The sequence below is a fragment of the Parapedobacter indicus genome (genome assembly GCF_900113765.1).
Lineage (GTDB): Bacteria > Bacteroidota > Bacteroidia > Sphingobacteriales > Sphingobacteriaceae > Parapedobacter > Parapedobacter indicus.
In genome coordinates, this window is sequence record NZ_FOQO01000008.1 from 173,015 (window position 1) to 288,357 (window position 115,343).

106 protein-coding genes and 1 riboswitch (2 of these 107 running past the window's edge) are annotated in these 115,343 nt (G+C 48.3%); of the genes, 10 read left to right on the top strand and 96 right to left on the bottom strand.

The annotated features are described in order from the left end of the window. The 19 genes from BMZ56_RS16795 to BMZ56_RS16885 all read right to left on the bottom strand — a co-directional run. Window positions 1-166 carry the 5' end (the start) of a sulfatase family protein gene (locus tag BMZ56_RS16795; protein WP_218146601.1) on the bottom strand. Its footprint begins 1,319 nt before the window's first position, so 166 of the gene's 1,485 nt are visible here — the first part of the coding sequence; it begins with the start codon at window positions 164-166; its stop codon lies off the left edge, out of view. Window positions 167-168: 2 nt separating this feature from the next. Next, window positions 169-1,581, bottom strand: a complete 1,413-nt coding sequence (locus BMZ56_RS16800) for a sulfatase family protein (RefSeq protein ID WP_177195183.1) — start codon at window positions 1,579-1,581, stop codon at window positions 169-171. Window positions 1,582-1,583: 2 nt separating this feature from the next. Next, a complete protein-coding gene (locus BMZ56_RS16805) occupies window positions 1,584-3,038 on the bottom strand; it encodes a RagB/SusD family nutrient uptake outer membrane protein (RefSeq protein ID WP_090628663.1) in 1,455 nt (484 codons plus the stop codon). 31 nt (window positions 3,039-3,069) lie between these two features. Then, window positions 3,070-6,384 carry a SusC/RagA family TonB-linked outer membrane protein gene (locus BMZ56_RS16810; protein ID WP_177195184.1) on the bottom strand — a complete coding sequence of 1,105 codons (3,315 nt, stop codon included), beginning with the start codon at window positions 6,382-6,384 and terminating at the stop codon, window positions 3,070-3,072. 316 nt (window positions 6,385-6,700) lie between these two features. Further along, a complete protein-coding gene (locus BMZ56_RS16815) occupies window positions 6,701-7,921 on the bottom strand; it encodes a FecR family protein (RefSeq protein WP_104443723.1) in 1,221 nt (406 codons plus the stop codon). Between the two features lie 69 nt (window positions 7,922-7,990). Further along, window positions 7,991-8,584 carry an RNA polymerase sigma factor gene (locus tag BMZ56_RS16820; protein WP_090628669.1) on the bottom strand — a complete coding sequence of 198 codons (594 nt, stop codon included), beginning with the start codon at window positions 8,582-8,584 and terminating at the stop codon, window positions 7,991-7,993. Window positions 8,585-8,784: 200 nt separating this feature from the next. Next, entirely contained in the window at window positions 8,785-9,606 is an 822-nt protein-coding gene (locus BMZ56_RS16825; protein ID WP_245893271.1) for a sugar phosphate isomerase/epimerase family protein, read from the bottom strand. A gap of 73 nt (window positions 9,607-9,679) precedes the next feature. Then, the gene (locus BMZ56_RS16830) at window positions 9,680-11,023 is read right to left on the bottom strand and encodes a Gfo/Idh/MocA family oxidoreductase (RefSeq protein WP_090628881.1); all 1,344 of its coding nucleotides are present in this window, start codon (window positions 11,021-11,023) and stop codon (window positions 9,680-9,682) included. A gap of 40 nt (window positions 11,024-11,063) precedes the next feature. Beyond that, window positions 11,064-12,797 (bottom strand): RagB/SusD family nutrient uptake outer membrane protein, encoded by a 1,734-nt coding sequence (locus BMZ56_RS16835; protein WP_090628672.1) that lies wholly within the window; start codon window positions 12,795-12,797, stop codon window positions 11,064-11,066. A 42-nt stretch (window positions 12,798-12,839) separates the two neighbouring features. Further along, complete coding sequence (locus BMZ56_RS16840) at window positions 12,840-16,217, bottom strand: TonB-dependent receptor (RefSeq protein WP_090628673.1); 3,378 nt, start codon at window positions 16,215-16,217, stop codon at window positions 12,840-12,842. Between the two features lie 240 nt (window positions 16,218-16,457). Next, a complete protein-coding gene (locus BMZ56_RS16845; RefSeq protein WP_090628675.1) occupies window positions 16,458-17,576 on the bottom strand; it encodes a FecR family protein in 1,119 nt (372 codons plus the stop codon). Window positions 17,577-17,662: 86 nt separating this feature from the next. Next, window positions 17,663-18,244, bottom strand: coding sequence for an RNA polymerase sigma factor (locus tag BMZ56_RS16850; protein ID WP_090628676.1), 582 nt, complete (start codon window positions 18,242-18,244; stop codon window positions 17,663-17,665). Window positions 18,245-18,471: 227 nt separating this feature from the next. Continuing rightward, window positions 18,472-20,139, bottom strand: coding sequence for an FAD-dependent oxidoreductase (locus BMZ56_RS16855; RefSeq protein WP_090628677.1), 1,668 nt, complete (start codon window positions 20,137-20,139; stop codon window positions 18,472-18,474). 103 nt (window positions 20,140-20,242) lie between these two features. Beyond that, window positions 20,243-21,970, bottom strand: coding sequence for an FAD-dependent oxidoreductase (locus BMZ56_RS16860; protein WP_090628678.1), 1,728 nt, complete (start codon window positions 21,968-21,970; stop codon window positions 20,243-20,245). 13 nt (window positions 21,971-21,983) lie between these two features. Further along, window positions 21,984-23,696 carry a RagB/SusD family nutrient uptake outer membrane protein gene (locus BMZ56_RS16865; RefSeq protein ID WP_090628680.1) on the bottom strand — a complete coding sequence of 571 codons (1,713 nt, stop codon included), beginning with the start codon at window positions 23,694-23,696 and terminating at the stop codon, window positions 21,984-21,986. Between the two features lie 19 nt (window positions 23,697-23,715). Further along, window positions 23,716-27,042, bottom strand: a complete 3,327-nt coding sequence (locus tag BMZ56_RS16870) for a TonB-dependent receptor (protein WP_177195185.1) — start codon at window positions 27,040-27,042, stop codon at window positions 23,716-23,718. 253 nt (window positions 27,043-27,295) lie between these two features. Next, a complete protein-coding gene (locus tag BMZ56_RS16875; RefSeq protein ID WP_090628683.1) occupies window positions 27,296-28,492 on the bottom strand; it encodes a FecR family protein in 1,197 nt (398 codons plus the stop codon). A gap of 68 nt (window positions 28,493-28,560) precedes the next feature. After that, window positions 28,561-29,163 carry an RNA polymerase sigma factor gene (locus tag BMZ56_RS16880; RefSeq protein ID WP_177195186.1) on the bottom strand — a complete coding sequence of 201 codons (603 nt, stop codon included), beginning with the start codon at window positions 29,161-29,163 and terminating at the stop codon, window positions 28,561-28,563. A 167-nt stretch (window positions 29,164-29,330) separates the two neighbouring features. Further along, a complete protein-coding gene (locus BMZ56_RS16885; RefSeq protein ID WP_090628686.1) occupies window positions 29,331-31,595 on the bottom strand; it encodes a glycoside hydrolase family 20 protein in 2,265 nt (754 codons plus the stop codon). 111 nt (window positions 31,596-31,706) lie between these two features. On the opposite strand from BMZ56_RS16885, the gene BMZ56_RS16890 reads away from it, so the two are divergent. Together BMZ56_RS16890 and BMZ56_RS16895 are read left to right on the top strand one after the other, a co-directional pair. Next, window positions 31,707-32,510 carry a glycoside hydrolase family 16 protein gene (locus BMZ56_RS16890; RefSeq protein WP_090628688.1) on the top strand — a complete coding sequence of 268 codons (804 nt, stop codon included), beginning with the start codon at window positions 31,707-31,709 and terminating at the stop codon, window positions 32,508-32,510. Window positions 32,511-32,606: 96 nt separating this feature from the next. Beyond that, entirely contained in the window at window positions 32,607-33,461 is an 855-nt protein-coding gene (locus BMZ56_RS16895) for an alpha/beta hydrolase (protein ID WP_090628689.1), read from the top strand. On the opposite strand, the gene BMZ56_RS16900 is transcribed toward BMZ56_RS16895, so the two are convergent. The 53 genes from BMZ56_RS16900 to BMZ56_RS17160 all read right to left on the bottom strand — a co-directional run bounded on the left by BMZ56_RS16900 (window position 33,451) and on the right by BMZ56_RS17160 (window position 83,352). Beyond that, window positions 33,451-33,771: a heavy metal-binding domain-containing protein gene (locus BMZ56_RS16900; protein ID WP_090628882.1), complete on the bottom strand. Its 321-nt coding sequence runs from the start codon at window positions 33,769-33,771 to the stop codon at window positions 33,451-33,453. The genes BMZ56_RS16895 and BMZ56_RS16900 overlap by 11 nt on opposite strands. Window positions 33,772-33,860: 89 nt before the next feature. Further along, window positions 33,861-34,295, bottom strand: coding sequence for a PepSY-like domain-containing protein (locus tag BMZ56_RS16905; protein WP_090628692.1), 435 nt, complete (start codon window positions 34,293-34,295; stop codon window positions 33,861-33,863). An 83-nt stretch (window positions 34,296-34,378) separates the two neighbouring features. Further along, complete coding sequence (locus BMZ56_RS16910) at window positions 34,379-35,440, bottom strand: M20 family metallo-hydrolase (RefSeq protein WP_090628694.1); 1,062 nt, start codon at window positions 35,438-35,440, stop codon at window positions 34,379-34,381. Beyond that, window positions 35,433-36,236 (bottom strand): pyrroline-5-carboxylate reductase, encoded by an 804-nt coding sequence (proC, locus tag BMZ56_RS16915; RefSeq protein ID WP_090628695.1) that lies wholly within the window; start codon window positions 36,234-36,236, stop codon window positions 35,433-35,435. The genes BMZ56_RS16910 and proC overlap by 8 nt, the downstream gene beginning before the upstream one ends. A 30-nt stretch (window positions 36,237-36,266) precedes the next feature. Beyond that, window positions 36,267-37,058, bottom strand: a complete 792-nt coding sequence (gene argB / locus BMZ56_RS16920) for an acetylglutamate kinase (protein ID WP_090628697.1) — start codon at window positions 37,056-37,058, stop codon at window positions 36,267-36,269. A 7-nt stretch (window positions 37,059-37,065) separates the two neighbouring features. After that, complete coding sequence (locus BMZ56_RS16925) at window positions 37,066-38,043, bottom strand: Rossmann-fold NAD(P)-binding domain-containing protein (RefSeq protein WP_090628699.1); 978 nt, start codon at window positions 38,041-38,043, stop codon at window positions 37,066-37,068. Window positions 38,044-38,083: 40 nt separating this feature from the next. Next, on the bottom strand, window positions 38,084-39,220 hold the full coding sequence (locus BMZ56_RS16930) for an aspartate aminotransferase family protein (RefSeq protein ID WP_090628700.1): 1,137 nt from the start codon (window positions 39,218-39,220) through the stop codon (window positions 38,084-38,086). A 93-nt stretch (window positions 39,221-39,313) separates the two neighbouring features. Further along, complete coding sequence (rplQ, locus tag BMZ56_RS16935) at window positions 39,314-39,913, bottom strand: 50S ribosomal protein L17 (RefSeq protein ID WP_090628702.1); 600 nt, start codon at window positions 39,911-39,913, stop codon at window positions 39,314-39,316. Window positions 39,914-39,992: 79 nt separating this feature from the next. Beyond that, window positions 39,993-40,985 carry a DNA-directed RNA polymerase subunit alpha gene (locus BMZ56_RS16940; protein WP_090628703.1) on the bottom strand — a complete coding sequence of 331 codons (993 nt, stop codon included), beginning with the start codon at window positions 40,983-40,985 and terminating at the stop codon, window positions 39,993-39,995. Between the two features lie 84 nt (window positions 40,986-41,069). Then, a complete protein-coding gene (gene rpsD / locus BMZ56_RS16945) occupies window positions 41,070-41,678 on the bottom strand; it encodes a 30S ribosomal protein S4 (protein ID WP_090628705.1) in 609 nt (202 codons plus the stop codon). A gap of 66 nt (window positions 41,679-41,744) precedes the next feature. Continuing rightward, on the bottom strand, window positions 41,745-42,134 hold the full coding sequence (rpsK, locus tag BMZ56_RS16950; protein WP_090628707.1) for a 30S ribosomal protein S11: 390 nt from the start codon (window positions 42,132-42,134) through the stop codon (window positions 41,745-41,747). A gap of 16 nt (window positions 42,135-42,150) precedes the next feature. Then, window positions 42,151-42,528, bottom strand: a complete 378-nt coding sequence (gene rpsM / locus BMZ56_RS16955; RefSeq protein ID WP_090628708.1) for a 30S ribosomal protein S13 — start codon at window positions 42,526-42,528, stop codon at window positions 42,151-42,153. 16 nt (window positions 42,529-42,544) lie between these two features. Continuing rightward, window positions 42,545-42,661, bottom strand: a complete 117-nt coding sequence (gene ykgO, locus BMZ56_RS16960) for a type B 50S ribosomal protein L36 (RefSeq protein ID WP_013665024.1) — start codon at window positions 42,659-42,661, stop codon at window positions 42,545-42,547. A gap of 96 nt (window positions 42,662-42,757) precedes the next feature. Next, window positions 42,758-42,976 (bottom strand): translation initiation factor IF-1, encoded by a 219-nt coding sequence (gene infA, locus BMZ56_RS16965; protein WP_013633164.1) that lies wholly within the window; start codon window positions 42,974-42,976, stop codon window positions 42,758-42,760. A 72-nt stretch (window positions 42,977-43,048) separates the two neighbouring features. After that, entirely contained in the window at window positions 43,049-43,834 is a 786-nt protein-coding gene (gene map, locus BMZ56_RS16970) for a type I methionyl aminopeptidase (protein WP_090628710.1), read from the bottom strand. 8 nt (window positions 43,835-43,842) lie between these two features. Continuing rightward, complete coding sequence (secY, locus tag BMZ56_RS16975; RefSeq protein ID WP_090628711.1) at window positions 43,843-45,177, bottom strand: preprotein translocase subunit SecY; 1,335 nt, start codon at window positions 45,175-45,177, stop codon at window positions 43,843-43,845. 3 nt (window positions 45,178-45,180) lie between these two features. Then, complete coding sequence (gene rplO, locus BMZ56_RS16980; RefSeq protein ID WP_090628713.1) at window positions 45,181-45,627, bottom strand: 50S ribosomal protein L15; 447 nt, start codon at window positions 45,625-45,627, stop codon at window positions 45,181-45,183. A 65-nt stretch (window positions 45,628-45,692) separates the two neighbouring features. Beyond that, a complete protein-coding gene (gene rpmD, locus BMZ56_RS16985; RefSeq protein ID WP_090628714.1) occupies window positions 45,693-45,872 on the bottom strand; it encodes a 50S ribosomal protein L30 in 180 nt (59 codons plus the stop codon). A gap of 5 nt (window positions 45,873-45,877) precedes the next feature. After that, a complete protein-coding gene (gene rpsE / locus BMZ56_RS16990; protein WP_090628716.1) occupies window positions 45,878-46,396 on the bottom strand; it encodes a 30S ribosomal protein S5 in 519 nt (172 codons plus the stop codon). An 11-nt stretch (window positions 46,397-46,407) separates the two neighbouring features. Continuing rightward, window positions 46,408-46,761, bottom strand: a complete 354-nt coding sequence (gene rplR, locus BMZ56_RS16995; RefSeq protein ID WP_090628717.1) for a 50S ribosomal protein L18 — start codon at window positions 46,759-46,761, stop codon at window positions 46,408-46,410. A 6-nt stretch (window positions 46,762-46,767) separates the two neighbouring features. Continuing rightward, window positions 46,768-47,325 (bottom strand): 50S ribosomal protein L6, encoded by a 558-nt coding sequence (gene rplF, locus BMZ56_RS17000; RefSeq protein ID WP_090628719.1) that lies wholly within the window; start codon window positions 47,323-47,325, stop codon window positions 46,768-46,770. Between the two features lie 18 nt (window positions 47,326-47,343). Further along, entirely contained in the window at window positions 47,344-47,742 is a 399-nt protein-coding gene (gene rpsH / locus BMZ56_RS17005; RefSeq protein WP_090628720.1) for a 30S ribosomal protein S8, read from the bottom strand. A gap of 83 nt (window positions 47,743-47,825) precedes the next feature. Beyond that, a complete protein-coding gene (rpsN, locus tag BMZ56_RS17010; protein ID WP_090628722.1) occupies window positions 47,826-48,095 on the bottom strand; it encodes a 30S ribosomal protein S14 in 270 nt (89 codons plus the stop codon). Continuing rightward, window positions 48,088-48,657 (bottom strand): 50S ribosomal protein L5, encoded by a 570-nt coding sequence (gene rplE / locus BMZ56_RS17015; protein WP_090628723.1) that lies wholly within the window; start codon window positions 48,655-48,657, stop codon window positions 48,088-48,090. Before rplE ends, rpsN begins: the two co-directional genes overlap by 8 nt. Further along, window positions 48,657-49,007 carry a 50S ribosomal protein L24 gene (rplX, locus tag BMZ56_RS17020; RefSeq protein ID WP_090628725.1) on the bottom strand — a complete coding sequence of 117 codons (351 nt, stop codon included), beginning with the start codon at window positions 49,005-49,007 and terminating at the stop codon, window positions 48,657-48,659. Before rplX ends, rplE begins: the two co-directional genes overlap by 1 nt. 2 nt (window positions 49,008-49,009) lie before the next feature. Continuing rightward, entirely contained in the window at window positions 49,010-49,378 is a 369-nt protein-coding gene (gene rplN, locus BMZ56_RS17025) for a 50S ribosomal protein L14 (protein WP_090628726.1), read from the bottom strand. 1 nt (window position 49,379) lies between these two features. Next, window positions 49,380-49,634: a 30S ribosomal protein S17 gene (rpsQ, locus tag BMZ56_RS17030; RefSeq protein WP_090628728.1), complete on the bottom strand. Its 255-nt coding sequence runs from the start codon at window positions 49,632-49,634 to the stop codon at window positions 49,380-49,382. A gap of 14 nt (window positions 49,635-49,648) precedes the next feature. Further along, a complete protein-coding gene (rpmC, locus tag BMZ56_RS17035; RefSeq protein ID WP_090628729.1) occupies window positions 49,649-49,882 on the bottom strand; it encodes a 50S ribosomal protein L29 in 234 nt (77 codons plus the stop codon). A 111-nt stretch (window positions 49,883-49,993) separates the two neighbouring features. Beyond that, window positions 49,994-50,416: a 50S ribosomal protein L16 gene (rplP, locus tag BMZ56_RS17040; RefSeq protein WP_090628731.1), complete on the bottom strand. Its 423-nt coding sequence runs from the start codon at window positions 50,414-50,416 to the stop codon at window positions 49,994-49,996. 43 nt (window positions 50,417-50,459) lie between these two features. Further along, entirely contained in the window at window positions 50,460-51,323 is an 864-nt protein-coding gene (rpsC, locus tag BMZ56_RS17045; RefSeq protein ID WP_090628732.1) for a 30S ribosomal protein S3, read from the bottom strand. 10 nt (window positions 51,324-51,333) lie between these two features. Next, window positions 51,334-51,771, bottom strand: a complete 438-nt coding sequence (gene rplV / locus BMZ56_RS17050; RefSeq protein WP_090628734.1) for a 50S ribosomal protein L22 — start codon at window positions 51,769-51,771, stop codon at window positions 51,334-51,336. A 7-nt stretch (window positions 51,772-51,778) separates the two neighbouring features. Continuing rightward, on the bottom strand, window positions 51,779-52,045 hold the full coding sequence (gene rpsS / locus BMZ56_RS17055) for a 30S ribosomal protein S19 (protein ID WP_002997495.1): 267 nt from the start codon (window positions 52,043-52,045) through the stop codon (window positions 51,779-51,781). Continuing rightward, window positions 52,045-52,869 (bottom strand): 50S ribosomal protein L2, encoded by an 825-nt coding sequence (gene rplB / locus BMZ56_RS17060; protein ID WP_090628735.1) that lies wholly within the window; start codon window positions 52,867-52,869, stop codon window positions 52,045-52,047. Before rplB ends, rpsS begins: the two co-directional genes overlap by 1 nt. Window positions 52,870-52,875: 6 nt before the next feature. Next, window positions 52,876-53,166 (bottom strand): 50S ribosomal protein L23, encoded by a 291-nt coding sequence (rplW, locus tag BMZ56_RS17065; protein WP_090628736.1) that lies wholly within the window; start codon window positions 53,164-53,166, stop codon window positions 52,876-52,878. Window position 53,167: 1 nt separating this feature from the next. Continuing rightward, window positions 53,168-53,797: a 50S ribosomal protein L4 gene (gene rplD, locus BMZ56_RS17070; RefSeq protein WP_090628738.1), complete on the bottom strand. Its 630-nt coding sequence runs from the start codon at window positions 53,795-53,797 to the stop codon at window positions 53,168-53,170. Between the two features lie 4 nt (window positions 53,798-53,801). Continuing rightward, window positions 53,802-54,419 (bottom strand): 50S ribosomal protein L3, encoded by a 618-nt coding sequence (rplC, locus tag BMZ56_RS17075; protein WP_090628740.1) that lies wholly within the window; start codon window positions 54,417-54,419, stop codon window positions 53,802-53,804. 301 nt (window positions 54,420-54,720) lie between these two features. Further along, a complete protein-coding gene (locus tag BMZ56_RS17080; protein ID WP_245893273.1) occupies window positions 54,721-55,959 on the bottom strand; it encodes a glycoside hydrolase family 88 protein in 1,239 nt (412 codons plus the stop codon). A gap of 63 nt (window positions 55,960-56,022) precedes the next feature. Further along, window positions 56,023-57,015: an inositol 2-dehydrogenase gene (iolG, locus tag BMZ56_RS17085; RefSeq protein ID WP_090628743.1), complete on the bottom strand. Its 993-nt coding sequence runs from the start codon at window positions 57,013-57,015 to the stop codon at window positions 56,023-56,025. A gap of 4 nt (window positions 57,016-57,019) precedes the next feature. Further along, window positions 57,020-57,925, bottom strand: a complete 906-nt coding sequence (locus BMZ56_RS17090; protein ID WP_090628884.1) for a TIM barrel protein — start codon at window positions 57,923-57,925, stop codon at window positions 57,020-57,022. Window positions 57,926-57,948: 23 nt separating this feature from the next. Next, the gene (locus BMZ56_RS17095) at window positions 57,949-59,424 is read right to left on the bottom strand and encodes a CoA-acylating methylmalonate-semialdehyde dehydrogenase (RefSeq protein WP_090628745.1); all 1,476 of its coding nucleotides are present in this window, start codon (window positions 59,422-59,424) and stop codon (window positions 57,949-57,951) included. A gap of 11 nt (window positions 59,425-59,435) precedes the next feature. Then, complete coding sequence (locus tag BMZ56_RS17100) at window positions 59,436-61,016, bottom strand: solute:sodium symporter family transporter (RefSeq protein ID WP_090628746.1); 1,581 nt, start codon at window positions 61,014-61,016, stop codon at window positions 59,436-59,438. A 21-nt stretch (window positions 61,017-61,037) separates the two neighbouring features. Then, window positions 61,038-62,903 carry a 3D-(3,5/4)-trihydroxycyclohexane-1,2-dione acylhydrolase (decyclizing) gene (gene iolD / locus BMZ56_RS17105; RefSeq protein ID WP_090628748.1) on the bottom strand — a complete coding sequence of 622 codons (1,866 nt, stop codon included), beginning with the start codon at window positions 62,901-62,903 and terminating at the stop codon, window positions 61,038-61,040. Between the two features lie 26 nt (window positions 62,904-62,929). Further along, a complete protein-coding gene (gene iolC, locus BMZ56_RS17110; RefSeq protein ID WP_090628885.1) occupies window positions 62,930-63,937 on the bottom strand; it encodes a 5-dehydro-2-deoxygluconokinase in 1,008 nt (335 codons plus the stop codon). A gap of 8 nt (window positions 63,938-63,945) precedes the next feature. Then, window positions 63,946-64,827, bottom strand: coding sequence for a 5-deoxy-glucuronate isomerase (gene iolB, locus BMZ56_RS17115; protein ID WP_090628750.1), 882 nt, complete (start codon window positions 64,825-64,827; stop codon window positions 63,946-63,948). A gap of 21 nt (window positions 64,828-64,848) precedes the next feature. Next, entirely contained in the window at window positions 64,849-65,802 is a 954-nt protein-coding gene (locus tag BMZ56_RS17120; protein WP_090628887.1) for a class II fructose-bisphosphate aldolase, read from the bottom strand. 109 nt (window positions 65,803-65,911) lie between these two features. After that, on the bottom strand, window positions 65,912-67,675 hold the full coding sequence (locus tag BMZ56_RS17125) for a RagB/SusD family nutrient uptake outer membrane protein (protein ID WP_090628751.1): 1,764 nt from the start codon (window positions 67,673-67,675) through the stop codon (window positions 65,912-65,914). Between the two features lie 11 nt (window positions 67,676-67,686). Next, window positions 67,687-70,671, bottom strand: a complete 2,985-nt coding sequence (locus BMZ56_RS17130; protein ID WP_090628888.1) for a SusC/RagA family TonB-linked outer membrane protein — start codon at window positions 70,669-70,671, stop codon at window positions 67,687-67,689. 31 nt (window positions 70,672-70,702) lie between these two features. Next, a complete protein-coding gene (locus BMZ56_RS17135; RefSeq protein WP_090628753.1) occupies window positions 70,703-71,551 on the bottom strand; it encodes an endonuclease/exonuclease/phosphatase family protein in 849 nt (282 codons plus the stop codon). A gap of 14 nt (window positions 71,552-71,565) precedes the next feature. Then, window positions 71,566-73,338, bottom strand: a complete 1,773-nt coding sequence (locus tag BMZ56_RS17140) for a RagB/SusD family nutrient uptake outer membrane protein (protein WP_090628754.1) — start codon at window positions 73,336-73,338, stop codon at window positions 71,566-71,568. Between the two features lie 18 nt (window positions 73,339-73,356). Continuing rightward, window positions 73,357-76,632, bottom strand: a complete 3,276-nt coding sequence (locus BMZ56_RS17145) for a SusC/RagA family TonB-linked outer membrane protein (protein ID WP_090628756.1) — start codon at window positions 76,630-76,632, stop codon at window positions 73,357-73,359. Window positions 76,633-77,099: 467 nt separating this feature from the next. Beyond that, window positions 77,100-78,647, bottom strand: a complete 1,548-nt coding sequence (locus BMZ56_RS17150) for a glycerophosphodiester phosphodiesterase family protein (protein WP_090628758.1) — start codon at window positions 78,645-78,647, stop codon at window positions 77,100-77,102. Between the two features lie 3 nt (window positions 78,648-78,650). Next, window positions 78,651-80,228: a RagB/SusD family nutrient uptake outer membrane protein gene (locus BMZ56_RS17155; protein ID WP_090628760.1), complete on the bottom strand. Its 1,578-nt coding sequence runs from the start codon at window positions 80,226-80,228 to the stop codon at window positions 78,651-78,653. Window positions 80,229-80,250: 22 nt separating this feature from the next. Continuing rightward, window positions 80,251-83,352 carry a SusC/RagA family TonB-linked outer membrane protein gene (locus BMZ56_RS17160; protein ID WP_177195187.1) on the bottom strand — a complete coding sequence of 1,034 codons (3,102 nt, stop codon included), beginning with the start codon at window positions 83,350-83,352 and terminating at the stop codon, window positions 80,251-80,253. Window positions 83,353-83,636: 284 nt separating this feature from the next. Between BMZ56_RS17160 and BMZ56_RS17165 the strand changes: the two genes are divergently transcribed. After that, a complete protein-coding gene (locus tag BMZ56_RS17165; protein WP_090628763.1) occupies window positions 83,637-84,668 on the top strand; it encodes a LacI family DNA-binding transcriptional regulator in 1,032 nt (343 codons plus the stop codon). A 2-nt stretch (window positions 84,669-84,670) separates the two neighbouring features. Here BMZ56_RS17165 and BMZ56_RS17170 read toward each other — a convergent pair whose 3' ends face one another. The 11 genes from BMZ56_RS17170 to BMZ56_RS17220 all read right to left on the bottom strand — a co-directional run bounded on the left by BMZ56_RS17170 (window position 84,671) and on the right by BMZ56_RS17220 (window position 94,750). Then, window positions 84,671-85,708: a LacI family DNA-binding transcriptional regulator gene (locus tag BMZ56_RS17170; protein WP_090628890.1), complete on the bottom strand. Its 1,038-nt coding sequence runs from the start codon at window positions 85,706-85,708 to the stop codon at window positions 84,671-84,673. 60 nt (window positions 85,709-85,768) lie between these two features. Then, window positions 85,769-86,134, bottom strand: a complete 366-nt coding sequence (locus BMZ56_RS17175; protein ID WP_090628764.1) for a CoA-binding protein — start codon at window positions 86,132-86,134, stop codon at window positions 85,769-85,771. 29 nt (window positions 86,135-86,163) lie between these two features. Continuing rightward, window positions 86,164-87,378 (bottom strand): serine hydrolase domain-containing protein, encoded by a 1,215-nt coding sequence (locus BMZ56_RS17180; RefSeq protein WP_090628765.1) that lies wholly within the window; start codon window positions 87,376-87,378, stop codon window positions 86,164-86,166. A 93-nt stretch (window positions 87,379-87,471) separates the two neighbouring features. Then, entirely contained in the window at window positions 87,472-88,053 is a 582-nt protein-coding gene (locus tag BMZ56_RS17185; RefSeq protein WP_090628766.1) for a MiaE family protein, read from the bottom strand. Between the two features lie 93 nt (window positions 88,054-88,146). Continuing rightward, window positions 88,147-88,734, bottom strand: a complete 588-nt coding sequence (locus tag BMZ56_RS17190) for a hypothetical protein (RefSeq protein WP_143072953.1) — start codon at window positions 88,732-88,734, stop codon at window positions 88,147-88,149. Window positions 88,735-88,913: 179 nt separating this feature from the next. Beyond that, a complete protein-coding gene (locus BMZ56_RS17195; protein ID WP_090628768.1) occupies window positions 88,914-89,177 on the bottom strand; it encodes a hypothetical protein in 264 nt (87 codons plus the stop codon). Window positions 89,178-89,187: 10 nt separating this feature from the next. Beyond that, window positions 89,188-89,706, bottom strand: coding sequence for a QcrA and Rieske domain-containing protein (locus BMZ56_RS17200; RefSeq protein WP_090628770.1), 519 nt, complete (start codon window positions 89,704-89,706; stop codon window positions 89,188-89,190). Between the two features lie 11 nt (window positions 89,707-89,717). Further along, the gene (locus BMZ56_RS17205; protein WP_090628771.1) at window positions 89,718-90,287 is read right to left on the bottom strand and encodes a 4Fe-4S dicluster domain-containing protein; all 570 of its coding nucleotides are present in this window, start codon (window positions 90,285-90,287) and stop codon (window positions 89,718-89,720) included. 38 nt (window positions 90,288-90,325) lie between these two features. Beyond that, the gene (locus BMZ56_RS17210; protein ID WP_090628773.1) at window positions 90,326-92,545 is read right to left on the bottom strand and encodes a molybdopterin oxidoreductase family protein; all 2,220 of its coding nucleotides are present in this window, start codon (window positions 92,543-92,545) and stop codon (window positions 90,326-90,328) included. 12 nt (window positions 92,546-92,557) lie between these two features. Beyond that, window positions 92,558-93,613, bottom strand: a complete 1,056-nt coding sequence (locus tag BMZ56_RS17215; protein ID WP_090628774.1) for an MFS transporter — start codon at window positions 93,611-93,613, stop codon at window positions 92,558-92,560. A gap of 66 nt (window positions 93,614-93,679) precedes the next feature. After that, window positions 93,680-94,750 carry a tellurite resistance/C4-dicarboxylate transporter family protein gene (locus tag BMZ56_RS17220; protein WP_090628776.1) on the bottom strand — a complete coding sequence of 357 codons (1,071 nt, stop codon included), beginning with the start codon at window positions 94,748-94,750 and terminating at the stop codon, window positions 93,680-93,682. A gap of 157 nt (window positions 94,751-94,907) precedes the next feature. Between BMZ56_RS17220 and BMZ56_RS17225 the strand changes: the two genes are divergently transcribed. Then, on the top strand, window positions 94,908-95,321 hold the full coding sequence (locus BMZ56_RS17225) for a hypothetical protein (protein WP_143072954.1): 414 nt from the start codon (window positions 94,908-94,910) through the stop codon (window positions 95,319-95,321). 8 nt (window positions 95,322-95,329) lie between these two features. Here BMZ56_RS17225 and recG read toward each other — a convergent pair whose 3' ends face one another. From recG to BMZ56_RS17275, 11 genes are all read right to left on the bottom strand, one after another. Next, the gene (recG, locus tag BMZ56_RS17230; protein ID WP_090628779.1) at window positions 95,330-97,435 is read right to left on the bottom strand and encodes an ATP-dependent DNA helicase RecG; all 2,106 of its coding nucleotides are present in this window, start codon (window positions 97,433-97,435) and stop codon (window positions 95,330-95,332) included. Between the two features lie 33 nt (window positions 97,436-97,468). After that, window positions 97,469-97,858: a RidA family protein gene (locus BMZ56_RS17235; RefSeq protein WP_090628781.1), complete on the bottom strand. Its 390-nt coding sequence runs from the start codon at window positions 97,856-97,858 to the stop codon at window positions 97,469-97,471. 31 nt (window positions 97,859-97,889) lie between these two features. Next, window positions 97,890-98,024, bottom strand: coding sequence for a DUF6728 family protein (locus BMZ56_RS26190; RefSeq protein ID WP_317048198.1), 135 nt, complete (start codon window positions 98,022-98,024; stop codon window positions 97,890-97,892). A 76-nt stretch (window positions 98,025-98,100) separates the two neighbouring features. After that, a complete protein-coding gene (locus tag BMZ56_RS17240) occupies window positions 98,101-98,967 on the bottom strand; it encodes a cupin-like domain-containing protein (RefSeq protein WP_090628782.1) in 867 nt (288 codons plus the stop codon). A 175-nt stretch (window positions 98,968-99,142) separates the two neighbouring features. Further along, the gene (locus tag BMZ56_RS17245) at window positions 99,143-100,123 is read right to left on the bottom strand and encodes a gliding motility protein GldN (protein ID WP_090628784.1); all 981 of its coding nucleotides are present in this window, start codon (window positions 100,121-100,123) and stop codon (window positions 99,143-99,145) included. Window positions 100,124-100,130: 7 nt separating this feature from the next. After that, a complete protein-coding gene (gene porM / locus BMZ56_RS17250; RefSeq protein ID WP_090628785.1) occupies window positions 100,131-101,651 on the bottom strand; it encodes a type IX secretion system motor protein PorM/GldM in 1,521 nt (506 codons plus the stop codon). Window positions 101,652-101,705: 54 nt separating this feature from the next. Continuing rightward, window positions 101,706-102,503: a type IX secretion system motor protein PorL/GldL gene (porL, locus tag BMZ56_RS17255; protein ID WP_090628786.1), complete on the bottom strand. Its 798-nt coding sequence runs from the start codon at window positions 102,501-102,503 to the stop codon at window positions 101,706-101,708. A gap of 43 nt (window positions 102,504-102,546) precedes the next feature. Continuing rightward, complete coding sequence (porK, locus tag BMZ56_RS17260) at window positions 102,547-103,854, bottom strand: T9SS ring complex lipoprotein PorK/GldK (protein ID WP_090628788.1); 1,308 nt, start codon at window positions 103,852-103,854, stop codon at window positions 102,547-102,549. A 269-nt stretch (window positions 103,855-104,123) separates the two neighbouring features. After that, the gene (locus BMZ56_RS17265; protein ID WP_090628789.1) at window positions 104,124-104,897 is read right to left on the bottom strand and encodes a uroporphyrinogen-III synthase; all 774 of its coding nucleotides are present in this window, start codon (window positions 104,895-104,897) and stop codon (window positions 104,124-104,126) included. 10 nt (window positions 104,898-104,907) lie between these two features. After that, window positions 104,908-105,879: a DUF4271 domain-containing protein gene (locus tag BMZ56_RS17270; protein ID WP_090628791.1), complete on the bottom strand. Its 972-nt coding sequence runs from the start codon at window positions 105,877-105,879 to the stop codon at window positions 104,908-104,910. Window positions 105,880-105,930: 51 nt separating this feature from the next. Then, window positions 105,931-107,271, bottom strand: coding sequence for a 3-keto-disaccharide hydrolase (locus tag BMZ56_RS17275; protein ID WP_090628891.1), 1,341 nt, complete (start codon window positions 107,269-107,271; stop codon window positions 105,931-105,933). Between the two features lie 254 nt (window positions 107,272-107,525). On the opposite strand from BMZ56_RS17275, the gene BMZ56_RS17280 reads away from it, so the two are divergent. Then, a complete protein-coding gene (locus BMZ56_RS17280; protein ID WP_090628792.1) occupies window positions 107,526-107,861 on the top strand; it encodes an MGMT family protein in 336 nt (111 codons plus the stop codon). On the opposite strand, the gene hpt is transcribed toward BMZ56_RS17280, so the two are convergent. Continuing rightward, a complete protein-coding gene (hpt, locus tag BMZ56_RS17285) occupies window positions 107,851-108,402 on the bottom strand; it encodes a hypoxanthine phosphoribosyltransferase (protein ID WP_177195188.1) in 552 nt (183 codons plus the stop codon). The genes BMZ56_RS17280 and hpt overlap by 11 nt on opposite strands. A 168-nt stretch (window positions 108,403-108,570) precedes the next feature. Continuing rightward, window positions 108,571-110,649, bottom strand: coding sequence for a biosynthetic peptidoglycan transglycosylase (locus BMZ56_RS17290; RefSeq protein WP_245893275.1), 2,079 nt, complete (start codon window positions 110,647-110,649; stop codon window positions 108,571-108,573). Between the two features lie 114 nt (window positions 110,650-110,763). Between BMZ56_RS17290 and BMZ56_RS17295 the strand changes: the two genes are divergently transcribed. The 5 genes from BMZ56_RS17295 to thiE form a co-directional block, all read left to right on the top strand. Beyond that, window positions 110,764-111,825 (top strand): Mrp/NBP35 family ATP-binding protein, encoded by a 1,062-nt coding sequence (locus tag BMZ56_RS17295; RefSeq protein WP_090628794.1) that lies wholly within the window; start codon window positions 110,764-110,766, stop codon window positions 111,823-111,825. Between the two features lie 29 nt (window positions 111,826-111,854). Further along, a riboswitch (TPP riboswitch) is annotated at window positions 111,855-111,962 on the top strand. A gap of 46 nt (window positions 111,963-112,008) precedes the next feature. After that, complete coding sequence (thiS, locus tag BMZ56_RS17300) at window positions 112,009-112,212, top strand: sulfur carrier protein ThiS (RefSeq protein ID WP_090628796.1); 204 nt, start codon at window positions 112,009-112,011, stop codon at window positions 112,210-112,212. Window positions 112,213-112,237: 25 nt separating this feature from the next. Beyond that, the gene (gene thiC / locus BMZ56_RS17305; RefSeq protein WP_090628798.1) at window positions 112,238-114,106 is read left to right on the top strand and encodes a phosphomethylpyrimidine synthase ThiC; all 1,869 of its coding nucleotides are present in this window, start codon (window positions 112,238-112,240) and stop codon (window positions 114,104-114,106) included. 8 nt (window positions 114,107-114,114) lie between these two features. Beyond that, complete coding sequence (locus tag BMZ56_RS17310) at window positions 114,115-114,714, top strand: thiamine phosphate synthase (RefSeq protein ID WP_090628799.1); 600 nt, start codon at window positions 114,115-114,117, stop codon at window positions 114,712-114,714. Further along, window positions 114,711-115,343, top strand: partial view of a thiamine phosphate synthase gene (thiE, locus tag BMZ56_RS17315; RefSeq protein WP_090628801.1) — the 5' portion only. The gene runs 87 nt beyond the window's last position; only the first 633 of its 720 coding nucleotides appear in the window; it begins with the start codon at window positions 114,711-114,713; its stop codon lies beyond the right edge, outside the window. The genes BMZ56_RS17310 and thiE overlap by 4 nt, the downstream gene beginning before the upstream one ends.

Below are 115,343 nucleotides of genomic sequence, written 5' to 3' on the forward strand. Positions count from 1 at the left end.
TGTTTCCAGCACAACCCAGCGCATCTGCGCGCTGGTCGTCTGCAAACAAAAATAGCACATTGGGTTTGTCTGGGAACGAACGTTTCGGTGAGTTATTACCCGCTCTTTGGCAGCCTGCACCGATCGCTAGGGCTATCAGGCATAGAAAAATCGATTTATCCATCATTTTTAGTTATAATCTGCACCGCGCTCACTCGCCGTGCAAGAATTTACAAAATCACTTATTAATTTTTCCATTTTCTTTAATTGATCCGGATGCTCCCCTGAAATATCCTTCGTTTCGAATGGATCGTTTAATAAATCATACAGTTCAGGTGGTTGGCCATTGCGAACAAAGAGCTTGTACTGGTTGTCTATCCATGCCTTCTGTTCTTCCGATTGAAAGCCAATGGGCACCGGCCGCACCTGCGTATCCCCATTCAAGGCTTCCATGAGGGAAATCCCGTCGATCGGACGGACCGGAAACTGATTCCGTTCACCCAAAATATCGAGTACGGTCGGAAAATAATCGGACGTAACTGCAGGATAATCGGTTTGTCGTCCCCCTTTTATTTTTGCAGGCCAGACAGCAATACCCGGAACGCGTATTCCTCCTTCATAGAGACTGCGTTTCCGTCCACGGAATCCCCCTGTACTGCCTTGCGTTCGATTTGCCCGTGTTTTTCCCTCCGGTCCATTATCGCTGGTAAAAAACACCAATGTATTCTTATCGATGTTAAGTTCCTTCAACCGGGCATTCAACCGACAGATTTGTTCATCCATTGCAGAAATCGCACCGTAATAGTGCTGCAAATCGGTACTTTGTCCTTTATAGAGATTCCGGTACTTTTCGCCCGTTAAAACGGGTAAATGTGGCGTATGGAACCAAACCACTGCAAAAAAGGGAGCCTCATTACTAACCTGATCTTCAATAAATGGGATAACCCGGTCCATGATCACACGCGAATCATCTCCTTCGAGGTTATCGTTGATTTTCTTTCCTTTTTCGTTCCAATAGAACGTGCCGAATGGCGTTCCCGGTTTATTTTTTCCGACGTCACCTGCATCGGCGTCGGGCGTGATCATCGGATTCCAAGTAGGGACTTTCGACTCCGTTGAAAAACAGATATCAAATCCATTCTCCCAAGGAGGAGCATAATGCGCGGAATCCCTTCCTCCCCGGTTGGCATCATTCTCGTCATTTGTAAGTGTTCCCAGGTGCCATTTTCCAAAATGACCGGTACGATAACCTTTGCCTTGAAGGTACTCGGCCATTGTCAGTTCTTCTGGCTCCATTTTACCACGATTAGCAAAAAAAACACCGTACCTGAAAGGATGCCTTCCCGTCAGGCAACTTCCCCGCGTTGGCGAGCATACAGGTGCCGCCGCATAAAACCGGGAAAAAACGATACCCTCCCTGGCCATTTGATCAAGTGCGGGTGTCTTTACCCATGCATTACCGTTAAAACCGACGTCTCCCCACCCGAGGTCGTCTGCCATCATGAAGATAATATTGGGCCGATCATTATCTGCGTTTGAAGCTGAAGATGAGTCGTTCGTGGAATGACACGCCAGGCAAAACAGAAGTAAGGTCCATTTCATGTTCACCATCCGGGGTTTTGTTCCAGATTTGGATTTAATTCTATTTGTACGTCGGGAATTGGAAAAAGCAACATGAAATCTTCGACCTCCTTGCCCTGCGCACTAAGTTTCGCTAAAAAGGTTCCCCTTCTTTTCAGGTCCCAAGCCCTTTGCCCTTCAAAAGCCAACTCAAATCGCCGTTCTTCGAGAACAGCGTTGCGGAATTCGTCTTGCGATAACCCCACAAGGTCGGGTAAATCTGTTTCAACACCATTTCTGGCCCTTTCCCGTATTTGATTGATCCAGTTATATTTTTGAGCATCGCCCGGATCGACCTCATTCAAAGCTTCTGCGGCGATCAACAAAATATCTGCATAGCGGATGATCGTAAAATTTTCACCGGATTGCAATTCAGCTTCCCGGTCATCAAACTTACAGACATAATAAGGAAAATCGCCTCCATATATTTCCTCCATCGTTACCGTGCCTGTTACCCCATCGATATGTTCATACCGATCAGCTACTGTTACGGATTTGCGGTACGAATCGGGATTTTCGGCAACGAAATCAGCCGAAGGGGCCCAGGAACCGCCTACAGTTGTATTGGCCCAAAATGACTTTAGGAATTGTCCGGGTCGCTGCCTCGGACCGAATGCTCCTGGAACTCCACTGTTGATTTCACCGCTTAAATACTGCACTTGAAAGATATGTTCTACCCCATTATTGCCCTTGGGCTTGAAAATGTCAGCATAGTCTGGAAAAAGCTTATACCTTTCCGAATCAATTACTCTTTTTGCATGCATCAACGCATTGGGATAATCGCCGCGGTATAAAAATATCCGGGCTAGCAATGCATCCGCTACATAAGCATTGATTCTACCTGCTGGACTGATCGGCTCAAGTTCTGCCGCGGCTGCTGTCAAATCCCCGATGATCAAATCATATACCTCGTCTGCCGTGGCCCGAGGTGCATCAATGTTGTCAAACCCCGCTGTAGGTGATTCATATAAAGGGACCCCTCCCATCGTGCGCACCAACTGAAAATAATAGAATGCCCGCAATGCTTTCGCTTCGGCGATGATATCCGCCTTCTTTTCAGCATTAAAATCGATTCGATCGGTATATTGAACCACTTCATTTGCACGATTGATCCCGTTATAACAAGCCGACCACAGGCCTCCGGTCACATCACTGTTGTATGTGAAGAAGTCCCACGAATAGGCGTCGGACACAATCGGCGAGATTCCCAGATCATCCGCATTTACCTCTCCGTAGTTTAAATAAGTTTGTGCCGATACATTATAGATAATGCTGTATGCACCATAGAGCCCTGCCAGCGCATCGTCCTCAGACTGGTAAAAACTTGATAAGCTGATCGAGCTCGGTGGATTTTCATCCAGAATGCCCTCACAGGAAAAAAGTGATAGGACCATCAATGCTACCAAGCTTGCTATAATTATAGTTTTAGTTTTCATCATCACTGATATATTTATCTCTAGCTAATTAGGCTTAAAATCCAACTTTAAACCCGAATCGAACGCTTTTAGATGCCGGATAAGATCCGTTATCTACTCCCATTTGGGTATTGCTGGATGCGTATAAATCCACTTCTGGATCAAATCCACTATAATTGGTAAACGTCAGTAGATTTTCGCCGGACAGATACACTTGCGTGTTTCGAAGCCAACCCACTCCTTTCAATAATTTTTCGGGAAGATGATAGGATAGCGTGACCGTCTTTACGCGCAGAAAGGACCCATCCAATACATCTCTATCGCTCCCATTCTTCCATTCCCCGGCGTTATGCAGTGGTGCTTCGATCGTATTGCTTGTACCCGGACCCCGCCAACGTTGATCGTAGTAAACTTGTAGCACATTGTGTTTTTGGGGTTGCGACAATAGTGCAATCCGGTTCAAATTAAAAATCTCATTTCCGTAACTTCCGTTGACGAATACAAACAGACTAAAGTCTCGAAAGGAGAAATTGTTCGAAAATCCGAAAATAAAATCCGGATTCGGATCTCCGATGATGGCTCTGTCATCGTCGTTTTGCCGGAATCCGTCTCCATTGAGGTCTTCATACTTTGGCAGTCCCGGTCGGTTAACACCACCGACGCTATTGCCGGCTTCTGTAATTTCCTCCGCACTCTGCCAAATTCCCAGAAACCGGTATCCGTAAAATGAACCCAGCGGCCTGCCTGGAATGGCGATCGAACTGCCAAATGAAGCTTCTCCTCTTCCAAGTGTAAAAATCAACCGCTCGGTTCCTTCCGCCAACGATACCACCTTGTTCCGGTTGAAAGAAATATTGACCGAAGACGACCATTTCAATTTGCCGATAGTATTAAATCCGGCACTTAATTCAACTCCCCTGTTTTCAACTTCTCCAATATTCTGTATCGAATTGCTATATCCCGACTGGTTGGGAATCGTAACATTTAACAACAGATCCTTTGTATTCTTTATATAGTATTCGGCAGAAAACTGAAATTTACCTTTCAGAAACTCGGCATCCACCCCAACATTGAACTGGTTTGTTTTCTCCCATTTTAAATCCGGATTCGCAATCCGATTTGGCGCGAATCCGATCACGGGTTCGCCACCTAGGATGGTCCGTGTCGTGTTATAGAGTGCTAAAGAAGCGTATGACCCGATATCCTGATTTCCCGTCAATCCATAACTGCTCCTTAGCTTCAAGTTACTGAGCAAATTGGAATTGCGTAAGAACGGTTCCTCACTTAGCACCCAGGCGATTCCAACCGATGGAAAATACCCCCATTTATTGTCTTCACCGAATTTCGACGATCCATCTCTTCGTATCGTCCCGGTAAAGAGGTATTTATCCCGATACGCATAATTGATCCGTCCGATATAGGACAGCAAGCCAGACTCCTCTTTGGAGGTCTGGGAAGGCCTTGGGTTAGAACCAGCCGCTAGGTTATTAAACGAAAAACTATTCGTTGAAAATCCTTGCGCCTCGCTGAATACCGACTCATTATCAGAGTTTTGAACCGTATACCCTGCCAAAACCGAAAGCCGATGATCCGATCCGAACGCTTTATTGTAAGTGAGGGTATATTCGGCAAGCCAATTCAAAAACTGTATCGTACCTACCGACGCAATTCCTATATTCGGCAATGCCTGCGTTTGGGCTGTATTGGGCACATAAATGTTTCGTTTGGAATTCACGATATCCGCCCCGAAATTTGCTCTAAAGGTAAGATCATCAATAATTTCAACATCGGCAAAGGCACTGCTTAAAACCCTGTTGGCATAGGTAATGTCCGTTCTTGTCCGGGCAATCGATACCGGATTCTCGATAATTTTCTCGATACCTTCGTTATGGTTGTGGATATAATTCCCTTCTTCATCCCGTACAGCGATAGCCGGTGTCGTTGTCAAAGCACTCCATAAGGGAGAATCGTGTTGATAGCCTGTACCGTCGGAAGGAACAGCGTCATTTACGGTCCGGCTTGCATTCATATTGACACCTAGTTTTATACGCTTACTTATATGTTGATCCAGGTTAAATTTCAGGCCCGCACGCTTGAAATTGGATTCGATAATAATACCATCCTGATTTAAATAGCTTCCGGCTACCAAATACTTGGTATTTTCCGTTCCCCCGGAAACGGATAAATTGTAATCTGCCGTGGGTGCTGTTCTAAAGATTACATCCTGCCAATCCGTGCCCTCACCAAGCTCTTCGGGAAGCGGCTTTTTCACTCCGTCATAAAAAGCTGGCTGCCCGTTATTGGCTGCCCATTCATTCGTGAGAACAGCAAGTTGCTCTGCATTGGCAAGATCCAATTTCTTTCTGATCGAAGCAACATTGAGGGAATATCCGAAATCGATTTTCGCCTTTCCTTCCTTCCCGCGTTTGGTTGTAATCAGGACAACCCCGTTTGCACCTCTTGATCCATATATTGCCGTGGCAGAGGCGTCCTTCAATATTTCAACCGATTCAATTTCATTCGGGCTTATAGAAGCTAGCGGGTCGGCCGGATTTGCCTGATTGCCCGCGCCCTGCGGATTAAATCCGCCGTTCATCACCGGGAAACCGTCAATCACGTATAACGGTTCGCTCGAGGCATTGATAGAGTTTGTGCCCCTGATCCGGATGCGCATCCCTCCACCAGGCGCATTGGAAGCCGCCTTAATATCGACCCCCGGAATTTTGCCCTGTAAGGATTGGACAAACGTTGTCGCCGGTGTTTTTTCCAGATCTTCTCCCTTGACCGAAGAAACGGAACCTGTTACGTCCTTTTTCCGCTGTGTTCCATACCCCACAACCACGACCTCATCGAGGTCACTCATGGATGCTTTCATCGACACATCCATCCGGCTTCGATTACCTACCGCATACTCGGCCGGTTCAAACCCGACATTTGTAAACACCAACATTGTACCCGCTAGAGGAAATCCGATGCGGTACTCGCCCGCGCCGCCTGTCTTCACTGCTACCGGGGTACCTTTGGCAGACACGGTTACTCCTTCCAGAGGTGTCCCGGATTCATCGGTAACTGTACCCGAAATCATTCGTTGCTGGCTTTGCATCTCGGAGTCAATATTTCCGGCAACATCCGTCGCCAATCGGCTAATCAGTATGGTATTTTCGAAGATTTGATAGGTCAATGACTCGGGAGTGAGCACCGCCTGCATGAATGTTCCCAAAGGCATCCGATCGGCCGAAATTGTAACCGGTTTGGTCGACTGAATAAAACGATCGCTGTATAGAACCTGATAGCCTGTCTGTTTTTCAACGAGTTCAAACACTTTGGGAAGCGATTGCCGGTTTGCTTTAAGCGTAATCGTTTGTGACATTGAGGTTGCACTCAAATGCATGCATCCGACGACAAGCAATAGCATAGTTATCCTCATAATTCGGAATAATTTGGCAAGTTCATTGGGCAGTTTTCTCCTGCCCAAAGGAGGAATTACATAATTTATCATTACGTTTGTGTGGTTTGGATATTGAAAATCCGGTTTTAATACTTGGTTATACGATGTCAATATCTGGACTTTACAGGGAGGTGCTCGTAACACCTTCCTGTTTCAGCGTCCCGCGATTCTAAAATACTTATGTTTCCATAGCAATCTGTTTATAAATGGTTAAATTGGTTACCTAATAACGGTTATTCTAGTCAATAATCAGTTGCCTGCCCTCAATGCGAAATTTAATTTCCGATGCTTTCAATAACTTCAATACCCCAAGCAAGCTAACATTCCGTTTCATCCGGCCACTAAATGTTTCCTGCGGAATCTGGCTGTTATACACCACATCCACATCATACCAACGCTCAATCTGATGCATCATTTCTGCAAACGGCGTATGCTTAAAATGAAACATATTCAATTTCCAGGCAACATAGGGTTCGATATCTACATCATTTACGACGATGCTTTCACCTGCTAACCGACTTTGTTGACCAGGGGATAGCGTAACGGCGGGCTGGCTTGCGGTCTCGGGTACAATCCGCACAGCGCCTTTAACTAATGTTGTCTTAATTTCTGAGTCTCCACCGTATGCCTCAATATTAAATTGGGTACCCAGCACCTCCACCGTCTGGCCGTTGCTTACTACTTTAAACGGAATCCGTTGGGAATTTGCTGATTTGCGAATCTGCGAATTTGCGGCTTTACGCACCGGCGTAACATCAAAATACGCTTCGCCGTTCAGTTCAACCACCCGTTCATTTCCTGCAAACCTTGAGGGATATTTCAACGTAGAAGCTGCGTTGAGCCATACTTTCGTACCGTCAGGAAGCGTTACCTGATAGGTGCCACCTTTGGGAGTAGTGAGCATAAGAGAATGTTCCCTTGTTCCCTCATTCACTTGATCACCAAGCACGGAATTTCCGTCAAGGTACGTAATCCCGTCTCCTACGATAATTCCGGTTTGAGCCTCGCTCAAGTCGATCGTCTGCCCGTCTGCCAAGGTCAATGTAGCCCGACTACCACCGGGAGGGATGTCTGCATGGGAAAGTAAAGACGCCCTGTCAGATTCCATCGTTTGTTGGTCGCCCACCAACGAATAAACCCATGTTCCGATCAATGCGATGAGTATAACAGCAGCAGCATAAGGAAGCAAGAAGCGAAGTTTGCGGATCGACGGGTCCTTTACCATTCCCCGATCAGCCATTTTAGCTTGTGTGATTTCCCAGAGACGCTTCCGGTCTACCTCATGAAACACCTGCAATTTCTGCCGGAGGTTTTCTGTATCTTCAAGTGTGTCGAAAAATGCCCGGTTCTCCGGTCGCTCGTCCAACCAGGCATTCAGCGCTGCTTGCTCTTCAGACGAAAGAGCTTGCCGAAGGGACTGTGCGATCAGGTAAGCGATGTAATGACGTTGTTTGGGCATATTCAATCCTGTTGTCGATAATGGAAACGACAGACATCGCAAAACGCCCAAAAAAATTATCGTCTTTTTTTACCGCTCTATTAGTAAACAGCAAAGCCATGAAAAAGCGGGCAATCCTTTCCGAAGCAGTGCAGTCTGCAATAATTGGATGGCGCGAGACTTTTGATTACGCACCGTTTTTACGGAAATACCCAATTGGATAGCAACCTCGTCCGTTTTTGAACCATGAAAGAAAATCAGTTTGAAAATTTCACGTGCTTTCGCGGGAAGACGTTCGATCTCTTCGTATACCTGCGCCAATACTTCAGATTCCAGCATGCCAAAGTCTTCAATACCTTCACCCGTGTCGACCGCATACAGGTAGTTATCCAGTGAAGCTTGCTGCCGCTTTTGCTGCTTCAATCTATCAAGGCAAAGGTTCTTTGTACTGATGTACAGAAACCCTTTGATGCTGTTCAGGTTGTCAAAATGAGTTGCTTTTTCCCAAAGACGTACCAATACCTCAGATACGGCATCCTCTGCCTCGGCTTGGTTTGCCAACATCGTTCTCGCATAGTAGCATAACGGCCGATAATGCAATTCGAATACATGCGCAAAAGCTGCAGAATTTCTCTTTTGGAACTCCGATGCCCAATACGCCGCTGATTTCTTAGGATTATCCATGTTGGTCAAAACAAAGATACATCCGAGGGATAAGATTTCAAAATGATTGCTTAACCTCTAGTCGCGACTATGCATCCATTTTCTGGTGTGTTCAAGTCTAATTAAGTGGTTCCATTGCTACGTTTTACATCCTGAATATGGGATTTGTGTCCAAGCCCTCTGCGAATTTGCTTGATTCGTATAAGGTGGTGTGGTAAAACTTATGTGCGTAAGCTTTTCAGATAGGCAATGCTTTGTGGTACCTGTTCGTCTACGCGATCGCTTTCGTCCTCTATATAGTAATGAGCTACCCCGGCCGACTTGGCTGCTTTCAAAATAGCAGGGATGTCAATTTGACCGGTACCCAATGCCACGTCATTTTCCTTGTTAGTGCCTCCGGAAAGGTTTCCCTCTATCCCTTTCTTCAAGTCTTTCAAGTGCAGTGCCTTGTATCGGGGACCATACTTTTCCAATAGTTCCACCGGATCAAAACCCGGGAAAAATGCCCATAGGATATCCAATTCAAAACTCACATAATCGGGATCGGTATTATTTACGATGTAGTCGTACAACGTACCGTCTCCGTACGGATGAAACTCGAATCCGTGGTTGTGGTAAATAAACATCAACCCGTACTTATCCTTGAGTGCCTTACCCACCCTATTGAAATCGGCTACGGCTTTCTGTGCCTCTTCCAATGTGAACGAGCCACGCTCATGCGGAATGCTCGCCACGCGCACATATTTTGCACCCAATGCGTTGGCATTCTCGGCCACTTCAGAAGTTTTATTGACTAGATCGTCGTAACTCACACCAAATGATGAACACGACATTTCCCTATCGTCAAGGAGTTTCCGTAGACTTTGGGCACTCTGCCCAAAGAGGTTTGAAAATTCCATATCGACGACACCCAGTTGCCGGATCTTATCCAATGTTGATGGTACATCGTTTGCGAATTCATTCCTATATGTGTAGGAAACCATTCCAATCTCATTGGGAGAAAGTATTGTCTGGCTGTCACACGCGAGGATAACGAATACCATAGCAACTTTTAAAAAAAAAAGATATTTTGATGACATAGTCTTAACTGATTAAGGGTTTTTCATTGTCGATTAATTAAACTTTTGGCTCCCAGCCTTTTTCATATTCGCGGCTCCACAGTTGTTGTGCTTCCTTATCACCAATGATATGGCCGTTAGCCGGATCCAACTGGATATCGCGTTTCAGTCGCCACGCAATGTTCCCGATTTGCATCGCCATCGTGCTCTTATGACCAAGCTCCACATCGCAATTAGGCCTACGCCTGTTTCGCATGGCGTCCAGAAAATCTGCCACATGAAGGCTGTCCAGACCAAGGCTGGGGCTAGCAGTATTTCGGCCCTGCATTTCTTCCTCTTTCTGCTGGGGTTTTACTTCCTTGACCAACTTGCCGTCACTGTCATAAACGGTATACATGTCGCCACCGGTATCCAGGCTTCCTTTTTCGCCATAGAATATAATGCCACGGTCCCTGCTTTCGATCTGCCGTCCGTTTGAACTCCTGTTTTCCCACATTAGGGATATGCCGCCCGGATAGTCCATGGTGATGACTTGCGTATCGGGTGTTTCCCAGTCGTCTTTGTACTGATAACGGCCGCCTACCGAGCTTACGCGTAAGGGAAAGTCGACGTCCAGCCCCCAGCGGGCTACATCCACTTCGTGGGTGCCGTTGTTTAGTGCCTCTCCAGTACCCCAATGCCAGAACCAGTGCCAGTCATAGTGGATCAACCCCTCTTTATAAACCATGCGCGGGGCGGGGCCCTGCCATAGTTCATAGTCAAGCCAGGAGGGTACGGCACCTGGTTTCAGAAAGGTTTGCTTGCGGTTATTGGTATACCATGTTTTTGCAAAATAAACGCGGCCGATGATGCCATTATGTAGGGCTTCAATGCCTTCGGTAAGGGTAGGTGCTGAACGGCGCTGTGCCCCCATCTGGACCACCCGATCGTATTTCCTTGCTGCGGCGACGGCCAGTTCGCCTTCCCGCGGGTTATGGCTTATGGGTTTTTCCACGTAGACATCTTTCCCGGCCTGACAGCCCATGATAGTAAGCGGTGCGTGCCAGTGGTCGGGCGTGGCAATATATATAGCGTCAATAGATTTGTCTTCCAGTAGTTTACGGCAGTCTTTTTCTGGGCGGGGAACATTGACCTGCCCGGCGTCCAAGACGCGTTTGATCGCCTTGGGGATGGCCCGCTCGTCCACATCACAGATGCAAGCCACCTCGGTATTCTTTTGTTTTGCAAAAGTGGAGGACATGCTGTTACCGCGGCCATTTACGCCAATGGTGGCGACGCGGATCCTGTCATTCGCCCCCATGATATTGCTGTAGCTCTTTGCACTGAAAATCATCGGCCCACCAAAGGTGAGGCCTGCGGACGCAATGGCTGCTTTCTTGATAAAGTCCCTTCTTTTTTCCATATTCATTGTTCGTTTTGCAGTTAATAATTTTTGATAAGAATTAATACCCGGGGTTTTGCTCCATTTTATGGTCAATATTTAAATCAATCTGGCTTTGCGGGATGGGGAACAATACATTATAGTCTTGGATATTGCAGGCCGGATAGATGGGATTATTGTTGTATTTTCTGACCCTTTCGAGCAGTTTGCCCACCCGGCGCAGGGTAATATGCCGAAACTCCTCGCCATAAAGTTCCCTGGCCCGTTCATCCAACAGGTAATCGATGTCTACCTCCGCAGCAGCAACAGGTTTGGCGTGTGCCCGCTCCCTAATGGCATTGATATCTGCTGCCGCAAGTTCTAAATTGCCCAGCCCGATGTAGGCTTCGGCCCGCAATAGGATCGTTTCGGCAAGTCGAATCACATATACATCTTTATGCGTCCAGCCGGCACCGGATTGTGCAGGATCGGTGAAATGCTGCAATGGCGAAGCATGTTTCAAGAAGTAGGGATAGATGTATTGGCATGTGTCGCGCATCGCGTTACGTGAGCCCGGAGGGTAAAGGCCGAAATCGATTTTTTGTTTGTGATATTTTGACGCCGGATTATCAAAATAAAAATCGCGCTTGATATTGTGTTTCGCATTTCGGATATCATTGTTCCAATCGCTTCTCCAGATATCGTAAGCCGCATAGTTGGTCGGCTTAATCCATGATACGGGCCTCCCGAGCGTATCCGAATAACCTGTGTATTGGCCGTTTACCATTTCCCCTCTGAATGCAGGGAATCCGTCGGGGGTGTTTCCCATCCGGAAGTAGGCCGGCCCCCATCCCCGGTCGCCCGGGAATTTTCTCCCTCCGACGACAAGAGGCTCTAGCTGGATTACCCAAATAGCTTCCCTGTTTTCCGCCAGATTTTGATTTCCGTAAGTGAATAGGTCCAAAAAGGGATCACCGGATCCGAAAACGTCCGGTGTAGATCCGAAGCGCCTAGTCATGAGGGCGTACCCTGCGCCATCAATCACTTTTGAGGCGGCATCGATAGCGTCTTCAAACTTGGATTGGTTCAGGTATATTTCGGCCAAGGTATGCCACGCAGCACCTTTAGTGATTCGGCCTGGGGCTTCCTCGCTTCCTCTGGCAGGTAGATGCTCGCCGGCGAAAGTGAGGTCGCGCTCCAACAACTGGTATATTTCGGCCTTCGGGGTACGGATAAAATCTGTCCTGACCGTGTTGATGGCTTCTGTCACCAAAGGCACATCGCCATACAAAGGCACTAAAAGGCGATACATCCAGCATCGGAAGAAAAGGGCTTCGGCCAAGAATTGATTTTTTTGATCTTCACTGTTCCATATGGATAAATCCGATTTTTCGATGCCAGCGATCAGCACATTTGCCTGCTGTATTATCTGATACGACGTTACCCAAAAATATGTGAATTGCGGATCCTGCGAAGTCATTTCCGATCGGTAATTGACCAGCTTCCTATTCCCTCCCGGATTTTCGCCGTGAAACGCCACGTCCGTGCCCAAGCTACCAATCAAAATGGCAAATGGGTCTTGTCGCGATGAACCCAGATAGATATCGTCGGCGTAGTACCACGTTTCTCTGACGTTGTAATGTAGCCCGGTGATGCCCTGCCTGATCCCTTCCACGTTTTGATAGGCATTTTCCGGGGCCAGGAAATCAAGCGGAACTTCCGTAAGTATGTCCTTACTGCATGAAGGGGATAATAATAACCCTAGCAGGGTAAGTGCGGGCCATTTCTTAGATAGATTATATATGGATTTTTTCATGACTTTTAGCTATTAACATGTATATCGTCTTTGCTTTAAACATTAGAAGGTAAGCCTGAAACCTGCGGTCACGTTCCTGCTTAATGGGGTGTCGTCGTCGGCGGAGTTGCCCAGCCCGACTTCGGGATCCCAACCCGACCAGTTGGTCCAGGTATACAGGTTTTTGGCAGAGACGTATAACTGACACAATTTCAGTTTCAATGATTTTAAGAAAGACGGGGTAAATCGGTAGGCGAACGTGATATCCTGTAGCCGGACAAAGCTCCTGCTTTCATAAATTCCGCTTTGCCGCACCGGTGTGTTATATATGCCTGTTGCATTGTCTACCCCATTTTCCGGTGTCCAATATGGGCGTACGGCCGTAGCATTGATGCGGAATACGTCGTCAGCATTCCATGCTACATTGACGGCCCTGGAATTGTCCATGAGGTAAAAGCCATTGCCCCCCTGTATGGAATTGAGTAGGAAAGAAAGATTGAAGTTGTTATAAGACAGGTTGTTGCCAATACTGAAACGATAATTTGGTGCTTCATAGCCAATAATGGTCCGATCTGAATTAGGGTCAATAACGCCATCCCCGTTTTGGTCGACATACCTGAATTGACCGGGATACCAATTCATTAACGTCCGGCCATTGTAGAGATCATCTTCTGACCATACACCACCCGCCATTTCATAGTCGTAAATAGCGCTGATAGGTTCTCCCACAAACCACGAGTTTCCGAGATCCTGATCTGCTTCGCCCCCGTATAATTGTGTGATTTCGCTTCTGTTCAATGAAAAGACGAAACTGCTTTCCCAACGCAGCTTACCCTGTAGGTTAATGGTCCTCATCTCCAATTCGCCGCCCCGGTTGCCGATGGCTCCGATATTGGCCCATATATTCGGGTAGCCGCTGGCTGGGGGAAGCGCACGCCTAACGAGCACATCCGTTGTCTTAGCATTGTAGATATCGACCGATCCGGTGATCCGCCGGTTCAGGAAGCCAAAATCAACACCTAAATTATAGGACCCAGTGGTCTCCCAGCCGAGGTCGGCGTTCCCCAATGAGGTTGGCAACACACCATTTGCCGTGGTGGCACCGTATACATAGGGCCTAGCATCCATTCGCGAAAAACTAGAGTACCGACCGATGCCCTGGTTGCCATTTTTTCCGTAAGAAAGCCTGACCTTTAAAAATACGTCCTTGACATTGTCGAAGAATGGCTCTTCCGAAAGTACCCAGCCCAGCGATAGGGAAGGGAAGGTCGCAAATTTTTTGTTAGCGGCAAAACCGGAAAAGCCGTCTTTACGAACCGTACCGGTGACTAAATACCGGTCCTTGTAGCTGTACGAAACACGGCCCATGTACGACAAACTGTTTTCTTCCCATGCCGAGGATTCTACAACGGGCAAGGTACCCATGCCAATGTTGTTGTATCCGAGAATCGGATTTTCAAATCCGGTATTGCTAATCGTCGAATTGTCTGCATACCGATTCTCACGACTAAACAACAAGGTGCCGTTAATCTGATGATTACCGAAGTCTCCGAGATAACTCACAATGTTATTCAAGATCCAGTTCCTCTCCTGAGATGGGTGTTTCCGGGCCTCCCCTTTGTTGGCCGACCCTTCGGGCGTATTGATCGGATAGAAGCTGTTATTGTTATTGGCGGAGTAGGTGTTGGAGTAATTGAGCTCATTCGTGAGGCCCTTTATCCAAGGAACAGTGACCTTTGCTCTCCCCACCACAAAGAGATTGTTGCGGATATCGCTGTTGTCGACATTCAGGTTGTTGAACGGATAGGGCATATACGTTTCCCCTGTTAGGAACATATCATAATCAGGGGCTCCAATCTTATTATTCGCCAAAGGGCTTGCACGCCTGGCATTGTTAAAACTGGCTTCCACCCCTGAATAGTCTCGATAGGAGTAAGATGAATTTAACCCGAAGGTCAGCCAGTCTGTCACCTTACTTTCAAAATTGGTACGTAGGGTGAACCGCTTGAACGAGTCATTGGAAAGTATTCCTTGCTCGTCGGTATACGAAGCTGACACGAAGTAATTATTGCGCTCGGTTTGCTGCGACAGGCTGAGGTCATAGTTTTGGATGGGTGCTCTGCGCGTAACCTCATCTACCCAATCGATGGATTTGCCCGCCAGGTAGTTATCGCGTTCTTCCTGCGTTCTTAACCGAGCGGCAACCAGTTCCCGGTCGGTCACATCGGGCCTCATCGGTTTGCCCTCGGCGCTTGTTGGCTTTGTGTAGTACCACTTATACAAGTCCTGTTGGTAGAAATAGTCTACCAGCCTGATGGCATATTGTTCAGCATTCATGACCTTCATGGGATTATTGGTCATATCCTGATATCCGTAATACATATTAAACGACAGGTTCGGTTTGTCCGTCTTCCCTTTTTTAGTGGTGATGAGCATTACGCCATTAGCGGATCTGGATCCATAAACGGCTGCTGCACTGGCGTCTTTGAGGATATCTATTGCCTCCACATCGTTCGTGTTTATGTCTGATATGGCCCCGTTGTAGATAATGCCGTCCACCACCACCAGCGGATTGTCATTGGCAGACAGCGAGGTCTGGCCCCTGACGGATACATTGGGTTCGCCGCCCGCGAGGCCAGTGGCTTGGATATTTACCCCCGCTGCCGTACCGGATAACGCTTGTAGAAGGTTGACGTTGGCCTGATTTTCTTTGTCTCCCATGGATACCCTGACCACCGAGCCGGTCAAGTCGCTCTTACGTTGGGTACCATAACCGATTACAACTACTTCGTCCAGGTCACTGACAGCTCCACGTAGTACTACATCGTATACGGAGCTGCTGCCTATCGTAATTTCTTGAGGCTCAAATCCCACAATTGTGAGCACCAGTCTCGTCCCGTTCCGCGGCAAACTGACTTGATAATTCCCCTCCGCATCAGTGACCACCGCTTCCGGGGTGCCTTTCACCGATACGGTTACGCCTTCCAACGGAATATCGGCCTCATCCGTGACTTTACCACTAACGATTCGCTCCTGACGCGCCGCTAGATCCACCCAAGGCAAGGGTTTCGGCTTAAGACGAGCACGACCGATTAGAATCGTTCGTTCCCGGATATCGTATGTCAGCGATTGATCGGTCAACACACGCGCCAAGAATTTTTCCAAAGGCATTTGTTCAGCGGAAATGTTCACTGGTTTTGTCCGCTCCAGAAAACGGACGTTGTATATGACTTTGTAATCTGTCTGTTTCTGAATTGCTTTGAAGACTTCCCTCAGCGAATAGTCTTTGGCTTCCAAGGTGATGGTTTGTGAATAGGATGCAGCGCTCAAATGAAGGCTTCCCATCAACAATAACACGGCCGTTAATTTCATGATGATTAACAGTTGGTTTATACCCCGAATATGACAGCGGTGTATCAGGGCATCTTTGGTTATGCTCATAATCTTTAGTTATACCGCTTGCTTGGCTATGGGAAACATAACTTGCAGGCCATGTTTCTAATGCCTAAGTTTGCGGTGATTGGATAATGTTGATTGTTCGTTAACTAGCGCTAAATTGCGTTATCCAACATTGCAGGGAGGATGGTGATGCGTCTTCCCTGTATGTTTTGCATGCCATGGGTTATGTTGTATTTTTTCTATTCATATCATAATTTTTAAGGTAAACAATAGATCAATTGGTTATTCGATTATTAGCTTGTTGCTTTCAATTCTGTATTTTATCTCCGATATACGTAATAGCTCCAAAACTGTTCGCAGTGTTACATCTCTTGACATTCCCCCACTAAATCGTTCCTGTGGCACTTTATTGCGGTAGATGACTTCAACGTCATACCATCGCGAAATCTGCTTCATCAAATCAGCGAGCGAGATGTTGTCAAAATGAAAGTTGCCGTCTTTCCACGCAATATATTGGGCTACATCTACGGTTTGTACATCCATAGCGGCACCGTGGGTGATGGCTTGTTCACCCGGAATTAAGACCTCCTCCGTGCCGGCTTGCAATAACGAGGAAACCTTTACTTTGCCACCTACTAATGTCGTTTTCGCCGCGTCGTCATCCGGATACGCTGAGATGTTGAATTCAGTACCAAGCACTTCTATTTTCTGCTCCTTACTGATGATCTTGAATGGCCTTCCTTTATCACTAACCACTGAAAAATATCCTTCGCCTTCAATTTCCACAATGCGTTCATTGCCTTCAAATCGCACCGGATACCTCAATATTGAGGCGGCATTTAGCCAAACCTTCGTGCCATCAGGTAAAGTGATTTGATAGGTGCCGCCCTTTGGTGTTTTTAGAGACATAATACGTGAGATATTAGATGAGAAATCACCGTTTCCACTGCCTTGGATATCTGTTGTCTTATTTCTGACATCTACAACTTCACTTCCATCGGCGTATGTAATCTCATCTCCAACGATTATTTTTTCCTGTGCTTCGCTTAGATTAACTGTCCTGCCATCCGCTAGGGTAAGCATAGCCCGATTCCCGCCAGGAGCTACATCTTTTACGATAACCTCAGCGCCACTTGTTTGCTTTTTGCTGTCTAACAACAACCACGCTCCCACTAATGCAACCATGGCAATCACTGCCGCTGCATAAGGCAACCACATAAACCCTCTCCGACGCAAAACTGCTTGGTCAGTCTCGTAGGCCTTTTGTAATTCATCCAGCCCGTGGGCTTCTTGACTGGCATATCGATTGAACCAAGCATTCAATTGCGCTTGTTCATCAGGCGTACATTTCCCCTGTCGATACCGTTCAAATAATTGTCTGATTTCTTCGCGATCCTGCATAATTTACAATTGGGCACTAAAGGTTCTCATCCCTTTATATACAATACTGATGGAAAAGGCAAAGGTTATAGTCGAAAAATTTTTTTTTAGAAAAACAATAAAGAAACCAACCGTTGGAGTTTTCCGCGCAAAATACGAACCGCCTGATGCTTATGCTGTTTTACCGTCCCTTCGCTGATAGACATGCGTTCAGCAATTTCCTTATTGCTCAGGTGATCGTGCCAGGAAAGTTCGTAAACCTCCCGCATTTTAGGTGGCAATTGGTTGATTTTTTCCTCCAGAAGTTGCTCCAATTCGCGTGCAAGTACGGTTTCCTCTGTAGCTTCCGTGCTTTGCTGCTCAAACGCTGCAAAGGAATTAATGTATTCGTCGAAGTACTTGCTCCGGCTCATCGCAGTCAAGATCCGGTTACGCAGTACCGTATAAAGATACCCTTTTATATTACCCGAAACATTAATACAGTCTGGGCGTTGCCAAACATCGGAAAAGAGTTCCTGAACCGCATCCTGCGCGTCTTCTTCATCACGCAGCAAATGATACGCAGAAAGGTACATGCGGTTGTAGTGTCGCTCATAAAATTGGGTAAAAGCCTCCCCGTTGCCTTGCTGGATGTGCAAAACAAGCGCTTTATCGGAGGTAGCCTGACTATTTAGATAGCTTTGATCCATAATTTCTCCCGTTAGCAAGAGATGAGAACCTTAGGAGTATTGGATATCGGCTATGCCTATCTTTGATTAGTTATCCTTACTTGCAAACTTAGGTAAATTAATTGATAAAAAGCAACCCGTTAACCTGTGATAAAACACAAACAGTGGCAGGATTATGTCGCAAGCGATCAATCCTACCACTGTTTTCTGATTGGCGATATGCGCGGTTACTATTTTTCCAATTCAGTTTAATTCTTTTCGACAGCGGGGGTAGACAATACCTGTTTCTCTTCTTCTAACACCTTCAACAAATCTTCGTACGTCACGTCCTGAACACCCGTCTCGTTGTCAATTGCCAGTGACGCCGCCAATGCCGCACTCTGACCCAAAATCATAAACACAGGCTCCATACGGATGCTACCGAAAGCAATGTGCGAACTTGACAGGCATACCGGCACCAGCAAATTGGCACACTCTTCCCGCTTAGGTATAATCGAGCCGTATGAAATTTTATAAGGACCGTTCTTGGTAGAAACACCAATATCGCCTTCATTCTGTACAAATCCATCCGGTTTCACATAGCGTTGTACATTGTGTGAATCAAGCGTGTAAGATCCCATCCCCACCGGATCAGTGATTTCCCGTTCACTGAATGTATCGTGCTCGGTCATCACATACTGTCCAACCATGCGACGCGCTTCCCGTATGTACAGCTGATGCGGCCAGTTGCCGTTGTCTGTGAACTCGTCTGCCGCCAGTCCCCATTGCGCCATTTCACTCCGCACCTCTTCGGGCACCTGCGGATCATTCGCCAGGAAGTACATCAATCCCTGTTGGTAGTCGGTATGCTCCCTGATGATCTCCTGGCGCCTTTCGTAGCTCGCCTCCGGGTAGTCATAATTCATCCCGATAAAGTCCGTACTGAACGGGCCGTGGTTGTTGGTGTCTGTTTTCCGGTTAGGAATCGGGTCAAACTTACGAAACGTCTCCCGCCATCCCGATGCGAACACACGGGCAAGCAGCTCATAGTTTTCGGCGTTGTAATTATCCGGTTTCGGAAAAGCCACCCGGTTGTCCGGATGATTGCTCAGGCACATCCGGAAGCAGTAGGCCTGCAGGCGGTGATCGCCCTCGCCGTATGTACCCGGGTCTTCCCCCGAAACGCCGTACAACAAACCGCTGGTGCTGTCGCCAGGCACTTTGTACGGACTGATATCGCTATTGAACCAATGGCCGTGGTGCAGCACACCGGTCTGCACCCCGTTCCACTTTTCATCATACACACGGTTGGCCTCACGGCCTACATGGTAACTCACCCCGGCTGCGGCCATCAGGTCACCTTCGTAGGTAGCATCGATAAACATCTTCCCTTTGTAGGTCTTCCCGCTTAATGTGGTGATCGAAACGATCCGGTCTCCTTCTTTGGCCACACCCTTTTCACGGTCCAGCCACTCATCCCGCCGGACGTCCAGTTCAAATTCCTTCACATAATCCTCGAACACCTGTTCGGCGACATGCGGTTCAAAAATCCACATGGTACGCGCATTGCCATCCATGGCGGGTGTTCCCTGGCCTTTATTGCCGTATTCGGAATGTTTTTGCCACTGCCAGGCGGCACTGTCCTCGTAATGCAGGTAAACACGGTGGTAAAAGTCGCGTGCCAAGCCGCCGATGACCGATTTATTGCCCGTGTCGGTAAAACCCAGACCACCCGATGAGAGGCCGCCAAGGTGTTTATCCGGTGACACCACAATAACGGATTTACCCGATTTCTTCGCCTGTACCGCCGCCGTGACCGCAGCTGAGGTGCCACCGTAAATAATTACGTCTGCTTCAACTGCGCCATCCCTGCTGCAGGAAAAAAAAGAAAAAGCAATAACCAGCAGAAGCAAAAGTGATTTTGGTGTTCGTTTCATATTATCGTTTTATCTTAAATTTATGAACTGATCAAACCTGCATTTTCATCATCCTATGCGTTAGGCGAAAAAAATGCAGGTTTCGTTGCGTCAAATGAGCCTTTTAGTTATCAATCTGAATCTCCAGTACCTGTTTGTCTTTTAACAATGTGTTTTTTAACGTTGCGTAATCGACATCCTGTACGGCCACTCCTTCATCGATAGCCTGACAGGCAACGGTAGCTGCCGACTGTCCCAATACCATAAACACCGGTTCCATACGGATGGAGCCGAAAGCGATATGCGTAGCACTTACACAAACCGGAACAAGTAGATTTCCACATTCCTTTTTCTTGGGAACGATTGACTTGTAGCTGATCGGGTAGGGACGATGGCCATGTGCTTCCACATTTCCCTCGTTCTGCACAAACCCGTTCACGTCTACGTAACGTTGTATGTGGTGTGAGTCCATCCCGTATGCGCCCATCCCCACTGGGTCCTCCACAACGTCTTTCCGCTCGCAATTTTTCTGGGTCATCACGTAGTCGCTCATCATACGCCTTGCTTCACGGATATAAAGTTGTTGCTGCCATCCGTCGCTTCCCTGCTCGTACTCATCCTTACACGTACCCCACTTTGACACAGCGTCTCGTACTTTTTTAGGAATTCTGGGATGATAAGCCAGCGTCCACATTAATCCCTGTTGATAGTCTCTGTGCGCTTGGACAATTCTTTCCCGTTCTTCATACGATGCTTCGGGATAGTCGTAATTCTGTCCGATGAAATCGGTGGAGAATCCCTTCTGGTTATTGGTATCCGTCTTACGATTGGGCATGGGTGAATTGATCCAGGGCACCAGCTTGTCGCCATAAGGATACATCTCCTCAATCGGTCCCGGTGCTGCCTCATAGTTTCTGAAAAGCAATTCATAATTGAGCTCGTCGTAATTTGCCGGCTTTTTGAAGGGAATCCGGTTGTCCGGATGGTTGGTTAGCGTCATTCGGAAGCAGTAAGCCTGTATTTTATGGTCACCATCCCCATCCACGCCCGGCGGCTCTTCAGAGATATAGGGCAAGAGTCCGCTTTCGGGGTTTCCTTTCACGACATACGGATCAACCCGATCAATAAAATTGTGATTATACGCGTTCCGGGAAACCGTCCAATTCAGTGTTCGGCCGATACGATTGGCTTGCACACCGTTTAACGTTTCTCCGTATTCCCGATTAGACTCCCTTCCTACGGCGTAGCTGACTCCCGCAGCGGCCATCAGGTCTCCTTCGTAGGTGGCGTCAATAAACATTTTTCCGGTATATTGCGAACCATTCTCCATTTTAATCGATTCAATTTGGTCGCCTTTTTTACGGATACCGGTCTCCCTGTTTAATCGTTCACCGTAGACAACATCTACTTTTTCGTCGGAAAGCATTTGGTCATAGACCTTTAGGGCAGCGGAAGGTTCGAATGTCCACATCGCATCTTCGCCCTTTTCGGTTCTCGTCTGTCCCTCATCCAGGTATTCACCCCGGTCTTGCCAACGCCAATTTTTCGGATCCTCGTAATACTTCCGGATATTTTGATAAAATTCACGGGAGATCCCTCCAATCACAAATTTGTTTCCAATATCGGTTTGCCCTAATCCGCCGGTTGTCAGTCCACCAAGACGGTGAGTCGGTTCAATAATCACGACCGATTTACCCATCCTTGAGGCCTGAATGGCTGAAGCGATCCCGGCAGAGGTGCCGCCGTAAACAACCACATCGTATTTTTTTTCTTTCCCGGATGTCGGGGAATGATTCAGGATCAATAAAGCCAGGCTTAAAGCCAGCGACTGGATAATTCTTTTTGAAATCATAGCTACGTATTTGTTATTCCCAGTTGGGGTTTTGTGTCAAACTCGGATTTGTCTGCCTTTCGATATAAGGAATGGGCCAAAGATAATCCTTGTTGGGATTAAAAATACGTCTATCGACTGTACGCATGGACGTATTGGGATCGTTCACATCCGAAGCAATCGGAATGCCGGCAGCGGCGTAATCGGGCGTACCCCATTCGTCGATGACGGGTGCTTTGGTAGGATAAGACTTCTGCATCCTTCCGAGTATAAAGCCGTTCATTACGTCTTCGGCAATTTTCCAGCGACGGATATCGGAAAGCCGCTGACCTTCTCCGGACAGCTCGTGACGGCGTTCGCGCGCAATGGCATAAAGCAGTTCGTCGCCAGTCTCTTCAATGTTTGGCATTCCCACACGCGAGCGGACCTTGTTCAGCGCGGTATAGACAGAAGCGTCGGTTTGACCTGCTCTCACCTTAGCCTCCGCATAAATCAGCAATACCTCAGCATAACGGATCACAATGATGTTATTGTCGCAGTTATTGACGTCTCCGTAGTTCTTATCATTCACATATTTACGCCAGTTTATACCACTGAACGATGCGTAGGCATTCAACGCATCCTGGTTATCTACTCGCGAAGGGGTTGGCGTGTGATAGTTCCAGCATTTCACACTGTCTCGGTGCGTTTCGAATTGAAAACCCTGGAAAATACAGCCTGGTTCATTTTGCCAGTCGGAATAGCCCGATGAAGGCAGCGCAAGTGTCCATGCTAAACGCGGATCGCGGTTGTCCCAAGGTTTGGCCGGATCATACAAAGGCGACTCGTCAATAGGGAGCCCGTCTATACATCCGTACGAATCGACTAACTGATAGGAGGGAATTTTGTTGGCGTGACCGCCACCGTTTCTTCCGCCAAAAAGCCTGAAAATCGGATGGACTTTAAAACCGAACAAATATTGGATCGAAAAAAGAATTTCTTTCGAGTCTTGTCCTTCGTACGTAAACAGGTTTGGAAAACTTGGATCGAGCATCACTTCAGACCCTTCCATTTTCATGACTTCCGAGGCGGCCGCAATGGCTACATCCCACTTCTCGCTGTATAACGCAGTTCTCGCTTTTAGCGCCAAGGCTGCCTGCCGGGTAGCGCGTCCTGAAGTCGGTTTGTCCGTCGTACCGAGTACGGCGGCAGCTTCGTCATAATCCTTGAATATCTGGTTCAGCACCTCTTCTTTGGACGAACGGGGGATTTGCGCATTCTCGAGCGTCAATGTTTCAAGCACCAGCGGCACATCGCCATATAAATCAACCAAATAGGAATAATAGTACGCCCGTAAAAACTGTGCTTCCGCTTTTGCCTGAGACAATACGTCGGCACTTACCGTGCCTTCTACCTTCGCGAGGTTATTGATCAGGTAATTGCATCGGCTGATACCGCTGTAACATGTTCTCCAAACCGTTTGAACAAACGAGCTTTGGGCATCGTTGGCCCCCTGCGACAATCGCTGTACATCGTTCGTATTGCGGTCCCATCCGTTGTCTGACAATTCCTCAAACGCCAGGAAGAAAGGCATTCCTTCCCAATCGGTCCAAAGATCGGTGTAACAGCCAACGACAGCCATCTCAATTTCCGTTTCGTTTGCCAAAAACGTCTTATCCGACGGGGAATCCAGGGGGGCTTTATCCAGGAATTCACTACACTGCGCAAACAACAAAATGGTTGCTACTGAATATATAAGCTTCTTCATAAAATCAATCCTTTAAAAATTAAAACCTTACATCAAGTCCGATGGTCGTGGTGCGCATAAGGGGATAAAAATTACTATAACCCGATAACACCGGGGCCTCCACATCAAAATATTTCCAGAATTTTGTGGCGGTAAACACATTATCGGTGCTTACATACACTCTTAAGTTGGAAATACCGATTCTAGATGTAAGTGTTTGCGGAATGGTATATCCCACCTGAAGATTCTTCAGGCGCACATAGGAAGCATCTTTCACCCAAAAAGATGAGTTTTGCTGATTATTACTGTTGTTGAAAGCCAATCGTGGGAATTGGGCGTCCCGATTCTCGGGTGTCCAGTAGTCTTTCCCGATTTCAGGCATCGATCCGCCTTCATAAAACGAGCCGATTGAGTGCCCCCATACATAACCATCAGCCTTGCCCACTCCCTGAAACAGGAGGTTCAGGTCAAATCCTTTATATTCGGCAAATAGATTCAGTCCAAATGTGTAACGCGGGATGGTATTGCCCATGATGATCCGGTCAGAGGTATTGATCACTCCGTCGGCTGCGTCGAAGACACCATCGCCATCGGTATCAATTGTTAACTGATCTTTGTACTTAATATCGCCGGGACCGAAATTACCGATCTGGGTGGCACCATTATAATTCCCGTCAGCATCGTAGTCTTCGGGAACGATATAGCCCTCGGCCTCATAACCATAAAGCGAATACATCGGGTATCCCTCTCGGTTGACAGTCAGGCCGGTCTCGTTAATACCCTTCAAATCAAGAATTTTATTCTTGACATCTGAGATATTGAACATGGCGCTGAAATTGAAGTCACCAAAACGATCGTTATAGGTCGTACCTAATTCCCAGCCCCTGTTTTCGAGTTTTCCCGCATTTTGGGCAGGCGCCGACTGCCCGATGATCAACGGAATTCCAAGATTCAGCAGGATGTCATCGGTTACTCTGTGGTAGTAATCAGCTGTAAACTCCAGCTTTCTGAATAAACCGAATTCCAAACCGATGTTGCTCATCGTAGTGGTTTCCCAGCTTATTATTGAATTTGCCATTGTGGTGAGTGCAGCGCCTGAAGTGATGTTCTTGTCGAAAATATAATTCGTGTTTATATTGACCGTTGACTGAGCCGGATAGTATCCGTTCAGGGTATTCTGATTTCCCAGCTGGCCCCACGATCCTCTAATTTTCAGGTTATTGGCCACATCCCTCAGATTGTCCCAGAACGCCTCTTCGCTGACACGCCAGCCCGCCGAGACCGAAGGGAAAAGACCCCACCTGTAGCCCGGTGCAAAACGGGACGAGCCATCATAGCGCAGGTTGGCTTCAAACAGGTATTTACCTTGGTAATCGTAATTGAGACGCCCGAAAACCGCCTGCAAGGCATAGTCCGAAGCAGAACCGTTTGATCGTTGGTTTTCCTGACCGCCTGCGCCCAAAACCGGATAATCGGGGAAATTGAATACTTCGCGGTAGCCCGAGTGCCATTTGTTCCAGAAAGTTTCCTGCTGATACCCGGCCATCAACTTAAAGTTGTGTTTATCTTGAAAAGACTTGCTGTACGTGGCACGTCCCACCAACATGCTGCGCAGGCTGCGGTTCGTCGTTTCCGTAAGCATTGATTTCGCCATCGTTTGCGGGTCGGGGGTACCATCGTTGAGGTATAACTGTACGCGTTTGTCCCAATTGGTATTGTGCCCTTCCCAGTAGTTAAGCGCATACTGCCCCTGTAGTTCGAGATCCTCCACCGGCTTGAACGTCGCGGTGAAGTTCATGATGCCCGAAGGTGCGGTATTGGTAATCGTTCCTCCGTCTTTGTAATAGGCGACGGGATTAACCCCCTGCCATCCCGGACCGTAGCGTCCGTCTGCCAGATAAGCCGCCTGGTTAGCGGGGATACGACCTACGAAGTTGTAGCCGGTACCTAACTTAGACGGTTCCTTAGCATCGGAATAAACCAGCGCTATATCCGAGCGGAGTGAAAACTTTGAAGATACCCTGTAATCGTTATTCGACCGCAGTGTGTATCGTTTAAAATTTGTATTCTCCGTAATGCCATTTTGTGAAAGATAGCCTGCCTGGGTCAGCGACTTGAGCCGCTCCGTGCCCAAACTTACCGTAACAAAGTGATTTTGCAGTAAGCCGTTGTTTGTCGCAGTAGCATCAAACCAGTCCACATCGGGATAATTCGGGTCATTTCTGGCGATCCCCTCTTCATATTCCTTGATGAATTCCTCGGAATATTCCGGTGTCATCCCCACGGCGCGCTTCGCAATGGAAATATACTTCATAAAGTCAATCGCGCCTACATATTCAGGCACATTCGTAGGAACACCTTTAGACACATAGCTATTGAATGATATGTACGCCTTGCCGTCTTCTGCCCGTTTTGTCGTAATCAGGATGACCCCATTTGCAGCGCGGTTACCATAAATAGCTGCCGAAGCCGCGTCTTTAAGCACCGAAATCGATTCAATACTTTTCGGATCAATGGAATTGATGTTTGCCTCGACACCGTCAATCAGTACCAGTACATCATTATTCCCGAGCGTGGTCTTACCGCGGACGCTGATGATACCGGCATCGCCTCCGGGCTTGCCGCTGCGTTGCGTTACACTGATACCGGGTACCAGGCCCTGCAGCGCCAATGAAGTTTGCGCAACGGAACGCTTTTCCATCTGCGGCACAGAAACATTGGATACGGAACCCGTAAGGTTTGATCGCTTCTGCGTTCCATAGCCCACAACAACGACCTCATCGATGCCACTCACAGAAATTTTCAACACGGCGTTGACGACGCTTTGACTTCCAATGGGCGATTCAACCGCTTCATACCCGATGGCTGTAAATACCAACGCGGTTTGATTTCCCTCAATACTTAAACGATAATCTCCGTCTGCATCCGTAGTGACGGCAGAAAAAGTTCCCTTTACCGTTACCGTAACCCCCGCCAGTGGATTCCCCTCTTCATCCGTAACCCGCCCGGTGATCGTCCGTTGCAGCATTTCTGACAAGCGGTCCGAATCGGCCGACTCGCGGTTGTTTTTGCCACTGAGCGCTGAAATCACAATTGTATTTTCCGTAATATAATAGGTAAGTGCCAATGGCTTTAATAAGGATTCCAACGCGTCCGTCAACGATTTCTTTTCAACGTGTATGGAAACTTTTCGATCGGGGTTTACAAAACGGTCGTTGTACACCACAGCCAGATTCGTCTGCTTTTTTATGGTTCGGAGCACGTTGCTGAGCGGCTGGTTCCTGGCATCCAGACTGACCGTCTGCGAGCGTGTAGCACCACTGAGGTGCATGCAAAGGACAACGAGCAGCAAGGATGTCAACTTCATAATCCGAAATAATTGGCCAGTACCGCAAATCGGTACCTTTTTCCTCCCCATAGGGGAAAAATCATAATTTATCATTACGTTTGTGCGTTTAGATAGTCTAAAAAACTGATTTAACTCTCGGTTGTTTGTATTGTCTGAACTTCGGGGGGAGTGTTTGCCGCACTTTCCCTGTTCATTTTTGATCTTAAGTTTTGGTTTTTCTCATAATTATCGTGTTAAATTAATAATTGGTTGTTTGTTACTCCTCAAATAATCATTTCCGTACGATCAATGTGCTTTCCTTCAACGAGACATTAATCGTAGAGTGTTGCAAAATATCAAGTAACCCACGCAACGAAACATCGCGCTTGATATCACCACTGAATGTCTCATAGGGTACGCCATCTTGATATACCACCTCCACATCATACCACCTCGCCGCCTGCCGGAGGATTTCTTCAACCGGTGTTTTCTTGAAATAGAAATAACCGGCTTTCCACGCGGTGTAGGGTTCGGTGTCGACGTTGGCTTTGGTTAGGTTTTCGCCGCTGATGATTCCCTGCTCGCCGGGAACAAGTTCTACGTACTTATCATTTTCGACCGCTGCTCCGCTTAATTCCCCGGCCAGAGACAGGCGGACCTTTCCTTCCACCAATGTCGTTTTGATTTCGGGGTCATCCGGATAAGCCGAAACATTAAACTCCGTTCCCAATACCTGGATCTCTTGCCCGGCACTGACCACCTTAAATGGCTTTTTCGTATCCTTAACAACCGAAAAATAAGCCTCACCAGTGAGCTCGACGGTACGTTCAGCATCGGAAAAACGAGGTGGGTACTTCAGTGTAGATCCGGCATTTAGCCATACCTGCGTGCCATCCGACAACGTAATCTGATACGTGCCCCCTTTAGGGGTACTCAATTCCAAAAAAGTCGTCGCTCCCCGATCCTCTCCATTTCCTGTTACTTCAGCGAGTGGATTTCCGTCGCGGTAGGTTATCGCTCCGCTTCCGATAACAATGCCGTCTCGGGCTTCGTCCAAGGTGATGGTGCGGCCGTCGGCCAGCGTAAGCGTAGCACGATTGCCGCCGGGCGCAATATCGGTGCGGTGGGTCGATGCCAATTTGATGGGTTGGCCCTCTTTTCGAGTAACCACATAGATCGTCACCGACACAGCTAAAAACACCATGACGGCGGCAGCGGTGGCCATCCACATTCGATACTTAATGCGGTTTTTTTTACCAATGGATGCCTGGAATCGCTGATAGCCTTCGTTTACGTCAAACTCTTCGAACTTCGACAACGAGTCGTTAATGGACTGGCTCTTGCAGATGGTCCTATATATCTGCCGATGCCTATCGTCCTGCAGCCAATCGTCAAGCACCGCTTGTTCAGCGGGCGTAATTGTGCCGCCGATTGAGCGGGCGATGATCCGCCCAATGATTATCGAGGTGTTTTCCCTGTTAAGGTCCATCTACTATTCGTCGTTATATGCTATACAGCGCCGAATCGGATTTGTACCAAAGGGTCTGAAAAAAAAAGTTAACGTTGAAAAAAATGGATCACAAAGGCACCGGCAATAAGCAGTTCGAAAGTGTCTTTGCTGAGCCGGCTGCGCAAAATAGCTAATGCACGGCTTTTTTGATTGCGCAAGGTCTGCAGGCTGATCCCCATTTCATCGGCAACTTCTTGGTTAGATTTGCCTTCCAGATAGGTCTCACGGATGATTCTTCCTGCTTTTTCAGGCAACTTGGAAATCGCCTCATGCAGTTCATTGAACATTTCGGTGCTCGTGATTTCCGCCAGGTAAAAGGTGTCTTCTTCGCCCACGTCCATCTGATAGATAAAGTTCCGCTTCATGGACCTGACAACAGCCTGCTGGTGATTCAATGCGGTATGCTTAGTAGCAAGGTAAAGGCTGGCGAGCACATGGTCTATGTGCTGGAACTGCTTCGACGCCTTCCAGAATTTGATGAATACTTCATTGACAATATCTTTACTCGCTTCCCGGTCATTTACGTACCGATCTGCAAATACACACAGCCGCGTATAAAAACGCTCGAAGACCATTCTGAAAGCCACACGATCTCCTTCCTGTAACTGGGTTACCAGATTGCTTTCGTCTATTTGGGAGTGTTCGACCACAATGCGTGCGTTAATTTCAGGTCTAATATCAAGAATTTTCCACTAAAACAAAAATGTTACATGAGCAAGCAACGTAAGTCTCAGATAGGCAGCCGTGATTTTAATTGAGTTGAATGCCGAATAAATCGGCACACGGCAAAAAGACTGTTTGACCTAACCGGCATTTACTAATACACCACTACCTCATCTGTGAGTAACAGTTCGTGCTGTACGTTGGTAGCCACAATACGGAGGTAGCGGCCTGTCTGTGGGGTATCAAAATGGATTTCAAAGGTTTTAGCCACACGGAAACGCTCCGCTGGCGATAGGTCATTAGTCACCGTACCTGCCTCGCGGAAATTTTTGCCATTGTCTGACAGCAACACTTTTACCTCTCCGGGAAGATAAGCCTTCACCGAATGGTCTTGCAGGAAACGAATCGCTACACGGTGTAATTCCTCCCGCCGCTCAAAATCAACCGTCACATCCACGTTATTCCGGAATCCCTGCCATTGGCCATCGTCGGCCTGCCGCCCTCCTTTACTGCCGTTTACCAACGTACGTGCTTCTTCAGCCGCATAGGTGTCCCAAGGTGTTTGATAGGAAACGGCTTTACCGATGGCTTTATGGACATCGGCCCTGGCCACTGCCACCGGTCCGACGCGACCCGAATCCACAAAAAACGCAGCCTTGACAGTAGCCGCCATAGACAGTTCGATCGGCTCGGTATACCACGCCGATTTTGCATCCGGCTCATTACCGTCGGTTGTATACCGGATACCCGTTCCATATTGTTCGGTAGACATGGAAACCGTATTCGTCAGCGTATCCGGATTAAAACGGATCGCAATATTCACCCCGTATGAGGGTCGATAATAATTGACATGAAGTTTTTGCAAGAGGCCGTAGTGCTGTTGCAGTCGTTCGTAAAAATCCGCCCAATCGCGTTGTTTCGGGTTGGACCAAACCACCTCCGCCAGTGCCAATGCACGCGGAAAGGCCATGTACTCTACCTGCTCCGATGTTGGCATGTATTCCGTCCAGATATTACCCTGCGCGCCCAAAATGTGCTTCGCCTTTTCTGCCGCAACCTCCGCCGGAACCGGTTCGTATTCGTACACCTTGCGCAAGGGAATGTAACCACCGATCGCCTCGGGTTGCGTCCGTGGATCACTTTGATAATAATCAAAATAAAGATGTGAATTGGGAGTCATGACCACATCATGCCCCGCATTAGCCGCTTGAACCCCGCCATCTTCGCCACGCCAGCTCATCACCGTTGCGCCGGCAGAAAGTCCGCCTTCCAATAGCTCATCCCAACCAATCAGCTTCCTTCCTTTCGACTGCAGAAACGCTTCAATACGTTTTACCGCATAAGGCTGTAATTCGTCCACAGTCTTGAAACCTTCTTTTTCCATCAATGCTTGGCACTTCGGACAGGTTTTCCAAGATTCTTTACTTGCTTCATCTCCTCCGATGTGGATATATTTCGAAGGAAAAATAGCGATCACCTCATTCAATACATTAGTCAGAAACGCAAACGTTTCCTCGTTACCGATACAAAATTCGGCATGTTGATAAGGCTGTCCTGAACAGGATAAGGCTGGATAGACAGCCAGCACTTCATCGGAATGCCCCGGCATTTCGATTTCCGGAATGATCGTAATTCCTTTTCGTGCCGCATAGGCCACCAACTCCCGAGCCTCATTCTGCGTATAATATCCACCGCTTGCATTGGGATTTCCTTCATTCAAATACCTCCGCCCATTCTGCCACCAATCTTTCCAATTGACATGCGTGCGCCAAGCGCTCTTTTGCGTAAGTTCGGGATATTGTTTAATCTCCAGTCGCCAACCCGCACCGTCCGTAAGGTGCCAATGAAACGTATTGAACTTATAGAGCGCCATCAAGTCGATGAATTTTTTCAGGAAAGACAGCGGATAAAAGTGTCTTGAAACATCGAGATGAAGTCCGCGATACGTAAAACGGGGCCTATCTTCAATGAACATAGCAGGTAATATCCGACCATCGGGCTGGGTATATGCCAACTGGATCAACGTCATTATCCCGTTGATGATGGCGGCCGACTGATGTGCGGTAATCGCAATGCCACCCGTATCCACCGTCAGCCGGTAGGCATCCGCAGGAAGTTTATCTTCTTCACGGGCAAGAATGAGCCGTATACCGCTTTCCGGTATCCGTTTCCGGGATTTAATACGCTCAACAGGCCTGAAGTGTGCATAAGGGTGTTCGGCGAGCAACGAAGCGAGATCTAAAAATTCGTCGAATGCATACACGGACGCAACCGAAGGAAATATATACGCGCCTTCGTGGATTTCCAGGGTAGTGGGCTGGGGAATAAGGGATATCCGTTCTTGAGCAAGGGCAGGCATTACCGCCATAGACGACAACACCAACAAACCCAATATCAATCTGCCTGCATATTGAGTCATGCGATCTGTTTGCTTTAGTGTATCTGAGACAAACTTAGTCAAAATGCTTATATAATGCAATAATCCGTACCTTTGTTTGACAGATAAAGACACTGACTCTCAATCCTGTTTATGAATCTCTTTTTTTTGACATTACTGACGTTCGCTTGCAGCAAGGGGGCAACTGAATCATCCGAATATACCTTCGCGTCTACTCCCTCTTGGGCGGACGAATTTGATTACGAAGGTCTACCTGATGAGACGAAATGGGGATATGACATCGGATCTGTAGACGGCTGGGGCAACAATGAGCTCCAGTACTACACTGAAAAACGTCTGGAAAATGTACGTGTAGGTGGCGGTGTACTTACCGTCACAGCGATTCGTGAAGACTATGAGGGAGCAGCATACACATCGGCAAGGCTGGTAAGCCGTGGAAAAGCAGACTTTCGTTACGGAAGATTTGAAGCAAAAGCAAAAGTGCCATCCGGTGTGGGTACTTGGCCCGCCGTGTGGATGCTGCCCACCAATTGGGAATATGGAGGGTGGCCCGCGTCAGGTGAAATCGACATCTTAGAACACGTCGGATACGATCCCGATGTTGTGCACATCAGTGTGCATACCGAAGCCTATAACCACACCATCGGAACACAAAAGACAGCAAAAAAAAGAATCGAAGACGCAACGACCGGTTTTCATCTTTACCGCGTGGATTGGACACCCACTTACATACGCGGATATGTAGATGATGTACAGATTTTCGATTTTACCAATGAGGGGACGGGGTTTCGCACGTGGCCCTTTGACAACGAATTCTACTGGCTCATCAATATCGCGGTGGGTGGCAACTGGGGTGGCCAACAGGGTGTTGATGAAACTTCTTTTCCGGCCCGGATGGAAGTGGACTATGTACGGGTTTATAACCTTATTAACTAAAGGTTGTTAAAAAATGTAAAAGTTGTTAAAAACGTTAAATCCTTACATACCTGCTGATTAGGTAGCTACTTTTGCTAAAACTTAATCAGTAAAACCATGAAAAATAAGACATTGCTTTTATGGCTGCTGCTATCACCCATAGCCAGTATGGCTCAACTTAACCAGCCCATCAATTATCAGACCACCACCCGCCAATATTACTCGGCCACAGTACAAGATACGTTTACCGTCTCCGTGCAACTGCCCAAAGATTACCATTCGAATACCGACACGCATTATCCAATAGCCGTATTGCTAGATGGCGACTTTTATTTCCCTTCCATGGCGCCCCTGGTAAAGCAGTATGAAATGACAGGACTACTGCCGCCTATGATTCTGGTAGGTATCGGATATGGTGATTTTCAAAAAATGGATTCGCTACGGGTAAGGGATTTCCTTTACCCAAAAGCATTGGAATCGGATGAAATGGAGGCTCCCGGCGGTGGAATAAATTTTTACAACTTTATAACGACCGAACTGTTACCACAAATGGAAACAGAGCTGCGGGTGGATTCCGCACAACGCACATTGTTGGGGCATTCTTTCGGTGGGTACTTTGCATTAGCTGCATTGTTGCAACAGGCAAAAGCGGACAAAACCATTTTTTCCAATATTGTTGCGGCAAGTCCCACATTGTGGTACCATAATTTTTATCTTAACGAGCTACCGGATGAATTAACGCATCATAAATCCGACCGCCGTCTGAATATCGTCTTAACGGCGGGCAGTTTGGAAAACAGCGATTGGACCATTGACCCGATCTATAAACTGACCATTGCATTTAAAAATCAAGATATCAAACGCCTGTATTTGGATACTTTCATCTACAACTCCCTGGATCACATGGACACCGGCCAGTTAAGTTTTATCAAAGGGCTGCAAAGTTTTTACAGCCCTCAGGTTACTCAATAATTACTGCTGTGCCACTGGCGGTGACCATCAACATGCTTCCCCCGCTGCCAACTGTTTCGTAATCAAGATCCACACCTACTACCGCGTTCGCACCCATAGAGGCCGCATACTGCTGCATTTCGTAGATAGCGGTCTCCTTGGCCTCCCGCAATACTTTTTCATAAGATCCCGAACGGCCACCGACGATATCGCGTATTCCGGCGAAGATATCGCGAAAGAAATTTGCTCCGATGATTGTCTCTCCGCTCACCAAACCGATATATTTGGTGATTTTTTTCCCTTCTACCTGAGGTGTTGTTGTAATAAGCATGGCAATCGATTTTTTACCATTGGATACCAACTCCGGAAAATTGTTACAGAATCGCCGTATCGTCTGTGGCTCGCGGGAATTTTATCGACCTAGTCTATCCGCAAGAAGTTCCCATCCTTATCGAACCGCAATTCCATCTCATTAGACAGCTTAATCTCCTGTCCCCGGTCGTCCAGTTCCCAGTCCCGTATGAAAAGGTCTGGATAATGAGTGTTGACATAAGCCAATAAACTGGGGGGAACGATACTATCGGGAAGCTTGTTTGCCCCTTCTGCCCCCAGGATTTTCCCATTTTTATCAAAATCAAGGTTATATCCTTCGCTTAGATACACATCGTAGGAAGTCTTCAAATCATCCCGTTCCTTTACCACTTGGAGAATCTCATATCCGGGGAAATGCTGCGTAATATACGCTTGGGCTTTGGGAGGAAGTCCATCTGCAGAAACGATCTTTTCTTTATCGCAAGCCGCAGCTAGGATCCAAACCGTACTCAATAAGACCATCAGATAGTTTGTTTTTTTCATGATTATGTATGTTATTGTTCTTGAATTTATACCAAGACAACTCCACCGCAGTTTACCCTTACTGCATTCACAAAAAAAGTCAACTATTTTACTATTTTTTCAAGTATATCGATATACAATCGAATCCCTTCATCTATTTCATTTAGGTAAATAAATTCGTTGGCCATATGCGACCGCGCTGAATCACCCGGCCCCAATTTGAGCGACGGAATATCGAGTAAGGCTTGGTCGCTGGTGGTCGGTGATCCGTATGTGATCCGTCCAAGCGCTAGGCCCGCCTGTACAACGGGATGGTCCTTGGGTATTGACGAAGGTTTGAGCCTCAGGGAACGGGGGTTGACCTCACAGGTTACATGCTGACGGATAATGTCAAGTACTTCTTCATTGCGATACACATCTGTTACCCGGATATCCACTACGAATTCACAGGTAGCAGGTACCACATTGTGCTGAGACCCCGCATGAATAACGGTGACACTCATTTTGATTGGCCCGAATTCTTCGGATTCCTTCGGGAAACGGTAGTTAAGGAACCAATCAATATCTTTAATTGCTTTGTAAATCGCATTGTCGCCCTCTTCACGTGCGGCGTGGCCGGCTTTACCCTGAGCCACACAATCCAGCACCACCAATCCCCGTTCCGCAACAGCCAGCTGCATCAGCGTAGGTTCGCCCACAATCGCGAAATCCAACCGGCCTAAATCGGGAATGACCGATTCCAAGCCATTGATACCCGAAATTTCTTCCTCCGCCGTAGCAGCAATACAAAAATTATAGCTGAGTCCCTCCTTCGGATAAAAATACAAGAAGGTGGCAATTAATGACACCAAACATCCGCCGGCATCGTTACTACCCAAACCATATAAGGCTTCATTTTCTATATCGGCCGAAAAGGGATTCCGAGTGTAACCCGTATTGGGCTTTACCGTGTCATGATGGGAATTAAGTAAGATCGTCGGTTTGGCCGGATCAAAATATTTATTATAGGCCCAAATATTGTTTATCTTACGATACGTGTGCACCCCCCTTTGTTGCAGGAACCGCTCAATTGTATCCCCCGTTTGGCTTTCCTCCTTACTGAACGAAGGGATACGGATGAGATCCTGCAAAAGCGATGTACTCTCTTGGATTAACTTTTCAATCATTATAGAGCCCCCCGGCCTTGAGTGCGGACAATTTGATACCTTTGATAAAGGCGGAGCTGAATCCATTGTGTTCCATCTCATTCAATCCGGCTATCGTACAGCCCTTGGGCGAGGTTACCTTATCAATTTCACTTTCCGGATGACTTTGAGTTTGCAGCAGTAAGTCTGCCGCACCTTTTGCCGTTTGCACGGCCATTTTCAATGCGTCGTGTGCGTGAAAACCGATTTCCACCCCCCCCTGTGATGCGGCCCGGATCGCACGGAGAAAGAACGCTATACCACAGGCACACAACGCCGTAGCTGAAGTCATCAGGTCTTCGTTGATGGTTACCACCGAACCGACCGTTTCAAACATCCTCGTTACCCGCTCCAACTGTTCATCAGATGCGTTGTCTGATGCAATACAGGTCATAGACTGCCCAATCGCAATAGCCGTATTCGGCATCGCCCGGATCACCTGTATGTTGTTCCCCAACTTATCCCGCACATCCGCGCACGTAACACCCGAAATCACAGACACCACGATTTGCTTTTCCGGCGAGACAGCAGGTGCAATTTCTTCCAGTACCTTTTTTAATTGCTGTGGCAAAACAGCCAGCACGATGACATTGGCGTCATAGACGGCCGCTTTGTTGTTATCACTTACCTTAAAGCCTTTAGCAGCCTCCTCATTTAGCAGCTTAAGGTTTCTCCGCGTCAACGTGATATCTTCAGCATGACAATACGCCCTGTTTACCAATCCTCTCGCCAATGAAAGGCCAATATTACCGCCTCCAATAATCGTTATCTTATTCATTTTTTAACGTAAAAAATAAAAAGTAAAAGCTCAACGCACCAATCTCGTTCCAAAGTGCTGTTCGCGCAGCAACTGTAGATCATCGGCACGACCAATGCATACTTCATTCACGCCCTTTCCGATAGCTTCGAATGCATTGTATAATTTGGGCACCATCCCATCGGCAATGACTCCTGCTGTTTTCAGCTGCTCAAACTCACCGGCCCGAATTTCGTCAATTACCGAATTTTCGTCGGTAATATCGCGGAGTACGCCCCGCTTTTCAAAACAATAAACCAAAGACGTTGTATACCGGGCAGATAAGGCAACAGCTAGTGCAGCGGCAATGGTATCTGCATTTGTGTTCAGTAGTTGTCCTTGGCCATCGTGTGTAATGGCCGAAAACACGGGGGTAAGACCGGCGTTAAGAAACGTATCGATCGTATCGGTATCTACCGAACGGGGAAGGATGTCGCCCACAAAACCGTAATCGACCGTCGTAACCGGACGCTTTACCGTTCGGATGGCATTGCCATCCGCGCCACTCAATCCTATGGCATTGCAGCCCCGCGATTGCAGTTCCGCCACCACTTGTTTGTTGGTCAACCCCGCATATACCATCGTTACGATGCGCAACATCGCTTCGTCCGTGATACGTCTGCCTTCCACCAACTTCGCTTCGATACCCAAGTCAGCCGCCATTCGGGTGGCAATCTTGCCGCCGCCATGCACTAATATTTTATATCCGCGCAGGTTGGCAAAACGCTCCAAAAAATGCTTCAGTCCTTCCGCATCGTCAATAACGTTACCACCGATCTTAATGATCCATAACTTTGCTTGCATCTTTCTCTTAATTGTCCGACAGTAATTGTTCGAGCATGCGCTTCAACACCGCCTGTGCCGCCCATACACGGTTGCCCGCTTCTTGGATCACCAACGCATGAGGTCCATCCAGTACCTCACTGGCTAATTCCAAATCGCGGCGCACCGGCAGGCAGTGCATAACCTTGGCCTCATTTGTCAGGGTCAGCTTGCTCGAATCAATCATCCACCGTTCATCAACCGAATGAATCTTACCATAATCTTCGTAAGAAGACCAATTTTTCACATAGACAAAGTCGGCCCCTTCAATCGCTTCATCCAGCGAATGCATAACGGTGGCACCCCTTGTAAATTCCTCTGCAAGCGCATACCCCACTGGATGTGCGATGGTAAAATCAACCATTCCTTCCGCCTGTGCCCTGCACATCCATTCCGAAAAAGAATTGGGCACAGCCTGCGGTAGCGCCTTTATATGGGGAGCCCAAGCCATAACCACTTTTGGAAGTCTGGCCGTTTCATGCCAATGTTCCCGTATGGTGATCAAGTCTGTCAGGCTCTGTAACGGATGGCGGGTTGCACTTTCCAAGCTAATCACAGGTACCTTGCAGTAGCTCATAAACTTCCTGAACAAGTCCTCGCTATAATCTTCCTCGCGGTCCTGCAACTTAGGGAAAGAACGCAAGCCGAGAATGTCACAGTATTGCCCCATTACCGCCGCGGCTTCACGAATATGCTCTACGGTGTTTCCATCCATGGTCACACCGTCTTTTGTCTCCAGCGCCCACCCTTCCTTATCCATATTCATAACCATCACGTCCATACCCAACTGGATGGCTGCCTTTTGGGTGCTCAACCGGGTGCGCAAGCTCGGATTAAGAAACACCAAGCCAAGTGTCTTCCGCTTGCCCAAATTGGCTGCGGTAAAGGGGTTGCTCTTCAGCTGCAAAGCCTCGTCTACCAATTGAGATAGGTTAGCTACATCTGCTACGGAGAAAAATTGTTTCATTTGCCTAAACTTATCTGTTGCTTTAAACTAAACCATTCGGCTAAAATTCTTTCAGCCGCTCATCCAGTGCTTCCAAAAACTGATCGGCATGGCTTTTCGTCATCGTCAGCGCTGGTAGCAACCGAATTACATTCGGCTTGGCTTCGCCGGTGAAGATACGGTTTTTAGCCAACAAATCCCGCTTGACGGTACTCAGCTCCTCGGGAAGATCGATACCGATCATCAGTCCCCTGCCCCGTACTTCCCGGATGGCGGTAAACTTCGTTAACTCCTCGATAAGGTAGCTGCCTAATTCGGCCGCACGTTGCATCAGCTCTTCGCGCTGGATGACTTCCAACACAGCCAATGCAGCCGCACAAGCAAGGTGATTGCCCCCAAAGGTAGTACCTAACATCCCGAACCAGGGCGTGATGGTGGGCGATATGGCAATGGCACCGATGGGAAATCCGTTGCCCATGCCTTTGGCCATGCTGTAAATATCCGCATTTATTCCTGCGTAATCATGCGAATAAAACTTTCCAGTACGACCGTATCCACATTGAACCGAATCGGCGATAAATACCGCCCCATACTGAGTAGTCAACGCTCGGATTTTCTGTAAAAATTCGCTGGAAGCAACTCGTATTCCCCCGACTCCCTGTATGCCCTCTATAATCACGGAAGACACCTCCTCACCGTATGTGGTAAACGCATGCTCAAGCGCCTCCACATCATTGAAAGGCAGGAAAACAACGTTGTCCGTCTCATTAACGGGGGCAACGATCTTCGGATTATCGGTAGCCGCCACCGCCAGCGAAGTACGCCCATGAAATGCGCCTTTAAAAGCAATCACCTTTTTCCGCCCATTATGGAAGGAGGCTAATTTCAACGCATTCTCATTCGCTTCCGCACCGGAATTACACAGGAACAACTGGTAATCGAGCCTACCGGAGACCTTTCCCAGCAAATCGGCCAACTGACGCTGCAACGGCATTTCCACGGAGTTGGAATAGAAACCGATCTGTGCTAATTGTTCGGTAATACGTTTTAGATAATGAGGATGGGTATGACCAATGGAGATCACCGCGTGACCACCGTATAAATCAAGGTATTCATTCCCTTGGGCGTCCCAGACCGTGCTGCCCTCAGCTTTCGTAATCGCTACGGGGTTAATGGGATATACATCAAATAGGTTCATGTTTATTCTGTATTAAAATGGGTGTCAAACAACTAAAAAACCCGTTTTTCGAAATCAAAAAACGGGTTTCACTCATTCAATGAACTAATTCGCTTAGTCTTCTTTCTTATCTTCTTTAGGAGCTTCTTCCGTTTCTGGGGTGGCCTCTTCCGCATCGGCTACCTCCTGCTCACCGGCAGCCTCAGCAACCGGTTCCTCCTGAGTTTCGGCTTTTGGTTCCTCAGCTACCTCTTCAACGACAGCAGCTGCGGCAGCGTCCGCTCCAGATTTCTTCTTACCGCCACGTCGTCGTGTAGATTTCCGCTCCGTAGCCACTCCATCTTTCTTGTATATTTCATTGTAATCGACCAATTCGATAAACGCCATTTCCGCATTATCGCCCGAACGATTTTCCAATTTAATGATGCGCGTATAACCTCCAGGACGATTTGCAACTTTCTCCGAAACCTCACGGAAGAGAATGGTCACTGCCTCTTTGTCTTGCAAATAGCTAAATACAGTCCGGCGAGAATGTGTGGTGTCGCTCTTTGATTTTGTAATTAAAGGCTCCACATATTTGCGCAATGCTTTTGCTTTCGCCAATGTAGTCGTGATACGCTTATGTAGGATCAGCGAAGTTGCCATGTTAGCCAACATCGCTTTCCGATGGCTTGCTGTGCGGCCCAAGTGGTTGATTTTCTTTCCGTGTCTCATTTTAATTTTAAAATTTGTGCATACCGTCTCCGATCGCTATCGGAGGGAATTATGCAACAGGTCGCTAACTATTATTCTATTATTCCTCGTCAAGCTTATATTTGGCCAAATTCATACCAAATGACAAGCCTTTTGATTTCACCAATTCCTGGATCTCACTCAGGGACTTCTTACCGAAGTTCCTGAATTTTAACATATCCGCCACGTCATACGTCACCAACTCCGCAAGCGTACGGATATCGGCAGCCTTCAAACAGTTAAGTGCGCGTACCGATAAATCCAGGTCGACCAATTCGGTCTTTAGGATTTTACGCATATGTAAAATCTCTTCGTCTACCACCTTCGTCTCTTCCTTGGCTTGCGACTCGAGCAACATATTCTCGTCGGAGAAAAGCATAAAATGCTGGATCAGGATTTTAGCAGCCTCCTTCAAGGCATCCTCCGGGTGGATGGACCCGTCTGTAGAAATATCCAACAACAACTTCTCGTAGTCGGTTTTTTGCTCTACCCGATAGTTCTCAATCGTATATTTCACGTTCTTGATTGGCGTGAAAATCGAATCCACAGCAATCATTCCAACCGGACCATCGGTCACTTTATTTTCCTCGGCATTCACATATCCCCGGCCCTTTGCAACGTTGATCTCCAGTTCGAGCGTTACCGAACTTTCCATGTTACAAATAACCAGATCTGGGTTTAATACCGTAAAATTATTAGAAAAATTAGTGATATCCCCAGCCTGCAATTGATCTTGCCCGTTGACGACCATGAAGATCTTTTCAGATTCGCCCATTTCTCCTGTTTTCTTGAAACGCACTTGTTTCAAGTTGAGGATAATCTCTGTCACATCCTCCACAACACCTTTTATCGTGGAAAACTCGTGCGATACCCCCGAGAAACGAACCGACGTAATTGCATATCCTTCCAGTGAGGACAATAGAATACGGCGTAAAGCATTACCGATGGTCACACCGAAACCCGGTTCCAATGGACGAAATTCAAACGTGCCATCGAAATCCGTCGATTTCTGCATGATAACTTTATCAGGTCTTTGAAATGCTAAGATTGCCATGTATTTATTCTTATGTTTGTTTACAAAAATTACTATACAACAGAAGAGCATAAACCAAACGGTTATGCTTTCCTGCAGCGTTATTTATTTGGAGTACAACTCGACAATTAAGTTCTCCTTGATGTTTTCGGGGATTTCGGTCCGCTCGGGGTAGTTAAGGAATTTCCCCGTTAACCCGCTTGCATCCCACTCCAACCAGCTGAATTTATTGATTTTGTGACCAGCTACCGCGTTACTGATTGCTTCGAGTGATTTCGATCGCTCGCGCACCGCAATTACGTCACCGGGACGAAGGCTATAGGAAGGTATATTTACCACTTCACCATTTACCGTAATATGCTTGTGACCCACCAACTGACGCGCGGCAGAACGAGTCGGAGCAATTCCTAACCGATAAACCGTATTATCTAAACGGGCTTCCAAAAGCTTAAGGAATACTTCTCCCGTGATCCCCTGCTTAGCAGAAGCTCTGGCAAAAAGGTTTGCAAACTGCCGTTCCAGTACGCCGTAGGTATATTTGGCTTTCTGTTTCTCCAACAACTGAATCGCATATTCCGACTGCTTTCCTCTACGTTTTGAAACCCCATGCTGTCCCGGAGGATAGTTTTTACGCTCTAATGCTTTGTCAGGCCCGAAAATTGGTTCTCTGAATTTACGGGCAATTTTGGACTTTGGTCCTGTGTATCTCGCCATATGTTGATTGGTTTTAAAGTATCATTCAGCCTATAACTGAAGAATCTTAGCTTTAAAAATTGTTTGTTATACTCTTCTGCGTTTGGGAGGGCGGCAGCCGTTATGGGGCAGCGGCGTAATGTCTCTGATGGCCATCACCTCAATACCCGAGTTTTGCAACGTCCGGATGGCCGACTCGCGTCCGGCACCGGGGCCTTTTACAAAAACTTCCACCTTGCGGAGTCCCAGATCATGTGCAACTTTGCCACAATCAGAAGCCGCCTGAGAAGCTGCGTAAGGTGTGTTCTTCTTCGATCCCTTGAAGCCCATTTTACCAGCGCTTGACCACGAAATCGTCTGCCCTTGATTATTGGTGAGCGTAACGATAATATTGTTAAACGTAGCATTGATATGGGCCTGACCAACCGGCTCGATGACAACAATACGCTTTTTGCTTGCTTTTTTAGTCTTAGCCATTGTCTCTTCTCAATTATTATTTAGTAGCTTTTTTCTTGTTTGCAACAGTCTTACGTTTTCCTTTCCGCGTACGCGAGTTGTTCTTGGTACGTTGGCCACGAACAGGCAAATGCTTACGGTGGCGCAGACCCCGGTAACAACCGATATCCATCAAGCGTTTGATATTCAACTGAACTTCCGAACGGAGTGCACCTTCAACTTTGATCTCGTCGTTGATGACGGTACGGATAGCAGTCAACTGCTCGTCGTCCCATTCCTGCACCTTCACGTTATAATCGATGCCAGCTTTATCTAAAATCCGCTGTGCGGTCGACCGACCGATTCCGTAAATGTATGTGAGGCCTATCTCTCCTCGTTTGTTTTTCGGTAAATCTATACCTGCGATCCTTGCCATATATTATTAACTGTTTTTATCCCTGACGTTGCTTGAATTTAGGGTTCTTCTTATTAATTACAAATACCTTCCCTTTGCGACGGATAATTTTGCAATCCGCGCTGCGTTTCTTGATGGATGCTCTGACTTTCATGATCTTACTGTTGTTCTTTGTACGGAATGCCCACTTGCAGCGCAACGCAAAACACGCTTAAAGCATTCGATTTATCTTTTTTTATTTTTTAACTTTTTACTTATAACGGTATGTTATTCTTCCCTTTGTTAAATCATACGGCGACATCTCCAGTTTTACCCGGTCTCCGGGCAGAATTTTAATGTAATGCATCCGCATCTTCCCCGAAATATGAGCGATGATTTCATGCCCGTTTTCCAATTCGACACGAAACATCGCATTGGAAAGTGCTTCTTTAATGACTCCGTCTTGCTCAATTGAGGATTGTTTCGCCATATAGTCTTGATTATTATCTAATTATACCCCCGCACAAACAGGGATGCAAAGATAAGCAAAAAAAATTGAATATCAATCCTTTTTACCCAAAACTTCTTCAATATAAGAAAAAGTCGTTAACACATCGGGCGTACCCTTGCGGATGGCGACCATATGTTCATAGTGGGCCGACGGCTTGCCGTCCACCGTGCTCACCGTCCATCCATCATCCCAAAACTTAACGCCCGCTTTACCCATGTTAATCATGGGCTCGATACAGATCACCAGTCCCGTTTCCAACTTAGTTCCCGAGCCCCGTTTACCATAATTTGGCACCTCCGGCTTTTCGTGCAATTTAAATCCCACACCATGCCCTACCAGCTCCCTGACAATGCCATATCCATGCTGGCTTACATGTTCTTGTACCGCATAGGCTATATCGCCAACCCGTTTCCCTGATATTGCCTGTTTAATCCCCAATTCAAGGGATTCCAGCGTTACGCGAAGAAGCTGTTTAACATTCCCATTTACTTCCCCAACGGCAAACGTATACGCCGAATCACTAATATAACCGTTCAACTCGACACCGCCATCTACCGATACGATGTCTCCGTCGCGCAACTCATAGTTACCTGGTATTCCGTGTACCACCTGGTCATTCACCGAAATACAGAGCGAATTAGGAAACCCGTTGTAATTCAGGAATGCCGGTCGCCCACCGTGGTCATGGATATACTCATAAGCCCGTTTATCCAACGCCTGCGTTGTCACACCGGGCTTGATTTCTTTGGCTATTTCACCAAGCAACTGCGAAAGTACCGTTGCGGACTTTCGCAGTTGCGTAATATCGTCTTCTGATTTGTAATATACTTTAGACATGCTAAAGATTAAATGACCGATTGGGTAGGTCCGGAAGCGACCTGTGTACGCCCGCGGATACGACCGGTCTTCATCAGTCCATCGTAATGGCGCATTAACAGGTGGCTCTCAATCTGCTGCAGGGTATCCAATACAACCCCAACGAGAATCAGCAATGAAGTACCTCCATAGAAATGGGCAAATTGATTATTCACGCCAAAAAGGCTCGCTATGGCCGGCAGAATGGCTATGATCGCCAAGAAAATCGCGCCCGGAAGTGTTATTTTCGAAATGACACTGTCGATATAAAAATTGGTAGCCTGCCCGGGCTTAACTCCCGGAATAAACCCGCCATTTTTCTTCATATCCTCCGACATCTGCTGCGGATTTACCATAATCGCCGTATAGAAAAATGTAAACGCAATGATCAAAATCCCAAACGTTACGTTGTAAGCTACCGACGTGTAATTGCTTAACGACGTCAGAAAAGACGACTGTAAGTTTGGAAAAAACTGACCAAGGCTCATCGGCACGAACATAATGGCCTGAGCAAAGATAATAGGCATTACCCCAGCAGCGTTCACTTTCAACGGAATGTATTGCCTTACTCCACCGTATTGCTTGTTGCCTACGATTTTCTTCGCATATTGTACCGGTATTTTACGAACACCCTGAACAATAAGAATGGTGAAAATCACGACAAAGAACAATGCGATAAACTCCAACAACAAGGGGATCGGGCCGCCGCCCCCCGTACTCATCCGCGAAAACCACTCAGCAGTGATCCCACTGGGCAACTGTGCGATAATTCCCACCATAATGATCAGTGAAATACCATTTCCAATTCCCTTATCGGTAATCTTCTCCCCAAGCCACATGACAAACAGCGTCCCGGCAGTCAAAACAAAAGCCGACAGGATGGTAAACATCGGATCCGGAATCATCTTCGCGGCACCGTCTATTTGTGTACGTACGTATGCGATAGACTGTACCAGCGTAATGGCCAACGTAAGATAACGCGTAATCTGGTTCATCTTTTTGCGCCCGCTCTCACCTTCTTTCTGCATCTTTTGGAAATAAGGTACTGCTATCCCCAGCAGTTGGACGACAATGGAAGCCGAAATGTAAGGCATCACGCCCAGCGCAAAAATTGCCGAACGGGAAAATGATCCCCCGGCAAACATATCAAGCAAGCCCAACAATCCCTCTTTGGCTTCATGCTGAAGCGCAGCGGGGTTAACGCCCGGCAACACGATATGGCACCCAATACGATAGATCACAAGAAACAAAAGCGTATTCAAAATACGCGTTCTAAGATCGTCGATCTTCCAAATATTGGTCAAGGTTGTGATTAGCTTCTTCATGTATTAAAGTTTTACAATCGAGCCCCCTACTGCTTCAATCGCCTTCTGTGCCGTGGCTGAAAATGCATGGGCTTTTACTTCAATCTTGGATGTCAGCTCTCCTCTACCCAAAATCTTCACCAGATCCTTCTTTGAAACCAATCCATGAGCCTTCAGCACCTCAAAATCTATCGCAGAAAGATTGTACTTCTCTACGAGTCCCTGTAGCACATCCAAGTTGATTCCTACATATTCAATACGATTCAGATTTTTGAAACCGGACTTCGGAACACGTCGTTGCAACGGCATCTGCCCGCCTTCAAAACCGATCTTCGTACTGTGGCCTGAACGCGACTGGGCTCCTTTGTGCCCACGCGTTGAAGTACCTCCGCGGCCGGATCCCGTACCACGGCCTATACGTTTCTTACTCTTTACCGACCCTTCTGCGGGCTTTAGATTACTTAAATTCATCTTACTAAATTGTTATTGGGTTGCACCTTCGCTTTCACTAAACAGGTACAACGATTAAACGTATATTATACTTGTTCTATTGCCACCAAGTGGCTTACCTTACGCACCATACCGATAACGGAAGGTGTTGCTTCCACCTCGATCGTATGATTAATCTTTCGCAACCCCAAGGCTTGAATGGTCCGCTTCTGACGTTCGCTTCGATCGATGATACTCTTAATCTGGGTGATTCTAATCTTTGCCATAATCGTTATCCGTTAAATACTTTGTTCAAATCGACGCCACGTTGCTGGGCAACGGTATACGCATCGCGCATTTTCAGGAGTGCATCAATCGTTGCCTTTACCACGTTATGCGGGTTGGACGATCCCAGGGACTTAGCCAATACGTCGGTTACTCCGGCGCTTTCCAGCACCGCGCGCATCGCACCTCCGGCTAACACACCGGTACCATGTACGGCAGGCTTAATTAATACATTTCCACCCGAATACTTGCCGATCTGCTCGTGAGGAACGGTTCCCTTGATAATCGGCACCTTGATTAAATTCTTCTTTGCGTCGTCAATTCCCTTGGTAATCGCTTCCGTTACTTCCTTGGCCTTACCCAAACCGTAGCCTACCACTCCATTCTCATCACCCACTACCACAATGGCTGAGAAGCTAAATGTACGGCCACCCTTGGTTACCTTAGCCACGCGCTGAATACTTACCAAACGGTCTTTTAATTCAATTTCGCTTGATTTTACTCTCTTTATGTTACTTAATGACATGTTCTCGATGATTAAAAATCCAAACCTGCTTCCCGGGCACCTTCGGCGAGTGATTTCACACGACCGTGGTACAAATACCCATTACGGTCAAAAACTACTTGACTGATTCCTGCTGCCAATGCCTTCTCTGCAATCAGTTTTCCTACAGCCTTGGACTGTTCCACTTTGGTACCCGATGCTGAAAAACCCTTGGCTAAAGACGATGCTGAAACCAACGTTACACCGGTTTGGTCATCAATTACCTGTGCATAGATACCTTTGTTGCTCCTGTATACAGACAAACGTGGGCGCTCCGAAGAACCAGACAGGCGTTTCCTAATCCCTCTTTTTATGCGATCCCTACGCGTTACTTTTGTTCCTGCCATGATGAATTATTTTTTAGCTGCTGATTTACCTGCTTTCCGGCGCAATTGCTCACCAGCAAATTTAATACCTTTTCCTTTATACGGCTCCGGTGCACGTAATGAACGGATCTTTGCCGCCACTTGTCCCAACAACTGCTTATCAATGGACTCCAACGTAATGGTTGGGTTTTTACCTTTTTCCGCAGTGGTAGTCACTTTCACCTCCTTTGGCAGAATCAACACCACCTGGTGAGAAAAACCAAGTGTCAGATCCAACGTGCTTCCCTGTGCATTTGCACGGTATCCTACCCCCACCAATTCCTGAGTGGTCTTATACCCGTCCGTCACACCGACGACCATATTGTTCAGCAGCGAACGATACAAACCATGCAACGCCTTGTGCCGTTTTTGATCTGTGGGGCGCTTTACCAACAACTGTCCGTCTTCCTGCGTTACCGCAATGTCGGTATCCACCTGCTGGGTTAGCTCCCCTTTAGGTCCCTTTACGGTTACCAGATTTTTATCCGACACCGTGATCGTCACCCCTGCAGGTATGGCGATCGGCGCTTTTCCAATTCTTGACATTTCGACTGTTCCTCCTGATTAATATACGTAACACAATACTTCGCCACCGACATTTTGAAGGCGCGCTTCCTTATCGGTCATGATGCCTTTCGAAGTTGAAAGGATGGCGATTCCCAAACCATTCAACACACGTGGCATGTTGTCTACTCCCGCATATTTCCTGAGGCCCGGCTTGCTTATCCGCTTTAACGTGCGGATTGCCGAAACTTTACTGACCGGATTGTACTTCAACGCGATCTTGATAGTACCTTGTACGGTATCATCATCAAACTTGTAATTGGAAATGTACCCCTTATCGAAGAGCACTTTCGTGATCTCCTTCTTGAGGTTCGATGCAGGAATTTCTACAACCCTGTGGTTGGCCTTAATGGCATTCCTTACTCGGGTAAGGTAATCCGCTATTGGATCTGTATTCATCTAAGCTATTTATTTGTGATAACGGTTTCCTATTGCCACCGTGGCGTGCGGACCTGCTATCGGTTAATTAAGTAATTGAAATCTTACCAGGAGGCTTTTTTAACCCCCGGAATCTTGCCGGCTAGCGCCATTTCGCGGAAAGTTACCCGTGAAATACCAAATTGGCGCATGTAACCCTTGGGGCGTCCAGTTAGTTTGCAGCGATTGTGCAAACGTACGGGCGAAGCATTCTTAGGCAACTTGTCAAGTGCTACATAATCTCCGGCTTCCTTCAAAGCGGCACGCTTCTCAGCATACTTTGCCACCAATTTAGCACGTTTGATCTCCCGTGCTTTAATTCCTTCTTTAGCCATTTGCTGTCGTATTTTGATTTTTGAATGGTAACCCAAACTGCTTCAACAACTCCAATGCTTCCACATCGGTCTTCGCACTGGTTACAAAGGTAATATCCATTCCTTGAATTTTATTGATTTTGTCAATATCAATCTCCGGGAAAATAATTTGTTCGGTAATACCCAAGGTATAATTACCCCTACCGTCAAAACCCTTGTCATTGATACCGCGGAAATCACGGATACGGGGCAGTGCTACCGCCACCAATCGATCCAGAAACTCATACATTTTACTGTCACGAAGGGTTACACGCACGCCAATAGGCATTCCTTTACGGAGTTTGAAATTGGATACGTCCTTTTTCGAACGGGTTGCTACGGCCTTCTGACCGGTGATCAACGTCATTTCGCTAATGGCGTTGTCAATTAACTTCTTGTCCGCAGTAGCAGCACCGATTCCCTGGCTCACCGCAATCTTCTCCAGCTTCGGAACCTGCATAACGCTCTTATACTGAAACTTTTCCTTCAGTGCCGTACGGATCTCGTCCTTATACTTCGTCTTTAATCTTGGTATATATGTCATTAGTCAATCACCTCCCCTGATTTTTTCGCTACGCGAACAATTTTTTTCTTGCCGTTCTCTTCAACCACTTTGCGCCCTACGCGTGTAGGTTTCCCTCCCTTGGGATCGATCAAAGCCAGGTTAGAAATGTGAATAGGAGCTTCCTTTTCAAGGATTCCGCCGTTAGGGTTAGCTGCACTGGGCTTGGTATGCTTCTTTACCACATTCACTCCTTCCACGATCGCCCTGTTTTCGGCTCTCAATACCTCCAACACTTTTCCCTGAGTTCCTTTGGAATTGCCGGAAAGAACCTTTACCAAATCTCCCGTACGGATTTTAATCTTATGTGTCGATGTCTTTGTCTGTCCCATGATTACAATACCTCCGGTGCTAATGATACAATTTTCATGAACTGCTTCTCACGCAATTCCCGTGCAACCGGGCCAAAGATACGTGTACCGCGGGGTTCATCCTGATTATTCAACAATACTGCAGCATTGTCGTCGAAACGGATATAAGAACCATCCTTACGGCGGATTTCTTTTTTCGTTCTTACAACCACTGCTTTGGAAACCGTTCCTTTTTTGATGTTTCCTGCGGGCAATGCACTTTTCACGGTGACAACGACCTTATCTCCGATCGATGCATAACGCTTACCGGTACCGCCTAATACGCGAATCACTAATACTTCCTTAGCTCCGCTATTGTCGGCCACATTGAGTCTTGATTCCTGCTGTACCATGTTACTTAGCCCTTTCTAAAATTTCTACTAAACGCCAGTTCTTGGTCTTGCTCAGCGGACGTGTTTCCATGATCAACACCGTATCGCCGATACCGCAGGTGTTGGCTTCGTCATGAGCCTTGAATTTGGTAGTTTTCTTCACAAACTTACCATAAATGGGGTGCTTTACTTTACGTTCAACAGCTACCACAATGGATTTGTCCATTTTGTTACTCACTACCAAGCCGATTCTTGTTTTTCTTAACTTTCTTTCCATTTCGACTTTGATTTTTATGCCTCAGCGGCTGTTTCGTTTGCTTCGCTTGCTGCCTTTTCGGCATGCTTGCGCTTAGTCAACTCCGTTAGTAGGCGCGCAATGGTTTTGCGCGTATACCGAATCCGGTTCGGATTCTCAATGGCTGAAACAGCATGTGCAAATTTCAATTTCGTGAGGGCAGCCTTCTCTTCAGCGATCCGGGCCACTAAGTCCTCCGTTGATAATTCTACGATTTCTGAATTTTTCATTTCTATTACTATTATACTGGATGCCTATCATCAGCGTACTTCCCTGGTTCTCTCCCCATGGCGGCTTGCCGGTAACGGCGGCAAACCAATGATAAGCAGCGCCAGCGGCGTTTATGCTTGTTCGTAATCTCTACGAATCACAAACTTCGTTTGTACAGGCAGCTTCTGAGCGGCAAGACGCAAGGCTTCCTTGGCCACTTCCAAAGGTACGCCTTCTGCTTCAAACAGCATACGTCCCGGACGCACCACAGCTACCCAGTATTCGGGCGCTCCCTTACCTTTACCCATCCGCACCTCAGCAGGCTTCTTTGTTACCGGCTTATCCGGAAATACGCGGATCCACACTTGCCCCTCACGTTTCATATAGCGGGTCACTGCAATACGGGCCGCCTCTATCTGGCGACTGGTAATCCATGCCGGCTCCATCGATTTGATACCGAATGAACCGAATGCCAACTCTGCCCCACGGGTAGCGTTGCCTTTCATCCGGCCCTTCTGCATCTTTCTGAACTTTGTTCTTTTTGGCTGTAACATGTTCGTATCTTATAAAATTCCCAAACTGGGACTGATTGTTAAACTACCTATTTCCTCCACGGTTGTGTCCATGACCACCACCGCCACGGTTTTGTCCATGACCGCCACCACGGTTTTGCCCATGACCACCCCGACGTTGGTCGCCTCCGCGGCGATCGCCTCCTCTGCGGTCATTCGGACCTCCTCCGCGACGACCTTCTCCACGGAAATCTCCTGCGGCACCGCCTTCGTTCCTGGTTTTCAAACCAGATGTTTGGCCAACGTTAGGTGATAAGTCACGCTTGCCGTATACTTCACCTTTACAGATCCACACTTTCACACCGATCTTGCCGTATGTGGTCAATGCTTCGACCAACGCATAATCGATATCTGCGCGGAACGTATGCAGCGGTATGCGTCCATCTTTATACTGCTCGGTACGCGCCATTTCGGCACCGCCCAATCGGCCTGAACACATAATCTTGATACCTTCCGCACCCATGCGCATGGTGGAAGCGATGGCTGTCTTCATGGCACGGCGGAATGAGATCCGAGCCTCAAGCTGCTTGGCAACCCCTTCTGCCACTAAGTGAGCTTCGAGTTCTGGACGCTTGATCTCAAATATGTTGATCTGAACATCTTTCTTGGTCAGTTTCTTCAACTCTTCTTTGATCTTGTCCACTTCCTGACCACCCTTACCGATGACAATACCCGGACGTGCCGTATGAATCGTTACGGTAATGCGCTTCAATGTACGCTCAATAACAACCTTGGCTACGCCACCCTTAGCGATACGAGCAGACAGGTATTTCCTGATCTTTTCGTCCTCCACTAATTTATCGGAATAGTTCTTGCCTCCGAACCAATTGGAATCCCAACCTTTGATGATTCCTAATCTGTTACCTATTGGATTTGCTTTTTGTCCCATTACTGATAAATTAGTTTTGTGCTACGTTGTTTTTGCTACTATCTACCACCAACGTCACGTGGTTCGAGCGCTTACGGATCCGGTATCCGCGCCCTTGTGGAGCTGGGCGCAACCGCTTCAACTGACGTCCGCCATCCACAAATACTTCTTTGACAAACAGTCCGCTTTCTTCAACCGACTTATCCTCGTTTTTTGCTTCCCAATTCTTGATTGCGGACAACAATAACTTTTCTACACGGATAGCCGCTTCCTTATTGGTATGTTTCAGAATGAACAGGGCGTTTTCCACCTTTTCACCACGGATCAAATCCACTACCAAACGCATTTTACGAGGTGAAGTAGGACAGTTAATTAATTTGGCAGTAGAAGCTCCTCCTACCTGAGCTTTTTCCTGCTCTTTGCGCTGCTTTATACTAACAGACTTCTTTAGTTTTCGTGTTGCTTCCATTGCCTAATTATTTTTTCTTTTCTGCGTGGCCCCTGAATGTACGCGTAGGCGCAAATTCACCAAGTTTATGACCAACCATGTTTTCCGTTACGTATACCGGAATAAATTTGTTTCCGTTATGTACTGCGAAGGTATGGCCAACGAAATCAGGGGAAATCATCGACCGGCGTGACCAAGTCTTGATAACCGATTTCTTGTTTGTTTCATTCATAGAAAGAACCTTTCTTTCTAAGTTGTGGTCGATATAAGGACCTTTTTTAATTGAACGAGCCATTATTTCTTCCTTCCCTCAATGATGTAACGATTCGATGTTTTCTTTTTACTACGAGTTTTGTACCCTTTGGCCAACAACCCTTTACGTGAGCGTGGGTGACCTCCGGATGCACGGCCTTCACCACCACCCATCGGGTGATCTACCGGGTTCATCGCTACACCACGTACGCGCGGACGACGACCCAAGTGACGTTTTCTGCCCGCTTTACCCAATACTTCATTCGCTTTTTCGGCATTGGATACCGAACCGATGGTCGCCAAGCAAGTAGCTAGAATCAGGCGGCTTTCACCGGAAGGTAATTTAATGATGGCATATTTACCATCACGCGCCGAAAGCTGAGCATAGGTACCTGCACTGCGTGCAATGGAACCACCCTGTCCCGGATTCAACTCAATGTTGTGAATGATTGAACCCAACGGGATGTTCTGCAAAGGCAGGGTGTTGCCGATCTCGGGAGCCACCGCTTCGCCTGATACGATGGTTTGTCCTACTTTCAATCCTTCCGGTGCCAGGATGTACCGCTTTTCACCGTCTACATAATGCAACAACGCAATGCGCGCTGTCCGGTTGGGATCGTACTCTATCGTGGCAACTTTTGCGGGGATATCTTTTTTGTCGCGTTTAAAATCAATCAATCGGTATGCCTTTTTGTGGCCCCCACCGAGGTAACGCATAGTCATTTTACCGGAATTATTCCTACCGCCTGACTTCTTGATCTTCACGACCAACGACTTTTCCGGAACGTTGGTGGTGACATCTGAATAGTCACCTCCTACGCGGAAGCGAGTACCAGGGGTAACCGGTTTAAATCTTTTAACTGCCATCTCTTATTATATAGTACTGTAAAAGTCAATCGTTTCGCCATCTTTAATGGTAATGACGGCCTTCTTGTATTTGGTTGTCCTACCGGAAACAAACCCTGCTTTGGTATAGCGGCTTTTTGCTTTGCCGGATACCACCATGGTATTTACAGCCAGCACGGTCACACCGAACATCTGCTCCACAGCTTGCTTGATCTGTATCTTATTGGCTCTGTGGTCTACTTTGAAAGCATAGCGGTTCAGCTTTTCCGTAAGCAACGACGCTTTCTCTGTCAAGACCGGTTTTTTGATAATTTCCATATTACTTGGCAAATGCCTCCTCCAATGTTTTAACGGAAGCCGTCGTCAACAAAAGCTTACCTGCATTCAATACATCATAGGTATTCAATTCACTGGCAGCGATTACTTTCGCTTTCTTCAGATTCCTGCTTGATAAATAAACGTTGTTATCTTGAGCGGATAAAACCAATAAGGTTTTTTCATTGGCTATATTCAGGCTGTTTACCAAGTTCACGTAATTCTTGGTTTTGACGGACTCAAAGTTCACCTCATCCAATACCACGATGTTATTTTCTTGGGCTTTGTAGCTCAATGCCGATTTACGCGCCAACGCTTTCAATTTCTTGTTCAATTTAAAGCTGTAGTCACGCGGTTGCGGCCCGAAGATACGGCCACCACCGTTGAACAGCGGCGATTTTATGCTGCCTGCACGGGCACCGCCGGTTCCTTTTTGTTTGTGCAGTTTACGGGTTGAACCGGCGATCTCATTCCGTTGCTTGGATTTATGTGTACCCTGACGCTGATTGGCAAGGTATTGCTTCACGTCCAAGTAAATCGCATGATCATTGGGTTCTACTCCGAATATCGCTTCAGGAAGTTGCACCTTGGCACCTGTTTCTTTACCTGATATGTTTAAAACGTTAACTTCCATCTCCTTATTTATCTACGATTACGTACGAACCCTTAGCCCCAGGGATGGAACCACTGACCACGATCAGGTTTTGCTCTTCGTAAACTTTCAGCACCTGCAGGTTCTGAACTTTCACGCGATCGCCCCCTGTACGGCCAGCCATCCGTGTCCCTTTAAATACACGCGAAGGCCATGACGAAGCACCCAAGGAACCCGGCGCACGCAAGCGGTTGTGCTGTCCGTGGGTGGCTCCACCCACGCCACCGAACCCGTGACGCTTCATAACACCTTGGAAACCTTTTCCTTTTGAAGTACCGACGACATCGATATAGTCGCCTTCTTCAAAAATGGAAACTGTTACCACATCACCGAGCTGCTTTTCGTCGGGAAAGGTTTTAAATTCTATCAATTTACGCTTAGGCGTTGTCTTCGCATTAGCGAAGTGCCCTTTCAAAGAGGCCGAAGTGTTCTTTTCCCTAGCTTCATCAAAAGCCAGCTGAACAGCGGAATAGCCATCTTTTTCCTCCGTGCGTATCTGCGTTACCACGCACGGGCCAGCTTCAATTACCGTACAGGGAATATTTTTCCCGTCGGCATCGAAAATGCTGGTCATTCCTACTTTTTTACCAATAATTCCTGACATGTTTTTATTATTCTATTAACGTCCATCGAAGCAGTAGGGCTTCGCTCAAGACATACCATCCCCTCAAAAGGGACGGCAAAGATAGAAAACTTACTTTAAGTATCAAACACTTAGTGAATTATTTTTTTATTTCCATATCCGTTTCCCATTTACGCTTCCCTCTCCCTCTTCCGTGCCGCCCTTATGATTGCGTTTTTCCCGATGGTTTCCCGATAGTTTCTCCTTGAAGCGTCGTCTTTGGGCATTACCGTAGTATGGTGGGATATCACAAGGATATCCCACGGATAGGGCGTACCAACCACTATTTTTCCAACAGCTTTTTATACCGCATCAACGCTTCTATATAATAGTAATCTGCATAGGTAAGCGGCACGTCGATTTCGCCACCATGGGGAATGGACCCTACGCTGTGTTGCAGGATGAAGCCTCCATTGGTTCCAATAGCAGCCTTATAGGGCGCGGAAGATAGACTTTCCAGCATGCGTTCGGCCTTGGATAAGTAGTTGGCACTTTCCTCACCCTCGGCATATGTGCTTAACTCGATCAGGGCTGATGCGAGTATCGAAGCGGTGGAAGCATCGCGGTAGGTTTTATACTTAGCCGCATACGGGTTGTCTGCCGGAAGATCCGGCGCATTGAAATCCCAATAAGGAACTAAATCATCCGGCATATTGGGATGATTCAGAATAAACGAAGCTATATTTTTGGCAAAATCAAGGTACGTTTCATCACCTGTCTCCCGGTACATCATCACATATCCATACAGTCCCCAAGCCTGTCCACGTGCCCAAGCAGATTCATCGTAAGCTCCCTGAGCTGTTTTTTTCGCCACAATGCTGCCATCCTCCGGATTATAATCGACTACATGGTACGAGCTATAATCGGGGCGATAGTGGTTTTTGATGGTGGTATTGGCATGGGTAACCGCGATATCACGGTATTTCGTATCTCCGCTAAGCTTGGAGGCCTGTGTCAGGAACTCCAAGTTCATCATGTTGTCAATAATCACCGGGTAGGTCCATCCTTCCCACGAACGAATCGCCTTGACCGTGGGGTTGTATCGGCTGATTAAGGATGCTGCACCCGTAAGCAGTATTTCTTTATAAGCCGCTGTATCGCCGGTGAGCCGCAATGCATTGCCAAAGCTGCAATACAGCATGAAGCCCAAGTCGTGCGTACCCTTGTTGTACTTTTCCTTTTCCAGGATCGTCAGCTTATCCTTCGCCAATTGTAATAACTGCTCGTCGCCGGAATATTCATAGAGGTATAATAACGAACCCGGATAAAAGCCGGATGTCCACCACTCAGTAGCGGAACTCACGCTGCTATCGCCCTGAAAGGTACGCGGCAATTGGTCGGCAGGAACACTGTCGGCCAGCACCTTGATCTGGGCTACCGCATCGTCCAATTGCGCATTGATAAACTCGAGGCTCAATTGCCTGTCATTGTCTTGATCAACGGACCGATTTTGGCACGCGGAAATCAGCAGCAGCATACACCAGCCTATAGGCTGAAAAAAGTTTGGGAAGGGTCTTATCATAATTCATTTGCTAAGTTTACCGTCCCAAAATTAGGTTTTTGAAACGATATGTGCAAACGTTTGCTAAACGATTACTTCTCCCAATGTGATCGGCCCTCCCATCCGGACTGACTGCTGTGCCGCCACCGCAATCCGGGCGGCTTTTAACCCGTCTTCGCCGCTCACCGGTAGTTCGTGGCCGCCCTTTACTGCTTTGACAAACGCTTGCATTTCCGTGAGGTAGGATGCCGTATACCGCTCCATAAAAAAATGCAAGGGTAGTGACGACTGTGCACCATGCGCGTGATAATACACATGGTTATCCGGTTTGTTGTTGTCAACCAGCGCCATCCCTTTGGAACCAAAGACCTCCAACCGCTGATCATAGCCGTACGCAGCCTGTCGGCTATTATCGATCACAGCCATGGAACCGTCTTCAAAGGTAAGCGTCACCACCGCAGTGTCAATATCGCCCGCCGCTGCCACCACGCCCCCAGTAAGCGTCGCCGCAGCGGCATATACTTGCACCACCTCCTTGTTCATAATATACCGAGCCATATCGAAATCATGGATAGACATATCCATAAACAATCCGCCGGAGTGCTGCAGGTAGGTTAACGAGGGTGGCGCTGGGTCCCGGCTCGTGATTTTCACCACGTGAACGTCCCCGATTTTACCTTCGCCAACCAGCGAGCGTAATTTCATAAAATTCGCATCGAAACGCCGATTGAAACCCAACATCAGCTTAATACCCTGTTGCTGTACAACCGCCAGCGTCTGCTGAATACGCGTGAGTGAAAGGTCGAGCGGCTTTTCACAGAATACATGTTTGCCCGCGCGGGCGCACTGCTCCACGTAATCGGCATGGGTATCGGTAGGCGAGCAGATAACTACTGCCTCGATCTCTGGGTGATTGATGACTTGATCGGCCTGGGCAAACTGAACATGTGCTGGCAGCGCGTCGTTGCGTACATCCGCGACCATTACCACTTCAGCTTCTGTTATTTGCTGAGTTATGTTATTGTAATGTATTGTGCCTATCCTTCCGAGGCCGATGATACCGATTTTAAGTTGCATATGTTTATATTCCCAAATGTTCCAGATAAATTCTGTTGTTGCGTGCACACACCTTGGGTGTACCCATGCCCGGAAGCACGTCTTGCTCCACAACGATCCATCCTTGGTAATCTGTATTTTTTAGCACCTCCAGCACACCCGCAAAATCAACGCTGCCTTTCCCTAGCTCGCAGAATACGCCCTGGCGGACCGACTCAAAATAATCCCACCCTTTCCTGCGTGACTGTATCCCTACCTGCGGATCGTAATCTTTGAAATGGACGTGCCAAATCCGATCCCGGTATTTCGCAATCCCAGCCAGTGGATCCCCACCTCCAAATGCGTAATGTCCGGTATCAAAACACAGTCCGAGTAGTTCCGGATCGGTGAGGGAAAGCAGCTTATCTAACTCCTCGGGCGTCTCCACGTAACCTGCGCAGTGATGATGGAACACCGTGCGCATCCCGTGGCGATCGCGGACGGCTTTGGCAACAGCCATTGCACCGCGCGCGAATGCGCGCCAACGCGCTTCGTCAAGGCCCATGTTTGGCGAGATACGCCCGGCATGGCTAGTCCGCTCCGCCACTGTACCGTTATCATCGGCCAAAACGATAACTGCTTCGGGGTATCCGGCGTCTTTCAGCAATCCAGCCACGCGCAACGCGCTGGTAATTCCTTCCGCATGTGCCGCTTCCTCAGCCAGCGCAACCGGCACAAAAGCGCCGATCAGATCCAGCCCCTGTCTGCCGACCACGGCACGCAATGCCGCAGGTTCCGTAGGCATGAAGCCCCAGTCTCCCAGTTCGGTGCCTACATAACCGGTTTCCCGGATTTCCTGCAAGACCTGAAGGTGATCCGGAGCGGCAGCACCCAGGTCAAATTCCAGTGCCCCCCACGAGCACGGCGCATTGGCGATCTTTATTGTGTCCATGTTGCTCATTGTGTCCATGTTGCTCAGAATTTTCGCGACCACTCTTTGGGCCACCGTTCAATAACCACTTTGGTTTGTGTAAAAAACTCAATGGCATGGCGACCCTGTCCATGTAGATCCCCAAAGAAACTATCGTTCCAGCCGCTGAAGGGGAACTGTGCCATCGGCGCGGCGACACCGATATTGATGCCGATGTTGCCTGCATTTGCTTCGCTTCGGAATTTCCGTGCACTGGCACCACTGCCGGTAAACAGGCAGGCCATATTGCCGTAGGCATTGCGGTTGATGAAGGCCACCGCCTCTTCCACCGTTGCCAAGTTAATTAAGCTCATAACCGGACCGAATATTTCGGTCCGGATAAGCTGCCCATCCAGCGGCACATCGGTGAGGATGGTAGGCTGGATGAAATTACCCTGCTCAAAACCCTCGATGGCAGCCCCTCTCCCGTCCAATAATACCGTCGCACCTTCCTGCGTACCCTGCTCAATCAGGTGCTCAATCCGCGTCTTGCTCTCCTTCGTGATCACTGGCCCCATCTCTACCCCCTCCGTCAGACCGTAGCCGGTTTTCCGGCTTTTTGCTGCTTCATACAGCGCGTCCTTAATCTGTCCCCGTTGGTCGCCTACCAAAACAATATTTGACGCCGCCAAGCAACGCTGCCCCGCACATCCGTATACACTATCGGCGATGATCCGGGAAGTTGTCTCCAAATCCGCATCGGGCAGTACGACGACCGGATTCTTGGCACCGCCCTGTGCCTGCACGCGTTTGCCATGCTGTGCCGCTTTCGCGTAGATATACCGGGCGATTTGCGTAGAGCCAACAAAGCTGATCGCCTTGATCCCTGGATGTTCCAATAGCGCATCGACGGTCTCCTTCCCCCCATGCACGAGACTGACCACGCCGGCAGGCAAACCGATACGGTCAATCAGTCCCATCACTTTCTGCATGGTCAACGGTACTTTTTCCGACGGCTTGATGAGGAAGGTATTGCCGCATGCAATTGCATAAGGTAAAAACCAAAAGGGAATCATCCCCGGAAAGTTAAACGGCGCAATGCATGCGCAGACGCCCACCGGCTGCCGGATGACAAACTCGTCGATGCCCCGTGTGATATTTTCCGAAAATTCGCTTTGCATTAATAAGGGCGCGGCACAGGCGGTCTCCACGTTCTCAATAGCACGTTGCAGCTCGCCGACCGATTCGGCCCTCGTCTTACCGCATTCGTTGGTGATGGTTTCCGCCAGCTCTTCCAAATGTTCTTCCAACAATGCCTTGAGGCGGTATAAAGGCTGCACACGTTGCATCACAGGCACCTCTGCCCATGCCGCGGCCGCTCTCGCTGCCGCTGCGACGGCCGCATCGACATCCTCGACCGTACCTCCGCCGTAGGGTACACGCGCCATGCATTGCTGCGTGGCGGGGTTAATTACGTCAATGGCCTGCCGCTCGTTACTGGCACGCCATCCGCCATCGATATAATTCTGTAGTAATTCCATGCATTTAGCTTTTAAACATTTCCCAATAAGATATAGATAGCCACCGTAATCACCACCAATAGGATGGCAAAAGGCCGTGTATAGCGCCACGCCTCCATTGAAACCGTTTCAGCTAACGGATTCTCCGCGGCGACAACGTCTCTCGGATACCACCACGAAACCGCAAACATGACTGCCATATTCAGCAAAAACTCGATTCCCCATACATGCACGAAATGAATATCGATCTCAATGACGAACGTGCAAAGCACATAAAACACCAGTCCGGTGATCAAGGCGACTTTTGCCCCCTGGGCGGAGATGCGCTTAAAGAAAAATCCCCCCAACATAATGGATGCGATGGGAATGAAGAAAATCCCGTTTAACTCCTGCAACAATTGATAGAGCCCATCGGGCGCGTTGGCGACAAAAGGAGCGGCGATGATGGACGTGATGGCCAGTACCGTAGCCACCACCCGGCCCATCCGCACCAGCGTGCGCTCGCTGGCGTTTGTATTGATCAACCGCTTATACACATCGATGCTGAATATGGTAGATGCACTGTTCAGCACGGCATTAAACGTGCTTAGTACGGCACCGACAATGACCGCTGCAAATAGCCCCAACAGCGGGACAGGCAAAACACGCTTCACCAATGCCGGATATACCAGATCCTGCTGGTCGTAATAACTGTCCTGGAAATAATAGTATCCGATAACCCCCGGCAATACGATAATAAATGGCACCAGGATTTTCAACAGGCCAGTATAAAGCAACCCTTTCTGCGCTTCTTTAAGGTTCTTGGCACCCAGAACACGCTGGACGATGGTCTGGTTCATGCACCAGAAATACAGCTGGTTGATCACCAAACCGGTAAACAGCGTGCTGAACGGCAATACGGAATCTTCGGTCCCGATAACGTTAAACTTCTCCGGGCTGTTTTCAAACACCGTAGTCAAGCCGGCCAAGGGATTGCCTTCGCCGATGTAAATCAGTGCCAACACCGGAATGAGCAGTCCCCCGATCAGCAACCCATATCCATAGATAACGTCGGATATCGCAACTGCTTTCAATCCGCCCACAATTGCATACGCAGCACCCAGGCACCCGACCACCACGACGGTGATCCAAAGTCCCTTTTCGGTACTGACCTCCAGCAGGGAGGAAAGGTTGAAAATGCTTTCGAGGTTGATGGCTCCCGTGTAGAGAACGATGGGCAGCAGGGTCACGGCGAAGGAAACCATCAAAAAAAGCGCGATCAACGAGCGGGTTCCTTTATCAAACCGCCGCTCTAAATATTCCGGTATCGTTGTCAAGCCCATCCGTAGGTATTTCGGCACGAAGTAGACGGCGGCGACGATAAGGGCTAAGGCCGACGTCACTTCCCATGCGATGATGATGAACCCGTTTTTATAAGCCGAGCCGTTCATGCCGACCAGGTGTTCGGTCGAAATATTCGTCATGATCAATGAGGCGGCGATGACCGGACCCGTCAAGCTGCGCCCACCCAGGAAATAGCCGTCTTGGGTGTGGAGGTTGACTTTCCGCATACGCCACCAGGCATAGCAACCTACAAAAAGCGTAAAGACAACAAAACTCAGTATGGCCCACATAGGCAAAAAGGATTAATTGGATTATAAGTGATGACGTTGCTTGGCTTTTTGTCGCTGGGTTTCCTCGTATGCCTCCCGCACTGCGGACTTTTCCGATACCGCAGCGATGGGTACCTCCCACCACGCATGCCCGTATCCGGCCATTTTTCGTTCGGGCACCGACTCGACGTAGATGACCGTTGTCTTGCTGCTGGTCTTAGCCTGTTGCAGGGCATCCCGCAACGATGCCGCGTTGTGTGCGCGGATGACGTCGGCGCCCAGGCTTTCGGCATTCCGTGCGAGGTCCACAGGCAGCACGTCACCGTCGAGCAGACCCGAACCCTCATCCCGTGCCCGATACTGTGTACCGAAGCCTTCCGTTCCCAACGACTTGGAAAGCCCGCCGATACTGGCGAAACCATGGTTGTTAATCAGGATGATCGTTAGCTTCACGTCCTCCTGTATGGATGTCACTAGCTCCGACGACATCATCAAATAACTTCCATCGCCTACCATGACGTATACTTCCCGACCCGGGTCGGCCATCTTGACGCCCAGTCCGCCCGCAATTTCATAGCCCATGCACGAGTAGCCGTACTCCAGGTGGAAACCCTTTGGATTGCGCGTACGCCATAGTTTATGCAGGTCGCCGGGCATGCTGCCCGCCGCACAAACCACCACGTCCTGCGGTGCGGAAAAGGTATTGACCATCCCAATAATCTCTGCCTGGGAAAGCCGCCCCTCCTCTTCCGGCGTATAGGCTACTGTCACTTTGTCATCCCAACTGCGGCCGTAAGCCGCTACCCGATCCCCATAGTCCGACCCTACATGGTATCCGGCCAATCGATCTGTCAAAGCTTCCAACGTAGCCCGGGCATCTCCGGTGAGCGGCAATGCCGACTGCTTATGGACATCAAATTCAGCCACATTGATATTGATAAATGCAACATCCGGATGCTGAAACGCGGTCTTCGATGCGGTGGTAAAGTCGCTATACCGAGTGCCGATCCCGATAATCAGATCCGCCTCCGCACTGACGGCATTGGCTCCTTCGGTGCCGGTGGCGCCCATCGCACCCAAGTGGTGCGGATCGTCATAAGCCAGGGATCCTTTTCCGGCAAACGTCTCGGCCACTGGTATGCCCGTCGCATGGACAAAGGCACGCAACGCATCCGACGCCTCGCTATAGATGACACCGCCACCTGCCACGATAAGCGGCCGCTTGGCATTACGGATCTGTGTTGCCGCCCGGTCCAACAGCATGGCGTCAGGTAATACCCTGGGGATGAACCATATCCGCCGATGAAAGAGTTCCTCGGGATAGTCAAACGCCTCGGCTTGTACGTCCTGCGGTAGGCAGAGTGTAACCGCCCCCGTTTCAACCGGAGATGTCAATACCCGTAGGGCCTGCGGCAGGGAGGCAATCAGCTGTTCCGGTCGGTTGATCCGGTCCCAGAAACGTGAAACCGGACGAAAACAGTCGTTGACGGTTACATCGGGTGCAAGTGGGTATTCCAGCTGTTGAAGTACCGGATCGACGTGACGACTGGAAAAACTGTCACCCGGCAACAACAGTACCGGCACGCGGTTAATTGTAGCAGCAGCCGCGCCGGTCAGCATGTTGGTCGCGCCAGGACCGATCGATGAGGTACAAGCTAATGTGGATAAACGGTTTCTGGCCCGGCTATAGGCCGCAGCCGTGTGCACCATGGCCTGTTCATTTCGGGATTGATAATAGCGTAAAGCGGGATATTCAAACAAGGCCTGACCGATCCCGCCTACATTGCCATGGCCGAAGATACCGAAGCATCCGGCAATAAATTTATGAGTCACCCCGTCGCGCTCAACGTATTGCCGGTCGAGGAAACGGATGACCGCTTGGGCGGTGGTTAGTCTGGTGGTTTTCATCGTTAGTCAATATGGTTATCAATCGGTCAAAAGCCCCCGTGTTGTTCGATAAATGCCAACGATTCATCCAACGTGGGCATAAAATTGGCACACCCTGGCTGCAACACGACCTGTGCCCCGCTGGCGTTACCCATGCGGCAGGATTTATACAGGTCCCACCCATTGAGGTATCCGTAGATGAATCCCGATGCAAACGCATCGCCCGCTCCTAAGATATTCAGCGGCACTACCGGAAAACCGGGTACATCTTCGCGTCTGCCGGCAGCGTCGTACACGCTGACCCCGTTGGATCCACGCTTGACCACTAACACGTTTACGCCCAGTGCCAGTACCCGCTCGATCGCTTGGTCGATGTCTCCGCGGACGGTCGGCGCCGAAATTTGCTGGTGTTCAATGGTTACCTGCGAGGCATCTTCCAACATGGCAGCCAATAATTCTTCTTCAGTTCCGATCGCGATGTCAATACGCGGCAGCAATGCGCGGACCATAATGCCAAACGAACGCACATCCGACCATTGGTCGGCCCGAAAGTCGATGTCCAGCAACGTGGTTGTGCCCTGTAGCTTCGCTTGCTCTGCTGCATGGAAGACCGCACTCCGACTGGGTTCCAGGTTAAGTGCAGTGCCCGACAGCTCAAGCAGCCGGATATCGCTCATGTTAATGGCGTTGACATGGTCTACGGTGATCTGCGAATCCGCCGCATTGTTGCGGTAAAACACCAGCGGAAATGTATCCGGCGGCTGGATGCCCAGCAACACTGCGCTGCTGCGCGCACCGGGGATCCGTGGAATAAATGTGGTATCCACCCCTTCCCGCCGCAGAAAATTAAGGATAAAATCGCCAACCTTGTCTTCACCCACACCGGTAAGCAACGCCGCCTGCAGTCCGAGCCGGCTGCACCCCGTTGCAATGTTAAGGGGTGAGCCTCCCACAAATGCGTCAAATCCAGTAATATCGATAAACTCAGCGCCGATATCCTGTGAATACAGATCGATGGATGATCTTCCTACGGTCAATACGTCATATGTTTTCATCGCGTTGTTCATTTTCCATTCATTGCTGCAGTAACCATCGGAATACGTTCGTCCGTGCCTGTCCATGTCCCGAAGATCCAGGCATGGTCGGGATCGGGCGTATTGGCCAGGGATTGATCGGATCCGGCAAGGAAATTCAAGTAATAAACGTCATACCCGTGCCCAGCTACCACCGGATGGTAGCCCCGGGGCACCAATACCACATCGTTGTTGCGCGCAATCGCAACCTCATCCAACGAACCATCACTGGTATATACGCGTTGCATGGCATAACCCTGCGGTTTGGCAATTTTATAGAAATACGTTTCTTCCAACCGGGCTTCCAGCAAGGTACCCGCTGCATCAACCAAACGTTCGTCGTGTTTGTGCGCTGGAAACGAGCTCCAATTGCCCGAAGGCGTATAGACTTCAACAGCGACCAGCCGATGGCAGGGAAAGCCCGGGCCGAGCAGGTCATTGATTTGTCGGGTGGCGTTATCGCCTCCGCGAATTTCGATCTGCACCTCCTCGGGGCGCTTAAACACAGGATCGAAGTCGCGATCGGTCTCGCACCAGCCATATGCAATATCCAATACGTCGCTTTCGGCGGTCAACCGGAACGTGGTATGGCGCGGCAGATACAGCGTATGCGCCATACCCGAGAAAACATCCCTGCGTCCATTGCCGGTCTGCCAGCTACCCTTATCCGTATTTACGCGGTAGTTGCCGCTCAGCAGAACAATCGCGTACTCGTGATTACCGGTATTCCCCACCCAAGTGTCGCCTCGGGGAAGTTGCCGCGCGGCAAAGTTCAGGTATTGCCACCCACCGTCTTCAGGCGTAATGTACTGGTAATGTCCAGCCGCTTCGTGAACCTTAATCAGTAACGGACACTTTTCGTCTCGCTTCATAGTATATGAGTTAGTCTTCGTTCAGTAAGCGGCCCCCTGTAGGAAAGTTTTTGCTTTTCCGGTGGATCCTAACTTCTCAAACTTATCCATACAAAGTTTTTCCAGTTCGTCGATGTATATCCTGCCCGGCATTACGGGATCGAATAGCTCCGGCTGCTGGACAAAGAACTCGCGGTGCACGCGCGCCCAAAGGACACGCAAGTCGGTCGCGATGTTGACCTTGCAAACCCCCAATCCGATAGCCCGGGCGATCTCGTCGTCCGACACGCCCCGAGATCCCTGCGCCAGCCGACCACCCGCCCGGTTGATACGCATCAGCTCATCCGGGTCAACCGATGATGCCCCATGCAGTACCAGCGGAAATTCCGGCAGGCTCTGCTGGATGGCCGCGAGGATATCAAACCGTATCCCTTGATCGCCCGAAAATTTATACGCTCCATGACTGGTGCCAACTGCCACCGCCAGACTGTCACACTGCGTTTGTTTCACGAAATAAGCCGCGTCTTCCGGCCGGGTATACCGGGCCAATATTGCATCGACCGCCAAGTCGTCCTCCACACCGCTCAATACACCCAGCTCCGCTTCAACAAAAATACCAACCCGGTGTGCCGCCGCCACCACGGCACGCGTGCGGTTTATATTTTCCGCCATCGGTTCGTGAGAGGCATCGATCATAACCGATGTATATCCGCCTGCTTGCAGGGCCGCTTCGACATGGGCTTCGTTTCCGTGGTCTAAATGCAACGCATAGACTACGTTCGGATAGGCTTTCGCCGCCGCAGCAATCATTCCCAACAACATTTCGGGGCGGGCATAGTCACGTGCTACCGGTGTCGTCTGGATAATTACGGGCGATGCGCTGCGACTGGCCGCACGGAAGACACCCGACACTTGTTCCAATGTAAACACATTGATCGCGGCAATGGCATACTTACCATAACAGTCGCTGAACAAGGTGTCGGGTGTTACTTTCATGCGGATTTGTTTTAATCGGTCATGCAATAAAACGATAATTCGCCCAAACATCCAAGCAAAACGCAGGCAATCAGCACGCAAAGGTTTGCGTGCCCCAGCTTATTCACCATCAATTATAACCCTCATTTTGAGTGAACGCATCGGAAGCATCCATCGTAGCCTGCGGGATGGGATAAATCCGCCTAAACGGTTCAGACACCGGTTTAGCTGTATAGGCATCCTCGAATTTCCCAAATCGGATCATCTGTTTACGTCGATTCATCTCCCAGTACATTTCGTAGCCGATTTCGTTGTAAAGCGTCTCTTCGTCCAACGCATCGATGGGCTTGCCGGGCGCATTGTCAAAAAGCGCCTCACGCGTCCTGCTGGTCCGTAGCATGTTCACATCAGCCAATGCTTCGGCGATCAGTCCTTTCCGGAAATAGGCTTCAGCGCGCATGCAATAGATACCACCCAGACGGTACAGCGGAACATCCACTCCCGTCGTCCCATTTCCATTTTCGGGGTCAAACTCCCACTTGAATACGCGCGCACCGCGATTGATCTGTGCTTGGGTAAACACCGATTGGGCCGGATTGTCAAAATTCAGTTCGGGCGTAAAGTCCATGGCAAGTGTGGTATTCTTTTCGCAATACAGCTTGTTCACCTTAATGCGCCCGTTATTGGTCATCTCAAACACGCCACTGGGAAGCAACGTTGGGCCATACTGCTGCCCGGCCATGATCCCCCGGTTGAAATGGAACCACGGCAGTCCATCGCTATTAGGTACGATACTCGTAGCCGGCACGCTCACATCCGTACCGTCGTTCATAAACCAGGTACCGTCGTCATATTGATAGTGCCGGTGAAACCGTGGGTCGTCAAAGTTACCCTCCCATGAATAGTAAAATTCAGGGGTGATGCAGGAGGCATTCGTTCCCCGATTAGCGGGCGATGGTTTTTGATTGCGTTCCATGGGCATGTATGCAAAATCGTTATCGCTGCCGCGCAATGTATTATTGTCCTGCGATGCCACGAAAATCATCTCAGGACGGCCTGCGTTGTCGATGTCAAAATTCCTGAAATAATTGCTTTCGAGATTGAACCGACCCGATCCGATGAGTTCCGATGTATACTGGATCACCTTGTCCATATCCGTTCCGTTGCCATCTATAGCCTGCGCGTTGAAGTTGAAGTCCGCGGCATAGCGATCCTTGAATACCGCGCGGTTCAAGTACATTTCGGCCAACAGGCCGTACGCCGCCTGCTTGGTAAAGCGCCCGCTGTGAGTAGACTGCTCACCCACATTTGCCAAGTCGGGCACGATCGCCTCTACCTGTTGGATCAACTCATCGATCGCCGTAGCGGCCTGCAATACCTGAAACGGTGCATCCGCTGTCAACGGATCCCGGTAAGGCGCCTGTCCAAAAAGGTCGAGGGTGTGGAATGTATAAAACGCCAATAGCCCCTTAGCTTCTGCCAGAAAAAGTGCTTTTTCTGCGAACTCCTGCCCGTTTAAGGTGCTGATGGCAGTAAGTGATTGCGTAATACCGTGGGTTAGGTTATTCCATGTACCGCCAATCACCCCCTCTTCGGGGCTCCATGTAAATTCGTGGAAAACGCGCCACCGGCCGCCGTCGCCCCAATCGCTTCCGCGGGTCGGCAACAACGCCTCGTCGGTGGAATATTCCTGCAGCGCGAAAACATTGCCATGATCGACAAACGTCGCGTTGCTGAGCCGGTTATAGGCGGCCGCTAATGCATTCTCGGGTTTAGCACTTTCCGAACCCAACACCTCGTCGATTACCTTTTCTTCCAGGTTTGTACAACCCGCCACGACGATGGTCAGGAAGGTGCAAACCAATTTTTTCGATTTAACTAATGTCCTTGTCATGTCTTTATGGATTAGAATTTAATCGTTGCACCCACCATAAACGTCTTTGCCGGGGGATAGGTGGTATAATCCACACCCAACGACTGGTTTCCGCCCACGCTCTTGGCCGTATTCACCATCGGGTCGTATCCGGAGTACCCCGTCAGCGTGAGCAAATTTTGCGCACTGACATAGATATTCACAGACTGCAACCAACCGAGGTTTCTCGGTGCCAGTGTATAGCCCAGACGGACGTTATTGAGCCGTATAAAATCGGATTTCTCCAGATACAGCGAAGACAATTGGACGGCGTTGGTCGTACTGGCTCCTGCATCGTAGTACTTGGCCAACACATTCCGATCGGACGCCAAACTATTGATGTTTAGGTTGATAGCCGTATTGTTCACCAGGTATCCGCCGGTCTGTCCGATGATGGAAAACGAAAAATCCAGCTGTTTGTAACGCATCTGGCTGTTTAAGCCGAAGTTGAAATTCGGGATCGCGCCTTCGAAAATCTGCCGGTCGTCTGCATTGATCGCCCCATCACCGCTTACATCCTCAAAGATATCTTTCCCCTCGCTATCATATCCGATATGTTTCAGCATAAAGAAAGAGCCTGCTTCGTAACCGCTTTTATAGATATTCGCGTAAACCGAAGACAAGCCCGGACCCGAAATACTGCCGGAATAGAGTTCCGAAACCGGTAGGTCTTCGATCGTGTTGGACAATGTCGATCCATTCACGTCTACCGACCAGTTAAACGCCTGCGTGTTGATCAGCTGCGAACCCAGCGTCAATTCCATTCCCTTATTGACCAAGCGAGCATCCACATTTTTCCAAACCGTCGTGGTCGGGCTCAGCGGCTCAGAAGGAATGTTTAATATCGGGTCCTTGGTGGTCTTATTATAGTATTCCAACGCGCCATACAGCTTGCTGTTCCAAAAGTCGAAATCTAGCCCGATGTTAAATTGCTCTACCACTTCCCATTTGAGTCCCGGGTTGGCCGTCCGGTTCACGTCGGTACCGTTAATCAACGCGAGGTCCCCATAGAGGTAATAACCCGACGATGGCGAGAGCGAATAGCTTGCTTGGGTAATCTTATTAGGCACCTCCTGGTTGCCGGTTTGGCCCCAGCTGGCCCGTAACTTCAATTCGCGGATGCCGCTGATATCCTTCAGGAACCCCTCACGCGAGAGCACCCAACCCACCGCAAAGGAGGGGAAATACCCATACTTATTGTCTTCGCCGAAACGCGTGGAACCGTCGGCACGGAGTGATGCAGTCACTAAATACCGGTCATCAAAATTATAGTTCGCACGTCCGAAGAACGACTGCAGTTCATTCTCCTGAGCAAATCCACCGGGATTGGTGGGAATACCTGAATAACCGGGGTTATGCTCGGGAGCTACGCCCTCCCCCTGATTGGCGATGTTCTCCATACCAAACGATGTGCCCGAAAACTTGAACTGCTGATAGGAAAATCCGCCGAGGAGTTCCACTTGATGCTTATCGACGCTTACGTTGTAGGTCAGGTAATGGTCCAGCAAGGTGGTTAATGACGACCGGTTATTCTGCACATAGGCCCCCAACGGTGTGCGGTCGGTAACATTCGGATACATCGTCGAGCTCCGCTCGGAAGTCGATTTGTCGATGCCGTAGTTGAACCGGTAATCCAAGCCCGGCAAAATGCGCAACGTAGCTTCCACGTTGCCCAATACACGGAACGTGTTGGTCTTATCGTCGAACACGTGCAAAAGGTAAGCGGGGTTGTAGTGCGCATTCATATTGAAGTTGGTATATTCACCGCTTTCGTCGCGCACCCTCCGTGTCGGGTTGGCCATCAGGGCATGGATGATGAGCTGGCCATCTGATCCCGCCGTATTGCCGTTCGGAACGCCTGTTTCGTCGATATCACTGGCCGTTAGGTTCATTTTCACTTTCAGGCGATCGTTATCGAAAAACGATTCTTCGGCATTCAAGCGCGCGGTTGTCCGCCTAAAGTCGCTTGATTGCACGATTCCTTCTTGGTCCATGTACGATACCGAAGCCATGTAGTTGCCCGATTCGGTAGCCTTTGAGAAGGAAACATTGTGATTTTGTGTCAAGGCATTCCGAAGGATTACATCCTGCCAATCTGTATTCCCGCCATGGTCATACGCCGGGTCGGGCAGTGCCGCCCGGTAATCAGCAGCAGATAGCACATCCAGCTTCCGGATTACCGAAGACGATCCGATGTACATGTCGTACGTGAGTGTCGGTTCGCCGCTCCGCCCCCGCTTGGTGGTAATCAAGATCACACCGTTCGATCCGCGTGCGCCGTAAATGGCAGCCGCGGAGGCGTCCTTTAATACGGTTACGGTTTCTATGTCACTTGTATTAAGGAAATTCAACGGGTTTTTCGCTTCCGAACTACCTAGTCCGAAGTTGGCCCCGCCTGCGCTTACGCTCTCATTGCTCAGCGGCACCCCATCCACCACAAAAAGCGGGGTGCTGCCACTGCGGATCGAGCCTACACCCCGGATGAATACATCAATGCCCGCTCCGGGTTCACCGCTCGATTGGGCGATACGCACCCCCGATACTTTACCTTGGAGCAGATTATCGACCGACACACTCACCCCTTGCTTGAGGGTTTCCCCTTTCAACTGGGTCAATGCGCCCGTCACATCAGATCTTGCTTGGCTGCCGTAGCCAACTACAACAATCTCATCCAATGAATTGCTGGCTTCGGCCAGCGTGATACGCAATGATACACCGGACACGGCAACCTCCTGCGTCATGTAGCCTACGTAGGATACCGTTAGTTTTTCACCTTCGCCGGCATCCAATGTGAATTCACCGCGATCGTTGGTCGTCGTCGCACGATTGGTGGAGAGTGATTTTACGGTTGCCCCCACTACCGGTGTGCCATCGGCGCTGATCACTACACCGTTGATGGGTCTTTGCTCGTTGGCCCACAAAAAGCCACCCCACGAAAACCATAGCACAGCCGCAATTACGAAGATTTGCTTATTCATATCAGGTTTATCTTTAAAAGTTGCACGTATACTATTCAACAAAACAGACATCGGCCACTACCGGCAAATGGTCCGAGGGATACCGTTGGTTTTTTGCATCGGTCAACACCGCATATTTTAACACCTCAAACTGTTTACTTACAAACACGTAGTCGATGCGGTTCTTCATCGTGGCGGTAAACCGAAACGCATTGGTGGTACCAACCGGACCGTACGGTGGCTGTTTGGTTATCGAATACGCGTCGTGCAACAGGGCTGACATCCCTTTGATCTGTTCGGTCTCCGGTGTTGAATTAAAATCCCCGGTACAGATCACCGGGGCATCCTTCGCGATTTCTTTGATTTTTGCTACCATCAGTTTTCCCGATTCTTGGCGGGCAATCACCCCTTGATGATCGAAATGCACATTGAATACATAAAATTCTTTTTCCGTATTCTTATCGGCGAATTTAGCCCATGAGCAGATGCGGTTACAACAGGTAGCATCCCAACCGAGTCCCGGTTTTTCAGGCGTCTCACTCAGCCAGAAATTACCGGAGTCAACGATGCGGAAACGGTCTTTTTTATAAATAATTGCCGAATGCTCTCCGGCTTGCTTACCGTCGTCGCGGCCGGCACCGAAATACGCATATTCCGGTAGCTCAAGGATTCCCTTCAGCTGGTGGATAAATCCTTCCTGCGTACCGATGATATCAAAATCGTGGTATCGGATTAAGGCCTTTACGTTTTCCTTCCGATGGGGCCATGCATTCAGGCTATCCCGTGGTGTATCCATCCGGAGGTTATAACTGGCCACCCGGATGCTGGCAACATCCGTCTTTTGTGAAAAGGCGGCAGCACTGTAGAAAAATAAAAATAGAATGAGGATGTACGATTTCATAGCGCTTTATTTTATTACCAATCGGGATTCTGACCCAAGTTTTCATTCACGTCCAACGCCGCTTGGGGAATAGGATACAGGTATTTTTTGTCCAGCCACTCGCGCTCCCCTGGGTTCCAGATTACTTCACCGGAGGTGCCGTTAGACAGTTGTATCCTTCCTACTGCCGAAGAAGGCGATACATCCACGAAGGCCACCGTGGAATTAGACGGTGCTGGCCGTGTACCTTGGTAAAAGCAAACGTCCATTACCCCGTCGCCATTCAGGTCTTGCTCGCCCAGCTTTGGCACATAGATACCGTTCATGGGGGCTTCTTCGAAAAGCTCACCGATATGCCACCGTCTCAAATCATCGGGGCGAAGCCCCTCAAACACCAACTCAACCGCCCGTTCGCGCATGACTTCCAGCAATATCGGATTGGTAAACTTACCCAAGTAATAATCCACCAAATATGGATCAGCGGCGGTGGGCATCGTGGTCAGTGTGGACCCCGTAATACCTGCGCGCTGGCGTAAAGCGCCGATGGTAGCCGTCCAATCCGCAGGGGTCATCGTACCCAATTCGGCCAATGCTTCTGCTTTGTTGAGCAACACCTCGCCCCACCGCATAATAATATGCGCATTATCGTTCCGGCTTTCGTCATCATAAGGAAACCGCTCATCGTAGCACCATTTGATAGGTTGATAACCGGTGAATGTCTGGTTAAAATTGGGTGGCGCCACAACCGGAATCGCATTTTCAGTCCGGTGGTAGTCGCCTAAGCGAATCGTCTGCTGTAAGCGCAGGTCGCGATCCTTGACCTCATCGACGAAAGGCGTCGTTTGGTAACCGGGATCATCGGTAAAAGCTGTCCCATCTAAATTGAGATACGTATTCACGAAGTTACGGGTCAGGCTCGGCCGGTTTCCGTAAGTCGGGCTGATAAAACGACGGTTTGCCGAGCTGAACACCTGCAGACTGGCATCCAATGCCACCGCCAGAATGGTTTCGTCGGCATAAGGCGCTTTGGTGATAAACAAATCGCGGTAAGAACGTTCTGGAATGGTTGCCTGATGCAGTGTGAAACCGGTAATCGCATTCGCGGCGTCTACTACGTGCTGGAACCACGCGTCAGCTGTTGCTTGCATTTCATACTGGGTGTGGTATTTCCTGAACGAAGCCTCGAAGAGGCATATCCGCGTCTTATAGGCTCGCGCCACGTTCTGGGTTATCCGTGTACAGGAAGGGTCACTAGTCAACGTAATGTTTGCAATGGCATCATCTAGATCAGCCAATACGTTGTCCATCACCTCAAAACGGCTTGTCCGTTCACCATACAACGCTTCCTCATCCCCCACTTCAATGGTTTTGTCGATCCAGGGCACATCACCGAAGCGCCGCACTTTTTCGAAGTAAAACAAGGCCCGGAAGAACCGTGCCATGCCGATGTAATGGTTTTTCTCGGGCACCGCACTTTTTTCGGCATTTTCAATGAAATAGTTGATATTGCGGAGATCGTCCCAGTCCCCCGTATTCCATCCGGAGCTGGTAATCGGGCTCAGCGCACCGGGAGCCAGCAGGTCATCCACGCCGTTACGAGCGACGAGATCCGAATTATCGTCTCCTTGAAATACCCCCACATCCGTGTTAGGAAGGATGTCATAAAATGAATTGGCATAGAGCTCCATCCCACTTGCCGATCCGAATATAGCTTGATTTGTTCCCGTATCCACAGGCATCTCGTCCAAATCACAGGCGGCAAAGGATAGCATACCCAATACCGCCAAGATATATTGAAATTTCTTCATGATTGTCGTCCTCGCTGGTTAAAAATTAACGGTTAGCCCCACTGAAATGGTTTTGAGCATCGGATAGTTATATCCGTCGCCACTCGACCCACCGCTCAGGTCACGGTCTGAACCGTAAATATTGGTCACATCCGTGTCTTTGGTCCATTTATACATCGGCGACCAGGTCCATAGGTTCTCCGCAGAAACGTACAACCTGAGGTCATTGGCGTGCAGTTTGGAAATCAGCTTCTTGGGCAACGAATAGCCGACCTGTAGATTCCGTAAGCGGATATAGGCCGCATTCTGCAGGTACCGATCATTCGGTACATTCAGCGCACGTCCGGTACCCTGCGCGATATACCCTACTAGCCGCGGCAGATACGCATCGAAATTGCCCAACTCTGGACGGAACATGTTGTCTGCCTGCCAGCGCGGATATTGGTTATACGGACGGTTGTATTGCCCCCAAAAACGGGCTTCGGGCGAGGGATAATAATCCTGTTTCAGCACACCTTGGAAGAATGCCGAAAGGAAAAAACCATTCCAATCGCCATTTAGGTTAAATCCATAGGTGTAGCGTGGCTCCGAATTGCCGATAATGGATTTGTCGCCTGAATCACCCACTTGATTCGCACCTTGGTAGATGATATCATCGCCATCCAGATTTTTAAACTTCAAATCCCCCACATAATTTTTGCGTGTATTCGTATTGGGTACATTTGCCTGGGATGGCGAGTTGGCGATCTCTTCTTCCGACTGGAACAGTCCTTCCACTTGATAGCCCCATATTTCACCGACGCGCTTCCCGGCATAATGATCCGTTAGTAACCTATCTTTGTTGTTATACTTGGTGATGATCGCCCGGTAATCGGCCATCGTCACCCGGATATCATACGTAAACGGCTTTTCGGCCATCGCAAATTGATCGCGCCAAGTCACGGAGACCTCCCATCCGGTCGTTTCCAGGTCGGCATAGTTACCTTTCGGTACGGTCGTTCCATAGATCGCCGGCAGCGTGGGCCCAACCGTAAACATGTTGCTGGTCCAGCGCCGATAGAGATCCCCTACAAATTGAAGGCGATTATTCAAACTGGAAAATTCCAATCCCAGGTTACCGGTGGTAGATGTCTCCCAGGTCAATCCGGCGGGTATGACGCCCGGTTGCCCGGTGCGCTGTGGCCTTACGCCATTGATGATGCGGCCGGATTGCGAGATGGCAAAGTTTTCGGTAAACGAATAGGGGTCGATGTTACCATTACCCAACGAACCATAGGAAGCACGGAACTTCACGTTGGAAAACGCAGCAGAATTTACGTTCCAGAACGGCTCTTCCGAAATCCGCCAACCGATGGACGCCGAGGGAAAAAACGCCCACTGCTGATCGGTGGGAAACTTCGATGATCCGTCGTACCGACCGTTAACCTCTAATAGGTAACGTTCTTTAAAATTGTAGTTTACCCGGAAAAACCCACCGGCTATGGCCCATTTCTTATTCCCCCCACTGGTTACAATACTCTGCCCCAGTGCCAGGTTGATATCATCGGCATCTGCGTATACAATACCATTGCGTCGTGCGGTCAAACTTTTTTCCAACGATTGTTCGTAGTTGAAACCCGCCAACAAGCTCAGGTTGTGGGCATCGTTGAATGATTTCACATAGTCAGCATATACGTTGGTAGCCAGGTAGTCCGTCGTCCTTCTGAATTCTTGAAGGTCGTTGGTATTCGTACCGGTATAGCCAATTACGCCTTCATATCGGCTGTAAGGCACCTGTACCCGGTTTTGTTGCGACCCGATATCCATGCTTTGAAAGGTAAAGTCGCCACGAAGGGTTAGGCTTTTGTCAAAAAACTCCGCCTTCGCAGCAGTCCGGTTTTTGAGGAAACGTCGTCCTTCATCTGTGCCATTTCTACCGATATAATAGTCGCCAACGGTGTAAGCTGCAGGAAAAGATAGGGTACCATCGGGGTTGAGCAACGGCGCCAAGGGGTGTCCTTCATCCGCCATATTGCGCCAGATACCGCTTCCTTCCCCCACGTTCAACGGTTGGTGGTATTCCATGCGCGAATACTCCGTATTGTTTTCCAACTGCAACCACGGCGTTAATTGAATAGTTCCCTTTGCACGCAGGTTATACATACTGTAGGTATCCGTATTGTAGCGGAAAAGCCCATCTTGCCCGTTATAGCGACCGCTTACGTAGAATGCGGCCTTATCGTTCCCACCGGAAAGGGCTAGGTTATGGTCCTGGGCGAAGAATCGTTCTTTATACAACTCGTGATACCAGTCCGTGCTGTAATAATACTGATATTCACCCGTGGACGGATTCACTTCAACCCGTGGTAATGAAGGGTCTTCCCACCGCCGTTTTATTTCAGCCAGGTAGGCGGGCGAAAAGGGCAGCGTCTTGTTGACAGCTGTCGGTGTATTGCCATTGTCGTTCCATCGCGACCAGGCATCACTGAACCCCTGTGCCCACGGGTAAGAATCTGTGATGTTATCCGGGACAGTTGTCGGCGATTTGGATGACAAGTTGGTGGAATACGTAATCGATGTTTTCCCCGCAGCCGCAGATTTTGTGGTAATCAGGACAACGCCGAATGCCGCACGCGCACCATAAATAGAAGCCGATGAAGCATCTTTCAGTATGGAGATACTCTCAATATCATTGGGGTTCAGCATCCTTGGATCGCCTTCCACACCATCGATCAGAATCAATGCGCTGCCTCCCTGGCCAATGGATGTCGTTCCCCGTACGTTAAAGGCGGGCGATTGGGTCGGCTTTCCATCGTACATTTTGATATTCAAATTGGGTACTGCACCCACCAGCCCTTGGGAAATATTGGGAATAGGCCGGTTCTCGAACACTTCTGAGGTCACCTGATCCACGGCGCCGGTGAGGTTAACCTTCCGTTGCGTTCCATAACCCACAACCACGACTTCACTCAACGCGCCGGCTTCTTCGGTCAACACAAAATTAACGTCCACGCTTGCACCCTCGCGAACGGCTACGGTTTGTTGCTGCGTGCCGTATGAGATGTAAGAAACCTCAACGATGTGCTCGCCCGGCGTCACCGTAAGGGAAAATCGGCCTTCGTCATCCGTGGCCACGCTTCGTTGCTCGCCCGCGATACGCACGCTCGCTCCCGAAAGCGGTGCTCCCTGCACATCCGTCACGCGGCCCACAATACGGCCCGTTTGTTGAAGGGTATTAGAAGTGGCTAACGCATGCAGCCAAGCCCCATTTACAAAGATGATAAGATAAAGTAAAGCTATTCTTACATACCATTTACCTACTAATAAACGATTCATTGTACACTAATTTTTGCCTTCAAAAGAGTCAGATTCATTCTTTTCCTTATCTTTGAAGGCATGGTGATACCTATTGTATTACTCATAGAGGGATTACAGCCTCAGATGTCCAGTCTATACTGCTTTCCCACACCCTGAACGGGTACGTCACTATGCCGTACCTGTTCGCTTTTTATCAAGAGATCACAATCTTTTGCCCTCCTCTTTACTAATGAACTTGAAACTTATTTGGCATATACCGTTATCTATCGCAAGAAATGATATAACCTAGATGCCTATACAATGATACCGCGTATACAAAAACTGGTGATTAAACCTGAGTTACGTTTGTTTTAACTGACTGAACCGGCCAATATCTTTTTATCATCTATAATTGTACTAACAAAGCTAATTGGTTTGCCCCCAATAAATCAAGCAATTGAGCAGTTATCTCAACGCAAAGGTTTGCGCGATAATTGCTAGCGGTGTTATTTTACTTCATCAGGAAAAAATACATCAAACATGCTATCAATCTGAAAGGTACGTACTCCCGCGTCCGAGAGATTCTTAATGGATGTCGCGCCTTTACCCAACACATCGCCTTGCTGTGCCCATGCATTGACAGCACCTACTACCGCAATGCCGTGACGGTCGGCCCACCGGACATCGTCCGCACTGATGTCGTTTGAAAACAAGTAATAATAAGATGCGTTAAAGTCACTCCGTTTCCGATTGGCTTCCAATTGCTGCCGTGTACAGCTCAGCGAAATCCTGCCACGATAGAAGTCGGTCGATTCATCGGTACCTATCATCATGGCATCGGCCAGCAAGTCATACGTAGCCAGCATTTGCAGGAGCCTGCCGTGCAAGACGGTGTCATTGCCCGGTATTTTGAGGTCTATCATTACACCTATACGCCCACTGGCTTTCGATAAAATTTCTTCTAAGCGGTGTACTCGATTATCTCGATCGCCCTTGAGTCTGCGCATAGCCGGCCATGTCATTTCGGTTACAGGGGTATCGACCCCGTAGTATCGGAGGAAATTGCGATCGTGGTGCACCACAAAGACGCTGTCCTTACTCATACGCACATCAATTTCTACCCGGCAGTATCCACGGAGGATGGCTTTTTCCAAAGCTTGTAAACTGTTTTCAGCTGTATTCTCGTCCACGACGCCCCCACGGTGGGCAATAAGCCGGAAATCTCCAAAACGTCGATCCGCTTGTCCATGCGTTTGGCGTCTGCCGAAACCTGAAAAAAACTCGGTACAACGTTCGATCTGATCGGTATTGATAATATCAACTCCCATCGTATGCAGTGTATCCCAAGCGGTGGGTCCGTCGGGAGTACCCCAAAACCGGATTTTCTTACCCAATACATGGGCTTTCTCGATGGCATCGGCCACCTGCTTCTTTTCTTTGCCGATCAAGGCCCCTTTTCCGTTCCAGCTTGCATAGCTGGAGAATGGTGCACTGATGAACGCCACCCGCTCCAATTGATGGGAGGTATACCCTGTGTTAAGCCGCCCATCAAACTGGATAAAACGGGGAAAATCATCAAACGATGTCGGAGGCGGCGTATCACCGGAAATAACGACCGTCACTGCATAGGGATTAACCGCCGCATCGAACACCTCTGGATGCTTGGCAATGAGGTCTACGATAGGACGCAGGGTGCTCGCTGCTGGCGTTTTCAAATCGATGAGCAGCACAAACCGGCTGTCCGAAGCTGTCCAGGCCCGTCCGCCATTGGAAGCAAACATAGCTACAATAGGCTTGATGTATAAGGATTCCAACGTACGGTGAGGTTGCAAATCCTCCAGATCATGCCCTACCAATAGGCGACCATCCTCCGTGGCAAACACATCTGCTTCAATGGTATATGCCTGTTGTCCATAGGCTTGGTAAAACGGCATCCGTTGTTCGTAATCGTTGTGCGCGTGTATCAAGACACGTCCGTGTTGGGCAGCCAGAAGCAGTGGTGCGCAACAAGCGAACAGCAATCCAACGCATCCGAGAAAGCGCATGGTATTCATCGGTTAATAACCTTTATTTTGTTTCAGGTTTTCACTACTGGCAACTTCGCGCACCGGAATGGCAAATACATGGTGTACCGCGGGGTCGAACTGACGTGCAGGCCACACTTCTATTTCTTCCAAGGAGGAGATAGCTCCTCCTGCAAGATTTACCTTAAACCCGTGCAGTGGCTGTGCATACGTCGCCTGCGCATCACCCCAGCGAACCAGGTCAAGGTGACGCCACGTACCCCATTCAAAGGCAAACTCCACACGCCGTTCATTCTTCAGTTGTGCTTTTGTCGCTTGGCTATTGCGTTCCAATCCGGCCCGCTCCCGGACGTCATCCAGCAGCCCTTTCGCCACGGGATCTCCCTCGCCATTTTTCCAGATCAATGCTTCGGCCTTAATGAGCAGGATCTCTGCATACCGCATCAATGAGATGTTGAGGTCCGTGGTCATGTTGTTCCCATCCGGATTCACGGTTTTGCCGATGGCGTCAGCATCCCGGAACGGTGCCAGGTACTTCCTTAAGGTCATTCCGGTCGGGCTCGAAGTGGAGGACGGGTTCACTTGCCAAATAATATCATTGCCAATGAATGAAACGTGATCGCCGGGTGCCACAATGGTAGCGGCCCGGCGTTCATCCCCTTCTTCAAATGCGTTGTATAATTCCAGTGTTGGCTGAAAATATCCCCAGGTGTTGTAGTAGCCAAAACCAGCGTTTTGGAAGGAAATACCTGGCCATTTCGAACCATCGATCTCATTGCTCGTTACGCTGAGTATATACTCAGGACTCCAGTTGTTTTCAATTTCAAACACATCGGCGTACTGGTCCAGCAGCCGGTGTTTCTGCGAATTGATCACCTTGTCGGCATAGGCGATCGCAATATCGTAAAACGACGCATCGTACTGTGCTGCATATAGCGCTGCCCTTGCCGCGAAACCCCATGCCGCAGTTTTGTGAGTCAGTCCCCAGTCGCTTTTGGGAATATCCTCGAAAAAAGGCAGGTATCCGGACGCCTTTTCCAAATCGTCGATAATCATTCGGTAATTCTCGAGTACCGACGCCGGACGCGGCACATCGATTTCCTCCGTCGGCGTACTTTCTGTCACGATGGGAATTCCCCCATTGGGACCGTTGTCGCCGTACCAAGGGGCAAGCCAGAGGTAGGCAAACGCACGCCAGAAGTAGGCATTGCCCAATACGGTATTGCGTACTTCGTCGGAAATAGCAGTTGCCTTCGGAATATCTGCAAGTATCCGGTTAGCGTAATTGATGGTTTGGTACATCTGCGGCCAATTGTCACGCACATCCCGCGACGTCGATCCATTATCGATAAAGTTTTTGATGTTGGCCGCTTCTGCCTGCGTGCGGCCCGTCACCATATCATCGCTGGCATTCTCATACCAGAAAAACCCTCTACCCGTAGTTCCTTCTCTGTACTGCCATTCATATAAGGCATACACCGTTTGCATGGCCTGCTCATCGGACATACCACTTAAGTCTGAAGGTTGACCATACGGCTCGAATTCCAGAAATTTGTTACAAGACGTAAACACAACCAGTGTGATCGTCGTTATCATTAAGATCTTCTTCATCTTCAAAACGGCTATTTGCTTCTTAAAACGAAACGTTAATTCCTAAACTGAACATCCGCGATACGGGAAACCGGCCGCCATCGATCCCTAAGTTGCCTACTTCGGGGTCAAACGCCGAATAATCGGTGATCGTCAACACGTTTTCGGCATTGGCGTACACCCGTATATCGGTCTTGCCCACTCCACCGATTCGGTCGACTACACTACGGGGTAACGCGTACGACAGGTTTACATTCTTCAACCGCAGGTAATCTGCTTTTTCTAAGAAATAGGAGGATACTTTTGAATAGTTGCCATTCGGATCATCGATGAAAGACAACCTCGGTACTCCGGAATTAGGATTGTATTCAAATGATTGCAGGATGTCTGTGGTCATATTCCAACCTTTCAATCCGGAGGAAGACATGGCCCGTACACCATTGAATACATTTACGCCGGAAACCCCCTGCCAAAATAGGCTCAGACCGAACCCTTTCCACGTGGCTCCCAGTGTAAACCCATACGAAAAATCAGGATAATCATAGGCGCCCATGTATTGCCGGTCGCCATCGTTGATGATACCATCATTATTGAAATCCACGAAACGAATATCTCCCGGTTTCGCTGCGGGCTGGATTAACGATGTTTCGCCCGTTTCGGTATGGGTATGGGTGTAGTTGTTTATCTCTTCCTGGGTCTTGAAAATTCCATCGGCTTCGATCAGGTAATACGAGTACCAAGGCTGCCCCACGACCGATTGCAAGGGCTGCATCGAGTTTACACCCTCCGAGTGCGGCACAATCGTTCGCTTGCCCAAATTAAGCACTTTATTCTTCACAGTTCCTAGATTTCCCCGGAAATCCAGCCCTAGATCACCGAACTGCTGATTGTAGGCCAATGAAAATTCAAATCCCTTATTCTCAACCTGCCCGACATTGATTTCCGGAGGGGAGGCTACACCTGCTACGGATGGTACTGGCAACGGCTCGATCAGGTCGTTGGTCTTCTTATTGAAATAATCAGCGGTCAAATTGAGTTTATCATTGAAAAAACCAATATCGATCCCAAAATTCGCCTGTTCAGCGCGTTCCCATTTCAAGTCCGGATTCGGGATGGTATTTTGATAGAGGCCAAACACTCGTCTATCGGAGTTTTCTCCGAGGAACAAACCATAATCTCCTAGCCGATAAGGCGGTGCATAGATGAACCTACGGACCGATCGGACATTGCCCACTTGCCCCCAGCTAACACGGAGTTTAAGGAAACTCAATGCGTCGCTCTTTGGCATAAAGGGTTCAGAAGTGACCTTCCATGCCAAGGATGCTGCGGGGAATATATCGGAATTATCATCGGGGTTCAGCTTGGAAGAAGCGTCCCGCCTTACACTTCCGGTGATAAAATAACGATCGTCGTATGAATAGGAGAACCGGGCCAAATGCGAGATGATGGATTCCTCCCAGATAGATTCGCCCGGCCTGTCAGAACTCCAGTCAGATGCGTTTTCAAACACCACATAGTGCGGATATTCGAACTGGTAGCCGCGGGTGTATACATTGTGGCTCCGCCCCGTGGAATAATTCATCGTAAAGGCCGCTAAAGCAGACACATAATGCTTGCCATTAAACGTTTTCGAATACGAGAGAATGTTTTCCCAGTTCCAGTTCTTGTCCAACGACGAACCGATGTTGTGGTAATTTTCGTCGATGGTCCTTCCCGGGGCGGTGAATCTTCCCGTGAAGGTTTCCCCACGGAAACTGGAAGTGTTGTATGAAAAATCCGACTTAAATTCCAATCCATCTATGGGTTTTATGCGCAATGAGGATAGCGAAAACACCCGGTTAGTGGGATTGTGCTGCCGCGTGTTCAGCAATTGGGTAACGGGGTTCAGCAGATCGGCTTCCACACTGAATCCTTCAGCCAGGGCCCACCGCGGAACCGTCCCGCTCGGAAGTCGGTTGCCCAAGTCATCGTATTCATACATTTCATTGAAGCGTGGATACGCCATGGCGCTGAATACCGCACCGGTATGGCCTGATCCGATTTCACTTTGCCCATTGCTGTATCCATAAAGTAAACTCTGATTCAAGCTTACCCATTTATTGATTTTGAAACCGAGGTTCAGCCGTGCCGTCAGGTTTTTATTCCATGTGTTTAACAACGTACCTTCTACGTCGTCATAAGCAAGTGATGCCAGGGCATTCAGCGATTCGGTTCCCCCACTGAGGGTCACGTCATAATGTTGCATGCGGCCCGACCGAAAAATCTCGTCGACCCAATCCGTACGGGTTACATTGCCATAGGAAAATTGCGCGGGGTCATAAACAGGCGGGAGGTTTCTTCCCGCTGCGGTCGATGCGTCTTTCCACAATCGGTTGAAATCTTCTGCAGAAAGTACTTCCGGCGTCCGCCAAGCCTGCTGCACACCGTTCCACGCATTGACATCCACGCGCACTTCGCCTGCCCGAGCTTTCTTGGTAGTGATGACAATTACGCCTCCCGAACCGGCATAAGCACCGTATATGGCAGAAGAAGCCGCATCTTTCAGTACAGTGACCGATTCAATATCGGCCGGGTTGTAAGGTGCATTGGGTACCCCATCAACGACATACAGTACCCCATCGCCAGAGCGGTTACCGCGCCCACGTATGCTGATATCACCGGTAGCGCGTGGGTCGCCGCTTTGTTGTACGCGCACACCGGGCATCTCGCCTTGCAAAATGTTACCCAATGTGGCTGGACGCCCTTTGAACCGTTCGCCCACGTTGACGGACGACACCGCCACAGACAAGTCTTGTTTCCGGTTTACCGCGTATCCAATCGCCACGACTTCATCCAGCACGCTGGCTTCTCCCCCCAACTGCACGTCGACGGTCGCCCGTCCGGCCACATATTCTTCGATGGAGGGAAACCCTACATAAGAAAATATCAGTACGGCGTTTGCCGACACCTGGATGGTGTACGCACCCTGTTCGTCGGTCATGGTCGACCTATTCGATTGCTTTTCAGTCACCGTGGCACCTGCCAACGGCTCGCCCGAGCTTTGGTCCGTAACCCTGCCCGTTACCGTACCTTGTGCATATACGCTGCTGTACAGCGCAGCGAATATCAATAGCACCGATAGCTTTAAAAGATAAACTTTCCTCATATTAACGATTTTAATTAAGCGGACTACTTTCCGCGACAAGTATACATACGGCATTAAAACTTTGGATTAACTCCATGTTACGATTAGCCTACTACGAAATTGCTATTTCTTCAAACTTATAATTGTATAGCAAACTAATCGCTTTTCATGCAATAAATCAAGGGGTTCCCTCGTGATACAAGCGCAAAGGTTTGCGTAAAGGGATAACTTGCGTTTGGTTATCTGACGTATCTTAACGAACTTAGGGACATCGTAACGATACGACTACCAATTAATAACCCCAAATGCAGAAAAACCGTCAGACGACTATCATTGACATCGCGAAACAACTGGGTGTATCCCCCTCTACGGTCTCCCGAGCACTTCACAACCATCCTTCAATCAGTGCGGAGACCAAAAAAAATGTATTGGCACTGGCCGAAAAGTACAGTTATCAACCTAACTTGCTCGCATTAAGCTTACTTAATAAAAGAACCGGCATTATCGGCATAGTGGTGCCCGAGATTACCAGCTACTTCTTTGCTACGGTCATCAGCGGTGTACAGGATATGGTTTCTTCTGCAGGGTATAAGTTATTGATCTGCCAATCTAACGAGTCGTTTGAAGAGGAAAAAAAATTATTGCAGGATATGGCCCTGCTTCGTGTGGATGGGGTGCTGATTTCTCCGACTTTCCGCACAAAAACATTTGATCATTTTGATCGACTGAAAAGCGCTGGAATTCCGCTCGTCATCTTCGATCGTGATTGCCCGCATTATAAAGCCGATAAGGTACTGGTAGATAGTTATGACGGGGCCTATCAAGCCGTGGAATACCTCATTAAAACCGGCCGGCATAATATTGCTCACATTGCAGGTCCCATTGCCTTCCCTACTTTTAAGCAACGCCTCGACGGCTACCTGAATGCGCATTACGACAACAACATACCGATCCGGTCCGAACTAATCGTTTATAGCGATGGCTTTTCTTCGGACTATGGCGTGGATGCTTTCGTACAACTTATCGCGCGCAACAAAAAACTGGATGCCCTTTTTGCGGTCAATGATGCCGTTGCCATCGGTGCCATGCGTGTCATCCGTGAAAACGGATACCGAATACCGGAAGATATTTCCGTAGTAGGTTTTGACGATGAATCCTATGCACAATACTATTTTCCGCCGCTCTCTACCGTTTGGCAGCCCGTTTATGAGTTAGGAATGCTTTCTGCTAAAATCCTGCTGGATCATTTTGCCAGTAAGGAACTAGGGGAGCGCTTTCGTTATGAAATATTGAAGCCCGAATTGGTAATCCGCGAATCATCCATATCGCTGAGCTGAAGTCAGGTAGTCATCCGTCTGACCAAATCTACCGGACAAACCACGGGATCGCCAATTGAGACAGATGATCCGGATACGGGTTGCTGCAAGGCATCGATCAACGTTTCGGCTACTTTATCGGCCATCTCATGCGGATATTGCTCAATGGATGTAATGGACGGTGTGATAATGGACGTTCTTGGATCGTTGGAGTAACCGATGATCCGCAGGTCTTCAGGAATCCGGATCGCACGCTCCCGCGCAAACTCCACAGCCGCAATTGCAGTGGTGTCGTTTGCAGCGAATAAGCCATCGGGCACATCGTGGCCATCAAACAATTTGCGAAGACTATTCCATGCGTTTTCCATCGTCAATTCATGGTGATAAACCCATTCTTTACGTAGGGCGACATCCTGTTTGGCCAGCGCATCCATGAAACCGCGGGTACGTTCATGATAAATGCTGCACGATAGGGGTCCACTTACGTAAGCAATTCGCTGGCAACCAGCACCAACCAAGTGATTGCCTGCCAGCAGCCCTCCGCGGTAATCATCGCCCTTTATGACATATGAAGGTGTCCCTTCAGCAGGCACACGGTCATAAAACACCAAGGGAATTCCCTGTTTCACGAATCCCTCGAAGTGCGAAATATCTTCCGTATAGAGGGTGAGCGACACAACGAGTGCATCGACACGTGCCGAATACAACGAATTGGCCAGTTCCTTTTCCAGTTTTACGGAATCATTGGATTGGCAGATCATCAGGTTATATCCTGCCGCCTGTAGCTGACGCTGCAATGAGGTAATAAAAAAAGCGTGGAAATACATCGATATCCGCGGAACAATCAATCCGATGGTATTCGAACGCCGGTTACGGAGTGAAGAAGCCATGCTGTTATGGCGATATCCCATTTCCTTGGCCATCTCCTTTACTCGCACGCGCGTAGCCTCGCTGATACGCAGATTATTATTGAGTGCCCGCGAAACGGTAGCTGGCGATATGCCCAATGCCCTGGCGATGTCTACGATGCTGTTTTCAGACTTCGGTTTCCTTGGTGTCATGACGTAAAAGCCGTAAATCCAAAACAACGGTATTTTTACCAAAAATGCAAACGACACTCATTAATACTGCCCTGTACTTAACAGTACCAACGTACAGGCTTCCACCACTTCAATACCTTGCTGTTCGGCCAAGGCTTTCAATTCGGGATTTTCGGTGCCCGGGTTAAAGATGATGCGCTGGGGTTTCGTTTGGCTAATATAATCATAGTATTGCGGCTGCCGCTGTGGACCAATATAAAGCGTGATGGTGTGGATGTCTGACAGTACGTCGGCAGCACGCCGTATGGGTACCCCAGCTACTTCCCCATTTTTTATACCAATGTTTACAATTTCATGCCCTGCCGCCACCAAGCGATTCGCAGCCAAATAGGCATAACGTGCCGGATTATTCGTTGCGCCCAAAACGAGGGTTTTCTTTTGTTCCATGATTCACAAAGGTACGAAACATTGTGTATTCAATTGGCCAAAAACTCCCCCTCGGTCGAATAAGCACCCTGGCGGATAACCGGCATACCCAGAATTTTATACAGTTCATCCAAATGGAGTAAGCTACCATTCGCAAGATTAGTCAATAACACGATGGTAATGTCTTCTTTCAGGTCGCGGATATACAGATTACGGAAGCCATGCCACCAGCCGGTATGGTATACCACCTTATGGTCCCCCGGATCAAACGTGCGCCATCCATAGCCATAGTTAAACAGTTCCTTCTTTGGCGTGCTGTATCCAGCATAGGCAGAGTCGAGCGTTTCTGGTTTCAGTAGCCGCCCATCCCGCAGGGCACGATCAAACAAAAACAGGTCTTGCACCGTGCTATAGATCCCCTTATCGCCTACAGGACCATCCTGAAAATTCTGTACGACCGAACGTCGCCAAACTTTGTCGTGTCCCACTACCACGCTCGACGGGATTTTCTCATAGACCGCTGTCGAATAAACCGCGGTGTTTTTCATACCCGCGGGAGAAAACACCTGGTCCTGCATATAAACCGCAAAATCCTGGCCGGTTACCTTTTCGATGATGGCAGCTAAGACCATGTAATTGGTATTGTTGTAAAAAAACCGTACATCCGGGTTGGCATATTTATCCGGCTTATGGGTGGCCAATAGATGCATTACCTCCCTATTGGACATGCCTTTCCGTTTATCCGGCCATATCTCTGTTTTATCCGTAAAATACAGGTAGTTCATCAACCCCGATCGGTGAGTAAGCAACAACTTGATAGTTACACCGGGATAGGGGAAGTCCGGAAAGAACTCATCGACTGTCTGATCGAGTTTGATTTTGCCTTCCTCCCAGAGTTTAAGTATCCCGGTTGCCGTAAACGGTTTAGATACCGAAGCCAACTCAAACTGCGAAGTGATTTTCAGGCTATCCTTCATCAGGTAATTAGCCCATCCAAAGGTATTCTGATAAAGAATTTTACCCTTCTTCGCAATGAGTACATTCCCGTTAAAGCCCGATCGGCTATGCAACCGTTGCATAAATGCGTCCAGGCGCCGGTCAGCGTGGCCCGCATCATACACCAGCATTAAACTGTCCTTTTCGTGTTGTTTACGTTCAGCCTTGGCTTTTTTCTTTTCGGTGGACGTACACGACGCACCAATGAGCGCAGTGAGTAAGGTAATAAAGATAAGGTTTTTGAACAACGGCTTCCCAATAATCGTCATAGCGCGCTAAAGTATTGCAATTGACTTGCAACAGCAAACTTTTTGTTTAATTAACGGAAATTTCAACCTAAATATTACAGGTTACACCCGGGTTTATCCATGGATATGTTCGGTTGTGCCATACGACTTGATGAGGTTGCCTTCAAATTCCAACCATTCCTTCCAGCGCTTATCCACATCCATATCCGTCGTATATCGCTTGGCAAAATTCAAAAATGTGGTGTAATGACTAGCTTCCGACACCATTAGATCGTAGTAAAATTTGGCCAGTTCCGGATCGTTGATGTTTTGCGACAGCACACGAAAACGCTCGCAGCTGCGGGCCTCTATCATCGCAGCAAAAAGCAGCCGGTCTACAAAAGCCGTATTACGGCTTCCATCTTTTTTCATAAATTTCATCAGTTGATTTACGTAATCATCTTTACGTTCACGCCCCAATGTGTATCCACGCTGCTTAATGATGTCGATCACCAGTTGGAAATGCTGCATCTCTTCGATGGCGATTGCTGTCAATTCATGTACCAAGTCTTGATGTTCCGAGTTCTGGGTAATCAGCGAAATGGCATTGGTAGCTGCCTTTTGCTCACACCAGGCATGGTCTGTCAAGATTTCTTCCAGGTTGGATTCGGCTATATTGGCCCAACGCGGATCGGTCAGCAATTTTAGTCCCAGCATTCGTAATTGTTTTGGACAAACTTACCCATATTTTCCCAAAAAAGACAGCCACCGGATAAGTGGCTGCCGAACTATATAGAGACTCCTTGGAGATTATTTTGCCGCAATGGTTGTGCCTACATCAGAAAAACGGTTCACCCGTTCAATCGCCGCGGCAAAGCACCGCTCCGCTTCCTGTAAAAGCGGCGTCGTTTCTTCATTCACCAGTTTAGCGTATCTTTTTTTCGATTTTTCGAAACCCTTCTGCTCCCTTAAAAGTTCCCTTTTGAGCTGGGATTGCAAGCGGGTCAGCTGTTCCTTCTCATAAATGTCGCGCTGAGCGTGCTTTTTAGCATAATTAGCTTCTATTTGCGCAATGACTTTCTTACTTTCTTCGACACGGACTCCTTTCTTGATGTCCTGCTGATAAACCCCCACGAAAAATACCCGGTCACGCTCCAACTCCGCATGGTTACCGTGGCTCTCACGGATACGGGCTTCGGCCAGTCTATATTGTTCCCACAATACATCTACATTCCGCTGGTGAAATGCAATTGCCTGCTTAAACGCTTCGGTACTTTTTTGGTCATTAGCCAATTCATGGCGGCCTCCTTTTTCAACATACGAAGCAGTATGTGTGGTGGCGGTACTGTTTCCTACTGCCGCTGTGCAGATCAGGACACTTAATACGAGTGATTTCATAATAAATATGCTTTTGTTTTTTGTCTTTTTGTTTTTCTGACTTTCTGCTGATAAGACGACAGGATTGGAAAAACGTTGCACGCTATCGGTGGGATAATAGACGAACCGCCCGTAGTAATCGACCAAAGAGAAGTCAATTAGACGAACGACGGTTTTGGGTAGACGAATGTGTATTGGGCTTATCCCTTTTTCTTTTTCCGCTCGGCTTTGAGTGGATCAGGCAGGTAGCGCAAAACAAAAAACGAAGCAAGCGCCAACAAACAGGAGCCAACAAACGTAGTGATGGCAAAATACATATTGTCTTGCAGGGCATTATTCAAGGCGCCAAATAGGAACCAGATCTGTATGCTAACAAACAAGACCAGCAATAAAATAATCCCCAACATCAGGGAATTTGTTTTATTGGGATGCGCTTCATTTTGCGAACTTCGGAAATCACTCATTTTTTATGTGCTATGCGTTTTTTTCTTTTACGTATACCTTTCCATCTTTAATCACTACCTGTAATTGCGGGAGTGGTCTTGGAGGCGGCCCTTGCAGCACCTCACCGGTGTCGGCACTGAAGAAGCCATGATGACAGGGGCATTCGATTTTCTTTAAATCTTCGCGATAGCGTACGGCACAGGTGAGGTGTGTACATTTTTGCTCAAAAGCACGCCATTCGCTTTCTTCAAGGTGAACCAATATATATGGGACCGTTTCAGCACCTTCGATTTTAAACTGGAACATCTGCCCCACAGCTACGTCTGTTTCCTGGCAAACGTAATGTTCGCCCTCCAGGGGTTTAGCCGGGAATAAGAGCGACCGAATGACAATAACCCCATTGGCCAATGCAAGTGTACCCGAAAATAACGCCAAAAATTTAGCGAACTCACGGCGACTTACATGCGTTGCTTTCTTTTGCTGGATAGGAAAATCACTTTTCCAGTTCGGCATATCTTGTGGATCTGGCACCGCCTTTTTCATTGCCATAACGCTGCTTTTCAGTCTACAATCAATTGTTTAGCACCTTTAGGCATCATCACGTACACCTTTGTCTTCACTTCTTGGTTGCCAAACTTAAAAGAATTAACCGGTGTACTGTTGGGTCGCATACGGGCAATTTCTTCATGCGTACCGTAATACAAAGCCTGACTGGGGCACACCGTAGCACACATCGGTTTTTTACCGGCACTGGTTCGATCATAGCACATATTGCATTTCATCATCAGCTCCGCTTCTTCCATCTTCTTTGGCACACCAAAAGGACAAGCCAACACACAATTGGAGCACCCAATACAACGGGGCGTATTGGCCGAATGAACTACGCCGAAGTCATCCTGATGGATGGCATCGGCCGGACAGACATTCGCGCAAGCGGGATTTTCACAATGCATGCATACCTGCACCGTAGTTTGCACGCTCACCGCCCTGTCTACATAGTTGACGTGGATCATGCTTTCCTGGCCGTTTGTTTCGCATTCGGCACACGCCATCTCGCAGGCATGACAACCGATACAACGTTGCATATCTACAAAGAAGGCCATATCCATGTTATAATTCGTTTCTGGCATAATGGGTCTTTTTATGTTTGTTGTTCTTTACATTTAGTTTATAGATCACTTTGGTAAGCGGTTTCCGTAAGGGCCGCTGAAGCTACCTCACCGGTAGGAATCAACTGGCAGGCACAAACTTTAAATTCCGGAATCTTCGAAATGGGATCCAGGTTTCCAATCGTCAGTTGATTTGCTGCGTGCTTCCCTCCCCAATGGTAGGGGATAAAAACAGTGTCTTCGCGGATGGTTTCCACCACCTGCGCTGGAAACTCGGCTTCCCCCCTACGCGTTTTTACCCGCACCAGATCGCGTGTTTTGATACCGTAACGGGATGCCAGTTTGGGATGTATTTCCAAGAGTGGTTCGGGATACTGATCTACCAACTTGCCAATCCGCCGGGTAGAGGTACCGCTCAAGTATTGCGAAACCACCCTACCTGTTGTCAAAACTACCGGAAAATCTTCGTCTGTTACTTCTGTCGGAGGTTTAAAACGTACCGGATTAAAATGTGCTTTTCCATCGGGTGTACTAAATTTCCGATCTTCCCAGAGCCGGGGTGTACCGGGGTGCTCCAGTGATGGGCAGGGCCAGAAAATACCCATCTGGCTTTCAACCTTTTCATAGGTAATGCCAAAGTAATCGGCCGTACCCCCTTTTGATGCCAGCCGAAGTTCGTTAAAAATCGCCTCGCTTGATGCAAAACTGAACTTATCGGCTTCACCCAGTCGTGCTGCCAACTCCATAATGATATCGCCATCCCTTCGGGCATTTCCGGGTGGTGTAACGGCTGCATTGATTTTTACGACACGCCCTTCTGCTGTGGTAACGGTACCCTCTTCTTCCTCATGTAAGGAACCGGCCATAACGATATCTGCGTAACGCGCCGTTTCACTCAAAAAGCTGTCGATACACACGTAAAACTCCAGTTTTTCAAATGCCTCGCGCACATATCCATTATTAGGTAAAGACACCAATGGATTGAAACAAATGGAAATAAGCCCTTTGATTTCACCGCGATGGATGGCATCTATTTGTTCATATGCCGTTAAGCCTTTCCCGGGCATTTCGCTTTCATTTATCCGCCATACATCAGCGATGTATTGCCGATGAGCTGGATTCGTGATATCTCTGTTGCCCGGCAGTTGGTCACACTTATGCCCGTGTTCTCTTCCTCCCTGTCCGTTTCCCTGCCCGGTTATGGTTCCGTAACCGCAGTAAGGTTTGCCAATACGGCCGGTTGCCAATACCAGATTAATACAGCTCAGTACATTATCTACCCCTTTCGAATGATGCTCGATTCCCCTTGCATGAAGCAAGAAACTGGTCTTGGCCTTTCCCCACAAACTCGCGGCTTCCCATATCTTTTCCTTGGCAACGCCCGTATGTACTTCCGCCCAATCCAGGTCGTAATCTTTTACGGCCTCTATCGTTTCCTGAAATCCGACGGTGTGATCGGCAATAAATTCGTGGTCCAACCAATCGTTATCTACCAGTATTTTGAGCATCGCACCGAACAGCGCCGAATCACCCCCGGGTTTCACATCCAGATGCAGATCGGCGGTACGAGCCAGTGGAATAACACGTGGATCTACAACAATCAGTTTAGCACCCTGATCGCGGGCTCGCCATATGTAATGTGTCAGCGTGGGGAACGTTTCGCTGATATTAGCTCCGGCAACAATGATCACTTCCGCATGCGCCAGATCTGCCCAGCTGTTTGAACTCCGGTCTAGACCAAAAGCCTTCTTATTACCCGCGCCGGCGCTCACCATACACAGTCGGCCATTGTAGTCTAAATTTGCGGTTTTTAAAGCTACACGTGCAAATTTACCCATCATGTAGCTTTTTTCGTTGGTGAGCGATACCCCACTCAGCATAGCGAATGCATCCTTCCCGTAGGTTTGCTGAATACGCCTGATCTCGCTGACTGTTTTTCCCATCGCCTGCTCCCAGGAGATGTGTTCAAACCCCTCTCCCTCTACACGTTGTATCGGAGCCATGAGCCGATCTGGATGATTGTTTTGCAGATACCGCTCTACTCCTTTTGGACAAAGTCGGCCTTCGTTATATGGAAAATCCATCCAAGGTTCGAAACCAACTACCTTGTTTTCTTTTACCTTTAACTGAATACCACATTGCATGCCGCAATAGCAACAATGCGTTTTAACCAATTCATCAGGCTCATGTGCCCCATAAAAGCCTGATTGCGGGGGATACGCTTTATGTGGACCGAATGCTGCAATAAGCCGATCAACCGATGTAGGAAGTTTTGCCATACAATGATATGCTTAACCAAAGAATTTACCAGACTCCTTGCGCACCCGAAAATGGGCAGCGGCCAACGCCGATCGTTTTCCTTCTGGACTTAAATCGAGATGACTGGAACCATCTGGCTTATCAAAATCAAAGCCCAATTCTTTGGTTACTTGTTTTAAATCGTTAATATGTGTCTGCGATGCAAATGCTTTCTTCGTATGTGGACAAATAGCCATTCCTCTCCGGGCACCTTCTACTTTATAGAGGTTCGCTCCGAGTTGCGCAAACCGCTGGTAAATGTGAAAAAACTTACCAAAAGGTAGCCATAACAAAAAGAGAATGACGGTAATGGCATGGGTAACCGCCATAAATTGATATGTTTTACCTTCCAGAAAGGTATAGTCATACGAGATACCCACCCCGGTAACGGATATGGCGATCAGTAAGACCAGCGGCAGGAGATCATCTTCAAAGGTCTGGGTTGCGATGAGGCCGCCATTGGTAAACCGGCGATTCATCATGATAACGGCACCGACCGTTACCAATATGGAACACCATACCAAGCAATGAAAAATAATAAACGCCAATGGGGAACCCAGCCGAAAAGTTCCCGCTTGAAAACCAAACAACATCGCATGATAGGTTTGATCATCGCCCGGACGGAGTTCGAAATTAATCCAACCAAAAGTAAGTGGTATGGTAACCGCAAAAGCCAAGAGGCAGCCCGTTGCTAATAAAAAGTGGCCAAACCACCTGCGCCGACTCCGGAAGGCAATAAAGCGCTGAAATAAAATATTGCGAAAAAATAATTTGATAGAATGCCAAAGATAGGGAAAGAAATGCCTGCTAAAAAGAAAACGCATGCTGCGTTGCCAATAAAGCCGGGTAGGCGGCCGCTGAATCCATACTGAATAACGATAGCTTGTACCGAATACCGCAAAGACAGTCCCCGTTAAATAGGCAATTAATGCAGGATCGAAATTTTGGAGCTTACGCGATCCTAACCAGACTAAAACCACAACCAACACCGTCAGGGTGAACGCTTTGAGGAACGCACGGCGATTTAAGGTTTGAAAAAGCCTATACATATTTATTGGTTATATTGTTTTAAAAAGAACAACAATAAGATGACAAAAAAAGTCTTTCATTGTTTGTTAATCATTCACAGCTATCCGGTTTTTCTTACGAAAAAGTGAAAACAAGTAACGAAGGAACCCCACTACGAGAGCCACCCATGCAAATAATGCTACGTAAATAAATATTTTTGGAATGAACCGTATAAAGGTAATATTCAACGCTTCACATAAACGGAATGTACAAACGGTATACATACCCAGCGGAAAAACCATGGCCCAATAGCTCGGATCATACCCTCTTGCTGTAGTGGGCACGGGTACTTTTTTTATTACATGCCGCCAAAATCCCAATAAGATTAACAAGGGAATCCACCATGTTCCTGCTGCCCAGTAAAATAATGTAAAACCGTTGAGAAAGGGTAACAATTGATCAATAAAGGGATACGCTTTCGCATGCAAAATAAGCATAGAGCCCGCCAGTGTAGAGATGGCTGTAGCGCCCATATTAATCCAATAGGGAGCTCCAAACTCATCGGCATTCAATGTGAAGAACGATATGCGATAGATGATGAGCGACATGAAATAAAGGTAGAAGAGACAGCCTAACAGGAAAAAGCATAAGGCTACAAACAAGATAAACGAAGCACGGTCTCCCAGTTGATGAGCAATAAAGGAAATGAGTACGGACAGCGCTTGTATCGCGACAATAAAGACCAACCAGGTTCCGTTAATACCCTCTTTCAAAGGCAATTTATCTTCTTTTACTGTAATATTAAAAAAGAAACCGTAACCGATTAGCAACCATGCCAATAAAGCAATGATCAACAAGATTTTAGCAAGTGTAAAAGCCTGATAGAGCACAATCAGTTGATTGCCGAAAATACAGAGTGCAGCAATGATGGTAAAAAAGCCGGGGCCCCGTTGGTAGCTCGTAAAATCATTCCACATTTCGGCGCGATAACGTATTAACCGATAGCTGAATAAAAAAGTTAACACCACAAAGAAGCAGCTATTCAGGTAAAAAAGCACATGGGCTACTGCGATAAGTCCGTCCAAAAAAGCGGCTATTGATAAAATACCCGTGGCCATTACCATGGCAAAGTACCCAGGTAATAAGTTTTGGATTTTCTGTTGAACAAGGCTGTTCATAAGTACCAATTTAAACGGGCTTAAATGGATTTTCTTTAAAGATATGCTTTTCTATTTATAGTACTTCCTCTTAAGCGCATTTTTTTAGTTTTAACTTAGATCCGATGTTGTTTCTTTTTTTTATATTCGTCGTTCCCTATCACCAATTTGGGGCACAATGAGGAGATTAAGGTTTCTAATAGGCATTTGTATGGTACTGGTTGCCGCCGTGGCTTGTGAGAAACAGTCGATGATGGGAAGTCCGGAGGCAGAAAGCCTGTTGTTGGATCGGCTGCATGATGAAATCGATTCGCTCGCATCTGCCTATCCCTGCCATGATGCCGCCGAATGGCGTTTTACCGCTGTCGGTGAAAAGCCTTGCGGAGGTCCGGCGAGCTACGTTGCCTATTATGCGAAGATGGATACGGCAAATTTCCTCAATAAAGTGGAAATCTATACGGAACGGCAGCGCGCCTATAATATAAAATGGAACGTGGTGTCAGATTGTCTTTTTTTGACTCCCCCAAGTCATATTGTTTGTGAAGACGGCAAGGCGAAATTGGTTCGGGACTTGGAAACGGCCCCTGAATAATGCAGCCATCAAGATATTTTGTCCCAACCAATACCGGGTTCTTTGCGGGCGAGGTATTCGCGTAACCGTGTATTTCGGGGGTTGTCCAGTTTTGGATCCTCCTTAAAAATCTGGATAACCCGGTTGCGTACTTCGGTTAGCAAGGCTTGGTCAGTGGTAAGATCCGCCAATTTGAGATTAAGTGCGCCGCTTTGTTGTGTCCCGGCCAAATCGCCCGGACCCCGCAATTGCAGATCCACTTCGGCAATTTCGAATCCATCGTTGGTGCGGACCATCGTTTCAAGCCGCAATTTACTTTCTTTGCTAAGTTTACTTCCCGACATCAAAATACAATAGGACTGTTCGGCTCCACGGCCTACACGTCCGCGTAACTGATGCAACTGGGATAATCCAAAGCGCTCTGCATTCTCAATGACCATCACCGATGCATTCGGCACATCCACCCCTACTTCTATAACGGTTGTTGCCACCATGATTTGTGTCTCCCCCTTTACAAAACGTTGCATTTCAAATTCCTTATCTTTCACCGGCATTTTCCCATGTACAATACTGGCATGAAAACGTGGCAACGGGAATTCTTTTCGCAACGTTTCCAAACCTGCTTCTAAATATAGCAAGTCTATCTTTTCACTTTCCTTGATAAGCGGATATACGATATATACCTGCCTGCCCTTGGCAATCTCTTCCTTCATAAAGCCAAACATACGCAGGCGGCTGCTTTCATAGAGATGCAAGGTCTTGATGGGCTTTCGGCCGGCGGGCAGCTCGTCTATGACCGAGATATCGAGATCTCCATACAGTGTCATGGCCAGCGTACGGGGTATGGGCGTGGCGGTCATTACCAGCATGTGCGGAGGGATCTGATTCTTGCGCCACAGCTTGGCACGTTGTTCTACGCCGAAGCGATGCTGCTCGTCGATGACTACAAAACCCAGATTTTTGAAACGTACCGCATCTTCAATCAACGCATGTGTTCCTACGAGAATGTCAAGTGTCCCTTCTTCCAATTGTCCATGTATGATCCGTCGGTCTTTTTTAGGAGTAGAACCCGTGAGCAGTTGTACCGATGCGAGCCCATTGCCCAGCAGCTTTTTTATACTGTGGTAATGCTGCTGGGCCAATATCTCGGTCGGTGCCATCAGGCAAGCCTGAAAGCCATTATCGACCGCCAGCAGCATGCTCATCAACGCAACAACAGTCTTTCCACTCCCTACATCACCCTGCACAAGGCGATTGAGTTGTGCACCCGATGCGGTATCTTTTCGTATCTCCTTGATGACACGTTTCTGCGCGTGGGTCAACGAAAAAGGCAGGTGATCATTGTAAAACGTCTTAAACCTGTCGCCCACCACTTCAAATCGATGTCCCCTGAACCGTTCCGTATTCAGCAGTTTGTTTTTCAACAACTTCAATTGGATAAAAAACAGTTCGTCAAATTTCAGTCGGCGGGTGGCTTGCCCGAGTTCCTGCTGATTGCGTGGAAAATGGATAGCGACTACGGCTTGGGGTAGTGGCATCAACCCATGTGCTTCAATCACATATTCCGGTAGCTCTTCCACCAATTGAGCGGCCAGGGTTTCCAGCAGCGCTACCTGCAACCGTTGAATGCCCCGGCTATCCAACGCAAATTTCTTAAGCTTTTCGGTAGCGCTATAAACCGGTTGCAGATGCATATTGCCCACTTCTTTCGCTCCACGCTGATACACTTCCATCTCGGGATGTGTCATCGAAAGCTCCTGATTAAAAACATTGGGTTTGCCATAAATAACATATGCAGTACCCACTTGCAAGGATTTCCGCAGCCAGCCGATGCTTTGGAACCACACCAGCTCCATCGCTCCTGTGTCGTCCTTGAAAAGTCCCACCAAGCGCCTGCTTCTCCGCTCCCCCCGCTCTTCCAAATGTACCAACCGTCCGATGACCTGTGCCGCCGGCATATCAGGATGTAGTTGCCGTATTTTGTGAAATTGTGTCCGGTCGATGTAACGGAAGGGGTAGTGTTTCAATAAATCGTTAAAGGTGTGGACGCCCAGCTCACTCTTAAGTACTTCGGCGCGGGCAGGTCCCACACCTTTCAGGTACTCAATAGGGGTTATGATGCTGTGTTGTGCCACAACGGGAGCTGATGTTCACCGGTCTGCGTGTATTTACGCCTTCCAAGCGATTACGGAAATTTCAACATTGACATTTTTGGGCAGCCCTGCTACCGCTACCGTTTCCCGAGCAGGGGCCAGCTCGGTGAAGTACTCACCGTACACCGCATTGACAGCACCAAAGTCATTCATATCACGCAGGAAGATCGTGGCTTTCACAACATCGGCAAAGGAATACTCCGCGGCTGCCAATATAGCTCCCAGGTTGTTGAGCACCTGACGGGCTTCTTCCCCCACTGTTCCCTGAACCAATGCCCCACTTTCAGGCGACAGGGCAATCTGTCCGGATATATACAGCGTATTCCCGGCTTTAACGGCTTGATTGTAGGGACCAATGGGTGCCGGTGCGCTCTTTGTGTTGATGATTTCCTTCTTTGTAGACATGATCGTATATAAATGAATCAACTAAACTTATTTAAAAAAAACGTTCGACAATTTTATACAGAATCGCCAAGAGAAAGATAATAATTGCCGTTGCATTAATGATATGCATCACGCGGAGGTTAAAGTTATCGGGCCTGTTTGGATCTTTTTTCCTAAAAAAGTACATGATGGTACGAAATTAAAAAAAAGCCGCCCCGAAAACAACAATTCGGAGCGGCACTGTGTTTTCCTGACCAAAAAGATTATTTCACCCGTTTCAAGGCTCTCTCCGCACGTTTATTGGCGGCACTTATTTTGTAATTGAACCAACGGTCTTTAAAAATTTTCCGCATGGTATTGTCAAAATTACGGGTAATGACCAAGTTTCTGAACCCCCGCCACTTGTCATAAACTTTTGACGGCAAAGCTCGTACACTGATTGAATAGCCTTCGGTCACGTACTGGATATAGTGCCACCACCCGGATGGCATAAATAGGGTTTCTCCGGGATGTATTTCTGCTTCATACCCATTCAGGTATTTCAGCGCGGGGAATTTCCCATAATCGGGGTTTTTGATATTGGCAATGCTATGGAAATTATACGGCAATTTGTACATTAAATCGGATTGCTCCAGTGGAAAAAGCCATATTTTCTTAATTCCCTTGTACTGCGTGATAAACACGTGCGACATATCAATATCAAAATGATTACGCGTGCTGGACCCTTCCCCGCCAAAAAAGAGATAAGGTAACCATTGCAGCACTTTTCCGCCGGTCACATCGTTATAAATCAGATCATGGTTCAGTTCCGGCTTTAGTTTCATCAGGTTAAACAGGAAAATACGCAGATCAGTAGGCCCGCGTTCAATCAAGTCTAAATACTCACTGAATTTCATTTTGGCAACAGGGGCGCTTGCCGCTCGATCATTCGACGCATCTTCCCGCCCATGTAGTGAAATCACTGCATCTCCGGCTATTTCCTTGAAATAGTCATAGCTCCATTTTTGCCAAGCAGGACTATCCTTGCTTACGAAATCGTCCATAATCACGGGGACTCCCTTATTCAGGTAGTCTTTAATGAAGTCAGCCGAGCTTATCCCGGAAATTTTTTCTACTTTTTTGAGTTGCACGACTTAATATCCGTTTAAAAAACTAATTGTTAAAGCATCCTGCAAACTTAGGAAAACTTCATATGTCCCAATACGCTGTCCCCCAATTTTACATTTGCATTATAAAAGGAACCTAACTATTTACGTGCCAAAAAATAAAAAATTTTGTTAAGTGATGAAAATCATTTTTCGGTGCTTAATAAGACCACAAGTCTTGCTCAAAATCTACCAAGCTTTTCTTAATGCGTGCTGCCTCATTAAGCCGCTCCACACCGTTGTCGATATAATCCCTTATCCTTACGTCTTCCGGATTGGATTGCTTTACAATATAGCTCGCGAACAGGCGCTTGATAAACACATCGTCATAACTTAGCCCGGTCGCATCGTTATGCCTTGAGGTCACCTCTTTGTTCACGAAAATATGCCTAGCTTCGGGGAAGTAAATCCAAAAGGCCGGATAGGCATCTGCCGATATCGAACCGGCATCTGCACCGGTATCCAGGCCCGGAATGTCAGTAAGAGCTTCGTCACTCCCTAAATCGCCGGCCACGGCCGTCCCGCCAGTGATCTCATCTACCTTTGGGGTCACCAAGGGTGCAATACCGATGATACGTGGTTCGAACACCGACCGTTGTTTATCGAATATCCAGTCTTCCTTGATCCGGAAGCGCACGACATCGTCGGGATTAAACGCAGCAGCTTCAAAATGAGATGCAATCACATTGCCATCTTCATCGTACTCTTCAACGAGCGTGCTATCCGCACCAAACCGACCGAGTACCTGATCCGGTGCCAAACGGGTCTTAAAGCTATCACCCGTGGGATCGTCTTCGGTAGGGGTAGGATCGTACGCTGTGAGCTCACCTGCCAGCACGGCATCCATAATGACATCGATTAGCCGTGATTTGGGAGAGGCATACAACGTATTCATTTTCTCACGGATGTCAAACTCGCGCCAGATGCGTTTTACGTACGCCACATCGGTAGGACGTATAACAGAATAGGGTACCACTTCGCGATCCAATATGTCTGATTTGACATAGTAGCCATCTACCGGGGGCTCTTCAGCCGCGATCGGTGTAGTACTGTTTGAAAGGTTGCCTTGCTGCGCATATGCGGTAAGTCCAACGAATACAAAAACGGAAAAAACAAGTACCTTCATTGTGACCTCCTTCATCGAAAAATTAATTAACCCTAAACGAAATCGGATCCAGCTCCTGCTGCACACCGTCTGGGCCCACTGCGATAATATTGTAGAAAAACACAAAAGATCCCGGAGAAACCGAACCCAATGCGTTCTGCATTGGCCCTGAAAACGCTCCATTGGTTCCCTGATAAGGTCCCATTGGATCTACCCTTGGTTTCTGTATCAACATCGAAAAACGGGAAATGTTGAATTTTGCATCAAATTCAAAGTCTTCTAGCGCCGCGAAAATCCGATTTTGTCCCTTGATTTGCGCCGCAGCGACCGTTCCGCCCGATTTTCCCGCAACACGTGCCTGCGGTGTCGGAATCCGTTTCACACGAAAGTTAGTAGCTCCAAGCGACTGTGTTTGTTCACCAATTCGCGCCGAAACGCGGATGCTGGCTGTACCGGGTTGCGTAACCCGGGCTACATACTTCCCACCTGAACCAGAAACAGAAACCCCTTCACCGCTCACTGCCAGGCTCTCTTTTGGAATACCCGGGGCCGACACCGATATGGGATTATCTACGCCAATATACAGTACATTCATGGCGTCTGGCGAAACCACAGCCGAGGGCCGTGCCACTTGGTAAGATTGTGGCTCGGTTACATACTCTTTGACCGTTCCATCCGTTTGTTTCACACGGATGGTGCCTGTCCAATTAAAAACGCCTTCACTGCCGGTATTCACTGAATAAGTGGCTTGTCCATCCGCTACAGGTAAGGCATTGCCCCCTACCGAAATTTCGGGATTTGACTTGGAATCATAGGCTGTCAAAAAAACCTTGGCTGTATAAGGCTGCCCTTGTATGATATACGAAGAAGGAGCTACCGCTACCGCCGCAAACCGATCGAGGTTCACCACAGCCATGTCCATTTCGCCGAAAATATGTTTTACTACCGCCGATTCTGCATTCTTTACATCCGCTTTTATTTTTTCCAGTGACGTAATTGCAGCCGTCAGTGGGATCCCGTCCCCGAAATTGGCCTCTTCCCAACTTTTTTTGATGCCCGCACGGGGCGGGGGGTCCTGTGCTTCAAGTGCAAAACCAACCTCGTTGTCGGATATAGCGACTAATTTCTCGCGGGTTTCATTAATGAGCTGACGTAATCGTTCGGCACGCTTTTCCCGTACCATCAGCCGGAAACTGATGTCAGTACTGCTTCTATTCCTTAGATCTCCCGTCGATTCGTTTTCTCCGCCGCCTGCATCCGTCAGCAGGGCTTGTAATGAATCTACATGCGCCGCAAGGTCATGTGCCAAGCGACTCGCCTCTTCCGCTCTCGCCAATATGGGTTTTGCCCGGTCGGGCTCGTCCTTGAGTTTAGTTTCCCGAAACGCGCTAAACATATTGTCTATGCTCGTTTGGGTATTCTGTGTTGAAGTATTTAAGCTAGTTGCTAAATTCTTGAAGGCATCAAGTACCGAATCACTGACATTGAGTGCTACCAATCCCAGCAACACTAAATACAGGATTCCGATCATTTTCTGCCTGGGTGTCTCTTTTCCGCCTGCCATTGTGACAAATTACGTTAGGTTAATTACTTAATTAATCTTGCTAATTTGCATACGTCATACGCGGGGTTGATTCATCGCAGCCAACATATTCCCATAAATGGCATTGAGCGAAGCCAGGTTTCTGTTAAGATGGCCCACCTGTTCCTTAAACTGTTTGGTTTCGGTTGTCGACTCGTTAAGTTCTTTCAATACCTGCTCAATATTACTGTAGTGCTGGGTGATGGTTTGCAGTTTCGTGCTGGATTCTTTCAATTCCAGTTCGTAAACCGCATTGAGCTGTTGGAGGTTATTCGCCAGCTTATCGACTTCTTGTTTATAGGTCTTTGCCCCCGTGCTGCTGTTCCCTATCTCGGCGAGATCAGTCGAGGCTTTTTCAAATGCAACATTCAATTTGTCAAACTGTCCGGTTGCCGATTTAATCTTTTCGGTGAACTGACCCGTAGCCAATGAAGCATCGGACACATTGGATATCGCCGAAACCTTATCACTGAATGTCCGCAAACCTTCCCCAAGGGTTCCAATCAAATCTGGGCTGATGCGGGCATCTTGCAACATCTTATCGAGCGCAGCGGTCGAGCCCACATTGACCGCTCCCTGGGTAGATGCTTTGGGCAAATCTCCTTTGAAGTCTTCAGCCAATTCAGGATATACCCGTGTCCAATCCGGCTCCCTACTCTCTGCTTGAAAACCGAGGATAAAGAACAAGAGGGCCTCCACGCTGAGCCCTACGGCGATCATCCATTCTCCACCCTGAAAATGCAGGATTTTGAACATCAAGCCAACAATTACAACCGAGGCTCCCCAAGAGATGAGCGTATTGATTCCAAATTTAAATTTGCGTTTTTCTGCCATGATAGAATAGTCATTAATGTTTAAGTGTTGATTATAAAAATAATTAGTCGTTCATTGGATCTACCCCTGGATAAGCGGATACACTTCGGAAACCGAGGTAAGACTTGGCTGTGTCCTGATATTCGTAAGCACGAGCGGAATTTTGTAAAAAATATCCGATGTCTTTCCACGATCCTCCTCGTATCACTTTACGTTGCAGGGATTGTGGGTCTCCTGGTTTGGTATCGTATCGATAGGTAGGATTCATGTCGTGCACAAAAGAGGAGGCGGATTCATTAAAAGTCGAGGAGGTCCATTCCGCCACATTGCCCGCCATATTATACAGCCCAAAATCATTGGGAAAATACGAATATACGGGCGCCGTATACCCTGCCCCGTCATCGATATAGTTTCCTCTTCCCGGTTTGAAGTTGGCCATCAAACAGCCCTTCGCATTACGTGCAGAAGGACCGCCCCAAGGATACTGCATACCTACCCGACCTCCACGGGCCGCATATTCCCATTCCGCTTCGGACGGAAGCATGTATGGCTGCCTAATTTCCCGGCTTCCCGATTTCCGGCTGCGTTGGTGATTCTCAAAAAGTCGGGTACGCCACGTATTGAATGCCTGTGCCTGCCGCCAGGTAACCCCCACTACGGGATATTCATCGAATGAAGGATGCGAAAAATATCCCTCAACCATGGGTTCATTTTGCGCGTAGCTGAAATCATTGAGCCAAACCGTCGTATCGGGATAGACCAAAATTGTATCCCGTCTGATAAAATCAGACCGTGTCTTCGTCGGATCGCTTTTTGCTGCCGTTGCTGCACGGAGGTCATACCATTCGTAATGGTAGCGCAACAAGCGGACATCCAGTTCGTCTTTACCAAAAATACGGTCTTCTCCCTGATAAAACATCTGGCGCGTGCGCTCCCTCACCTCCTGATCCCGCGAACTCCACAACGATCGTTTCCCTCCGCTTACCTTGGACCAGTCGATATACCGCTCGTTTGAACCCTCAATTTCCAAAAAATAGCTTTCATCCTGTAGGTAATTGTAAACTAATATCGAGTCGCGAACCCAGTTAACAAACTGCCGGTACTCGCTATTGGATATCTCGGTTTCATCCATATAAAAAGATGAAATCGTTACCTGACGGTTTTGGGCAACCTGCGCAAATGTGATATCTTGATCAGACTGTCCCATGATGAAGGTACCCCCTGGAATCAATACCATCCCATGGGGAACACGGTTCGTTTTGAGACGTTCGCGTTTCACACCAATCAACTCTCCACCTCCGGATCTGCTGCAGCTTCCTGCTAACACAGCCAATATAACAATGTATAGTGTAGGTAAATATTTTCTATTCATTTAGACATACATATGGACAAGGAACATGCTATACCGTCAACAGCCATAAAACGCGTGATTAACAACCCGTTACAAAAGCAAAATTCAGACCAAAAACGCATATACAGCTCTCGCCTTCGTCAAGTTTTACAAAGCCAACCTTTTCCCACGTATTCAAAATCGTGTTTCTCAAGTAGGTACATCCTTTCTATCCCATCTGGAATAGCGGCGATAAATTTATTAAAAGAAATGGTATTTCTTTAGTAAAAAGGAAAGATATTTAAAATTAGCTATTTGTTAACTGTTTTTATGTATTGCTCAACAGCCATGGTCATACTGGGCGCTTCCGGGGTAGGGGCCGCAATATCCAAAATCAGGCCACGGTCCAAAATCGCTTGGTGGGTGCTCGATCCAAATGCCGCCAATCTTGTGTTATTTTGCTTGAAATCTGAAAAATTTTCAAATAGAGATTGAACGCTGGATGGACTAAAGAAGACAATGACGTCATAAAAAACGTCTTTTAAGTCGGAAAGATCACTCACTACCGTGCGAAAAAGTACCGCGGGAGTCACATTGTAACCATTCTCCTGAAGCCAATTATAGGTTTCTTCGTTGGCGACATCCGAGCAGGGATACAAAAATCGCTCTTTTGCATGTTTTTTTAATACATCCGCCAAATCTTTAGCCGTTTGTTTGCCAAAGAATATCTTACGTTTACGATATTGGATGTACTTTTGCAGGTAAAGCGCAATCGTTTCTGAAAGACAGAAATACTTCATATCCGCAGGCACTTCATACCGCATCTCTTCGCAAATCCGGAAGAAATGGTCGGCCGCATTCCGGCTCGTGAAGATTACCGCTGTAAAATCGGCAAGGTTAATGCGCTGCTCTTTGCGTACTTCGCGCGCGGGCACTCCCTCTACGTGGATGAAAGCCCTGAAATCAAGCTTCAAATTGTACTTTTGTGCCAAAGCGAAGTAGGGGGATTTCTCGTTTTCTGGCTTAGGCAACGTTACCAAAATGCTTTTTACTTTCTTTGCTCTATCTGCTTCTGACACTTGCATGTTCTTTACGTTAATTACCCAATACTTTTACCAAAATTAGTACTGGAGCGATTTCGAGGCAGCAAAGATACATAAATAAATAAAATTTTGAAAACTGATGGTTCGTGAGCACGTTGGTCGCCGTCTTTACAAAACGGAAAACGAACAATCCCAACACCAGTGTTAACGCAGCCGGAATAATCCAAACCATCTGGGTTTCGGGAACTAAACTTAAGATCAGCACAACGGGCAAGAAGACCAAAGCCGCATTAAAATAACTTAAATATAATATGGATACGTACTCACGTACGATTCGCCGGACATCAAAAACAACACCCAAAAACCGCGTGACAATAATTTTAAGAACAAATAGCAGCATGACGAAAATCGATATGCCCAAAAAAGTGTCTACGCCGCTTTGATAACTTCCTTTTCCGTAATAAAGGTTGCAAACATAAATGAACAACCCCATCGCAAAACCGAATAAAACATATAGAAAAATAAACGGCCAAGAGCTATACAGTGTATCTTCTTTATTGATTTGCAACAACATCCGATCATTATAAAAAGCTTGGATAATAGAAAGCACTTCATTTGGAAAAGAAACCCGCACGAGACCTAGCAATAGCAGCAACAGTCCGATGGCAGCCATCACCCACTGCTCACGACCACCTTTTTCGTCGTCCATTGGCTGCTCCAACGATTGCGCAAAATGCAGCCACCTGAGGAAATCCCCCTTCTGTACAACCACCAATTTGCGTAAGCTGTCGGCCAATTGGTTGGGGCGTTCCGGATCCGGCAGGCCAATAAACTGCATGGTCAGGGAGTCTTGTACACGCCTTATTGAATCTGCCAAACGCTTTTTCTGGGCCAGCTGTGCCTGCCTTATTGAATCTTGTACAGACCAATATCCGGGTTGTTGCAACTGCGTAATATCAGCAAGCGCAACACTCGACGGAACAAGCCAACACAACGTAGCGAGCGCCACTATAAAACACCTCATTGCCACATGGAATTACAATATGGCAGCAAAGTTAGACAAAAATCGAAGTTCCTACAGCCGTTTAATCTTTATATTTCTGAAACTAACCCTGTCGCCGTGGTCCTGTAAGAGGATATGCCCAGTTTCGGCCTGACCGAAATTGTCCCACTTTTGGTATTTGCTTTCACTCACAAGCTTTTTGTACGCCTCTGAACCACGTTTATACTCCAGCATCTTTTCTCCGTTCAGATAGTGAATTACAGTATTATCCGGCTGCACCACTACGCGCCCCTTATTCCATTCGCCGATTTTACGAAGCGCGCGAGGCGTCTTTTTTGCCGTAATCAAATCGTAAAGCGACGCCAACGTACGGTTGCCATCCCTGCCCATCTTTGCGTCGGGATGCCGTTCGTCATCCAGCACTTGATATTCAAGCCCAATGGCCGATCCCGTATTGTTCTCGCTCAAGGTGACAAAGTACTTTACACCACTATTTCCTCTTTCGGTCAGTTTAAATTCAAACGAAAGATCGAACGCTCCATACTCATCAACCGTTACAATATCTCCTCCATTCGTAGACTCACTTCCGTCTGAGGGAAGTACCGTAATCGTCCCGTCTTTTATTTCCCAACCTTTCTCCGGAAACGAATCGTTGTAAGCTCCTACCCATCCGGCAGGACTCTTACCATCAAACAACAGCTCGTAGCCGTTCTGCTTTTCATATGCCGAAAGATCATTAGGGGTTAGGTTCACTGCATATATACCTGATGGGAAATCCTGTGGCTTCAGGTTTTCCGTCTGAATCCGAATATTTTTGAAATACACTTTTTTGCCTGCCAGCGTTTCGTCTTTGATACCGTGCACCTGCAATCCGATAAAGCCGGTTGCATCTATTGTATCAATTACATAGGCCACGGGGACATTGTTCACCCACGTTTTCATTTCATTGCCGATGGCCTCGATGCGAATGTGATTGAATGTGTCTTTTTTATAAGCACTTTTTGCTCCTTCATTTAAATCAAGCGGATATAACCATCCCCGGCGCGCCTCGTCATAAATACCTCCCGTCCACGCCCTCGGTGCCGGATCTATTTCTACCTGCCGACCGTACACCCGGCCTCTGCCATTGTTTGCTTCTTTATCTAAGTGGCTGCGCGTTTGGATGCCTGAATTGGTTGTTTCGCCCTCCAACTTCACATCTAATTCCAAAATAAAATCACCATACTCCTTTTCCGTAATCAGGAAAGAGTTAGGTGTTTCTGCCGTCATTGTTCCCACAATCGCTCCGTCTTCTATAGCATACGGCGCTTCGCCTCCGACAGATTGCCATCCAGTAAGGGTTTCACCGTCAAACAGCGGTTCCCATCCGTCGTTAGCCGCCGGAGTACATGATGTAAGCACAATAGCCGTCATCAAATATGCCAACGGGGTATTATGATTCGGTCTTTTACTTTTTACTAGTTTCATTATAGGATAATTATTGATTTATTGTTTGCTTTCGATGGTTAGGAGCATCAACGAATGCCACTTCTAAGCCGAATTAGAATAAAATAGTTAGCTTTGCTGTTATTGCCGATAATTGATTTTGCATCCAATAATAGCCATTTTTGAATGTAACCTCATAATTTTGAGTTGATTTTTTACGAAAACGATATCGTAACAGCTGGATGGAAGCACCTAATTTCTTTGAACAAGTATACCAAATCGTAAGACAAATTCCCGAGGGGCGGGTCACATCCTACGGGGCAATTGCCCGTGCACTCGGAGCGGGGGGATCTTCGCGTATGGTGGGATGGGCCATGCGAGCCGCTCATACAGCCTATCCACCCATCCCTGCCCACCGTGTAGTCAATCGCATCGGGGTATTGAGCGGCAAAATGGCTTTTGGCAGTCCCACGTTAATGCAACAACTGCTCGAAAATGAAGGATTGACCATTGTTGATGATCGGATCGTAGATTTTGCCGATGTTTTTTGGGAGCCTGCAACGGACATTATCCTTTAGCCCCCGTGGCAACTTCTTTATAAATATCTGGGAGTGTCCGTCCCAACCCTTGATAATCTAACCCGTACCCCACAACAAAGTCATTGGGAATTTCGAATCCTACATAAGCAATATTATCAAAAGGATATAACATGGCAGCGGGTTTGAGCAGCAACGTACAAACCGCCACCGATGCAGGCTTTTGCGCGTTAACCAAATCCAGCGTGTGCTTCAACGAATTGCCGGTATCCACAATGTCTTCCACGATGATGACTTCACGGTCTTTTAAATTAACGTCAAGGCCGATCAGTTCGTCTACTTCTTCGCGTCTATCAATCCCATCGTAGGAGGCTAGCTTTACGAACGATATCTCGTTGGCAATATGGATTTGTTTCATCAAATCGGCCATAAACATAAAACAACCGTTCAGCACTCCGAGGAAAACCGGATGCTGGTTTTCATAGGTTACATTAAGTTGGATACCAATAAGCCTAATTCGCTTCTTGATCTGGTTGTAGTCAATTGCACGTTCAAAAGACCGTTGATTGATCGTTATTTTCATTAGAAAATAATTTGCTTTTAATGGTCTAATGGAACCTGCATTTTCATCGCCTTTTTCGTCAGGCGCTGACATGGCAGGTTTCATCTAATTATTTTTCCTTTATCGGCCGATGAGAGCTCGATGCAAATAACGATTGCCCTGTGTGTCAACATTATTTGCATCTCGGTTTCATGGTGCTTCCTCCTCTTCCGGATCGTTTCGAAATATACGGTCTAACAAGCCTCTGACCTCCTCCAGTTCTGCGTCAAAATCTGTTGGAGGTACTTCCAATTGGAGGGTGTCTACAACAGCCGGTTTATCCGGCCGCAAGGCCTCCCTAAGGCTTACCGCATAAAAACCATAGCTGCCAGTAGAATCAGCTGGTGCCAGACCCCGTCTTGCCATGATATTTCCGATATAACTGAAATAACGTCCGATGTAGGGCTTGAGTCGGCCTTCGTAATTAAAAGCGTATAAACCCGTCTTCGGCCGAGGTACAATACTCGCCAGGTAAATGCTTTCTCCCAGCGTCAGTTGTGAAGGATGTTTACCGAAATAATAGCGCGCTGCTTCTGTGACGCCATAAACATTGCGTCCCCACTCAATGACATTCAGGTATACTTCGTACATCCGTTCTTTACTAACGGTCCGCGTGCTCTCCATCAGCCACACAATCAATATTTCTTCCAGTTTCCGGACGAGCGTTTTATTTCGACTGAGAAATACATTCTTCACCAGTTGCATGGAAATTGTGCTTCCGCCTCGCTTAAATGCTTTTTCCTTGTAATTGGTAGCAATGGATGTTCGTATCGCTTCTTCCACGAATCCATTGTGGCTGAAAAACGAAGGATCTTCCGTGGTGAGGATCGCATTCCGCAGGTAAGGCGATATCTGGTTGAGGGAAATAAAATTAGGATTTTCAGGCCCCACGATAATGTCGCGCACCGGCTTTTCGTTTTCATACGGGGTATATACAAAGGTGCCGTTGAGTTTCGGTATGTTTGCATGCCCCCAGGAATTGACGTTAAAGCCTTTCTGCTGCATGTCGGAGCTAAACTGCACGCTATCCGGATGAGTTGTATCGAGAAATGCTGCTAATTTATACTGGATATCGCCGGATACGCGTATTCCTTCCAACGACTCGAACAGCCCTTTGGGAAATGCGTCAAATAAATCCTGCGCTTTCATCTCGGGGGTTTCCAGCGCAAATGCATAGGTTTTCTCAGGTGCTGTGGTATAACGGATATAGGGATGTACTTCCAGCTTTTTCACCGTGATGGTTGATTCCTTTGAAAGCTCCACATGGTTGCTGCCTACGATCACCTCGGCATCGATATGTGCATCGGGCACCGTTACATCTTTCTGAGCAATGCGCCAGTGATTGATGTTGAGATTTTTAATTGCCCACTCTCCCTTGATGTGCAAGAATTCGTTATTTGTCCAATAGACTTCACGGAGCCGGGTTTCGACCGTATCGAAGCTAAGATTTAATCCGAATTTCTGCTCAAGCAATGGCAACGCTATTTTTTGCCCATTTGCGTGTACTTTTATATATAACTGACGCTCGCTCGGGTTTAATCGACCGGACACCTGCCAAACCGCTTTATTATCATTCAGGTACACCGCCGAAGTGAGCTTACCGTTATCGATATCTGCCTTGGGCACGCTGATGCGCTGCCGGAGACTGTCGTCGCGATAGGTTAGTAAAAAATCGCGCAGCTCCATATTCTTTGGAATCTTATAGAGTATGCTGTTGAGCATGCGGTTTGCCGCTTGGGCCATGTTGAGGGTCGTTGTTTCCACTTGCTCCTTAGGTTGGTCTCGCTGCAGGGTATCGGGCTCTCTGAACAAGAAATCATAGTTACTGATGCTGTCTTTCTTGATGAGTTGGATACGAGCCTTCTGCACACGCAGCCGCCCGAATTTTACATCTCCGGTAATGAGCGGGAAGAGTCTCACACTCACCGAAGCTTCGGCTACCCCCGCCAACTGCTTCCGATCGTGCGGCGTAATGGATACTTGTTCGAACGTCACCGTGGTCAATCCGGAAAAATAGGCTTTCCCAATGGCGAGATCGATTTGGTAATCATCGGCAAGTTGGGTTCGCATTTTGGCAAGCGTGGTCGCTAGAAGCGCTTCCCGCTTATGGTAGGCGATTGTGAAAGCAACGATTCCGCCCAATACCAATATACCCAACACAATCCCACCGATGATGAGCTGCCTTTTTGTAATCCTATCTAAAAATTGCCTAACGATGCGGTATGCCATAAACCCGGTCTATTCGGTGCCTAAATAACGGGATAATTCTCATTAAAAACAAAGATATGACAAGTTTGTGTTCGCGTTTCCGTAGGTTTGTATTCCGCAAATGAGAGGAACGCGATGATTACGAAAGAACAAGTATTACATGCACTGAGCCATGTGGATGATCCCGATCTTAAAAAAGACCTGGTTACGCTGAACATGATTAAGAATGTGGAAATTACGCCGTCGAAAATAAGTTTTGACGTGGAACTTACCACACCAGCTTGCCCGTTGAAAGGTCCCATCGAACATGCCTGCCGCAATGCTATTGCCTTATTTGTAGATAAAAATATTACCGTCGACATCAACATGACCTCCCGCGTTATAGGGACGAGAAGCAGCCAATTAGCCCAAATAAAAAATATTATCCTTGTTGCCTCCGGCAAAGGAGGCGTGGGCAAGTCTACCGTAGCGGCCAATCTAGCGTTGGCTTTGCTCGCCAAAGGTGCAAAAACCGGCTTGCTTGACGCGGATATCTATGGTCCCTCGCTGCCTATTATGTTCGGATTGGAGGGCGCCCGTCCAAAAGCTTCCAAGACTGCGGAAGGCAAGACAAAAATCGAGCCGATCGAAAAATACGGCCTGAAACTGCTCTCCATCGGTTTCTTCACCGACCCCAACCAGCCCGTTCCATGGCGAGGCCCCATGGTAAGCACGGCTGTCAAACAACTGTTTAACGATGCAGACTGGGGCGAATTAGACTATTTGGTGGTAGACCTGCCACCCGGTACCGGCGATGTGCACATCACCGTGGCCCAGGGATTTCCCATCTCGGGAGCAGTCGTAGTAACTACTCCCCAAAATGTAGCGTTGGCTGATGCTGTACGGGGAATCGGCATGTTTTTGATGGATTCCATCAATATTCCGCTGCTGGGCGTCGTGGAAAACATGGCTTACTTCACACCTGCCGAGCTGCCGGATCATCAATACTATATTTTCGGCAAAGACGGTGGCAAGCGCCTGGCCGAACAGTTCAACGCCCCCTTCCTCGGTGAAATCCCGCTGGTTAAAAGCATCAGCGATTCCGGTGATAATGGACTGCCGGTAATGATCGATGAAGATAGCCCTGCACATGCAGCGTTTTTGGAAATCGCCGGCAAGGTCGCCCAGCAATTGGCGATTGTTCAGGCTGCGGTTTGACCGTATCACAAAAAATCCTATCTTTGACACCAATGCTTTAGGGGTGCTTTCCCGTTGACGTAAGAACGGGAGGCTGAGAATAACCCTCATAACCTGCTCAGGATAATGCCTGCGAAGGGAAAAGTAACGGAACCCTCACACCTTTTGGTGGCTTCCTAAGGCATAAGTTAACTAGGTGCCCATATGGAAATCATCATCAATCAGCAAACAGTTACCGTTTATCAGGGAATCACGCTCGCAAACGTGTTGCGGGATTATGGTGCCCAGCCGTCCAAAGGTACAGCCGTAGCCATTAATGAAACCGTCATTCCCAGAAAACAGTGGGATATCACCATCCTCCAGCCCAACGACCGGGTTATCGTCGTCAAAGCGGCCCAAGGGGGATAAGGCAATATCGTCAAACAACACAGCTATGAAAACTGAAAAACTTCCCAACGAAACGACCATCACCCGGACACCATTTCCCGGTTCGAAGAAAATCTATGTGAATGGAAGCACACCTGACATCCGTGTACCCATGCGCGAGATTTCACTTTCCAAAACCACCGACCGCTTCCGGAACGACCTGGAGGACAATCCGCCCGTGACCGTATATGACACCAGTGGACCCTATACGGATCCATCCGTCGATATAGATGTACGGAAGGGGATTCCCCGAATCCGCGAACATTGGATTGCCGAACGCCAAGACACCGAATTGCTGCACGGTGTTAGCTCGTTTTATGGCCAATCGCGGCTTTCTGACCCTACATTAGATCACCTACGGTTTGAACACCCTGCAAAGCCCCGCGCGGCTAAGGCGGGGAAGAATGTATCGCAGATGCACTATGCACGCCGGGGTACCATCACCCCGGAGATGGAGTTCGTGGCCATCCGGGAGAACCAGCGGCTGGAAGCATGCTATCGTAACGACAATGCTGCGTGGCAGCAGCACAAAGGGCAAAATTTCGGGGCATACGTACATGATGGATTCATTACCCCCGAGTTTGTACGGCAGGAAATCGCCTTGGGAAGGGCAGTATTACCGGCCAATATCAACCATCCGGAAACCGAACCCATGATCATTGGCCGCAATTTCCTGGTGAAAATCAATGCAAACATCGGTAATTCAGCGGTGACATCGAGCATCGAAGAAGAAGTGGAGAAGATGGTGTGGGCAACCCGATGGGGCGCCGATACCGTGATGGATCTATCCACGGGGAAGAACATCCATGAGACCCGCGAGTGGATTATCCGCAACTCGCCGGTGCCGATCGGTACCGTACCGATTTACCAAGCACTGGAAAAGGTCAACGGTAAGGCTGAAGAACTCACCTGGGATATCTTCAGAGATACGCTCATTGAGCAGGCCGAACAGGGGGTCGACTATTTCACCATCCATGCAGGGGTACGGCTACCCTTTGTACCGCTGACGGCCAAGCGGGTCACGGGTATCGTCTCCCGCGGCGGCTCTATCATGGCAAAATGGTGCCTCGCCCATCACCAAGAAAGTTTCTTATATACCCATTTCGAAGAAATCTGCGAAATCATGAAACGGTACGATGTCGCCTTTTCCCTGGGCGATGGGCTACGCCCCGGATCCCTTGCGGACGCCAATGACGAAGCGCAGTTTGCCGAGCTCGAAACACTGGGTGAACTCACCGATATCGCGTGGCGCCACGATGTACAGGTGATGATCGAAGGCCCCGGTCATGTGCCCATGCACCTGATTAAAGCCAACATGGACAAACAGTTGGCAGCATGCAAGGAAGCACCGTTTTACACCCTCGGCCCGTTAACCACGGACATTGCGCCGGGATATGACCACATCACGTCGGCCATCGGAGCGGCAATGATCGGCTGGTTCGGCACCGCCATGCTCTGTTACGTGACACCCAAAGAACACCTCGGCCTACCCAACAAAAAAGATGTCAAAGACGGCGTGATTACCTATAAGATCGCTGCCCATGCAGCGGATCTGGCCAAAGGGCACCCGGGTGCGCAACATCGCGATAACGCAATGAGCAAGGCTCGGTTTGAATTCCGCTGGGAAGACCAGTTCAATCTGGCGCTCGACCCGGATACCGCCCGTGAATACCACGACGAAACACTTCCCGCCGAGGGTGCCAAGACTGCTCATTTTTGCAGCATGTGCGGCCCCCATTTCTGTAGCATGAAAATCACGCAGGATGTACGGAAATACGCCGCGGAAAACCACATAGAAAATGCCGAAGCCGTGAAAAAAGGGATGGACGAAAAAGCGCGGGAATTCCGCGAGAACAATTTCGAACTTTACTCCTAGGACGTGGTATGCAACTGCTGGTGATCACACGGGAAGATTTTTTCAGCGGCGAGGCAGCCGTGCTCAATGATCTGTTTGCCGCGGGCTTAACCGGGCTCCATCTCCGCAAACCCCATGCAACCGGCCATGAGGTACGGGAACTGCTACGTACGATCCGTACGGATTTTCATCCACGCATCATTATACATAACCACCTGGCATTATCCGGCGAATTTGACGTATTGGGCGTACATCTGCCACTGGAAGTATTGCTTCAAACAGATAAAATACAGGATAAAGGACAGATTTCCTGTTCGACGCATACCCACGCCGAAATCCGGGCCGCGGCCACTGTAGCCGACCGTGCATTCATCAGCCCGTTATTCAATAGCGTATCCAAAAAAGATTACCGGGGCAATGCCTTGCTGCGTATGGTTCCGAAGCCGACAGGAAATACGCTATGGGTGGCGCTGGGTGGGATTACGCCCAACCGGCTTGCTGCCGTGCACCGACATGGCTTCGAAGCTGCCGCCGTTATGGGGTACATCTGGCAGGGGGGGCAGCCGCAACAACAGTTTGCCAACTGCCAGGCAGCGGCGGCTGGTTTAACGAAAGGAGACAAACCATGAAACACATTGATACCTTGCACTACATTACACATCTACTAACCGATTACCCGATCGCCCAACAGGTGGAAGACGTTTGCTGTGGCGGCTGTAGGTGGATACAATTGCGCATGAAGCATGCCGATACGGAAGAACGGCTGGCGACGGCACAGGCAATCTATCCGCTGGTGGATCGCTACCGCGCCAAGTTGATCATCAACGACGACGCCTACGTGGCCAAGGCCGTGAACGCACATGGGGTACATATCGGTGCCGAAGATATGCACCCTTCGGATGCGCGGCATCTCCTCGGTCCCGACAAAATCATCGGATGCACCGCCAACACCCTGGACGATGTGCTCCGGCTGAGCCAATATGACATTGACTATATCGGCTTGGGACCTTTCCGCTTCACACCGACCAAAGAAAAGCTAAGTCCCGTATTGGGCCATGAAGGCATTCACCGGATCATTGCTGCCGCACGGACCCACGGTATCCGTATCCCCATCATTGCCATCGGCGGAATTGCCATCGGCGACATCGACAGGTTAATGGGTACCGGAATTTACGGGGTAGCCGTTTCCAAAGCCATACATGGAACGATGGATAAGGTGGCGGCATGCCGGGCCATTACGGCTCAGCTGACCGCCCAC

Bases quoted from the DNA above. Each gene is read 5' to 3' on its own strand.
- BMZ56_RS16825 (WP_245893271.1), bottom strand. From the start codon at position 9,606: ATGGTATTCGTTATCCTCGCGTGTGACAGCCAGACAATACTTTCTCCC.
- BMZ56_RS17135 (WP_090628753.1), bottom strand. From the start codon at position 71,551: ATGAAATCGTACATCCTCATTCTATTTTTATTTTTCTACAGTGCTGCC.
- argB (WP_090628697.1), bottom strand. From the start codon at position 37,058: ATGCAAGCAAAGTTATGGATCATTAAGATCGGTGGTAACGTTATTGAC.
- iolD (WP_090628748.1), bottom strand. From the start codon at position 62,903: ATGAAAACCACCAGACTAACCACCGCCCAAGCGGTCATCCGTTTCCTC.
- rpsM (WP_090628708.1), bottom strand. From the start codon at position 42,528: ATGGCAAGGATCGCAGGTATAGATTTACCGAAAAACAAACGAGGAGAG.
- BMZ56_RS17170 (WP_090628890.1), bottom strand. From the start codon at position 85,708: ATGACACCAAGGAAACCGAAGTCTGAAAACAGCATCGTAGACATCGCC.
- iolB (WP_090628750.1), bottom strand. From the start codon at position 64,827: ATGAAGCGAGACGAAAAGTGTCCGTTACTGATTAAGGTTCACGAAGCG.
- BMZ56_RS17275 (WP_090628891.1), bottom strand. From the start codon at position 107,271: ATGACGGCTATTGTGCTTACATCATGTACTCCGGCGGCTAACGACGGA.
- BMZ56_RS16900 (WP_090628882.1), bottom strand. From the start codon at position 33,771: ATGCTTATTACAACAACACCTCAGGTAGAAGGGAAAAAAATCACCAAA.
- BMZ56_RS16910 (WP_090628694.1), bottom strand. From the start codon at position 35,440: ATGATTGAAAAGTTAATCCAAGAGAGTACATCGCTTTTGCAGGATCTC.
- rpmC (WP_090628729.1), bottom strand. From the start codon at position 49,882: ATGAAAAATTCAGAAATCGTAGAATTATCAACGGAGGACTTAGTGGCC.
- BMZ56_RS17145 (WP_090628756.1), bottom strand. From the start codon at position 76,632: ATGAATCGTTTATTAGTAGGTAAATGGTATGTAAGAATAGCTTTACTT.
- rplW (WP_090628736.1), bottom strand. From the start codon at position 53,166: ATGGAAATTATCAAAAAACCGGTCTTGACAGAGAAAGCGTCGTTGCTT.
- BMZ56_RS16800 (WP_177195183.1), bottom strand. From the start codon at position 1,581: ATGAAATGGACCTTACTTCTGTTTTGCCTGGCGTGTCATTCCACGAAC.
- BMZ56_RS16890 (WP_090628688.1), top strand. From the start codon at position 31,707: ATGAATCTCTTTTTTTTGACATTACTGACGTTCGCTTGCAGCAAGGGG.
- BMZ56_RS16940 (WP_090628703.1), bottom strand. From the start codon at position 40,985: ATGGCAATCTTAGCATTTCAAAGACCTGATAAAGTTATCATGCAGAAA.
- BMZ56_RS16845 (WP_090628675.1), bottom strand. From the start codon at position 17,576: ATGCAGGATCGCGAAGAAATCAGACAATTATTTGAACGGTATCGACAG.
- BMZ56_RS17130 (WP_090628888.1), bottom strand. From the start codon at position 70,671: ATGAATAAGCAAATCTTCGTAATTGCGGCTGTGCTATGGTTTTCGTGG.
- rplP (WP_090628731.1), bottom strand. From the start codon at position 50,416: ATGTTACAGCCAAAAAGAACAAAGTTCAGAAAGATGCAGAAGGGCCGG.
- BMZ56_RS17220 (WP_090628776.1), bottom strand. From the start codon at position 94,750: ATGAACAGCCTTGTTCAACAGAAAATCCAAAACTTATTACCTGGGTAC.
- BMZ56_RS16835 (WP_090628672.1), bottom strand. From the start codon at position 12,797: ATGAAAAAATCCATATATAATCTATCTAAGAAATGGCCCGCACTTACC.
- iolC (WP_090628885.1), bottom strand. From the start codon at position 63,937: ATGAAAACATATGACGTATTGACCGTAGGAAGATCATCCATCGATCTG.
- BMZ56_RS16865 (WP_090628680.1), bottom strand. From the start codon at position 23,696: ATGAAGAAGCTTATATATTCAGTAGCAACCATTTTGTTGTTTGCGCAG.
- BMZ56_RS17140 (WP_090628754.1), bottom strand. From the start codon at position 73,338: ATGAAGAAATTTCAATATATCTTGGCGGTATTGGGTATGCTATCCTTT.
- iolG (WP_090628743.1), bottom strand. From the start codon at position 57,015: ATGCAACTTAAAATCGGTATCATCGGCCTCGGAAGGATAGGCACAATA.
- BMZ56_RS26190 (WP_317048198.1), bottom strand. From the start codon at position 98,024: ATGTACTTTTTTAGGAAAAAAGATCCAAACAGGCCCGATAACTTTAAC.
- thiS (WP_090628796.1), top strand. From the start codon at position 112,009: ATGGAAATCATCATCAATCAGCAAACAGTTACCGTTTATCAGGGAATC.
- BMZ56_RS17120 (WP_090628887.1), bottom strand. From the start codon at position 65,802: ATGAAAGTAACACCCGACACCTTGTTCAGCGACTGTTATGGTAAGTAT.
- BMZ56_RS16850 (WP_090628676.1), bottom strand. From the start codon at position 18,244: ATGGATCAAAGCTATCTAAATAGTCAGGCTACCTCCGATAAAGCGCTT.
- rpsQ (WP_090628728.1), bottom strand. From the start codon at position 49,634: ATGGAAAGAAAGTTAAGAAAAACAAGAATCGGCTTGGTAGTGAGTAAC.
- BMZ56_RS17235 (WP_090628781.1), bottom strand. From the start codon at position 97,858: ATGTCTACAAAGAAGGAAATCATCAACACAAAGAGCGCACCGGCACCC.
- BMZ56_RS17185 (WP_090628766.1), bottom strand. From the start codon at position 88,053: ATGCTGGGACTAAAATTGCTGACCGATCCGCGTTGGGCCAATATAGCC.
- BMZ56_RS17190 (WP_143072953.1), bottom strand. From the start codon at position 88,734: ATGAAATCACTCGTATTAAGTGTCCTGATCTGCACAGCGGCAGTAGGA.
- rplX (WP_090628725.1), bottom strand. From the start codon at position 49,007: ATGGGACAGACAAAGACATCGACACATAAGATTAAAATCCGTACGGGA.
- BMZ56_RS17295 (WP_090628794.1), top strand. From the start codon at position 110,764: ATGATTACGAAAGAACAAGTATTACATGCACTGAGCCATGTGGATGAT.
- BMZ56_RS16815 (WP_104443723.1), bottom strand. From the start codon at position 7,921: ATGCCCAAACAACGTCATTACATCGCTTACCTGATCGCACAGTCCCTT.
- rplF (WP_090628719.1), bottom strand. From the start codon at position 47,325: ATGTCAAGAATTGGAAAAGCGCCGATCGCCATACCTGCAGGGGTGACG.
- secY (WP_090628711.1), bottom strand. From the start codon at position 45,177: ATGAAGAAGCTAATCACAACCTTGACCAATATTTGGAAGATCGACGAT.
- BMZ56_RS17155 (WP_090628760.1), bottom strand. From the start codon at position 80,228: ATGAAGAAGATCTTAATGATAACGACGATCACACTGGTTGTGTTTACG.
- map (WP_090628710.1), bottom strand. From the start codon at position 43,834: ATGTCTAAAGTATATTACAAATCAGAAGACGATATTACGCAACTGCGA.
- BMZ56_RS17175 (WP_090628764.1), bottom strand. From the start codon at position 86,134: ATGGAACAAAAGAAAACCCTCGTTTTGGGCGCAACGAATAATCCGGCA.
- BMZ56_RS16840 (WP_090628673.1), bottom strand. From the start codon at position 16,217: ATGAGCATAACCAAAGATGCCCTGATACACCGCTGTCATATTCGGGGT.
- rpsD (WP_090628705.1), bottom strand. From the start codon at position 41,678: ATGGCGAGATACACAGGACCAAAGTCCAAAATTGCCCGTAAATTCAGA.
- BMZ56_RS16905 (WP_090628692.1), bottom strand. From the start codon at position 34,295: ATGAAAAAAACAAACTATCTGATGGTCTTATTGAGTACGGTTTGGATC.
- BMZ56_RS17080 (WP_245893273.1), bottom strand. From the start codon at position 55,959: ATGATAAGACCCTTCCCAAACTTTTTTCAGCCTATAGGCTGGTGTATG.
- BMZ56_RS17210 (WP_090628773.1), bottom strand. From the start codon at position 92,545: ATGGCAAAACTTCCTACATCGGTTGATCGGCTTATTGCAGCATTCGGT.
- ykgO (WP_013665024.1), bottom strand. From the start codon at position 42,661: ATGAAAGTCAGAGCATCCATCAAGAAACGCAGCGCGGATTGCAAAATT.
- rpsK (WP_090628707.1), bottom strand. From the start codon at position 42,134: ATGGCTAAGACTAAAAAAGCAAGCAAAAAGCGTATTGTTGTCATCGAG.
- rpsC (WP_090628732.1), bottom strand. From the start codon at position 51,323: ATGGGACAAAAAGCAAATCCAATAGGTAACAGATTAGGAATCATCAAA.
- BMZ56_RS17290 (WP_245893275.1), bottom strand. From the start codon at position 110,649: ATGGCATACCGCATCGTTAGGCAATTTTTAGATAGGATTACAAAAAGG.
- BMZ56_RS17180 (WP_090628765.1), bottom strand. From the start codon at position 87,378: ATGACGATTATTGGGAAGCCGTTGTTCAAAAACCTTATCTTTATTACC.
- BMZ56_RS16870 (WP_177195185.1), bottom strand. From the start codon at position 27,042: ATGAAGTTGACATCCTTGCTGCTCGTTGTCCTTTGCATGCACCTCAGT.
- BMZ56_RS17280 (WP_090628792.1), top strand. From the start codon at position 107,526: ATGGAAGCACCTAATTTCTTTGAACAAGTATACCAAATCGTAAGACAA.
- rpsH (WP_090628720.1), bottom strand. From the start codon at position 47,742: ATGAATACAGATCCAATAGCGGATTACCTTACCCGAGTAAGGAATGCC.
- rplC (WP_090628740.1), bottom strand. From the start codon at position 54,419: ATGTCAGGAATTATTGGTAAAAAAGTAGGAATGACCAGCATTTTCGAT.
- rplQ (WP_090628702.1), bottom strand. From the start codon at position 39,913: ATGAGACACGGAAAGAAAATCAACCACTTGGGCCGCACAGCAAGCCAT.
- BMZ56_RS17245 (WP_090628784.1), bottom strand. From the start codon at position 100,123: ATGAAGGAGGTCACAATGAAGGTACTTGTTTTTTCCGTTTTTGTATTC.
- thiC (WP_090628798.1), top strand. From the start codon at position 112,238: ATGAAAACTGAAAAACTTCCCAACGAAACGACCATCACCCGGACACCA.
- BMZ56_RS16820 (WP_090628669.1), bottom strand. From the start codon at position 8,584: ATGGATAATCCTAAGAAATCAGCGGCGTATTGGGCATCGGAGTTCCAA.
- BMZ56_RS16925 (WP_090628699.1), bottom strand. From the start codon at position 38,043: ATGAAACAATTTTTCTCCGTAGCAGATGTAGCTAACCTATCTCAATTG.
- BMZ56_RS16810 (WP_177195184.1), bottom strand. From the start codon at position 6,384: ATGTCACAAACGATTACGCTTAAAGCAAACCGGCAATCGCTTCCCAAA.
- rpsN (WP_090628722.1), bottom strand. From the start codon at position 48,095: ATGGCTAAAGAAGGAATTAAAGCACGGGAGATCAAACGTGCTAAATTG.
- rpmD (WP_090628714.1), bottom strand. From the start codon at position 45,872: ATGGCAAAGATTAGAATCACCCAGATTAAGAGTATCATCGATCGAAGC.
- BMZ56_RS16805 (WP_090628663.1), bottom strand. From the start codon at position 3,038: ATGATGAAAACTAAAACTATAATTATAGCAAGCTTGGTAGCATTGATG.
- porL (WP_090628786.1), bottom strand. From the start codon at position 102,503: ATGGCAGAAAAACGCAAATTTAAATTTGGAATCAATACGCTCATCTCT.
- BMZ56_RS16830 (WP_090628881.1), bottom strand. From the start codon at position 11,023: ATGGAAAAAAGAAGGGACTTTATCAAGAAAGCAGCCATTGCGTCCGCA.
- rplR (WP_090628717.1), bottom strand. From the start codon at position 46,761: ATGGCAGGAACAAAAGTAACGCGTAGGGATCGCATAAAAAGAGGGATT.
- infA (WP_013633164.1), bottom strand. From the start codon at position 42,976: ATGGCGAAACAATCCTCAATTGAGCAAGACGGAGTCATTAAAGAAGCA.
- porK (WP_090628788.1), bottom strand. From the start codon at position 103,854: ATGAATAGAAAATATTTACCTACACTATACATTGTTATATTGGCTGTG.
- BMZ56_RS17310 (WP_090628799.1), top strand. From the start codon at position 114,115: ATGCAACTGCTGGTGATCACACGGGAAGATTTTTTCAGCGGCGAGGCA.
- porM (WP_090628785.1), bottom strand. From the start codon at position 101,651: ATGGCAGGCGGAAAAGAGACACCCAGGCAGAAAATGATCGGAATCCTG.
- rplE (WP_090628723.1), bottom strand. From the start codon at position 48,657: ATGACATATATACCAAGATTAAAGACGAAGTATAAGGACGAGATCCGT.
- rplD (WP_090628738.1), bottom strand. From the start codon at position 53,797: ATGGAAGTTAACGTTTTAAACATATCAGGTAAAGAAACAGGTGCCAAG.
- BMZ56_RS17200 (WP_090628770.1), bottom strand. From the start codon at position 89,706: ATGGCAATGAAAAAGGCGGTGCCAGATCCACAAGATATGCCGAACTGG.
- BMZ56_RS17100 (WP_090628746.1), bottom strand. From the start codon at position 61,016: ATGTGGGCCATACTGAGTTTTGTTGTCTTTACGCTTTTTGTAGGTTGC.
- BMZ56_RS17150 (WP_090628758.1), bottom strand. From the start codon at position 78,647: ATGAATACCATGCGCTTTCTCGGATGCGTTGGATTGCTGTTCGCTTGT.
- rplO (WP_090628713.1), bottom strand. From the start codon at position 45,627: ATGAATTTAAGTAATCTAAAGCCCGCAGAAGGGTCGGTAAAGAGTAAG.
- rpsS (WP_002997495.1), bottom strand. From the start codon at position 52,045: ATGGCTCGTTCAATTAAAAAAGGTCCTTATATCGACCACAACTTAGAA.
- proC (WP_090628695.1), bottom strand. From the start codon at position 36,236: ATGAATAAGATAACGATTATTGGAGGCGGTAATATTGGCCTTTCATTG.
- BMZ56_RS16895 (WP_090628689.1), top strand. From the start codon at position 32,607: ATGAAAAATAAGACATTGCTTTTATGGCTGCTGCTATCACCCATAGCC.
- BMZ56_RS17095 (WP_090628745.1), bottom strand. From the start codon at position 59,424: ATGGAATTACTACAGAATTATATCGATGGCGGATGGCGTGCCAGTAAC.
- BMZ56_RS17205 (WP_090628771.1), bottom strand. From the start codon at position 90,287: ATGCCAGAAACGAATTATAACATGGATATGGCCTTCTTTGTAGATATG.
- rplB (WP_090628735.1), bottom strand. From the start codon at position 52,869: ATGGCAGTTAAAAGATTTAAACCGGTTACCCCTGGTACTCGCTTCCGC.
- BMZ56_RS16855 (WP_090628677.1), bottom strand. From the start codon at position 20,139: ATGAAACGAACACCAAAATCACTTTTGCTTCTGCTGGTTATTGCTTTT.
- BMZ56_RS17215 (WP_090628774.1), bottom strand. From the start codon at position 93,613: ATGTATAGGCTTTTTCAAACCTTAAATCGCCGTGCGTTCCTCAAAGCG.
- BMZ56_RS16930 (WP_090628700.1), bottom strand. From the start codon at position 39,220: ATGAACCTATTTGATGTATATCCCATTAACCCCGTAGCGATTACGAAA.
- rplN (WP_090628726.1), bottom strand. From the start codon at position 49,378: ATGGTACAGCAGGAATCAAGACTCAATGTGGCCGACAATAGCGGAGCT.
- BMZ56_RS17270 (WP_090628791.1), bottom strand. From the start codon at position 105,879: ATGAGGTGTTTTATAGTGGCGCTCGCTACGTTGTGTTGGCTTGTTCCG.
- BMZ56_RS17090 (WP_090628884.1), bottom strand. From the start codon at position 57,925: ATGGACACAATAAAGATCGCCAATGCGCCGTGCTCGTGGGGGGCACTG.
- rplV (WP_090628734.1), bottom strand. From the start codon at position 51,771: ATGGAAGCAACACGAAAACTAAAGAAGTCTGTTAGTATAAAGCAGCGC.
- BMZ56_RS17225 (WP_143072954.1), top strand. From the start codon at position 94,908: ATGAGGAGATTAAGGTTTCTAATAGGCATTTGTATGGTACTGGTTGCC.
- BMZ56_RS17265 (WP_090628789.1), bottom strand. From the start codon at position 104,897: ATGCAAGTGTCAGAAGCAGATAGAGCAAAGAAAGTAAAAAGCATTTTG.
- BMZ56_RS16875 (WP_090628683.1), bottom strand. From the start codon at position 28,492: ATGGACCTTAACAGGGAAAACACCTCGATAATCATTGGGCGGATCATC.
- BMZ56_RS17165 (WP_090628763.1), top strand. From the start codon at position 83,637: ATGCAGAAAAACCGTCAGACGACTATCATTGACATCGCGAAACAACTG.
- BMZ56_RS16860 (WP_090628678.1), bottom strand. From the start codon at position 21,970: ATGATTTCAAAAAGAATTATCCAGTCGCTGGCTTTAAGCCTGGCTTTA.
- BMZ56_RS17195 (WP_090628768.1), bottom strand. From the start codon at position 89,177: ATGAGTGATTTCCGAAGTTCGCAAAATGAAGCGCATCCCAATAAAACA.
- rpsE (WP_090628716.1), bottom strand. From the start codon at position 46,396: ATGTCATTAAGTAACATAAAGAGAGTAAAATCAAGCGAAATTGAATTA.
- hpt (WP_177195188.1), bottom strand. From the start codon at position 108,402: ATGAAAATAACGATCAATCAACGGTCTTTTGAACGTGCAATTGACTAC.
- BMZ56_RS17125 (WP_090628751.1), bottom strand. From the start codon at position 67,675: ATGACAAGGACATTAGTTAAATCGAAAAAATTGGTTTGCACCTTCCTG.
- BMZ56_RS16885 (WP_090628686.1), bottom strand. From the start codon at position 31,595: ATGACTCAATATGCAGGCAGATTGATATTGGGTTTGTTGGTGTTGTCG.
- BMZ56_RS17160 (WP_177195187.1), bottom strand. From the start codon at position 83,352: ATGAGGAAAGTTTATCTTTTAAAGCTATCGGTGCTATTGATATTCGCT.